Origin of the sequence: Chryseobacterium indologenes (genome assembly GCF_018362995.1) — a bacterium.
GTDB classification, from domain to species: domain Bacteria; phylum Bacteroidota; class Bacteroidia; order Flavobacteriales; family Weeksellaceae; genus Chryseobacterium; species Chryseobacterium indologenes_G.
Genome location: NZ_CP074372.1, coordinates 3,804,131 through 3,919,473 on the forward strand (window position 1 = coordinate 3,804,131; position 115,343 = coordinate 3,919,473).

113 protein-coding genes, 4 tRNA genes and 2 riboswitches (2 of these 119 running past the window's edge) are annotated in these 115,343 nt (G+C 36.4%); of the genes, 83 read left to right on the top strand and 34 right to left on the bottom strand.

Annotated features, from left to right (window positions below):
- Positions 1 to 362 carry the final stretch of a GYDIA family GHMP kinase gene (locus DYR29_RS17170; protein ID WP_213277830.1) on the top strand. It extends 544 nt beyond the left edge of the window, so 362 of the gene's 906 nt are visible here — the last part of the coding sequence; the start codon falls outside the window, past its left edge; it ends in the stop codon at positions 360 to 362.
- 127 nt (positions 363 to 489) lie between these two features.
- A complete protein-coding gene (gene pckA, locus DYR29_RS17175) occupies positions 490 to 2,106 on the top strand; it encodes a phosphoenolpyruvate carboxykinase (ATP) (RefSeq protein ID WP_213277831.1) in 1,617 nt (538 codons plus the stop codon).
- Between the two features lie 98 nt (positions 2,107 to 2,204).
- Here pckA and DYR29_RS17180 read toward each other — a convergent pair whose 3' ends face one another.
- Complete coding sequence (locus DYR29_RS17180; RefSeq protein ID WP_213277832.1) at positions 2,205 to 2,612, bottom strand: type II 3-dehydroquinate dehydratase; 408 nt, start codon at positions 2,610 to 2,612, stop codon at positions 2,205 to 2,207.
- Positions 2,613 to 2,856: 244 nt separating this feature from the next.
- Positions 2,857 to 2,955: riboswitch (SAM riboswitch) on the top strand.
- 83 nt (positions 2,956 to 3,038) lie between these two features.
- Between DYR29_RS17180 and DYR29_RS17185 the strand changes: the two genes are divergently transcribed.
- Both DYR29_RS17185 and DYR29_RS17190 read left to right on the top strand, forming a co-directional pair.
- Entirely contained in the window at positions 3,039 to 5,972 is a 2,934-nt protein-coding gene (locus DYR29_RS17185; RefSeq protein WP_213277833.1) for a SusC/RagA family TonB-linked outer membrane protein, read from the top strand.
- 17 nt (positions 5,973 to 5,989) lie between these two features.
- On the top strand, positions 5,990 to 7,483 hold the full coding sequence (locus tag DYR29_RS17190) for a RagB/SusD family nutrient uptake outer membrane protein (RefSeq protein ID WP_213277834.1): 1,494 nt from the start codon (positions 5,990 to 5,992) through the stop codon (positions 7,481 to 7,483).
- A 118-nt stretch (positions 7,484 to 7,601) separates the two neighbouring features.
- On the opposite strand, the gene DYR29_RS17195 is transcribed toward DYR29_RS17190, so the two are convergent.
- From DYR29_RS17195 to DYR29_RS22860, 4 genes are read right to left on the bottom strand one after another with little or no spacing between them, the layout of a single operon-like run.
- Positions 7,602 to 7,934, bottom strand: a complete 333-nt coding sequence (locus tag DYR29_RS17195) for a hypothetical protein (protein ID WP_213277835.1) — start codon at positions 7,932 to 7,934, stop codon at positions 7,602 to 7,604.
- Positions 7,924 to 14,625 carry an RHS repeat-associated core domain-containing protein gene (locus DYR29_RS17200; RefSeq protein ID WP_249413528.1) on the bottom strand — a complete coding sequence of 2,234 codons (6,702 nt, stop codon included), beginning with the start codon at positions 14,623 to 14,625 and terminating at the stop codon, positions 7,924 to 7,926. Before DYR29_RS17200 ends, DYR29_RS17195 begins: the two co-directional genes overlap by 11 nt.
- A 5-nt stretch (positions 14,626 to 14,630) precedes the next feature.
- Positions 14,631 to 15,098: a hypothetical protein gene (locus tag DYR29_RS17210; protein WP_213277836.1), complete on the bottom strand. Its 468-nt coding sequence runs from the start codon at positions 15,096 to 15,098 to the stop codon at positions 14,631 to 14,633.
- Between the two features lie 6 nt (positions 15,099 to 15,104).
- A complete protein-coding gene (locus tag DYR29_RS22860; protein WP_249413529.1) occupies positions 15,105 to 15,953 on the bottom strand; it encodes a cell wall anchor protein in 849 nt (282 codons plus the stop codon).
- Positions 15,954 to 16,319: 366 nt separating this feature from the next.
- Here DYR29_RS22860 and DYR29_RS17220 point away from each other — a divergent pair, with 366 nt between their 5' ends.
- From DYR29_RS17220 to DYR29_RS17310, 19 genes are all read left to right on the top strand, one after another.
- Positions 16,320 to 16,643 carry a DUF6660 family protein gene (locus tag DYR29_RS17220; RefSeq protein WP_213277837.1) on the top strand — a complete coding sequence of 108 codons (324 nt, stop codon included), beginning with the start codon at positions 16,320 to 16,322 and terminating at the stop codon, positions 16,641 to 16,643.
- 148 nt (positions 16,644 to 16,791) lie between these two features.
- Positions 16,792 to 21,153 carry a CusA/CzcA family heavy metal efflux RND transporter gene (locus DYR29_RS17225; protein WP_213277838.1) on the top strand — a complete coding sequence of 1,454 codons (4,362 nt, stop codon included), beginning with the start codon at positions 16,792 to 16,794 and terminating at the stop codon, positions 21,151 to 21,153.
- A 46-nt stretch (positions 21,154 to 21,199) separates the two neighbouring features.
- The gene (locus tag DYR29_RS17230; protein WP_213280651.1) at positions 21,200 to 22,429 is read left to right on the top strand and encodes an efflux RND transporter periplasmic adaptor subunit; all 1,230 of its coding nucleotides are present in this window, start codon (positions 21,200 to 21,202) and stop codon (positions 22,427 to 22,429) included.
- Positions 22,430 to 22,560: 131 nt separating this feature from the next.
- Positions 22,561 to 23,442, top strand: coding sequence for a bestrophin family protein (locus tag DYR29_RS17235; RefSeq protein WP_213277839.1), 882 nt, complete (start codon positions 22,561 to 22,563; stop codon positions 23,440 to 23,442).
- 18 nt (positions 23,443 to 23,460) lie between these two features.
- Complete coding sequence (locus DYR29_RS17240; RefSeq protein ID WP_213277840.1) at positions 23,461 to 24,357, top strand: cation diffusion facilitator family transporter; 897 nt, start codon at positions 23,461 to 23,463, stop codon at positions 24,355 to 24,357.
- Between the two features lie 17 nt (positions 24,358 to 24,374).
- Positions 24,375 to 24,794 (top strand): Fur family transcriptional regulator, encoded by a 420-nt coding sequence (locus DYR29_RS17245; RefSeq protein ID WP_002983024.1) that lies wholly within the window; start codon positions 24,375 to 24,377, stop codon positions 24,792 to 24,794.
- A gap of 378 nt (positions 24,795 to 25,172) precedes the next feature.
- On the top strand, positions 25,173 to 26,822 hold the full coding sequence (locus DYR29_RS17250; RefSeq protein WP_425394639.1) for a heavy metal translocating P-type ATPase: 1,650 nt from the start codon (positions 25,173 to 25,175) through the stop codon (positions 26,820 to 26,822).
- Positions 26,823 to 27,413: 591 nt separating this feature from the next.
- On the top strand, positions 27,414 to 27,776 hold the full coding sequence (locus DYR29_RS17255) for a hypothetical protein (protein WP_213277842.1): 363 nt from the start codon (positions 27,414 to 27,416) through the stop codon (positions 27,774 to 27,776).
- Between the two features lie 211 nt (positions 27,777 to 27,987).
- Complete coding sequence (locus DYR29_RS17260) at positions 27,988 to 28,263, top strand: YHS domain-containing protein (RefSeq protein WP_213277843.1); 276 nt, start codon at positions 27,988 to 27,990, stop codon at positions 28,261 to 28,263.
- Entirely contained in the window at positions 28,250 to 28,927 is a 678-nt protein-coding gene (locus DYR29_RS17265) for an SCO family protein (RefSeq protein ID WP_213277844.1), read from the top strand. The genes DYR29_RS17260 and DYR29_RS17265 overlap by 14 nt, the downstream gene beginning before the upstream one ends.
- Before the next feature lie 180 nt (positions 28,928 to 29,107).
- Complete coding sequence (locus tag DYR29_RS17270) at positions 29,108 to 29,782, top strand: superoxide dismutase (RefSeq protein WP_213277845.1); 675 nt, start codon at positions 29,108 to 29,110, stop codon at positions 29,780 to 29,782.
- Positions 29,783 to 29,786: 4 nt separating this feature from the next.
- Positions 29,787 to 30,155: a hypothetical protein gene (locus tag DYR29_RS17275; protein WP_047427470.1), complete on the top strand. Its 369-nt coding sequence runs from the start codon at positions 29,787 to 29,789 to the stop codon at positions 30,153 to 30,155.
- Between the two features lie 217 nt (positions 30,156 to 30,372).
- Entirely contained in the window at positions 30,373 to 31,200 is an 828-nt protein-coding gene (locus DYR29_RS17280) for an MbnP family protein (RefSeq protein ID WP_213277846.1), read from the top strand.
- Positions 31,193 to 32,242, top strand: a complete 1,050-nt coding sequence (locus DYR29_RS17285; RefSeq protein WP_213277847.1) for a cytochrome-c peroxidase — start codon at positions 31,193 to 31,195, stop codon at positions 32,240 to 32,242. Before DYR29_RS17280 ends, DYR29_RS17285 begins: the two co-directional genes overlap by 8 nt.
- A 12-nt stretch (positions 32,243 to 32,254) precedes the next feature.
- Positions 32,255 to 33,202 carry a transporter gene (locus DYR29_RS17290; RefSeq protein WP_213277848.1) on the top strand — a complete coding sequence of 316 codons (948 nt, stop codon included), beginning with the start codon at positions 32,255 to 32,257 and terminating at the stop codon, positions 33,200 to 33,202.
- A gap of 92 nt (positions 33,203 to 33,294) precedes the next feature.
- A riboswitch (cobalamin riboswitch) is annotated at positions 33,295 to 33,481 on the top strand.
- A 109-nt stretch (positions 33,482 to 33,590) separates the two neighbouring features.
- Positions 33,591 to 35,624 carry a TonB-dependent receptor plug domain-containing protein gene (locus DYR29_RS17295; RefSeq protein WP_213277849.1) on the top strand — a complete coding sequence of 678 codons (2,034 nt, stop codon included), beginning with the start codon at positions 33,591 to 33,593 and terminating at the stop codon, positions 35,622 to 35,624.
- Positions 35,621 to 36,754, top strand: a complete 1,134-nt coding sequence (locus DYR29_RS17300) for a YncE family protein (RefSeq protein ID WP_213277850.1) — start codon at positions 35,621 to 35,623, stop codon at positions 36,752 to 36,754. Before DYR29_RS17295 ends, DYR29_RS17300 begins: the two co-directional genes overlap by 4 nt.
- Before the next feature lie 14 nt (positions 36,755 to 36,768).
- Positions 36,769 to 37,962, top strand: coding sequence for a cell surface protein (locus DYR29_RS17305; protein ID WP_213277851.1), 1,194 nt, complete (start codon positions 36,769 to 36,771; stop codon positions 37,960 to 37,962).
- A 28-nt stretch (positions 37,963 to 37,990) separates the two neighbouring features.
- Entirely contained in the window at positions 37,991 to 40,249 is a 2,259-nt protein-coding gene (locus tag DYR29_RS17310) for a DUF5074 domain-containing protein (protein ID WP_213277852.1), read from the top strand.
- A 152-nt stretch (positions 40,250 to 40,401) separates the two neighbouring features.
- Here DYR29_RS17310 and DYR29_RS17315 read toward each other — a convergent pair whose 3' ends face one another.
- The 9 genes from DYR29_RS17315 to DYR29_RS17355 all read right to left on the bottom strand — a co-directional run bounded on the left by DYR29_RS17315 (position 40,402) and on the right by DYR29_RS17355 (position 45,323).
- Complete coding sequence (locus tag DYR29_RS17315) at positions 40,402 to 41,190, bottom strand: T9SS type A sorting domain-containing protein (RefSeq protein WP_213277853.1); 789 nt, start codon at positions 41,188 to 41,190, stop codon at positions 40,402 to 40,404.
- A gap of 219 nt (positions 41,191 to 41,409) precedes the next feature.
- Positions 41,410 to 42,174 carry a T9SS type A sorting domain-containing protein gene (locus DYR29_RS17320; protein WP_213277854.1) on the bottom strand — a complete coding sequence of 255 codons (765 nt, stop codon included), beginning with the start codon at positions 42,172 to 42,174 and terminating at the stop codon, positions 41,410 to 41,412.
- Between the two features lie 345 nt (positions 42,175 to 42,519).
- Positions 42,520 to 42,591, bottom strand: a tRNA-Glu gene (locus tag DYR29_RS17325).
- 63 nt (positions 42,592 to 42,654) lie between these two features.
- Positions 42,655 to 42,726: transfer RNA gene (locus tag DYR29_RS17330), tRNA-Glu, on the bottom strand.
- A gap of 82 nt (positions 42,727 to 42,808) precedes the next feature.
- Positions 42,809 to 42,880, bottom strand: a tRNA-Glu gene (locus DYR29_RS17335).
- A 10-nt stretch (positions 42,881 to 42,890) separates the two neighbouring features.
- A complete protein-coding gene (gene rpsT, locus DYR29_RS17340; protein WP_002983073.1) occupies positions 42,891 to 43,145 on the bottom strand; it encodes a 30S ribosomal protein S20 in 255 nt (84 codons plus the stop codon).
- 66 nt (positions 43,146 to 43,211) lie between these two features.
- On the bottom strand, positions 43,212 to 43,532 hold the full coding sequence (locus DYR29_RS17345) for a hypothetical protein (RefSeq protein ID WP_047380487.1): 321 nt from the start codon (positions 43,530 to 43,532) through the stop codon (positions 43,212 to 43,214).
- A gap of 373 nt (positions 43,533 to 43,905) precedes the next feature.
- A tRNA-Glu gene (locus tag DYR29_RS17350) sits at positions 43,906 to 43,977 on the bottom strand.
- A 59-nt stretch (positions 43,978 to 44,036) separates the two neighbouring features.
- A complete protein-coding gene (locus tag DYR29_RS17355; protein WP_213277855.1) occupies positions 44,037 to 45,323 on the bottom strand; it encodes an N-acetylmuramoyl-L-alanine amidase family protein in 1,287 nt (428 codons plus the stop codon).
- A gap of 53 nt (positions 45,324 to 45,376) precedes the next feature.
- Here DYR29_RS17355 and DYR29_RS17360 point away from each other — a divergent pair, with 53 nt between their 5' ends.
- The 3 genes from DYR29_RS17360 to DYR29_RS17370 all read left to right on the top strand — a co-directional run bounded on the left by DYR29_RS17360 (position 45,377) and on the right by DYR29_RS17370 (position 48,932).
- The gene (locus DYR29_RS17360; RefSeq protein WP_213277856.1) at positions 45,377 to 47,962 is read left to right on the top strand and encodes a putative LPS assembly protein LptD; all 2,586 of its coding nucleotides are present in this window, start codon (positions 45,377 to 45,379) and stop codon (positions 47,960 to 47,962) included.
- A 134-nt stretch (positions 47,963 to 48,096) separates the two neighbouring features.
- A complete protein-coding gene (locus DYR29_RS17365; RefSeq protein ID WP_034694591.1) occupies positions 48,097 to 48,477 on the top strand; it encodes a RidA family protein in 381 nt (126 codons plus the stop codon).
- The gene (locus tag DYR29_RS17370) at positions 48,477 to 48,932 is read left to right on the top strand and encodes a hypothetical protein (RefSeq protein ID WP_047422376.1); all 456 of its coding nucleotides are present in this window, start codon (positions 48,477 to 48,479) and stop codon (positions 48,930 to 48,932) included. The genes DYR29_RS17365 and DYR29_RS17370 overlap by 1 nt, the downstream gene beginning before the upstream one ends.
- Positions 48,933 to 49,002: 70 nt before the next feature.
- On the opposite strand, the gene DYR29_RS17375 is transcribed toward DYR29_RS17370, so the two are convergent.
- Complete coding sequence (locus DYR29_RS17375; RefSeq protein WP_213277857.1) at positions 49,003 to 50,538, bottom strand: trypsin-like peptidase domain-containing protein; 1,536 nt, start codon at positions 50,536 to 50,538, stop codon at positions 49,003 to 49,005.
- Positions 50,539 to 50,898: 360 nt separating this feature from the next.
- Between DYR29_RS17375 and DYR29_RS17380 the strand changes: the two genes are divergently transcribed.
- Together DYR29_RS17380 and DYR29_RS17385 are read left to right on the top strand one after the other, a co-directional pair.
- Positions 50,899 to 52,260: a rhodanese-related sulfurtransferase gene (locus tag DYR29_RS17380; RefSeq protein ID WP_213277858.1), complete on the top strand. Its 1,362-nt coding sequence runs from the start codon at positions 50,899 to 50,901 to the stop codon at positions 52,258 to 52,260.
- Positions 52,261 to 52,323: 63 nt separating this feature from the next.
- The gene (locus tag DYR29_RS17385) at positions 52,324 to 52,899 is read left to right on the top strand and encodes a 5-formyltetrahydrofolate cyclo-ligase (RefSeq protein ID WP_213277859.1); all 576 of its coding nucleotides are present in this window, start codon (positions 52,324 to 52,326) and stop codon (positions 52,897 to 52,899) included.
- Here the strand turns inward: DYR29_RS17385 and DYR29_RS17390 are convergent.
- Together DYR29_RS17390 and DYR29_RS17395 are read right to left on the bottom strand one after the other, a co-directional pair.
- Positions 52,848 to 53,429: a hypothetical protein gene (locus DYR29_RS17390; RefSeq protein ID WP_213277860.1), complete on the bottom strand. Its 582-nt coding sequence runs from the start codon at positions 53,427 to 53,429 to the stop codon at positions 52,848 to 52,850. The genes DYR29_RS17385 and DYR29_RS17390 overlap by 52 nt on opposite strands.
- Positions 53,413 to 54,594 (bottom strand): hypothetical protein, encoded by a 1,182-nt coding sequence (locus DYR29_RS17395; protein ID WP_213277861.1) that lies wholly within the window; start codon positions 54,592 to 54,594, stop codon positions 53,413 to 53,415. The genes DYR29_RS17390 and DYR29_RS17395 overlap by 17 nt, the downstream gene beginning before the upstream one ends.
- Before the next feature lie 183 nt (positions 54,595 to 54,777).
- Here DYR29_RS17395 and DYR29_RS17400 point away from each other — a divergent pair, with 183 nt between their 5' ends.
- Positions 54,778 to 55,119, top strand: coding sequence for a hypothetical protein (locus DYR29_RS17400; RefSeq protein ID WP_047376546.1), 342 nt, complete (start codon positions 54,778 to 54,780; stop codon positions 55,117 to 55,119).
- Positions 55,120 to 55,248: 129 nt separating this feature from the next.
- Here DYR29_RS17400 and DYR29_RS17405 read toward each other — a convergent pair whose 3' ends face one another.
- Entirely contained in the window at positions 55,249 to 56,016 is a 768-nt protein-coding gene (locus DYR29_RS17405; protein ID WP_213277862.1) for a TrmH family RNA methyltransferase, read from the bottom strand.
- A gap of 122 nt (positions 56,017 to 56,138) precedes the next feature.
- On the bottom strand, positions 56,139 to 57,644 hold the full coding sequence (gene rmuC / locus DYR29_RS17410; protein WP_213277863.1) for a DNA recombination protein RmuC: 1,506 nt from the start codon (positions 57,642 to 57,644) through the stop codon (positions 56,139 to 56,141).
- A gap of 172 nt (positions 57,645 to 57,816) precedes the next feature.
- Here rmuC and DYR29_RS17415 point away from each other — a divergent pair, with 172 nt between their 5' ends.
- The 5 genes from DYR29_RS17415 to DYR29_RS17435 all read left to right on the top strand — a co-directional run bounded on the left by DYR29_RS17415 (position 57,817) and on the right by DYR29_RS17435 (position 65,492).
- Positions 57,817 to 58,491: a response regulator transcription factor gene (locus DYR29_RS17415; protein ID WP_213277864.1), complete on the top strand. Its 675-nt coding sequence runs from the start codon at positions 57,817 to 57,819 to the stop codon at positions 58,489 to 58,491.
- 2 nt (positions 58,492 to 58,493) lie between these two features.
- Positions 58,494 to 59,855, top strand: coding sequence for a sensor histidine kinase (locus DYR29_RS17420; RefSeq protein WP_213277865.1), 1,362 nt, complete (start codon positions 58,494 to 58,496; stop codon positions 59,853 to 59,855).
- Positions 59,856 to 60,000: 145 nt separating this feature from the next.
- Positions 60,001 to 61,275, top strand: a complete 1,275-nt coding sequence (locus DYR29_RS17425; protein ID WP_213277866.1) for a TolC family protein — start codon at positions 60,001 to 60,003, stop codon at positions 61,273 to 61,275.
- Positions 61,276 to 61,287: 12 nt separating this feature from the next.
- Positions 61,288 to 62,394: an efflux RND transporter periplasmic adaptor subunit gene (locus tag DYR29_RS17430; RefSeq protein ID WP_249413530.1), complete on the top strand. Its 1,107-nt coding sequence runs from the start codon at positions 61,288 to 61,290 to the stop codon at positions 62,392 to 62,394.
- Positions 62,394 to 65,492, top strand: coding sequence for an efflux RND transporter permease subunit (locus tag DYR29_RS17435; protein WP_213277868.1), 3,099 nt, complete (start codon positions 62,394 to 62,396; stop codon positions 65,490 to 65,492). Before DYR29_RS17430 ends, DYR29_RS17435 begins: the two co-directional genes overlap by 1 nt.
- 59 nt (positions 65,493 to 65,551) lie before the next feature.
- Here the strand turns inward: DYR29_RS17435 and DYR29_RS17440 are convergent, their stop codons facing one another.
- From DYR29_RS17440 to DYR29_RS17450, 3 genes are all read right to left on the bottom strand, one after another.
- Positions 65,552 to 66,307, bottom strand: coding sequence for a DUF5995 family protein (locus DYR29_RS17440; protein WP_213277869.1), 756 nt, complete (start codon positions 66,305 to 66,307; stop codon positions 65,552 to 65,554).
- Positions 66,308 to 66,379: 72 nt separating this feature from the next.
- A complete protein-coding gene (locus DYR29_RS17445) occupies positions 66,380 to 66,613 on the bottom strand; it encodes a hypothetical protein (protein ID WP_213277870.1) in 234 nt (77 codons plus the stop codon).
- A 143-nt stretch (positions 66,614 to 66,756) separates the two neighbouring features.
- Positions 66,757 to 67,731: a DUF6624 domain-containing protein gene (locus DYR29_RS17450; RefSeq protein WP_213277871.1), complete on the bottom strand. Its 975-nt coding sequence runs from the start codon at positions 67,729 to 67,731 to the stop codon at positions 66,757 to 66,759.
- Between the two features lie 428 nt (positions 67,732 to 68,159).
- On the opposite strand from DYR29_RS17450, the gene DYR29_RS17455 reads away from it, so the two are divergent.
- Positions 68,160 to 68,327 (top strand): bacteriocin-like protein, encoded by a 168-nt coding sequence (locus DYR29_RS17455; RefSeq protein WP_213277872.1) that lies wholly within the window; start codon positions 68,160 to 68,162, stop codon positions 68,325 to 68,327.
- A gap of 35 nt (positions 68,328 to 68,362) precedes the next feature.
- Here DYR29_RS17455 and DYR29_RS17460 read toward each other — a convergent pair whose 3' ends face one another.
- The 3 genes from DYR29_RS17460 to DYR29_RS17470 all read right to left on the bottom strand — a co-directional run bounded on the left by DYR29_RS17460 (position 68,363) and on the right by DYR29_RS17470 (position 70,710).
- Positions 68,363 to 68,833 (bottom strand): YciI family protein, encoded by a 471-nt coding sequence (locus DYR29_RS17460; RefSeq protein WP_213277873.1) that lies wholly within the window; start codon positions 68,831 to 68,833, stop codon positions 68,363 to 68,365.
- A gap of 126 nt (positions 68,834 to 68,959) precedes the next feature.
- Positions 68,960 to 70,138 (bottom strand): nicotinate phosphoribosyltransferase, encoded by a 1,179-nt coding sequence (gene pncB, locus DYR29_RS17465; protein WP_213277874.1) that lies wholly within the window; start codon positions 70,136 to 70,138, stop codon positions 68,960 to 68,962.
- A 95-nt stretch (positions 70,139 to 70,233) separates the two neighbouring features.
- Entirely contained in the window at positions 70,234 to 70,710 is a 477-nt protein-coding gene (locus tag DYR29_RS17470) for a Dps family protein (RefSeq protein ID WP_079240229.1), read from the bottom strand.
- A gap of 230 nt (positions 70,711 to 70,940) precedes the next feature.
- Here DYR29_RS17470 and DYR29_RS17475 point away from each other — a divergent pair, with 230 nt between their 5' ends.
- From DYR29_RS17475 to DYR29_RS17510, 8 genes are all read left to right on the top strand, one after another.
- Complete coding sequence (locus DYR29_RS17475) at positions 70,941 to 72,071, top strand: hypothetical protein (RefSeq protein WP_213277875.1); 1,131 nt, start codon at positions 70,941 to 70,943, stop codon at positions 72,069 to 72,071.
- Between the two features lie 229 nt (positions 72,072 to 72,300).
- Entirely contained in the window at positions 72,301 to 72,714 is a 414-nt protein-coding gene (rpsL, locus tag DYR29_RS17480) for a 30S ribosomal protein S12 (RefSeq protein ID WP_002983146.1), read from the top strand.
- A 23-nt stretch (positions 72,715 to 72,737) separates the two neighbouring features.
- Positions 72,738 to 73,214 (top strand): 30S ribosomal protein S7, encoded by a 477-nt coding sequence (gene rpsG / locus DYR29_RS17485; RefSeq protein WP_034694654.1) that lies wholly within the window; start codon positions 72,738 to 72,740, stop codon positions 73,212 to 73,214.
- A 6-nt stretch (positions 73,215 to 73,220) separates the two neighbouring features.
- A complete protein-coding gene (gene fusA, locus DYR29_RS17490) occupies positions 73,221 to 75,338 on the top strand; it encodes an elongation factor G (protein WP_213277876.1) in 2,118 nt (705 codons plus the stop codon).
- Between the two features lie 16 nt (positions 75,339 to 75,354).
- A complete protein-coding gene (rpsJ, locus tag DYR29_RS17495; protein ID WP_002661363.1) occupies positions 75,355 to 75,660 on the top strand; it encodes a 30S ribosomal protein S10 in 306 nt (101 codons plus the stop codon).
- Between the two features lie 303 nt (positions 75,661 to 75,963).
- A complete protein-coding gene (locus tag DYR29_RS17500) occupies positions 75,964 to 78,219 on the top strand; it encodes a TonB-dependent siderophore receptor (protein ID WP_213277877.1) in 2,256 nt (751 codons plus the stop codon).
- A gap of 16 nt (positions 78,220 to 78,235) precedes the next feature.
- Entirely contained in the window at positions 78,236 to 78,523 is a 288-nt protein-coding gene (locus tag DYR29_RS17505; RefSeq protein ID WP_213277878.1) for a hypothetical protein, read from the top strand.
- A 134-nt stretch (positions 78,524 to 78,657) separates the two neighbouring features.
- Positions 78,658 to 79,152, top strand: a complete 495-nt coding sequence (locus DYR29_RS17510; protein WP_213277879.1) for a low affinity iron permease family protein — start codon at positions 78,658 to 78,660, stop codon at positions 79,150 to 79,152.
- 118 nt (positions 79,153 to 79,270) lie between these two features.
- Here DYR29_RS17510 and DYR29_RS17515 read toward each other — a convergent pair whose 3' ends face one another.
- The 7 genes from DYR29_RS17515 to DYR29_RS17545 all read right to left on the bottom strand — a co-directional run bounded on the left by DYR29_RS17515 (position 79,271) and on the right by DYR29_RS17545 (position 88,504).
- Positions 79,271 to 81,997: a hypothetical protein gene (locus DYR29_RS17515; protein ID WP_213277880.1), complete on the bottom strand. Its 2,727-nt coding sequence runs from the start codon at positions 81,995 to 81,997 to the stop codon at positions 79,271 to 79,273.
- Between the two features lie 78 nt (positions 81,998 to 82,075).
- The gene (locus DYR29_RS17520) at positions 82,076 to 83,053 is read right to left on the bottom strand and encodes a hypothetical protein (protein WP_213277881.1); all 978 of its coding nucleotides are present in this window, start codon (positions 83,051 to 83,053) and stop codon (positions 82,076 to 82,078) included.
- A gap of 172 nt (positions 83,054 to 83,225) precedes the next feature.
- Positions 83,226 to 83,648, bottom strand: coding sequence for a hypothetical protein (locus DYR29_RS17525; RefSeq protein ID WP_213277882.1), 423 nt, complete (start codon positions 83,646 to 83,648; stop codon positions 83,226 to 83,228).
- A 177-nt stretch (positions 83,649 to 83,825) separates the two neighbouring features.
- Entirely contained in the window at positions 83,826 to 84,638 is an 813-nt protein-coding gene (locus DYR29_RS17530; RefSeq protein WP_374200530.1) for a hypothetical protein, read from the bottom strand.
- A gap of 4 nt (positions 84,639 to 84,642) precedes the next feature.
- Positions 84,643 to 85,374, bottom strand: coding sequence for an MIP/aquaporin family protein (locus tag DYR29_RS17535; RefSeq protein WP_213277884.1), 732 nt, complete (start codon positions 85,372 to 85,374; stop codon positions 84,643 to 84,645).
- A 24-nt stretch (positions 85,375 to 85,398) separates the two neighbouring features.
- Positions 85,399 to 86,895: a glycerol kinase GlpK gene (gene glpK / locus DYR29_RS17540; RefSeq protein WP_213277885.1), complete on the bottom strand. Its 1,497-nt coding sequence runs from the start codon at positions 86,893 to 86,895 to the stop codon at positions 85,399 to 85,401.
- 10 nt (positions 86,896 to 86,905) lie between these two features.
- Entirely contained in the window at positions 86,906 to 88,504 is a 1,599-nt protein-coding gene (locus tag DYR29_RS17545; protein ID WP_213277886.1) for a glycerol-3-phosphate dehydrogenase/oxidase, read from the bottom strand.
- 116 nt (positions 88,505 to 88,620) lie between these two features.
- On the opposite strand from DYR29_RS17545, the gene DYR29_RS17550 reads away from it, so the two are divergent.
- The 29 genes from DYR29_RS17550 (at position 88,621) to rplQ (ending at position 103,438) form a co-directional block, all read left to right on the top strand.
- A complete protein-coding gene (locus DYR29_RS17550; RefSeq protein WP_213277887.1) occupies positions 88,621 to 89,385 on the top strand; it encodes a DeoR/GlpR family DNA-binding transcription regulator in 765 nt (254 codons plus the stop codon).
- 250 nt (positions 89,386 to 89,635) lie between these two features.
- On the top strand, positions 89,636 to 90,259 hold the full coding sequence (gene rplC / locus DYR29_RS17555; RefSeq protein ID WP_047422405.1) for a 50S ribosomal protein L3: 624 nt from the start codon (positions 89,636 to 89,638) through the stop codon (positions 90,257 to 90,259).
- Positions 90,250 to 90,879: a 50S ribosomal protein L4 gene (rplD, locus tag DYR29_RS17560; protein ID WP_047422406.1), complete on the top strand. Its 630-nt coding sequence runs from the start codon at positions 90,250 to 90,252 to the stop codon at positions 90,877 to 90,879. Before rplC ends, rplD begins: the two co-directional genes overlap by 10 nt.
- Before the next feature lie 3 nt (positions 90,880 to 90,882).
- The gene (gene rplW / locus DYR29_RS17565; protein ID WP_047376571.1) at positions 90,883 to 91,173 is read left to right on the top strand and encodes a 50S ribosomal protein L23; all 291 of its coding nucleotides are present in this window, start codon (positions 90,883 to 90,885) and stop codon (positions 91,171 to 91,173) included.
- 22 nt (positions 91,174 to 91,195) lie between these two features.
- A complete protein-coding gene (rplB, locus tag DYR29_RS17570; RefSeq protein WP_047422407.1) occupies positions 91,196 to 92,017 on the top strand; it encodes a 50S ribosomal protein L2 in 822 nt (273 codons plus the stop codon).
- Between the two features lie 2 nt (positions 92,018 to 92,019).
- Complete coding sequence (gene rpsS / locus DYR29_RS17575; protein WP_034678015.1) at positions 92,020 to 92,298, top strand: 30S ribosomal protein S19; 279 nt, start codon at positions 92,020 to 92,022, stop codon at positions 92,296 to 92,298.
- A gap of 2 nt (positions 92,299 to 92,300) precedes the next feature.
- Complete coding sequence (rplV, locus tag DYR29_RS17580) at positions 92,301 to 92,699, top strand: 50S ribosomal protein L22 (RefSeq protein WP_034694674.1); 399 nt, start codon at positions 92,301 to 92,303, stop codon at positions 92,697 to 92,699.
- A gap of 7 nt (positions 92,700 to 92,706) precedes the next feature.
- Entirely contained in the window at positions 92,707 to 93,456 is a 750-nt protein-coding gene (gene rpsC / locus DYR29_RS17585) for a 30S ribosomal protein S3 (protein WP_034694675.1), read from the top strand.
- Positions 93,457 to 93,554: 98 nt separating this feature from the next.
- A complete protein-coding gene (gene rplP / locus DYR29_RS17590; protein WP_029297776.1) occupies positions 93,555 to 93,980 on the top strand; it encodes a 50S ribosomal protein L16 in 426 nt (141 codons plus the stop codon).
- A gap of 12 nt (positions 93,981 to 93,992) precedes the next feature.
- Complete coding sequence (gene rpmC / locus DYR29_RS17595; protein ID WP_034694678.1) at positions 93,993 to 94,178, top strand: 50S ribosomal protein L29; 186 nt, start codon at positions 93,993 to 93,995, stop codon at positions 94,176 to 94,178.
- 12 nt (positions 94,179 to 94,190) lie between these two features.
- Positions 94,191 to 94,445, top strand: coding sequence for a 30S ribosomal protein S17 (gene rpsQ, locus DYR29_RS17600; RefSeq protein ID WP_027371715.1), 255 nt, complete (start codon positions 94,191 to 94,193; stop codon positions 94,443 to 94,445).
- Between the two features lie 2 nt (positions 94,446 to 94,447).
- Positions 94,448 to 94,816, top strand: coding sequence for a 50S ribosomal protein L14 (gene rplN, locus DYR29_RS17605; RefSeq protein ID WP_002983226.1), 369 nt, complete (start codon positions 94,448 to 94,450; stop codon positions 94,814 to 94,816).
- Between the two features lie 21 nt (positions 94,817 to 94,837).
- Positions 94,838 to 95,164: a 50S ribosomal protein L24 gene (rplX, locus tag DYR29_RS17610; protein WP_047376572.1), complete on the top strand. Its 327-nt coding sequence runs from the start codon at positions 94,838 to 94,840 to the stop codon at positions 95,162 to 95,164.
- An 11-nt stretch (positions 95,165 to 95,175) separates the two neighbouring features.
- Positions 95,176 to 95,727: a 50S ribosomal protein L5 gene (gene rplE / locus DYR29_RS17615; protein ID WP_047422408.1), complete on the top strand. Its 552-nt coding sequence runs from the start codon at positions 95,176 to 95,178 to the stop codon at positions 95,725 to 95,727.
- A gap of 3 nt (positions 95,728 to 95,730) precedes the next feature.
- On the top strand, positions 95,731 to 96,000 hold the full coding sequence (gene rpsN / locus DYR29_RS17620) for a 30S ribosomal protein S14 (protein ID WP_002983233.1): 270 nt from the start codon (positions 95,731 to 95,733) through the stop codon (positions 95,998 to 96,000).
- A 146-nt stretch (positions 96,001 to 96,146) separates the two neighbouring features.
- Positions 96,147 to 96,545, top strand: coding sequence for a 30S ribosomal protein S8 (rpsH, locus tag DYR29_RS17625; protein WP_047376575.1), 399 nt, complete (start codon positions 96,147 to 96,149; stop codon positions 96,543 to 96,545).
- A 17-nt stretch (positions 96,546 to 96,562) separates the two neighbouring features.
- A complete protein-coding gene (gene rplF, locus DYR29_RS17630) occupies positions 96,563 to 97,108 on the top strand; it encodes a 50S ribosomal protein L6 (RefSeq protein WP_213277888.1) in 546 nt (181 codons plus the stop codon).
- Between the two features lie 15 nt (positions 97,109 to 97,123).
- Positions 97,124 to 97,477: a 50S ribosomal protein L18 gene (gene rplR / locus DYR29_RS17635; RefSeq protein ID WP_034694689.1), complete on the top strand. Its 354-nt coding sequence runs from the start codon at positions 97,124 to 97,126 to the stop codon at positions 97,475 to 97,477.
- A 19-nt stretch (positions 97,478 to 97,496) separates the two neighbouring features.
- Positions 97,497 to 98,018, top strand: coding sequence for a 30S ribosomal protein S5 (gene rpsE, locus DYR29_RS17640; RefSeq protein ID WP_045491132.1), 522 nt, complete (start codon positions 97,497 to 97,499; stop codon positions 98,016 to 98,018).
- 11 nt (positions 98,019 to 98,029) lie between these two features.
- Positions 98,030 to 98,206, top strand: coding sequence for a 50S ribosomal protein L30 (gene rpmD / locus DYR29_RS17645; RefSeq protein ID WP_027371710.1), 177 nt, complete (start codon positions 98,030 to 98,032; stop codon positions 98,204 to 98,206).
- A gap of 21 nt (positions 98,207 to 98,227) precedes the next feature.
- Positions 98,228 to 98,677 carry a 50S ribosomal protein L15 gene (gene rplO, locus DYR29_RS17650; RefSeq protein ID WP_047376579.1) on the top strand — a complete coding sequence of 150 codons (450 nt, stop codon included), beginning with the start codon at positions 98,228 to 98,230 and terminating at the stop codon, positions 98,675 to 98,677.
- A 9-nt stretch (positions 98,678 to 98,686) separates the two neighbouring features.
- Entirely contained in the window at positions 98,687 to 100,066 is a 1,380-nt protein-coding gene (secY, locus tag DYR29_RS17655) for a preprotein translocase subunit SecY (protein ID WP_047376580.1), read from the top strand.
- Between the two features lie 3 nt (positions 100,067 to 100,069).
- Positions 100,070 to 100,285 (top strand): translation initiation factor IF-1, encoded by a 216-nt coding sequence (gene infA / locus DYR29_RS17660; protein WP_034684855.1) that lies wholly within the window; start codon positions 100,070 to 100,072, stop codon positions 100,283 to 100,285.
- 62 nt (positions 100,286 to 100,347) lie between these two features.
- The gene (rpmJ, locus tag DYR29_RS17665) at positions 100,348 to 100,464 is read left to right on the top strand and encodes a 50S ribosomal protein L36 (RefSeq protein WP_007839480.1); all 117 of its coding nucleotides are present in this window, start codon (positions 100,348 to 100,350) and stop codon (positions 100,462 to 100,464) included.
- A 9-nt stretch (positions 100,465 to 100,473) separates the two neighbouring features.
- Positions 100,474 to 100,851, top strand: a complete 378-nt coding sequence (gene rpsM, locus DYR29_RS17670) for a 30S ribosomal protein S13 (RefSeq protein WP_002983260.1) — start codon at positions 100,474 to 100,476, stop codon at positions 100,849 to 100,851.
- 12 nt (positions 100,852 to 100,863) lie between these two features.
- The gene (gene rpsK / locus DYR29_RS17675; protein ID WP_047376581.1) at positions 100,864 to 101,253 is read left to right on the top strand and encodes a 30S ribosomal protein S11; all 390 of its coding nucleotides are present in this window, start codon (positions 100,864 to 100,866) and stop codon (positions 101,251 to 101,253) included.
- Between the two features lie 19 nt (positions 101,254 to 101,272).
- Positions 101,273 to 101,881, top strand: a complete 609-nt coding sequence (gene rpsD / locus DYR29_RS17680) for a 30S ribosomal protein S4 (RefSeq protein ID WP_047096812.1) — start codon at positions 101,273 to 101,275, stop codon at positions 101,879 to 101,881.
- Between the two features lie 33 nt (positions 101,882 to 101,914).
- A complete protein-coding gene (locus DYR29_RS17685; protein ID WP_047376582.1) occupies positions 101,915 to 102,910 on the top strand; it encodes a DNA-directed RNA polymerase subunit alpha in 996 nt (331 codons plus the stop codon).
- Between the two features lie 6 nt (positions 102,911 to 102,916).
- The gene (rplQ, locus tag DYR29_RS17690) at positions 102,917 to 103,438 is read left to right on the top strand and encodes a 50S ribosomal protein L17 (RefSeq protein WP_047422412.1); all 522 of its coding nucleotides are present in this window, start codon (positions 102,917 to 102,919) and stop codon (positions 103,436 to 103,438) included.
- 109 nt (positions 103,439 to 103,547) lie between these two features.
- On the opposite strand, the gene DYR29_RS17695 is transcribed toward rplQ, so the two are convergent.
- A complete protein-coding gene (locus DYR29_RS17695) occupies positions 103,548 to 103,982 on the bottom strand; it encodes a hypothetical protein (protein WP_213277889.1) in 435 nt (144 codons plus the stop codon).
- Between the two features lie 66 nt (positions 103,983 to 104,048).
- On the opposite strand from DYR29_RS17695, the gene DYR29_RS17700 reads away from it, so the two are divergent.
- The 9 genes from DYR29_RS17700 (at position 104,049) to DYR29_RS17740 (ending at position 113,848) form a co-directional block, all read left to right on the top strand.
- Positions 104,049 to 105,902 (top strand): glycoside hydrolase family 35 protein, encoded by a 1,854-nt coding sequence (locus tag DYR29_RS17700; RefSeq protein ID WP_249413531.1) that lies wholly within the window; start codon positions 104,049 to 104,051, stop codon positions 105,900 to 105,902.
- A gap of 215 nt (positions 105,903 to 106,117) precedes the next feature.
- Positions 106,118 to 106,750, top strand: a complete 633-nt coding sequence (locus DYR29_RS17705) for a response regulator (protein ID WP_213277891.1) — start codon at positions 106,118 to 106,120, stop codon at positions 106,748 to 106,750.
- 6 nt (positions 106,751 to 106,756) lie between these two features.
- Positions 106,757 to 107,545 carry a hypothetical protein gene (locus tag DYR29_RS17710; RefSeq protein WP_213277892.1) on the top strand — a complete coding sequence of 263 codons (789 nt, stop codon included), beginning with the start codon at positions 106,757 to 106,759 and terminating at the stop codon, positions 107,543 to 107,545.
- A gap of 633 nt (positions 107,546 to 108,178) precedes the next feature.
- On the top strand, positions 108,179 to 108,967 hold the full coding sequence (locus DYR29_RS17715) for a sensor histidine kinase (RefSeq protein ID WP_213277893.1): 789 nt from the start codon (positions 108,179 to 108,181) through the stop codon (positions 108,965 to 108,967).
- Positions 108,968 to 109,036: 69 nt separating this feature from the next.
- Positions 109,037 to 109,366 carry a hypothetical protein gene (locus DYR29_RS17720; protein ID WP_047422418.1) on the top strand — a complete coding sequence of 110 codons (330 nt, stop codon included), beginning with the start codon at positions 109,037 to 109,039 and terminating at the stop codon, positions 109,364 to 109,366.
- A 21-nt stretch (positions 109,367 to 109,387) separates the two neighbouring features.
- The gene (locus DYR29_RS17725; RefSeq protein ID WP_213277894.1) at positions 109,388 to 109,777 is read left to right on the top strand and encodes a hypothetical protein; all 390 of its coding nucleotides are present in this window, start codon (positions 109,388 to 109,390) and stop codon (positions 109,775 to 109,777) included.
- Complete coding sequence (locus DYR29_RS17730) at positions 109,774 to 110,997, top strand: hypothetical protein (protein ID WP_213277895.1); 1,224 nt, start codon at positions 109,774 to 109,776, stop codon at positions 110,995 to 110,997. The genes DYR29_RS17725 and DYR29_RS17730 overlap by 4 nt, the downstream gene beginning before the upstream one ends.
- Before the next feature lie 183 nt (positions 110,998 to 111,180).
- Complete coding sequence (gene eno / locus DYR29_RS17735) at positions 111,181 to 112,473, top strand: phosphopyruvate hydratase (protein WP_105702132.1); 1,293 nt, start codon at positions 111,181 to 111,183, stop codon at positions 112,471 to 112,473.
- Positions 112,474 to 112,561: 88 nt separating this feature from the next.
- On the top strand, positions 112,562 to 113,848 hold the full coding sequence (locus DYR29_RS17740; RefSeq protein WP_047422422.1) for a citrate synthase: 1,287 nt from the start codon (positions 112,562 to 112,564) through the stop codon (positions 113,846 to 113,848).
- Between the two features lie 49 nt (positions 113,849 to 113,897).
- Here DYR29_RS17740 and DYR29_RS17745 read toward each other — a convergent pair whose 3' ends face one another.
- Positions 113,898 to 114,716, bottom strand: coding sequence for an alpha/beta hydrolase (locus tag DYR29_RS17745; protein WP_213277896.1), 819 nt, complete (start codon positions 114,714 to 114,716; stop codon positions 113,898 to 113,900).
- A 76-nt stretch (positions 114,717 to 114,792) separates the two neighbouring features.
- On the opposite strand from DYR29_RS17745, the gene DYR29_RS17750 reads away from it, so the two are divergent.
- Together DYR29_RS17750 and DYR29_RS17755 are read left to right on the top strand one after the other, a co-directional pair.
- Entirely contained in the window at positions 114,793 to 115,170 is a 378-nt protein-coding gene (locus DYR29_RS17750) for a winged helix-turn-helix transcriptional regulator (protein ID WP_213277897.1), read from the top strand.
- A gap of 154 nt (positions 115,171 to 115,324) precedes the next feature.
- A protein-coding gene (locus tag DYR29_RS17755) for a helix-turn-helix domain-containing protein (RefSeq protein WP_213277898.1) crosses the window boundary here: on the top strand, positions 115,325 to 115,343 show its beginning. Its footprint extends 1,043 nt past the window's final position; the window shows 19 of its 1,062 coding nt (coding positions 1-19); its start codon is at positions 115,325 to 115,327; the stop codon falls past the right edge of the window.

Genomic DNA, 115,343 nt, shown 5'->3' on the forward strand with positions numbered 1-115,343 from the left:
TGATTTTTATTCATTTAAATCAGAAGCAGGATAGTAGAGAAGGAATCAACTTTTACAAATCAAAAAAGAAGTCTCCGGAATTGGTGAATGAATTTTCAGATATCACAAAAAAAATAATGTTATGCAGTGAATTGGAAATATTTTCTGAATTAATGATGATTCATGAGCGTAAAATTGCTGATTTTCTTGAAATATCCACAGTTAAAGAAAAATTCTTCTCAGATTGCCCTTCTTTTGTCAAAAGTTTAGGCGCATGGGGGGGAGATTTTGTAATGAGTGCCAAATTTGGGGGCTTTAAAGACTATTTTTGGGAGAAAGGTTTTTCAACTGTTTTTGAATGGGAAAATATAATTGATTTATAATCAAATAATTACGCTCCTGTTTTTTTATTTGTCATTCTGACTTATATCAGTATATTTAAACCACCTTTAACAAATAATTAATATTATTTTTGTTGAAGTCAATAAAGAAATAGAAAATATAAGTAAAATGAAAAACACTAAAATCATCCAGGATTTAGAGAAATTAGGGATTAAAGGAAACTATGAAGTAGTGTACAATCCTTCTTACGAAGAATTATACCAGGCTGAAGTTTCTCCTGAAAATCAGGGATTTGAGAAAGCTGAACTTACAGAATCTGGCGCAGTATCAGTAAAAACAGGAATTTTCACAGGTCGTTCACCTAAAGACAGATATATTGTTCAGGATGATGTTACAAGAGATACAATTTTCTGGGATGGTAAAGTAAATTTACCTACTACTGCAGAAATTTTCGGGTCTTGTAAAGAACTAGTGCTGAACCAGCTTGCTGAATCTAAAAAGATCTATGTAGTAGATACATTCTGCGGAACGAATGCGGATACGAGACTTAAAGTAAGGTTTATCGTTGAAGTAGCATGGCAGGCGCATTTTGTTACTAATATGTTTATTCGTCCTTCTCACTATGAGCTTGAAAACTTTGGAGAACCTGATTTCACAGTAATCAACGGTTCTAAAACAATCAACCCTAACTGGGAAGCTCAAGGATTGAATTCTGAAAACTTCATCATGTTCAACCTTACTGAAAAACTACAGATCATCGGAGGTACATGGTACGGAGGTGAGATGAAAAAAGGGATGTTCGCGATGATGAACTATTACCTTCCATTAAAAGGAATGGCTTCAATGCACTGCTCTGCTAACGTAGGAGAAAAAGGTGATGTAGCTTTATTCTTTGGTCTTTCAGGAACAGGAAAAACTACTTTGTCTGCAGATCCGAAAAGATACCTTATCGGTGATGACGAACATGGTTGGGATAACAACGGAGTATTCAACTATGAAGGTGGATGTTATGCTAAAGTTATCGACTTATCAGAAGAAAAAGAACCGGATATCTTCGCTGCCATCAAGAGAGATGCACTTCTTGAAAACGTTGTTGTGAACAATGGACTAGCAGATTATACAGACGGATCAATCACAGAAAATACAAGAGTTTCTTATCCAATTTATCATATCAACAAAATTGTATTGCCATCTAAGGCTGGTCATGCGAAGAAGATCGTTTATCTTTCTGCAGATGCATTTGGAGTACTTCCTCCGGTTTCAATCTTGAATGAAGATCAGGCTCAATACCACTTCCTTTGCGGTTATACATCAAAATTAGCAGGAACGGAAAGAGGAATTACTGAACCTCAGCCATCTTTCTCTCCGGCATTTGGTGAAGCATTCCTTACATTACACCCAACAATGTATTCTAAAACATTGATCGGTAAAATGCAGGAGCACGGAGCTAAAGCTTATTTAGTAAATACAGGCTGGAATGGTACTGGAAAGAGAATTTCTCTGAAAGATACAAGAGCAATTATTGATGCAATCATTGACGGTTCTATCGATAATGCTCCTAAAACTCAGGTTCCAATCATGAACCTTGAGATTCCAACTGAGTTACCAAACGTTTCTACAGGTATTTTAGATCCTAGAGATACCTATGAGAGTGCTTCAGAATGGGAAGAAAAAGCAAAAGATCTTGCATCAAGATATATCAAAAATTTTGAGCAGTACTGTGATACTGAAGAAGGTAAGAAATTAGTTGCTTCAGGACCTCAATTGCAGGAACAAACTATCTAATAGTTATTAATAGCATACAAAAAAGCCTCATCATTGATGAGGCTTTTTTATTTTTTATATCTGCTGTGCAATCTATAGGAAGAATATAAGCCGAAAAATTACTTCAAGCTTAATAAAGCCAACCTATACCCATCCATCCCAAAACCAGATAAAACTGCATCCGTATTTGCTGCCGTTACAGACTTCTGCCTGAATTCCTCTCTTTTGTAGATATTGCTGATGTGAACTTCAAGCTTTGGTTTTCTAATGTTTTTCAAGCAGTCAGCTATTGCATAAGAATAATGGGTAAAAGCTCCCGGATTAATTATTACAGCATCAAAATCGTCTTCCTGAAGTCTGTTAATAAGTTCCCCTTCAATATTTGACTGGTAATATTTTAATTCATGAGATTGAAACTCGGATTTTAAAATTTCCAAATAGCTTTCCATAGAAACATTTCCATAGATTTCAGGTTCTCTAGTGCCTAACAGGTTGAGATTAGGTCCGTTTATAATCAAAACTTTCATACTATAAATTTAGAAACTTTTTTTAATTAATGATCAGAAATTTCAGCATAGATTGACTTTTATTGAATTGAATTATTAATAATGATATTTGTCATGTTTGATAAAATGATAATAACTACAACTCCTTGCAGTAATGGGTTTTATTAAAATCTTATGTTAATTTTTGAAAAATTATCATGAAAAAATAATAAGTCTACTTGTTTTGTAGACTAAAAGTTTTTAGCTTTGCAACCATATTTCGATCGGCTTATAAAGAAAGATGGAGGGAACTGACCCTATGAAATCTTGACAACCTACCCATTGGGCAAGGTGTTACGTTCAGCCTTTTAAGGAAAAATAAGCAATTGGTTAATCGTATTTATCGATGCCCTTTGCTGACTTTTCTGCAAAGGGCAAAATTTTAATATATGATAAATAAAATTGATTATGATTAGCAAAAACCTATTCTCTGCTAAAGCCTGGATTCCTCCGGTTGCTGCATTTTTTCTTGGAGTTACCGGTGTACATGCACAGAATTCCAAGCCGAAAAAGGATAGCCTTCATGAAAAAGAAATTGATGAAGTTGTAGTCGTAGCCTATGGAAAAGCTAAAAGAAACAGCTATACCGGTTCCGTTGCTACAATTTCAAGTGATAAGATCAATAACAGACCTGTAACCAATATAACCAAGGCATTGGAAGGGCAGGTTGCCGGGATTCAGACAACGAGTGCATCGGGACAGCCTGGTGCGGTTTCTACCATCCGGATCAGGGGGATTGGTTCAATAAGTGCTTCCAGCGATCCGTTATATGTGGTAGACGGAATTCCTTTTGACGGAAATATTAACTCTATAAGCCCAAGTGATATTGAATCCATCAGTGTTTTGAAAGATGCTACAGCGAGTGCGTTGTATGGGTCAAGAGGAGCAAACGGGATTATCATCATTACCACAAAATCAGGTAAAAAAGGAGAAGCAAAAGTTAATTTTAATATCAGTCAGGGATTTTCCGGAAGAGCTGTAAAAGATTACGAACAGGTAAGTACAGACCAATACTTTCAATTATACTGGGAAGCCTTGAGAAACGGATACCAGTCTGGAAAAGTATCTTCTCAGCAGGCTGCGCAAATGGCAACAGACAACCTTGTCTCTACTCTTGGGATCAATCCATATGGAACAGCATATCCGAAACCTGTAGGAACAGATGGGAAATTATTACCCGGTGCATCACCACTTTGGAATGATGACTGGAGAGATATTCTGCAGAGAGTGGCTTCAAGAAATCAGGTAGATCTTGATATCAGCGGAGGAAGTGAAAAAAGTAATTATTTCTTTTCATTGGGATATCTGGATGATAAAGGGATGGCGATTGAATCAGGATTTAAAAGATACAATACCAGATTAAAGATCAATTCTGAAGTAAAAAAATGGCTGAATGTTGGGGTAAACTTAAGTTACACAAACAGCATTCAACAAGCGCCGACTTCTTCAGATTCTAAGGCCAGCAATATCATCAATGCTGCTAGATTTATTCCTTCATTTTATCCTTATTATGAAAGAAATGAAGACGGAAGCTATATTTTAGGGGCAGACGGTAACCCGATTTATGATTTTGGAAAGTACAGACCTACCAATGCACTTCAGAATCAGAATGCAGCTGCAACATTGCCATTAGATAAAAACGAAAATAAAGAAGATAACTTCTCAGGAAAAGGATTCATGGAATTCACTTTCTTACCGGAGTTGAAATTCAAAACGAGTTTTTCTGTTGATTTGGTGAATTATAACGGACATTATTATTCAAATCCGTTGCTGGGACAAGGCGCTGAGATTGGAGGTTCAGTAACGAAAACCAATACCAGAACACTTTCTTATACAACCAGCAATATTCTGACATACGATAAGAAATTTGGGAAGCACCACGTAAATGCTCTGGCAGGACATGAATTCTATAAATACGATTATCAAACTATTTCAGGAACAAGAAGTCAGTTCTCACTGCCTTATTACTATGAGCCGGATGCAGCTTCTCTACTGGGAAGTTTCAGTGGAAACAGTAATAAATTAAGCTTATTGAGTTTCCTTGGAAAGGTAGAGTATGATTATAACAATACTTACTTTTTATCAGCATCAGGAAGAGCAGACAGTTCTTCAAGATTTGCGAAGGATAACAGATGGGGGAGATTCTGGTCAGTGGGAGGTTCATGGAAAATATCCAATGAAGAATTTGTAAAAAGCCTGAATGTTTTTAATCAATTAACATTGCGTGCCAGCTACGGAGGTCAGGGGAATGATAAATTACTTAGACCCAACGGACAGCCGCTTTATTATGCATATCAGGAGTTATACAGGTTTATCAGCCTTGGTGGAGAACCGGGAACAACCCTTGAAAAAACGTCTACCAATAATGTAAAGTGGGAAACCAACCTTAATTTGAATGTAGGATTGGAATTCGCGATTCTGAATAACAGGGTTAAAGGAAATATCGAATACTTCAAAAGAAAAAGCCAGGATCTTCTGTTTAATATGCCGGTTGCGCCGTCGTTGGGAATCAGTGATTATCCGGCGAATATCGGAACGATTCAGAATACAGGATTTGAATTTTCATTATTTACAACACCTGTTAAAACTGAGGATTTCCAATGGAATGTAGATGTAAACCTGAGTACTTTAAACAACAAAGTAACCAAATTACCAGGAGGTTCTCTTGTGGTGGGTAGCAAGTTATTAACGGTAGGAGGTTCTGTATATGATTTCTTTATTCCGGAATGGGTGGGTGTAGATCCAAGCAATGGAAAGCCATTGTGGAAAACGGTCTCTACAGATGCCAGCGGAAATTCAGTTGAAGGAACTACTTCGGAATATTCAAAAGCTACAAAACTTTTACAAGGTTCCGCATTACCTAAACTGACCGGAGGTTTAAGTACAAGTATTACCTATAAGAATTTTGATTTTTCAGGATTACTGACATTCAAGATCGGAGGGAAGATTCTGGATACCGATTATACTTCCATTATGCACAACGGAAGTGCCGGCGGACGTGCATGGAGCGCAGAAATGTTGAATAGATGGACCCCAGAAAATCCTTATACGGATGTTCCGGGATTGAGTACAACAACGAATAACTGGACCTCAACATCTTCAAGATTCCTATACTCCGGAACGTATGCAAGACTTAAAAATGTAAGCTTAGGATATACCCTTCCGGAAGATTATTTTGAGAAAATAGGATTGAAAAAGTTTAGAATTTATATCCAGGCAGAAAACCTTCTGACCTTCTACAAACATAAGGGAATGGATCCTGAGCAGGCATTGGACGGAACAACGTATTACAGATATCCTGCAATGAGAACGATCACTTTTGGTCTTCAGGCAACACTTTAACCTTTAAAATTGAAACAATGAAAAAATTAAAATATCTATCGTTTGCTCTTATCGGATTTTTGTCGCTGGCAAGTTGTGAAAGTGAGCTGGATACTGCTCCGACTGATCAGGCCAGCAGCGTAGAAGTTTTCAAAACAGCCGAAAGTGCCGAAACTGTGGTGAATGGTACCTGGGCAAAATTTAATAATGATGGAACAACCTATGCCAATATCGGGTATTCCACTGTTTTAAGAGCTAGTGATGCCATGGGAAGTGATTTAGCGGTACTGACCAATAAATATGGCTTTGCTTCTACCTATGCTTTTACAGAAATGGTGAACAGTACGGCAAGCAGACCTTTGTTCATCTGGACGATGTTGTATTCAACCATCAATAATATGAATAATGTGATTACAAGAATTGATGGAACAGAAGGAAGTCAGGAGAAAAAAGATCAGGTGAAAGGACAGGCAAAAGCATTGCGTGCTTTCTGTTATCTGAATCTGGCGAGCTTTTATCAGTTCAGTTATCTGAAAGATAAGTCAGCATTAACAGCTCCCATTTATACTGAACCTTCTACAACAAGTACTGTAGGGAAGAAAAGAGCAAGTCTTGAAGAAATTTATACTTTAATTAAAAGTGATCTTACTGATGCAGACAATCTGTTGAAAACTTATACAAGAAATAATAAAGATAAGATTAACCGAGCTGTTGTCAACGGACTTCTTGCCAGAACTTATCTGAATACAGGTGAATGGAGCAAAGCTTCAGCATCTGCAAAAATTGCAAGAGAAGGTTTCCCACTGATGGCACCAGAAAAATATAAAGACGGCTTCAATGATATCAACAATGCTGAATGGATCTGGGGACATGCACAGACCCAGGAACAGTCCGATGAAAGTTATGCCTTCCATTATCTGGATGTTTCTTCATCAGGAAGTTATTATTACAGTTTTATGGCGGATCCTTATTTTAAAGATCTTTTTGATACCAATGATATCAGGTCTCAGTTATTTTCATGGGATGGGCAGAAAGGTAGAGAAGGATTGCTGAGGTATGCTAAGTTTAAATTTAAGCCAACCCTTATTGCAGACATTGTTTACATGAGAGCGGCTGAAATGTATCTGATTGAAGCTGAAGCCGAAGCCAGAAACGGAAATGTATCTCAGGCAGTAACAGTCTTGAACCAGTTAAAATCAGCGAGAAATGCCAATATTTACAATGGTTCCTTATCACAAAATGACGTTGTAGCAGCAGTTTTGATTGAAAGAAGAAAAGAATTATTTGGAGAAGGGTTTTCCCTTTCAGATATTATCAGAACGCAGGGGACTGTGGTAAGAAAACCGTTTGTAGATGCTGATGGCAAACCTATAAAAGTTCAGATCACTACACCAGAAGGAACAGTGAAAACAGTAGACGGTAAAGGGCATTCTGTTCTTGATTTCCCGGATAAATCTGCTTTTACACCCAACAGTAACTATTATTTATTCAGTATTCCTCAGAGAGAGTTTGAGAATAACCCGAATTTATAAGATATAGTCCATAATTAGATTGATTTTTTTAAGCCATCGCGTTTTGCGATGGCTTTTTTATTAAAAAACCGTTGCTTTTTTAGCAACGGTTTTGTTTTTTTAAATTATTTTTTACTATTTAAGGATTACTTATATTTTGAGCTTTTGTAATAATCATACTTTTTCCTAGAAATCTTAGAAGAGATGCAATTTTATATAAATCATAATCTATTATCTCTCGTTTTCCATCTAAAACATTCTGCAAAAATTCCCAATCCTCAATTAAGCTTCCCATTGTTAATTCTTTGGGCTCCTTATATGGGTCATATAATTCTTCATCAGTAATATTCCAATACAAGTCATTATTAAAAGTAAAAAAAGTTGAATCATTTAATTTTTCTAACTCATTAATTAAAGCATCAATAAGTTTTTTAATGTCTGCTTTTTTTAATTCGGGTTTACTATTTTCCATTGAGTATATTATTTATATTTTTATGAAATGTCTTTATCTCATGTTGCAAGTGCTTAATTCGACTTTGGATAATTTTATTTCTAACAATTTCATTAGGCGCTTTTTTGAGAATGCCAACATTGTCATATTTGTCAGGATTCAGTATGTATTTTGTTAATTTTGATTGGTGCTCAATTATTAAGTTTTTAAAAGACTTTATTGATTTTATTGATTCTTTAGACAGTAATATTTTTAATCCTTTTCCTGCACCAGCTGGTCCAATAGGAACATCACCTGTTATATATTTAATTTCATGCCATTTGCCATATGAATAAAAATAAGTCTTGCTTCCATTAATAATAGGCGATTTCTCCCAAGTCCAGAATTCTTCATCAAATGCATTATAATTATTTGTTGTATGAGTTTGCCATTGTTTTGCATTTTTTGGACAGGTAGGGCAATCTCCATCATCACTATCTTCTACAACGGTAGTTTCTTTATGTGCTAAGAAATTAAAAGCAGTAACCATTAATCCCTGTCCTGCACCCATCCAGAAATTTCCACCTCCGAGTACGGAACCTACACCACCACTGACAGCTCCATTGAACAGAGCAAAACCATCACTTCTTAGTATATTATTTTCTCCTACATGTTTTACAGCCAGATCTAACAAATCATTAGACGCGCTTGCAAAGGTTCCGCTTAAAGCTCCGCTCCAGAAGTTTCCTCCCTGCATGTAAGATAATGTTCCTTGGGCAATTGCATGAGCTCCGGCCTTAGCAATAATAGTTCCAGCCTTTTCTAAGCTTTCTGCAACTTTAGTTCCTGCAAGGAAAACATCTCCAATGGCACTGCTGATACCTGCTGAGGTCAGTGACATCACTACAGATTGGAACATATTCCCTATGTTTATAGGCCTGTTCAGGTAATAATCTGTTGCAGTAGATGTAAATATAGCAATTCCAATCGCAATTAATGCGTCATCCCATCCCATGATCTCTCCTGTAGGGTCGTTAAACATCAGAGGGTTGTTCATTACATAGCTATACTTATTATAATTTTGAGTATTATAAGGATCCTGAATAAATTCATCGGCATTTAAGAATCTTCTTAATAATGGATCATATAATCTTCCATTCATATGGATGATACCTATTTCTGCAAAATGCTCATGGCTGGTATAGCCGCGATCTATAACGAGATCCTTCGACAAGTTCAGAATGATATTTTGGTCACTAATGATGGCTCCGTTTCCTATTTGAAGATGGGTGAAACTACCCCATGCATCAAAGTGTCTCTGTTCCAATTTGTTTCCGGTTTCATCACTGATCGCCAGAATACTTCCAATATAATCTTTATGCAGAAATTTATATGAACCGGTATTCTCTGTAAAGTTCTTTAAATATACAATATTAGATTCATACGGGTTCCCACCAATATAAACAAGATGTTTTTCCTTTCCGGTTGTATTGTCTTTTACCACCTCAAAGCTCCCATCCTCACTATAAAACTTAGTGAACTTACCATCTCCATCAATGCTGAAATTATCACCATAGGTTACTCTTTGTCTCATTGAAGTTAAGCCATACTGGAAGGCTGCGTCTCCCTTCATTCCATCAATAAATACAGGGTCATTGTTTTCATTATAAGTAATGGTTTGTATTAAATCATTATTATAATTTTGTTCTCCGGCTGCATTAAGGGTCATTCCGGTAGGCTGGTAGATCTTAGCAGGATTTTCAAACTTGATCGTTCCTACCTGATCGTTTTGGGTAATTCTTCCTTTGATGTCATAGACATTTCTGTTCGTCGTTGGCTTGATTCCTGTTACAGGATTTGTCCAGTTTACCAAACGGTTATTATTATCATAATCAAAAGATTCATTAATGTTAAAATCTCCTCCCGTTGTTCTGCTCTTCAATTCATTTTTGATCGCATCGAATGAGTAGGAGAGTTGCAGAATGCCTGGTTTTACCTGTGAGGAATGATTAACATTTGTTAGGAAACCATTGTCATCATAGATATTGTTAATATCTGCTGCTCCTAGTTTAGATTTCAGGACCTGTCCTTTGGCATTGGTTTCTTTAAGTTCCCACAATATCTTACCTGATAACTTATCTTTAACCTGATACAACTCACCGCTCCAAGCGCTGTAAACATTCTCAATCTGAACTTTAGTAAGGACGCCGGAAGAATAGAGTTGCTTTTCATATGAGGTTACTCTGGCTTTATCATCATAAATAATCCCTTTTTGGATAAAATATTTTCCATTACTGCTTTCGGATGAAGATAATAGTCTACCCTGAGGGTCATACGAAACCTTTGAGCTATAAGCTTTTCCCTTAGATGTTCCGAATTTTGAAATTATTCTTCCTTTGTCATCATAAGCAAAAGAAATTAGTTTATTAGTGGCTTGGCCTCCATCAGTTGCAGAGATTTCCTTTTGAGAAATCAACTGCCCTAAGTTATTATAAGTGTACTCCTTAGTCCCCTTTGGGCTTATGGTCTTTTTAAGTTGTCCAAAGCCATCGTACTCATACTGATAGGTTCCGTTGGATGGATCATTAAATTCTGATTTCCTTCCCCAAGAATCATATTTAGTAGTAACTGCATTTTCTGCATATTGAGCTTTAATCTGCTCTCCTGCAGCGTTATAAAAAAAGTTGATCGTTCCTCCCATATCAATGCTGGATATAATATTTCCTAAAGCATCTGTTGTTTTGGATGTGGTTCTTTCATAACCATTCAATTCTTTTTCTGTAATAGTGTTTCCCGAGATGAATGTTTCTGTTTGTTTTCCATTAAATGCCTTACTTGTCACTTTAGCAGGGAAGAATATATCATTATAATAAATCGTGTTCCACTGGGTTGGATTTTGCCCTTCGAAATAAGGCTCGGATTCATTAAGTTTTCTTCCAATACCGTCATATTGAGTCTGTTTGGAAATATATTTCCCCTGTCCAAAAGATTTTGTAGATGTTTTATAATCCTGTCCCCATTTGTTTGTATATTTTTTAGAAATATTGCCATCGGGATCATACTGAATCACTGTAGAATTATATTCTTTGTCTTTTATATATTCATAACTGGTAATTCCTGTAAGGTTAGTTTTGGATTTTACTAATTTCCCCCAACTGTCATACTCATTGTTAAGTACATTTCCAAGTGCATCAGTTTGCTTTTCAACCAATCCCCAGTCATTATAAATAATGTTGGTTTTTAGCCCCAGATTATCAGTTTTCTCAACCACAAATCTTCCCAGATTATCATATTTTGATTCAGTTTTTTGTTCCTGAGAGTCAGTACTGTTGCTTATCGTTTTCTTTGTGATGTTTCCAAACCCATCATGATTATAACTTTCTAATACATATTCTGTATTTTCTCTGTTCCATATTTTCAGAGATTTCAACAGATTACTATCATAAGTATATTCTTCCTTAGCAGATTTGATATCTCCATATGCTTGAATAATATCCGTTTTTACACTTGGTTTTCCAATACTATAATTATTTCCGGGTGTTGTATTAGGAGGGTAATATTCCAGTTTGGATGTTAAAATAGAAAACCCATCATTGATATTTGTTACAGATTTTTTAGGTAAATATAAGTTATCATATTCTTCTACACTATGTACTGTTTTTATGTTTTTTAGAAAGTCCTTTGAAATCGTAATGGTTGGGTTTATTGCTGTTACAACTTTATTCTTATCTACATTAGAAACGTTTGTGACGACTGTTCCGTTTAAAAGTTTATCAATTTTGTAGCTATATTGCTTGAAGGATAATAGCTGATTGTTGTTTAATGAAATATCTGAAGGAAAAGCCTCTGATTCATATGAAGTTCTTATACTCCATTCCTTGCTAGGTAAACCTTCGTTTATTGGATCTATCTCAGAGCCATTCCAGATTTTCTTATCATTCATAAGCCATTCTGTAAAAAATACAGATCTGGCAGTTTGTCTGAAACCGATCATTCCTTTTCCATGAAGATTTCCGATGAGATCTCTATAGCGGAATATTTGTTTCCTCCCAAGTTGTGTAAGTTTAGAAACGACATAATAATTGAGGTTTTCTATAATATTTACAAATGGATAAGTTACTGGATTTGTACTGTAAAGAGATTTATAAATAATTCCATCATTCACTAGTTTCGAATATTCTATATCAGTTTTTATTCCTGCCTGGGTTATGGATTTTATTCGGGAAACTACATTCAGTTTATTGCCCAAATCCCAAGTGATTAGTTTTGTCTTGTGAATAATTGCAAATTCAGTATTAATCTGTGATAGACGGAAAGAACCAAACAAAGGAATGTAATGCTCACCATAACCGGAAAAATTAAGATCTTCACATTCTTTACAGTCAATTTCTTTAGGTAAAATAGTGTAGGCTCTGGTAAAAATAGGTTTTCCATGATTGTCTATTGCGTCATTTTTGAAATATTCAAATCCATAACTTGAGCTCCAGTCATTCCAATTTGCCTCGCTACGGGCAAATACCTGTGATTCAAAAACAATAAAATCACTTTTCCCATCTTTATTCAAATCTGATGTAGAATAAGTTCTGGTAATATTTCTATTTTTTCTTGGAGCTCCCTGCCAGCTTGGTTCATATAAGTATAAATTAGAATAATAATGTTTTATAAATCCTTTACCTGTAGATATATATAGTCTCCACTCCCGGGAGCCTTTGGCAATAGGAGCAATAATATCTGTTTTTCCATCTCCATTAAAGTCACCAAAATACAACCTGTTTAGAGATTCCAAATTTGAATCAAAGAGCTTATTAAAAGCATTATTACTTAATGTATAAACAGAAATTTTATTTTCATCAGGTATATACAGATCAGATTTACCATCATTATCAACATCGGCAATAACTATTCTGTCATAAGAATTGACGATAATTAATTTGCCGTTATCATCATAGTCGGTGAACGTTGTAAATAAAGATGTTATATTCCTATTTAATCCTGTTTTCAGATCAATGTAAAAGTACTCATTTTTTGTTTTTGTATCAGTATTGCCACTACATTTAGAAGTTGTAGTTTGATTTAAAGAATATAATATTTCTGATATACCATCTCCATTAAAATCACCTTCTTTAACTTTTTGAAAGTATTCTAATTTATTGATGGAACAATTACTTGTACTATATTCATAAGGAGCTGAGGTAACAAGATTGGGGTAGCTAGACACATCTAATTCGTTCGTTGAAATAAGACTAAGTGTATTATTTTCTTCCAAAGCATATGTTCTGAATTGTACCTTTTTATTCTGATAATCTATTTCTGACGTTACTATAGCTTGTCTAGAGGTGATTTTATTTTCTTTGGGTATATTTACTGCTCCAACTATTTCTCCTGCAAAATTAATATTTACAAAATTTCCTGTCCCATCTAGCCTTCCAAGCATTATGGTATTTCCTCTTACGAAATCCACTTTTCCATCTCCATTAAAATCTCCCGAGATAATATTATCCCCAAAAATTTCATCATATCTGTCATTTTGTTGGAAAATATTGGTTACTTCAGGATCGACTTCATTTTTAAAAACGATAGGGTTAGCAGCTTCATCCTTAGAGTTATATTCTGTTATTTTATCAATAAACTGATAATTACTTGCATCTTTCGAATAATCAATACCATATCTTTTAAATTGATTTCCGTTTACATTGACATTAACTCCCGACAAAAGCTTATTTTGGACAAAATATTGACCTTGTAAGTATGATTGTTCTCTAAAAGCCCTGTCAATATGATTAAATTCTATGTTATTAAAATGAGGTTTGCCCAGTATTTCATTACCTCCCCAGGATATTTTTTTTAAAAGACTGGTATTGGCATCTGTTGCAATTGTACAGTCCAGTTGTCCAGTCATTATATCAATGGTGCATCCACCTCCGAAATATTGCTTATCATATTCATAAGTAAGATAGTTTCCTTGAGTATCTTTCCATTTGGTAATATTATATTCAGTGAGTGTTCTGCCGGTATCAATTCCATACCAAGCTTGGGAGCCATCTTCAAAAGTTACTTCAAAATAAAGCGGTCCATTTTGCTCCGGATTATTTCCTGCCGATTTAATTTTAATGTTAGAGTATTTCTCAGTGACATATTCTGCTCCATCTTTTCCATATTCACCAGATTTCAAAATTAATCTCTGACCATTGAAGCTGTAATAGTCGGAATAGTCTAATTGAACTCCCTTAACTTGTCCATCTTTCTCAATCGTTTTTCCTGTTCTGGAAATAGAAGTAATTCCGGTTAGGGTCCATCCGTATCCTGCAATTCCGTTTCCTGCCCCGCTGGTGTAGACAAGATTAATCTGAGGTGCTACACTTTTCACTCCCGGAGGTAAAGCAATCGGTAAAGTAAACTGTAGCTGACCGCTACCATTTACTTCGATATTTCCTTTTGTATCGTGAAATTTGATACTATCCTCTTTTGTTCCCGATGGATTAGTTGCGCCCGCATTTGAATCTGCAGGACCTCCTCCCGGATTCTCTGTCGCCGGACCTATCTTGGCTACAAAAGGATTAGAAATAGAGGCTTTAGCTTGAAATCCTGGTGCTAACACCACTGTTTGAGGATCCTGAACCGTTCTTGAGGTGTTTTCTGCCTGATATAGGATGGTCTGTGAAAAGCCCATTACTGACCATAATGACAGTATGAATGATGAAAATAATTGTATTTTCTTATCGTAAAGCTTCATTATTCTTATCGTTTGGTGATGTTTTTACTGAAAATTCTGCCGTCTTTTAGCGTGAAGCGCACAACATATACTCCCCAGTCATAACTTGTCATATTAATTTTAACCTGGCGGTTTAAGTCTGGGATATTCTGTTGCTGGAATTTCCAATGAACTGTACTGTGCTGATACAATGAAACGGATTCTATGAGTCCATCTATTTCCTCTGTCCAGTCTATCGTAAGATAGTCATTAACAGGAACAGGGTAGAGGCGTATTTGTTTCAGGAATGTTTTTTCATCAATAGTGGGAGCTTGTCTGGTAACGGCTGCTACTTTTGAATCTTTTGAAACGATTTCTTCAGCCTTTTTACCAGCTGCGTCGATTCCTCTATATCTCTGGTTTCCTGCTTCATCATATTTAAAGTAAACTTCGGTTTGGGAAAAGCCGAAGAATCCTATCATCAATGATGATAGTGAGAGTAATTTTCTTTTCATTTGTGGTTATTTTTGTGTTGATAATAATTTCTGAACCTGCTGCTCAAGCTTTTCAATTTTAGCAGATTGGGCTTTTAGAGCTTCATTTTCATTTTTGAGCTGTTTAATCTGGTTATTCTGCTCAATTGAATAAAGAGTAAGCTCTTCAATTTTCTGCAATAATTTTATTTGGAATTCACCCACATTTACACCTTCTTTTTCCATTACTTTAGCAGAAGCAATTTCAGGAAGGTGCTTTTTTTCTTTAATGTGTTTTTCAACTTCTTCTAATTTTGGAAGATCATATTTTTCATCAAATACAAAATCAGCAGTAGGAGTTAGGGTTACTTTTACTTCTTTGGCTTCAAGTTTACCTTGTAACGAAGCATTTCCATTGGGCTTAATGGCAAGTTGTACTTTCTTGTTTGTAATAAAATTAATCGCTCCAAAATCCGGGGTTGTAATCTCATTTTCAATATTAAAGTCACCATAAGTTCCATATCTGAAGTTACTGCCTGAATATGTAGAATTTACTTCCAGATTAGCGGTAGTACTATTATATGTTAAATTGACTATGGCACTACCTCCGGTTGGCCCGAAAGATGTAAACTTTCCTAAAACTAAATTTTGGTTATTAGTATTATCCTGAGCTACATGCAATTTAGCATCGGGACTTGTAGTACCTATTCCAATATTCCCATTAGGCTTAATTCGAAGACTCTCAATATTATTAGACTTCAGAACCAAAGGTTGATTATCTGTAGTTCCAATAAAATTATTGGATGAGTTTGTCCCTGAATTTCCTGTGATATTCCAACTTTGAGCAAATGTAAATGATGACACTAGCAGTGCAATCGAAAATAATTGTGTTTTCATAATTGTTAATTAATTTTTTTTGTAAAACTATAATCAGAAGACGACAAATAATGTCGTGTATAATAAAAATTCTATTAATGAGAAATTATTTATTTTTTTTCACTTGCGAATTTAAGAAAAAATATAGCTTCGTGTTGGTAATATTGTGTTGTTTTAGTTGTTTTTAATAAAAATCATTTAGATTTATGATTTGTTTAATGATTATTTGGTTTTTCTATTCTTTTTGTTGGAATAATTGTCTATATGATGAATTTTTTTAGTTGAATACTTTCCGTTAAAATAAATTGGAGCAAAAAACTATGCTTTTATGAACTAGTCCCATGACAAGAGTTCTCAATTTTAGAAAAAATCTCTACCTTTGTAACAATGAACCTCTTAAGATGGATACTGGCAATTTACTTTATGGCGTTATCACTGATGCCATGTGAAGACACGTCTCATCCATTGAATACAGGTGATAATAAGGTTTCATTAAGTATTAATAGTGCTCATTCTACAGAAAAAGGAGATATATGTTCTCCATTGTGTGCTTGTAGCTGTTGCCAGATGACTGTCTCAGCATTTAAGATGGATCCACTATTGGAAATTCCAAATCAGATTCCTGCTTATTTTTCAAAGAAGATTCTATTCCACAAAAACGATTTTGCTTACCAGATTTACGATCCTATCTGGCAGCCTCCTAAAATTTAATTTTTATTGACTTTTAGAAAGCCTATGCTTTCTGATACTTAACTGTGCTTGAAACTTTGCAATACCATTGCAGAGGTTTTCAGGATATTTTTGCTGCAGTATTTTATACTGCGTGCATTCACTTTTCAATAAAAATTAAATACAAATCGTGTTAGATAAAATCATAAAATTCAGTATCAAAAATAAAGTGATCATTGGTTTAATGACGTTGGTGCTGATCATCTGGGGTACGTGGAGTGCTACCAGATTACCGATAGATGCTGTACCGGATATCACCAATAACCAGGTACAGATTATTACCGTATGTCCTACATTAGCAGGACAGGAAGTGGAACAGTTGGTAACCTTTCCCATTGAGCAGAGTATTGCCAATGTTCCCGATATTCAGGAAACAAGAAGTATTTCAAGATTCGGACTTTCTGTAATTACAGTAGTGTTCAAGGAAAATGTAGATGTGTATTTTGCCAGACAGCTCATTAATGAACAGCTGAAAAACGCAGTAGAAGAAATTCCAAAAGGAGTAGGAACTCCGGAGTTGGCTCCCGTAAGTACAGGTCTTGGAGAAGTGTATCAGTATATTCTTCACCCTAAAAAGGGAAGCGAAAAGAAATACAATGCCAAAGAACTCCGCACCATGCAGGACTGGATCGTTCGCAGACAGCTGAACGGAACTCCGGGAGTGGCAGAGATTAATAGTTTCGGTGGCGAATTAAAACAGTATGAAGTAGCTATCGATCCCAATCGGTTAAAAGCAATGGGAACAAGCATTACGGAAATATTTACAGCCCTTGAAAAAAATAACCAGAATACAGGAGGAGCTTATATTGATAAAAAGCCCAACGCCTATTTCATCCGTGGAATCGGATTGGTAACCTCTCTTGAAGACATTAAAAACATTGCGGTTAAAAACGAAACAGGAAGCGTTCCGATTTTTATAAAAGATGTAGCCGATGTCCGTTTAGGAAGTGCTGTTCGTTACGGAGCATTGACGTATGACGGGAAAGTAGATGCCGTGGGTGGAGTAGTGATGATGCTAAAAGGAGCCAACAGTAATGAAGTGGTCAGCAACATCAAAGCAAAAATTCCCACAATTCAGAAGTCTCTTCCGGATGATGTCATTATAGAGCCATTTCTAGATAGAACCGATCTTGTAGACAGAGCCATCAATACCGTACAGAAAAACCTCATCGAAGGAGCGCTAATTGTAATTTTCGTTCTTGTTGTTTTCCTTGGAAATCTGAGAGCCGGACTTATCGTAGCTTCAGCCATTCCGCTTTCATTACTGTTTGCTCTTGGAATGATGAATGTTTTCGGGGTAAGTGCCAACCTGATGAGCCTTGGTGCTATAGATTTCGGATTGATTGTCGATGGAGCCGTTATTATTGTAGAAGCTACTTTACATCATTTGGGAGTAAGGAAATCTGTCCGTGCATTAACGCAGTCTGAAATGGATGAAGAAGTATTCCTTTCTGCATCCAAAATAAGAAGCAGTGCAGCTTTCGGGGAAATCATCATCCTTATCGTATATATCCCGATTCTTACATTAGCTGGCGTAGAAGGAAAAATGTTTACCCCAATGGCGAAAACAGTAGGATTTGCTATTCTTGGAGCTTTAATTTTATCCCTGACCTACATTCCTATGATGAGCGCACTGTTTTTATCTAAGAAAATATCCCACAAAGAAACCTTCTCCGATAAAATGATGAATCGCTTGCAAAAGGTTTATCAGCCATTATTACAGAAAGCGATCAAAGTAAAATATATCATTGTTTCGGCAACCGCTGTAGTCTTCCTTATCTCTGCTTTTATCTTTAAAAATTTGGGAGGGGAATTTATCCCGCAGCTGCAGGAAGGAGATTTTGCTTTTCACTGTATTTTACCACAGGGGAGCTCATTGAGCCAGAGTATAGAAACTTCCATGCAGGCGTCAAGAATTATCAAACAGTTTGATGAGGTGAAAATGGTGGTCGGAAAAACGGGTTCCGCTGAGGTTCCTACAGATCCGATGCCACCTGAAGCAACCGATATGATTGTTGTATTAAAACCGCAAAGTGAATGGAAAACTAAGAAGTCCTATAATGAGCTTGCAGATGAGATCAGTGAGAAACTGGAAACGATTCCCGGGGTATTCTTTGAAAAAAACCAGCCTATTCAGATGCGTTTCAATGAACTGATGACCGGTATCAGACAGGATGTTGCTGTGAAAATTTTCGGAGAAAACCTTGATTCCTTAGCTGTGTATGCAGATAAAGTTGGGAAAATCATTCAGACAGTGGACGGAGCTACAGCCCCTCAGATTGAAAGAGTTAGTGGCCTTCCACAAATCAATGTTCAGTATGACAGAACAAGAATTGCCAATTACGGATTGAATATTGAGGATGTCAACAATGCAGTAAGTACAGCGTTTGCAGGAAAAGCTGCCGGACAGGTTTTTGAAAATGAAAGACGTTTTGATCTGGTAGTCCGTCTGGATAGTCTTCACAGAACGGATATCTCAGATGTGAACAACCTGATGATTACTTCCGGTACAGGAGCACAGATTCCATTATCGCAGGTCGCGAATATCAGTTATAAACTTGGACCTGCACAGATCAGCCGTGAACAGGGAAAACGTAGAATTGTCATCGGATTCAATGTAAAAGACCGTGATGTGGAAAGTGTGGTGAAAGATATTCAGGCAAAACTGAATAAAGTGAAACTTCCTTCCGGATATTACTTTACCTACGGAGGACAGTTTGAAAACCTTCAGGAAGCCAGCAAACGTCTGATGATCGCTGTTCCAGTATCATTGCTTCTTATTTTTATGCTGTTGTATTTTACTTTCCGTTCATTCAAACAGGCTGCATTGATCTTTACAGCCATTCCTATGAGTGCAATCGGTGGTGTATTTGCGCTTTTAGTGAGAGATATGCCGTTCAGTATCAGTGCCGGGATCGGATTTATTGCACTTTTTGGAGTTGCAGTACTGAACGGAATTGTTTTGATCGGAACATTCAACCAATTAGAAAAAGAAGGGGAAAGCGATATTCTGAAAAGAGTATTTGATGGAACAAAAACCAGATTGAGACCGGTATTAATGACTGCAACAGTAGCTTCTTTAGGATTTTTACCGATGGCTATTTCTACAGGTGCGGGTGCTGAAGTACAAAAACCATTGGCAACAGTGGTGATTGGTGGTCTGGTGACAGCTACTTTCCTTACGTTATTCGTTTTGCCGATGCTGTATATCATTTTTAACACAAAGATTTTGAAAAGAAGAAATAACAATACGGGAATGTTTACAGCAGTTCTTGTTGTAGGATTCATGATGCTGGGACAGACTTTTAAAGCACAGTCCAGACCTATCTCTGTGGAACAGGCGGTAGAGCAGGCGGTGAGCAATAACTTAACCCTGCAGTCAAAAGATCTGAGCATTAAATCTGCTGAAGCATTAAGACCCACAGCAAAAGAACTTCCCAAATTAAGCTTTGAAGCTCAGCTTGGACAATACAACAGTCCGAAGTTTGACCAATCGTTTGCTATTTCACAGAGTATTCCTTTTCCCACTTTGTTTAAAGCAAGAAAAGACTTAATCAATGAAAATATTAAAAGCAAACAGATTGATAAAGAAATCACAGCCAATGAGCTGATAAAGCAGGTACGAACCTATTATTATCAGATTGAATATCTCCAGTATAATAAAGCTCAGCTAACCAGTCTGGATAAATATTATGAGGAATTTATCAGAATCGCGACCGTAAGATTCAAAGCAGGTGATATCAAAAAGATTGAAATCAGTACCGCAGAAACCCAGAAAGGAGAAATTGATCTGCTACTCAGACAGAATGAAGTATATCTGAATAACGCTTATAAGAATTTAAAAACTCTGATGAACACTTCAGAAGATATTGAAGTTCCTTTTAATAAAGATTATGCCCCTTTAAAAGCAGAAAATGTACTCGACAGTGCTGTAGTTGTCAACAATCCTACAGTAAAAGCTTTTTATCAGGAAATGGAAATTGCAGAAAAAAATAAGAAAGTTGAAAAATCACTTGGGCTTCCTGATTTCAGCTTAGGATATACCAATCAGTCTTTGATAGGCTTCCATACTGTTAACGGACAGGAAAATTTTTATAATTCAGGAAAACGTTTTCAGTCGGCAACAGTAGGAGTAGCAATTCCTTTGACGTTTGGCGCAACCAAAGCAAGAATTCAGGCTCTGGAATATGACAGACAGGTTGCAGAAACCAATGCAAAAATGCAGCAGAAACAACTTTCAGCACAGTTGGACAATGCTTTTAGCCAGTACCAGCAGGATATTCAGCAGTATGATTATTATACAAGTCAGGCATTGCCTAATGCTGATAAAATTGTAAAAGCAGCCCAGTTGGGATATAAAACAGGAGAAATTTCCTATGTGGAATATCTTTTTGCCCTCCAGACTGCTACCAATATTCAGTTGAAATACCTTGAATCTATCCAGCAGGTAAACCAATCTGTAGTGACCATTAATTCAATCATTAATAAATAATATGAAAGCGCTGAAATACAATATCAGACAAAATACATTCTTAGATATGAAACTCAAATATAATATCATACCTCTTATCCTGATTTCACTATTACTGACAAGTTGTGGAAAAAAAGAAGCCGCAGAAGAAAAGGCTCCTGAAAAAACAGAGCAGAAAGAATCTGCCCACGAAGAAGGTCCACAAACTATAGCCTCGCTTACAGAAGATCAGATGAAGTCTGTAGGAGTTGCTTTGGGAACAGTAGAAATGAAAGAACTGACCTCTACCATAAAAGCGAATGGTCTTCTCAGTGTTCCGAATAGTAATAAAGCAACCATTACTTCCCTGTACGGAGGAATTATCAAAACCATCAATATTCAGGTTGGAAGTATCGTGAAGAAAGGACAAGTTATCGCAACCATTGCCAATCCGGAATACATCCAGCTTCAGGAAGATTATCTGACCACAAATAGCAGAATTACTTATGCGGAACAGGAATACAGAAGACAAAGAGAACTTTTTGATAATGATGCAGGAGCGAAGAAAAACCTTCAGAGTGCCGATGCTGAGCTGAAAACATTAAGAACAAAAAGAGCTTCCCTGCTGAAACAGCTTCAGATGATGGGAATAAGTCCCGGGAAGGTAAACAATGGAAATATGAAATCAGGTTTGGTGATCACTGCCCCTATCAGCGGAACGATCAGCAGTATTACAGCACAAATTGGAAGTTATGTAGATATTTCTTCTCCCGTTGCCACAGTGATTGATAACGGTTCTATCCATCTCGATCTTCAGGTGTTTGAAAAAGATCTTCCTAAAATGAGAGTAGGGCAGATTGTTCATTTTAAACTGACCAACAATCCGGAAATCGAATACGACGCGAGAATTTACAGCATAGGTTCCTCTTTTGAGAACGAAAGTAAAACTATTTCTATGCATTGCGAAGTGATCGGAAACAAATCCGGACTGATTGACGGGATGAATATCACCGGAATCGTAAGCCTTGATAAAAGTACAACCCCTGCAGTTCCTACAGAAGCAATTGTAGAAGCAGACGGAAAATACTACGTGTTTATTCAGACGGATAAAAAAGCGGAAGAAGAACACGAAGAAAAAGGAAAACCCCATTCGAAAACCTTAAACTTTGAAAAAATTGAAGTGGTAAAAGGAACTTCCGATATGGGATATACCGCGATAACTCCGGTAGGAAGTATTCCGGACAATGCAAAAATAGTAGTGAAAGGAGCATTCTTTGTCAATGCGAAACTGGTGAATTCAGGTGAGCACGAACATTAATGAAACCAGCCGGAACCAGTAAAATGTCGATTTTTATCCTTAAATTAGAGCTGTTTACAGAATTTTTTATTGAATAAAAACGGCAGGAAAAAGCAAAGATTATCTCACCGAATTTAATAAATGACCTGATTATGTTACTGAACAAAAAAATATCAGTCTGGTATTTCATCCGTGAAATAAAAACCCAAATTCTGTTCATCGGAATATTTGCCATTGCCATTGGCCTTCTGGACGAATTGCCGTGGTTTCGCAAAATATCACTGCCGTTGAATATTCCTGCATTGCTGGGAACAGCAGTATCATTGCTGCTGGCATTCCGAACCTCCCAATCTTACGAAAGATGGTGGGAAGCCAGAACAGTCTGGGGAGCCGTTGTCAACGATTCCAGAACTTTTGTGAGACTGGTTATTCAGTTTATGCCTGCCGGAGATGATAAAACCATAAAAGATTTTGCCGAAAGACAGATCATCTGGACCTATGCCCTTGGAGAATCGCTGAGAAAACTTCCATTTTCTGAAAAAGTTCAGCAATATCTGGATCAACATCAGATCAAAGGAACCAATATTCCCAATGCTATTCTGGATGAACATTCAAAACAGTTGAAAGAAATTACAGCTTCCAAAGGACTGACGGATTTCCAGCAGATGCAGCTGAACGATATTATCACAAGGCTCTGCGACAGTATGGGAAAATGTGAAAGACTGAAGAATACGGTTTTTCCACGCTCATACAGTGTTTTAGTTCATATTCTGATCTATGTTTTTGCCGCCATCCTTCCGTTTGGACTTGATGATTCACAGCTGTTGGTAGAAATTGCAATCACTTTCCTGGTTCCGGTGACATTCATTGCTATTGAAAAAACATCCATCATTATGCAGGATCCTTTTGAAAATGGCCCTGTAGATACTCCGATGACTTCTCTTGCGCAAACCATAGAGATCAATATCAGACAAATGATCGGTGAACAGAATGTTCCGCCTAAAAAAGAAAATACATCTTATTACGAAATGTAATTAAACCATACATACAATATGGAAAATACACCAAAACAAACCGTTTCTGCAGGAAGCAGACATAAAAAAAGCTTACTGATTGTTCTGTGTCTCAGTGGGACTTATCTTATTGCTGAGGTTATTGGCGGAATCATGACCAATAGTCTTGCATTATTAGCCGATGCCGCTCATATGCTCACCGATGTGGTAGGATTATTGTTGGCATTTATAGCCATTAAAATTGGAGAAAGAAAAGCTGATCCTTCCAGAACATACGGATACTACCGTACTGAAATATTGGCAGCAGTAGTGAATGCTGTTGTTTTACTTGGAATTTCAATCTATGTTTTGTTTGAAGCATACCAGAGATTTCAGAATCCGCCGGAAGTACAAAGCAAATCAATGCTGATTGTAGCCGGAATCGGGTTGATCGTTAATATTGTCGGAATGATGATTTTGAGAAAAGACTCAGAAGGCAGCCTGAATATGAAAGGCGCTTATTTTGAAGTACTTTCAGATATGCTTACTTCAGTAGGCGTAATGATTGCCGGGGTGATTATGCTGACAACCGGATGGTATTATGCCGACCCGTTGATTTCGGCAGCAATTGGACTGCTGATCTTTCCAAGAACATGGAGACTGTTGAAAGAAGCAATCAATGTTTTACTCGAAGGAACTCCAAAAGATGTTGATATCCATGAACTTCGTACATCTCTGGAAAAAACTCCCGGGGTAAAAAATGTTCATGATCTGCATGTATGGTCGCTGACATCCAGTGTCAATGCAATGAGTGCCCATGTTGTAAAGGAAACGGGATATTCTCAGAATCAATTATTAAAAACATTAACGGATATCACTGTTAATAACTTTAAGATCAGTCATACCACTTTTCAGATAGAGGAGGAAGGCTATGAAGAAAATGAAGTACATCTGTAAAAATTTAAAAGCGTACAATGAAAAAAGATATAGAACACAAGCTCATTGATAAAAATACCAAACCTACCAGTATGAGGATTCTGGTATATGATTTCTTAAGCTCTCAGGAAGCGGCTTTATCTCTTTCTGAAATAGAAAATCATTTTGACAATGCTGACAGAATTACCATCTACAGAACATTGAAAACCTTTGAAGAAAAAGGAATTGTTCACAGCATTCAGGAGAACACAACCACAAAATACAAACTTTGTGAAGATGATTGTGATGAAAAAACACATAAAGACTGGCATCTGCATTTCTACTGTAAAATATGCAAACAAACTACCTGTAAAGAAGATATTTCCTTCCCGGAAAATATACAGACCAATTTCAGGATTGATGAAATAAGATTGTTTGCTAAAGGAATCTGCGAAAATTGTCTCGAAAGTTTGCAATAGCATTGCATCAGTCTCATCATTACATTTGTATAAAAATATTCAGTTATGGAAAAATGCTGTAGTACAACCCCGGAAAAACCAGATACAAAAGGACACAAACATAATCACACGGAGGGAGACGGACATGACCACGATGGCCATGATCACTCTCACGACTCCGGAGATCAGACGGTCTTTCAGATGTTTCTTCCTGCCATTATATCTTTCGTCATTTTATTATTGGGAATTGCCTTTGATAACTATATAAAACCCGCATGGTTTACGGGCTGGGTTCGTCTGGTATGGTTCCTGGCAGCTTACATTCCTGTAGGATTTCCTGTATTAAAGGATGCTTATAAAAGTATCATCAAGGGAGATGTGTTCTCAGAATTCTTTTTGATGAGTATCGCCACTATCGGAGCTTTTGCTATCGGAGAATATCCGGAAGGCGTAGCAGTAATGCTTTTTTATGCCGTAGGAGAAGTGTTTCAGTCTATGGCGGTCACCAGAGCCAAAGGAAACATAAAAGCTTTATTGGATCAGCGTCCCGATGAGGTAACGGTGGTGGAAAATAATCAGCCTAAAACAATAAAAGCGAAAGAAGCTAAAATAGGAGATATTATTCAGTTGAAACCCGGTGAAAAACTGGCGCTGGATGGAGAATTGCTTTCAGATTCAGCATCATTCAACACGGCTGCTTTAACCGGGGAAAGTAAACCTGACACCAAAAATAAAGGCGAAGCCGTTCTTGCCGGAATGATCAATATGAACAGTATTGCTTTAGTTAAAGTAAATACAGCCTATGAAGACAGCAAACTAAGTAAAATATTAGAACTGGTGCAGAATGCCACGGCTCAGAAAGCGCCTACAGAATTGTTCATCAGAAAATTTGCGAAAGTATATACCCCTATCGTAGTATTTCTTGCCATTGGAATCTGTTTGCTGCCTTATTTCTTTGTGAGCGATTATCAGTTCAGAGACTGGCTGTACAGAGCATTGATATTCCTGGTAATTTCATGTCCTTGTGCCTTGGTAATCTCCATTCCGTTAGGATATTTCGGGGGAATTGGTGCCGCAAGCCGAAACGGGATCTTATTCAAAGGAAGTAATTTCCTGGACAGCATTGCAGAAATCCAGAATGTAGTGATGGATAAAACAGGAACAATGACTGAAGGTGTATTCAAAGTTCAGGAAGTAAGTATGAGCCCTGAATTTAATAAAGAGGAAATCCTGCAGATGGTGAATGTTCTCGAAAGTAAAAGTACCCATCCTGTCGCAACAGCTATTCACAATTATGTAGGAGATATTAATCACGCCATTCCTTTAGAAAATGTAGAAGAAATTGCCGGCCACGGATTGAAAGCAACAATTAATGGTAAAGAACTTCTGGTAGGAAACTTTAAGCTGATGGATAAATTCAACATCAGCTATGATATCAACCATGCCAACATTGTGTACACGGTGATCGCAGTAGCTTACGACAAAAAGTTCGCAGGATATATCACGATTGCAGACAGCATAAAAGAAGATGCCAAAGAAACCGTAGACAATTTGCACAAAATGAATGTAAAAGCCACCATGCTGAGCGGAGATAAAGGAACTGTAGTGAAATACGTAGCAGATCAGCTGGGAATTGACAATGCATTCGGAGACCTGCTGCCTGAAGATAAAGTAAACAAGGTTAAAGAAATCAAAGCTAAAAACCAAACTGTAGCTTTCGTAGGAGACGGAGTGAATGATGCGCCTGTAGTTGCTTTAAGTGACGTAGGAATTGCAATGGGAGGTTTAGGAAGTGATGCCACCATTGAAACAGCAGATGTAGTCATCCAGGATGATAAACCAAGCAAAATCCCAATGGCGATCAAGATCGGGAAACAAACGAAAAAGATAGTTTGGCAAAATATTATTCTTGCCTTTGCTGTAAAAGCTGTTGTTCTGGTCTTGGGAGCAGGAGGTTTGGCAACGATGTGGGAGGCCGTGTTTGCCGATGTAGGAGTGGCATTGCTGGCTATTTTAAATGCTGTAAGAATACAAAGGATGAAATTTTAAGAAGCAAATAATAAACACAACTCAATTATATTCAATAAAAGCTCTGCTGAATTTCAGTGGGGCTTTTGTTTTACATTATACATCATGCCACCATTCCATTGAAATCCATATTATGCTATTGAGACTCCTACTGAGTGATAAATAGACTGCCTTTACTTTTCGTATAACTATGATTTAGAATTATAATTAGTATAAAAATGATACACTCAGTTTGTCATTCCGCAGGAATCTAATGACCAGTCTCATTATTATTAGTTTTAAATTTTATCGCAGATAAAATCTTCGTACCTTAAAACAGGAAGCATTTAAAAAAAGCTTGCGTCTTTGCGGTTTCCAACAAAACAAAAAATATAAAAAAAGCTCTGCCAAAAACATCAGCAAAGCTTTTATCAACAAGATTAAATTGTATATAAAGAACTAAATTTTTATTTAGGTCTAAAGTCTTACTCAAAGTTCGGGATAAAATTATTCCGGTGACAGGCACAGTTTTGTGATTTTTATAGGTAACAGTAGATATGCATAATGACATTCATCATAAATCTGTTATAAAACAGTTTTGAAGTAGTATATTTGTAACAGAGAACAAAATCGTTGAGGTTATTCATTTCCATATTCATCATTTTTACCGTTGCAATACGTCCCGTTTTGCCATTGGTGAATTATGCTGTGAACTACGATTATATTGTGAAAAACCTTTGTGAGAACAGAAATGTACCACAATCAACCTGTAAAGGAAAATGCTATGTGGAAAAAGAACTGGCAAAAACAGAAAAACAGTCCAATAGCTCTCAAACGATAAAGATTGCAGGATTAGATGTTTTTATTTCTCATGATATTCTTTCCTTCTCTTCTCAACTGAACTCGGAGCTGCTTACTGAAGTTCCGGATTCAAGCTATTTCAATTCTCACTCTTCAGAATACTTTTCTAGGATATTTCATCCTCCTTTAGCTTAATTATTCCTTTAAACTATGTTTTTAGTTTATAGTAACGGAAGTTTTAAAACTATTACAATTAAGTTGTTATAGACATCCCAAACAATTAAATGAATAATAACATCTGAATTCTTATCAAAAATTCTGTATGTTAGAATGGTGGTTCATTAATTGGAACTCTGGGCTTGTTTCTAACTTTATTTAACATTATTAATTTCAATTTAACATCAAAATGAAACCTCCTATTATTTTGACTGCTTTGCTGTCAATCTCATTACTGTCGTGTGCCAAAGAAACCCCTCAGGTAAAGCATGCAAGCCATATGGACTCTTCCGGGAAAAACCTGGAAAACATACAGGTTGTGAATGAAGAAGATCCCATCTGCCATATGAAAACCGCCGGATCTATAAAAGATACTGCTGTATATAAAAATAAAACGTACGGTTTTTGCAGTGTCTCCTGCAAAGGTGAATTCCAAAAAAGTCCTGAAAGATATGCCCAAAAATAAGAAGACCACAAATAAAAGTAAAGTGATCATACCCATTGCGGTATTTGCATTGCTTTTCCTGGGAATCGGGGTAGGAATGGGATATTTTAAAAAGAACCTTTATACCGTGATGAAAGTTCCTGATTTTGAACTGACGGATCAGAACAGTAAAAAGATTACCAATAAAGACATGCTGGGAAAAGTATATCTCGTAGAATTTTTCTTCAGCAAATGTCCTACAATATGTCCTGTAATGAATACCAATATGAAGGCGATTCAGAATCAGATCAATGATCCCAATTTCGGTATTATCTCCATCAGTATTGATCCGGAAAATGATACCCCTGAAGCATTGAAAGAACATGCGAAAAGAATAGGGGCAAAATATCCCAATTGGCATTTCCTGACAGGAGACCGTACGTATATTGGTAATCTTGCTGATCAATTTAATATCTATGTAGGTGACAAGGAAGATGAAGGAGAAAGTCTGAACCATAGCGGTATGATTGCGCTGGTAGATCAGGACGGAAATATCCGATGCAGATACAACAAAGAAAATATGCCGATTCTGTATTATTCAGGATTGAATTATGATGATCCGGAAGGTAAAACACCAATGCTGACAGGGAAATATCACCCTGACAGAGAAATCCTGATTGAGGATATTAAAAAATTATTGAAATAGAGAAGATGGGAGAGTGAAGCAGGAAGATGGAAGTACTTCCTGCCAATGAAGCTATGATGATTTTTGATGTAAAAGTAAATAGAAGTTGAAGGGATTAAATTACCACATTCATTACTTCCAGCCTCCATCTCCCATCTTCCAGCTAATAGGAAACATTGTTCAACCATAAACAAAAAAGTTATGAAGATTATGAAAATAGCTGCCTTAAGCGCAGTTTTCGCAGCTCAGTTTGCACTGGCTCAGTTTAAGCAGACTCCTCTGCCGTATGCTTATAATGCTCTGGAAGGGAATATTGATGCCCAGACTATGGAAATTCACTATTCAAAGCATGGTGCAGCTTATGCAGCCAATTTGAATAAAGCAATTGCAGGAACTCCACAGGAAAAAGAGACGTTGTTTCAGATTCTTTCCAATGCTTCAAAACTGCCTGCTGCAGTAAGAAATAATGCAGGAGGGCATTATAACCACGAATTATTCTGGACGGTTCTTACCCCTCAGAAAAATACACAGCCTTCTGCAAAATTGGCAAAAGCCATCACTGAAACTTTCGGAAGTATGGATGCTTTTAAAGAAAAAATGTCTAAAGCAGGAGCTGACCGTTTCGGTTCAGGATGGGCGTGGCTTGCTGTAGGAAAAGACGGGAAATTGTTTGTTTCTTCAACTCCCAACCAGGATAATCCTTTGATGGATGTTGTGGAAGAGAAAGGAACTCCTATTTTCGGAATTGATGTTTGGGAGCATGCTTATTATTTAAAATATCAGAACAAAAGAGCAGATTATCTTACCGCTATCTGGAACGTTACGAACTGGAAGGAGATCAGCAGAAGATATGACGAAGCGATAAGCAAGAAATAATCTGATGAAATTATTTTACAGCATACTTTTTACTTTTTATATGGTGCTAAGACCTTTGGTGCCATTGGTAGAGTATGCTGTAAATTATGATTATATCGTTAAAGTGCTCTGTATTAATAAATCCAGGCCGGAGATTCACTGTAACGGAAAATGTTATCTGAGTAAAGAATTGGCTAAAACCAATGATTCAGAATCTTCCCCTTTCCAGAAACTCAAAAACTCAGGACAGAAAATTCTTGATATCTATATCCTGCCTGAAACTACAAAGATCAATACCACTGAAAAACGACCGTTTTTCAATTTCAACTTCACTTACGAAACAGCCTATTCTTTTCTGTTTCTGACCCATATTTTCAAACCACCGGTTTTTTAAGGTATACCATCACTATTCAACCACAAAAGTCACAAAAAGCTTATATCAATTAAGAATCAAAGATTTTTAAAAAGCTTAAGTGTTCTTATTCTGCATAAAATTGATCACTTAATAAATTATTTAAGTGTAAAAACTTTTGTGCCTTTTGTGGTAAAAAAGAATGTTTTCACATTCAAAATAACACATTCAAAATTGTATTCAACTTAAAAAATCAACAATGAAAATTTCTCAATTTTTATCATTATTCTTTATTGCCTTTACTTTATTCTCTTTTGTATCCTGTGAAAGCAGCAGGGATGATGATCCGCAGGATACCACTCCCGGAAAACTTCAGATCAAATTTGAAAACGGATTTAATAATGTAGGAGATATTGTCTTAAATCAGACGGTTCAGACTTCTTCCCAAGGACAAAAGCATAATTTTTCTGCTTTAAAATATATCATCAGCAATATCACTTTGATTGATGAGAACGGAAATGAATTTAAATACAATGAAAACAATCCTGATAAAGGGGCTTTTATCGTAGATCAGGCCGATGCGGTAGCCGGAATCATCTACCTTAACCTTGATGGTGTTCCGAAAAACAATTATAAAAAAATAAAATTCGGATTGGGAATCAGCCAGAAAGCCTATTTATTAGGACAGGACGGGCAAGCTGAATTCTGGACAAAAGCCAAGCAGAAAGGATTGACATGGTCATGGGCTGCCGGTTATGTTTTTGTAAAACTGGAAGGGAAGTATGGAAATGATGCCCCTTCAAAAGAATTTATGAACCATACCGGAAATATGGGGGATGTTGTGGCTAATGAGCAGGCTGACCTATACCGTGAAATCACATTGAACCTTCCAACAACAGCAAGAGTGACAGGACAAATTCGTCCTTCTGTTCATATTCTGGCAGATCTGAACCAGTTTTTAAGCGGAGATAAGGCATTGACACTTACAACAGCCAATGATATGCTGATGGGTTCAAACCAGCATCTGGTAGACGTTACCAATAATCTTACAAAAATGTTTAAAGTAGACCACGTTCACAATGATTAATGTTTTTGTTAAGACGATATTGGTTCTGCTTGTATTGTTCCTTAGCTGTATATCCTGTTCCGATGAGGTGATACAGCCGTTGGAAAAAGATGAAGCCTATAATCTGCAGTTTCCTTCGTATTTCCCGGAAATGACTTTTGATCAATCCGTCAATCCGGTAACTAAAAATGGAGTAGAGCTGGGAAGAAAATTATTCTATGAAGGCAGGCTTTCCCGAAATAATACCATTTCATGCGGTTTCTGTCATATTCAGGAAAATGCATTCACCCATCACGGGCATACAGTAAGTCATGGGGTAGATGATAGAATAGGGATTCGCAATGCACCGCCCATTCAGAATATGGCTTTTCTGAAAAGATATATGTGGGACGGAGTTATTCATAACCTTAATGAGCAGCCGATCAGTCCTATTACGGATGTTAATGAAATGGACAGTTCCATACCGGAAGCAATTTCAAAGATTAAAGATGATCAGAAATACAAAAAGCTGTTCAGAGAAGCATATGGAGACGAAACCATTACCGGCGAAAGAATTTTAAAAGCATTATCACAGTTTATGGCTTCTTTAATTTCTGCAGATTCAAAATACGACAGATTCAGGCAGGGAAAGGAACAATTGACTTCAGCGGAATCTCAGGGAATGGCATTGTTTAATCAGAAATGTGCTTCTTGCCATAGTGGAGAATTATTTACCGATGAAAGCTTCAGAAATACAGGAATGTATTACAATACGGAATTCAAAGACGCCGGACGGTACAGAGTTTCTCTCAATCAGGTTGACTGGATGAAATTTCGTGTTCCAAGCTTGCGAAATGTAGAATATACAGCACCTTATATGCATGACGGAAGGTTTTACACCTTAGAGGCTGTGCTCAATTTCTATTCAGATCAGGTAGAAGATAATCCCAATCTCGATCCTCAGCTGAAACAGAATGGGCATACGGGAATTGCTATGAACAGCCAGGAAAAACAATCAATTATTGCCTTCCTGAAAACATTATCAGATAAAAGTTTTATCTCCAATCCAAAATTTGCAGAATAAATTATAGAAAACATGAAGAAGATTATAGCAGTACTAAGTTTTATGGTATTTAGCCTGAACCAGGCCAATGTGGTTAGAGACAGCATGTATATTACACCGGAAACCTTTAGCAGATTTGATTTTGATGATGATTGTGATGCGTGCGGCTGTGCAGCAGGAAACGGATCTTCCGGTTTTGAATCTTTACTGAATCCACAGTTTATCGGAATCAAATACTTTGCACAACATTACAAAGCAAAGGAAAACTTATTTGTAAAAGACCTTACCCAGGATCAGTATTTCAATACTTTGCAGCTTTGGGGGAAAATTCCATTGACTAAAAAACTGAGTGTTTATGCAAGTCTGCCCTTCCATTTCCATGAAAAGCAAACCATGCAGGGAGATATTAAAATCAATGGAATCGGAGATCTGAACCTGATGGGAATTTACCAGCTGATGAATTCTAAAGATAATTTCCATCACATAAGTGGAGGCTTGGGAGTGAAAATTCCTTTGGGGAAATTTGATGAGAAAGGTGCATCCGGAGTCAATCCAAGTTTTCAATTGGGAACCGGAAGCTGGGATTATCAGGCGGCTTTGAATTATAAGTTTCAGAAGAATAAAGTAGCAGTCTTGGTCAATACAGACTATACGATCAAAACGGAAAATAAGAAAAATTACCGTTTCGGAAACCAGTGGAACTACGCTGCGACGGGATTTTATCAGGTTGCCGGAAACGAAAAGTCGATCTTTTCGGTAAAAACGGGAGTGCAGGGAGAAGTGTATGCACAGAATAAACAGTTTGATGAAGCCCTGCCCAATACTGCAGGAAGTGCTTTGTACGGGAAACTGGGATTTGAAGCTTCTTATAAAAAACTGAGCCTGGGAAGTGAAGTAATGCTTCCGATGTATACTCAATTGGCGGGTGGAGATATTGAAGCAAAATCCAGATTCAGTATTTTTCTGAATATTGGAATTTAAAAATAAAACCCCTTTTTAATAATGTTAAAGCTCCTTCGGGAGCTTTAATTGTTTATGAATCATGAATTTAATTGGGGGTTAGGAATAATTTTTTATCTTTGCCGGAATTTGGTGAGCCATAAAAAGCTCTTAAAAGGGAATTCGGTGAAAATCCGGAACAGACCCGCTGCTGTAAGCTCCGCACCAAAGTTTTTGAAGAATATATCCACTGTTTTTAGGAATGGGAAGGATTTCAAAAATGGAGTAAGTCAGAAGACCTGCCAGAAAATAATCGTTTGACGCTTTCGTGGAATAAAGCTTAGGACATCAATGATTCTGTGCAGTGACAGCTGTGCTTTGTCGTTGTATTCTTATACCCATTAGCGTCATCATTATCCTAAATGAGCTAATGACGGCAAAACTAATTACTTCTACAATTTATAAAGCTGTTTTCACAATACTGGTGATCACATCTCAGCTTTTATATTCCCAAAAAAAGAAAAATGACACGCTGAAGGAAGAATCCATCAAGGCGATCAGTCTCTACAAAAAGAATTTTAAAGAGATCATTCCGGCACAAACCATCCAAGGGGAAGCACTTGAAAGACTGAACAGTCATTCTGTAGCAGATGCGCTGCGGTATTTCTCCGGAGTTCAGATTAAAGACTATGGAGGTATCGGCGGATTGAAAACCATTAATGTCCGAAGTCTAGGAAGCCAGCATGTAGGAGTTTTCTATGACGGAATTCAATTGGGAAATGCACAAAACGGCCTTGTTGACCTCGGAAGATATTCTTTGGATGATCTTGAAGAAATATCATTATACAACGGGCAGAAAAGTGAGATTTTCCAGCCGGCAAAAGATTTCGGTTCTTCCGGATCTATCTATTTACAGCCTAAAACTCCTGTGTTTAAAGGAACAAGAAAAACCAATCTTGTGATAAGAGCCAAAAGTGCTTCTATTGATCTCTTCAATCCTTCATTCCGATTGGAGCAGAAAATTTCAGACAGAGTTTCTGCCAGTTTCAGTGCAGAATTTATGCAAAGCGACGGAATTTACAGATTTCGATATGCCAAGAAATATCCTGATGGACAGCAGGCTTATGATACCATTGCAAAAAGACAGGATTCAGATATCAAAGCAAAACGTTTTGAAACTTCTTTAAATGGAACTTTGAATAACGGAAGCTGGAATGTTCGTGGCTATGGCTATATTTCAGACCGCGGAATGCCGGCACCTATTGTGAACGGTCGTTTTGAAGGAAGAGGAGCGAGACTTTCCGATGAAAATTATTTTGTACAAGCCAATCTGCGGAAAAAACTGTTCCCAAAATTTGAAACACAGCTGAAAGCAAAATTTGCCTACGATTATACTCATTTTATGGATACCGTTCGTTCGCAATCTATTATGTATACGGATAATGTCTATATTCAAAGAGAAGTTTATCTTTCTTCATCCAATATATATTCTATCACGCCCAATTGGGATGTGAGTCTGAGTGGAGATTTTCAGTACAATAATCTTGACGCCAATCTTGATAACTTTTCCTATCCTACACGTTATACAACATTAGTCGCTTTGGCAACAACCTACCAGTGGAACAGGTTTAAAATTCTGGGAAGCCTTTTGGGAACATTTACTTTCGAAGAAGTAAAAAAAAATAAAAGACCCGGAGACAGCAGAGAATGGACCCCCGCTGTATTTATGAGCTACCAGCCTGAAATAATTCCTGAGCTTACCCTCAGAGCTTTCTATAAAAGAATTTTCCGACTGCCTACTTTCAATGACCTTTATTATACCAATATCGGAAACACTTACCTGAAACCGGAATTTACCAATCAGTATGATGTAGGATTTACGTACCAGAAAAATTACAACAATCATTTCTTTAAATCTTTTTATGCTAAAGTAGATGGTTATTACAACAAAGTACAGGATAAAATTGTCGCAGCTCCTAACGGAAGTATGTTCCGCTGGTTGATGATGAACCTTGGTCTGGTTGAGATTATTGGTGCTGACGTGAATGTTCAGGCAGAAATGCAGTTGGGAAAAGTAAAACTTAGGCCATTACTTTCTTACACCTATCAAAGTGCAAGAGATATGACGGATCCTGAAGATACATTCTACAAAAATCAGATTCCATACACACCATGGCATAGCGGATCATTTGCACTGATGGCCGATTATAAAGACTGGAGCTTCAATTACAGTGCAATGTATGTAGGAAAGCGCTATGATGTGAACCAGGATAATATTCAATACAATTATGTACAGCCTTGGTATACTCATGATCTGTCTGTTCAGAAAAAATTCAACTGGGCGGATCATCAGTTTAAAGTAAGCCTTGAGATGAATAATATCTTCAATCAATATTATGATGTAGTGATCAACTATCCGATGCCGGGAAGAAATTTTAAACTTATTCTAAACTTCACCTTATGAGAAAACTAAACTTTTATTTTCTGTTTCTTGCTTTAGCTTTTCTTACTTCATGCCGTACAGATGATATCATCGTCCGTCAGGAAGTAGTGGAAGGACTTCCTTCAGAAAATACAGCAATAAAAGGATTCTATATGCTGAACGAAGGGAATATGGGAAGCAATAAATGTACACTGGACTTTTTTGATTATACCAAAGGAACCTATTACAGGAACATTTACGCAGAAATTAATCCCAATGTAGTAAAAGAACTTGGAGATGTAGGAAATGATATCAAAGTTTACGGAAGCAAACTGTATATCGTAGTCAATGTTTCCAATAAAATTGAAGTATTGGATGCCAAAACAGCTAAACGTATTACTTCTATTCCGTTACAGAACTGCCGTTATTTAACCTTCAAAGACGGGAAAGCATATGCCAGCAGCTATGCAGGTCCGGTAGCAATTAATCCAAAAGCACCCAAGGGAAAAGTGGTAGAAATTGACACTATTTCTCTTTCCATTCAACGGGAAGTGGTAGTGGGATATCAGCCGGAAGAAATGGAAATTGTAGGGAATAAACTGTTTGTTGCTAATTCCGGAGGATACAAGGCTCCAGATTATGATAATACTGTTTCAGTAATTGATCTGAACACTTTTACTGAAATCCAGAAGTTAAATGTTGCCATCAATCTTCATCACATCAAAAAAGACAATTACGGTGATCTGTATGTAAGCTCAAGAGGAGATTACTATAACATTCCTTCCAGCTTATACCTTATAGATGCTGCAACCGGGATTGTCAAGAAAGATTTCCATCTCGCTGTGAGCGAAATGACAATCGTTAATGATAAGCTTTATTTCTACGGAAACGAATTCAATTACAATACCCACAGCTATAAAAAGAGCTTTGGAATCATCGATGTAAAAACAGAACAGATCATTGCCAACAGAATTTTTGACAAAGAATATGAAACTGCCATTAAAACACCTTACGGAATTGCGGTAAATCCAATCACAGAAGATATCTACATCACAGATGCCAGGAATTATGTTTCTCTTGGATTTGTGTATTGCTTTGATAAAAACGGACATTTTAAATGGAAAACAGAGGGCGGAAATATTCCGGCTCACTTCGCCTTTTTATACAAATAACCAAACTTTAAGAAATGAACAGAAATACCTTTACTTATTTAAAAATTGGAGTTTTATCAGTCTTCCTTGTAGGAATGATCGCCTGTAAACATGATGATCAGGATGAATTTACCTTTAATGGTCTTGATGATTCCTATACCATTGAGCGTTTGAGAGTGTTGAGTATTCCTACCAATGCTTCAGGATCTGTGACATGGAGTATCAATGACTCCATTATCTCTCAGAATTCAGAACTTGAATTTATCAGTCCAACGGCAGATGCTTATCCTTTGACTTTAAAAATTAATAATAAAGGAAATGAACAGGTTTATCACTCCAAAATCATCGTTACCAAAGAAAAAACACCTTACAGTAAATATATCGCTAAAGTATTGGAGTTCCGTCCTGCTGTAGGACAGTTCATGAATGAAATCCCGGAATATTTACCTGGAAATACGGCTGCAAATATGCTTCAGAAAGCAAACGAATCATTGGTGGGAGGTAATTCTACCATGATCAGCCTTGGTGGATACGGCGGATATGTGGTTTTCGGTTTTGATCATACTATTCCGAACCTGAATGGGAGAGATTTTAAAGTGCTGGGAAATGCATTCTTTGGAAATGATGCCAGCGACCAGCGTTCCGGTTCATGTGAGCCGGGAATTATCATGGTAGCCTACGACAGAAACAAAAACGGAAAACCGGATAATGATGAATGGTACGAAATTGCAGGCAGCGAATATTTTAAAAATGCAACCGTAAGAGATTACAGTATCACATATCATAAGCCTGATGAAAATAAAACTCCCGTACCCGGAACCGAATTCTGGCAGACCGATGTAGAATATATAAAATGGAGTGACAATCTAGGGAATCAGGGTTTTAAAACAAAAAATACCTTCCATGCACAAAGCTATTATCCTTTATGGTTTACCGATAGTTCTTACGGATTTTCCGGAACAAGACTAGCGAATAACTTTTACGATCAGAACGGGGACGGATCCTATTGGGTAGGGAAGTCATATGATTTCGGATATGCTGATAATGCTCCGAATAATGATGAAGCTTCCAATATTGATATTTCCTGGGCCGTAGACAGAAGCGGGAAATATGTAAAACTTCCCGGCGTAGATTTTATGAAAATATATACAGGAGTCAATCAGGAAGCTGGCTGGCTGGGTGAAGTTTCCACAGAAGTGGCAGGAGCTTACGATTTACATTTCAAATAATAATTCAATCTATTTAAATTAATAAAAAATGAAAAAGTTTTATCTTTTTATGATGCTTTTTCTGTTTGCATGCCTATCAAATGCACAGATAAAAGTTCAGGGTGTTCCCAGAAATGATATTTCAGGGATCAGCAATCTTAATACCACTACAATCAGTTTTTCTGATATTCAGTATTGGGTAGGATCGGGAGCCAACCAGGCTGCTTTTGTAGTACAGTGGAACGACAGTAAAAATCCTGATGCGATGGTGTGGGGATTCAAATGGGATGGAAATGCTACAGGTGAAGATATGCTTAAAGCGATTGCTAAAGCAGACCACAGACTATACACATTGCTGTATCAGGGAACGCAATTTGGATCGGCTGTTGGAGGAATTGGTTTTGACCTGAACGGTCAAGGGACCAATGCTTTGATCAAAAGTGGAAATACCACTTATCCGTTATATCCGGTGAATGGTTTTGTCAACACTACAGCGTATGATTTCGACAGCTATACCATCGTAGATGCCGCTAACGATCATTGGCAGTCCGGATGGACGGTTAACGGATATTGGTCTTATTGGGTAAAGAATCCTGCTGATGCTGATTTCGGATATTCTAGCGTAGGTGCTTCTTCACGTGTATTGGAAAATGGTTCATGGGATGTCTGGAACTTTAATGTAGGCTTTAGTCAAACACCTGTATCCTCTACCATTACTCCCGTTTCTCCGTATGTAGCTTCCAATAACTTTACTAACGGATACTTCATGGTGAACGAAGAATGGTTTGGACATACTAACGGTTCTGTAAACTTCATTGAGAATAATGGTCAGATCAATTACCGTGTGTACAGTAACGCAAATAACAATCAGGCTTTTGGTGCAACTACACAATACGGAACAATCTATGGTGATAAATTCTATTTTGTATCAAAACAGGCTGCCGATGGAGGAGATACTCAATATACTCCAGGTGGAAGACTTGTGGTTGCCAATGCGCAGACTATGCAGAAAATTGCCGGCTTTAATACAATTGGTGGCGGAGACGGAAGATCATTTGTGGGAGTGAACGAACATAAAGGATATATTGGTACTTCTACCGGAATTGTTCTTTTCAATATTGACAATCTGCAGGTAGGTTCCCTGATTGCGGGAACAAGTGGTAACGGACAGATTGGAAATATGATCCGTACTTCGCAATATGTATTTGCGGTGAAACAAGGAGTTGGGATTTTAGTAATTAACCCTAATACAGATACCGTGATCAGTACAATTGCAGGAGGTTTCTACTCAGTGGTTCAGGCTAAAGACGGAAGTGTATGGGGAATTCAGGATCAGAAGCTGATCAGCATCAATCCTACTACTTTTGCAACGCAGGCTTATAATATTCCTACGACCAAATATATCGGAGACTGGGGAGCATGGCATGCAGGAAGATTTACAGCAAGTAATAAAGAAAATGCTTTATACTGGATTAATTCAATCAGCAGCTGGAGTTCAGGAACACAGATTGTAAGATTTGATGTTACAACGAAAACATTTAACGAAAACTTTGCTGCCATTCCTGGGCAGACAGGACAGTTTAAGCAGATTCCTTATGGTGCGGCACTTCGTGTAAACCCTGTTACCGGAGAACTTGTTCTGAATACAACAGAAAGCGGATACGGTGCGCACTATCAGAAAAACTGGATTCATACTTATAATATGAGCGGAACTCTTATCAATACAAAAACGTTGAATGATTACTACTGGTTCCCTTCACTGACAGTATTTACCAATAATTCAGTTCCTGTGGTAAGCAATACTTTGCCTTCACAGCTTACAGCAGCAAGTACTACTGCAATTGATCTGAAAACAATAATTTCCGATGCTGATAATATGGCGGTATCCGTAGTGAAATCTATCAAATCAAACAGTAATCCTACAGCAGTTTCCGCAGCGATTAATGAAAATGATGAATTGGTTTTGACACCTCTTGTTTCAGGAACTTCTGAGATTGTGATCAGCTTTAACTCAAACGGTAAGTTGGTTGAAAAAACGTTGAGTGTAAACAGTTTAGGAACTACTTTGGCAATTTCTGAAGTGAAAAAACTTGAATTCGGTATTTATCCGAATCCGGTTACCGATATCCTTACTCTTAAAACTCAGGAGAAAATCCAGAATGTTTCTATGTATGATGCTTCAGGAAGAATGATTAATGTACAGCTGAACAACGGACAAATCAATGTAAGTGCACTTCCAAAAGGTATTTATATTTTGAAAGCAGTTACAGATAAAGCAGTATATCAACAAAAAGTAATCAAAAACTAATACTATTTTAGATAAATCTTGTTAATATAACCCTGGCCAGTTTTGGTCAGGGTTTTTTAATGAAGTGAATATCATGCAGAATAATACATTACCCCTATAAAAAACCCGGCAAGCTTGAAAAGCTTGCCGGGTTGATCTGTTATGGATCTTCCTTATTTGATGATCACCTTTTTAGAGTATGTTTTTCCTTCTTTTGTAGTAAGGTTCATAATATATACTCCTTGTGGCTGCTTGGTTTCAAATGTATTGGATGTCAGCTTGGAACGGAATACCTCTTTTCCTGAAGTATTGGTCAGACTAACCTCCGAACCTTGTGCAGAAATATTTTTGTCAAGTGTAAACTGTCCATTCTGGCTGTGAGCCATGAAATTGATGAACGGATCTTTGTACTGATATCCGTAGTATACTCTAAGCTCACCACCAATATTCAGTAATCCTGAATTCACATTGATTTTGATACGGTCAAAAGGAATGTTCATTGTAAGCTCAATCTCACCTTTGCTTGGGTCTCCTGCTCCAAGGTTGATCAGATTGTTATTCAGGCTTTGGCGGTCGTTATTGGAAACCTCTCCATTGAATGTCTCAATTGACACACCTCCCAATACCTGAGCAGATAGTGGAGTACCATTTGAACCAATTCCAATAACAAGCTTATTGGTGTTGTTGGCGATATTGGTCGTTGGGAAGATCAATGTCTGTTCCGTTCTCGCCAGAAGACCTACTGAAACCTGGATCGTTGAGTAGTCATTTTCGTTACTTCCTACTGCATTTTGAGGATTCAATACTCCACAGCCTAAGCATACTCCCAATACCTGATTGGTTTGGCTGCTTGCATAGGTTTTCACAATCTGTGCAAAAGACATTGTGCTTGTTAAAAATAGGAATGATGCCAAAGCTGCAGCTTTCATAGTGCGTTGGCCAAGTAATAAATAAGTTTTCATATGTAGAAAAATTTTGGGTTTTAGCTTTATGTAAATTTATAAATAAAATGATTATGTTGCTTATTTTATTTCATATTTATGTGAAATGTTAATAATTTGTTGATATTTATAATTATGAATTTATTTTATTTAATGAAATTGTTTTTCGTATTTCTCTGAAAATGAATACAAAAAAGCGACAGCTCAAAAGTCTGCCGCATTGTTGTATCGTTTATTTAATTATTTAATTAAAATTTTTCTCGAATATGTTTTCCCTTCCTTAGTTTGCACATTGATAATATAAACACCTTCAGATTGTCTGGGTTCAAAAGTGTTTGATTTTAATGTAGAGCGGAATACTTCTTTTCCGGATGTATTGTATAATGTGACTTCTGAACCTTCTACCGGAACATTTCCTCCAAGAGTAATCTGACCGTTTTGGCTGTGAGCCATAATGCTGATCAATGGATCCTGATAAGCGTAATAAATTCTGAATCCTCCGCCCAGGCTTAGTACGCCTCCTGTCAGACCTATTCTGATCCCGTCATAAGGTTTTGACGGCTTGAATTCTACTGTTCCTCTGTTGGGTATTGCTCCCAGTTTAAGAAGACTTACATCTATTGTTCTGCGGTCGTCATTAGAAGTGCCTCCATTCATGGTTTCAAGAGTTACTCCGCTTAATAACTGTACAGATAACGGGATATTATCTGTTCCGATTCCTACAACCAGCCTTGTATCTGATCTCAGATCAGGGAAAATCAAGGTCTGTTGAATTCCCCCTAATAAAGCTGTTCCCAGCACCATTGTTGAATAGTCATCCTCGTTATATCCAACTGCTTTTAAAGGGTTATCTATACGGCATCCCAGGCATGCAACTCCAAATACACCTGAGCTCTGAGCGTGTGCGTAAATTCTGTTTTGTGCAAAAGATAATGTGCTGGCTGAAAATAAAAATAAAGCCATTAATCCAGCCTTAAAGTTCCCCGAATGTAAATTAATTTTCATGTTATTTATTTTATTGTGAATAGTTTTAGCCAAATTTAAGGATTAATAGACCAAGTAAAAAATAATATTTCCATTATTGGTGATATTTTAAATAAAATTTAATATAGCTCTGTTATAGGGGGGGACAGACTGTTGATTCAATTGAATTGTATAAGATGTAGATGTGAAATTGAAGAACAACTCTTGTTGACATTGTCAGGTGTAATTCAATGAAGAATTCCCAAAATGGAAGGGTAGCATAGTAATTCAGGTGATCCGGTGATCAAATGAATAAGATATTGCCGGATAAAGATTGTCTGAAATATGTATAAAAACGAAAAAAGGACTTTCGAAAAAGTCCTTTTGTAGCCCGTAGGGGAATCGAACCCCTCTTACCAGAATGAAAATCTGAGGTCCTAACCGATAGACGAACGGGCCCTCTATCTTCCACTACCGAAATAATGTGTTAGTTTTGTTTTTATAAGTATCAACTCTTACTTGTAGCCCGTAGGGGAATCGAACCCCTCTTACCAGAATGAAAATCTGAGGTCCTAACCGATAGACGAACGGGCCGGTTAGATTTATTTAATATAGCTTTTTTCTACCGTGATCTTTATAAAACCACCGTTGTTACAGTGGTCTTATAAGATGTAAGTAGCCCGTAGGGGAATCGAACCCCTCTTACCAGAATGAAAATCTGAGGTCCTAACCGATAGACGAACGGGCCAGCTATATTTTTACGCTAATTTATTAACGTGCTTTGTCAATTTGCTTTTCAAGTTAGCTGCTTTGTTCTTGTGGATAATATTTTTCTTAGCTAATTTATCCAATAAAGCGATAACTTTTGGCAGTTGTTCTGTAGCAGCAGCTTTGTTCTCTTCATTTCTTAAAGCTTTTAAAGCTGTTCTAGCAGTCTTGTGGTAATATCTGTTACGAAGTCTTCTAGTTTCGTTTTGTCTGATTCTTTTTAGTGCTGATTTATGATTTGCCATATCGTTTAAATGTGAGTGCAAAACTATAAACTTTTTTTAAAACTACCAAATTTATTTTCAAAAATTTTAATTTTCTTCTGAAAGGTACTTTCTTAGTTTATTTATTGCCTGTTCTATTTTTAAATTTTCTTGTTCTTTTTCTAATTTTTTGATCGTATTTCCCAGCATGATCAATGCATTGTTCCATTCTCCAGTCGTGTTGGTGAAAGTGAGTCCGTCAATTGTTACTTCAAAAGCAACCCTCTCTCCAGTCCTGTAAAGTCTGAAACTGATTTTATCATCTCTGCCTGTAATCCCGTCTTCATTGATTTGTAAATCATAACTTTTTGGGTTAGAGTGGATTTTCTTAAAAAGCAATTTCGCTTCTTGTATTTTTAAATCCGGCATGATATAAAATTTGGTAGCCTGTAGAAAACTACAAACAATGATTTATCAATATTATTTTTCATCAGTGCAGCCATATTTGGGTGACCAACCATGGCTAAAATTTTTGCAAATATAATGCTTTTGTGACATATAACATAAAGGGAATGAATTTTTACAATAAAAGTAAAGGCTCTATATTATAATGATAGTAATTTTCAGGTTGTTAGAATGTCACAATTTCTAATCATTTTGTCAGAACATGATAAAAAATCCTGAGAATATTAACCTTAATAGAGTTCTTAAAAAATATCCGGATTAATTTTGAAAGTAAAATACAACGAAAAATAAGCCATAAAAAAACCTTTAACGAGTCCGTTAAAGGTTTGTAAATTTGTAGCCTATAGGGGAATCGAACCCCTGTTGCAAGAATGAAAATCTTGAGTCCTGACCACTAGACGAATAGGCCAAATTTTGAGGTTGCAAAAGTAATCATTAACTTTTTAACTTCAAAATTATTTTTTTTAATTATTTATACACTTTTTGTATCACTGTGTTTTTGACACCTTTAGCTTCAAGTTCCTTTTGAAGTTTTACTGCATCTTCCAACGTGTATACTTTTCCATAGGTATAATAAAAAACGCCATTGTCTTTCTCTCTTTCTACATCTTTCAGGTTCTGAAGGATATAAGAATTGCCATTCAGCTTATCCCCGGTATATACTTCTATCGTATAATATCCCATGTTAATCCTTTGATTAGGCATAAATCCTACGGCAAAAGCATTTCTAAAGCCTGCATCCTTAGCTGTTTTAAGATTGATATCTTTTACGGAAGCCATATTGGTTACAGCATAGTAATACTTGTATTGCCCGTTCTCCTTAAGAGTAAGGATATAGTTCAGTCCTTTCAGGGCAGGATCATTTTCATTGTATTTCGTAGGCGAACTCATCAATAGAATTCTGAAATCATTTTTCAAAGGAACTTCTGCCGGTTTTTCAGGCTCTGGCTTTCTGACAGCAATAGAACCACCGGATTTTCTGTCAACAGCTTTTTTATAATCAATGATAGCATTGTAAATACTTTCTGCAATTTCAGTCTGTCCTTTGTCTGAAGCAATATAATGACTCTCTTCCGGATGGTTGATGAAACCTGTTTCTATTAATACAGACGGCATGGCATTCATACGGAGAACGTGAAGGTTTTTTTGGAAAACTCCTCTTGAAGAACGTTTATCTTTATTTACAAAGTTATCCTCTACCAATCCTCCCAAAAGAAGACTAGATTCGAGATATTTGTTCTGCTGAAGTTTTAAGGCAATCAATGACTCCGGAGAATCAGGGTTATAAGATCCGAAGGTCTGCTTATCTTTTTCATCCAGAAAGATCACATCATTTTCCCTTTTGGCTACTTCAAGATTCTCGTTATTCTGGTTAGGTCCCTGTACATACGTTTCTGTACCATAAGCTGTAGGTCTTTGGGAAGAATTACAGTGAATCGATATAAATAGATCTGCTTTGCTCCTGTTGGCCAGATTGGTCCTGTCAGATAGAGAAGGATACTCGTCGATCTTACGGGTATATATAACTTTGAAATCTCTGTTTTTCTCTAACATTGCGCCTACTTTTAACGTAATGGCAAGTGTAATGTCTTTTTCCGCGACTCTTCCGATATCAGAATAGGTCCTGTTGGCCCCATGATCACTTCCTCCGTGTCCCGCATCCAGAACGATAGTAAACTTCTTCTGAGAGAAAATAAAGTTGCTGGTAAGGATAAGGAGAAATGATAAAATTATTTTAAAATTTTGTTTGTGCATCTTACAGTTATAAAAATTATATTAATTTTGGGCCTTAATTATATATAATAAAATTGGCCAAAACCGTCCTCAAAAATATATTACAAATTTTAATTATCCTAATTTTTAACAATTTTTTAGCACAGAAAACTCCTGAAAAATTGCCTAAAAATGCGGTTAATGATACTATTTCCAAAAAGGATACCATAGTTGTAAAAAAAGAAACTTTGGAAGATGTTCTTCGCACAAAAGCTGATGATCAGAGAAGAGACATCCCCAAAAAGATGACTTTTCTGAACAAAAATGCACAGGTGAAGTATCAGGATATGCAGATTGATGCAGACTATATTTCGATAGATGATAATAAAAATCTGATCTACGCCAGAGGAAAGCAGGATTCTTTAGGGAAAATCATTGAGCCTGTAATCACTACACAGGCCGGGAAGAAATACGAAACCAACGAATTCAGCTATAACACAAAAACCAAACAGGCCATCGCCTTCAATGCAAGAACAGAAGAAAGCGAAGGAGTAATTATAGCTCAGAAGACAAAAAAATATAACGACTCCGTATTCGCGATGAGAAAAGCGGATTATACCACGGATGATTATTTCATTAAGAAAAAAGATACGGCTGCGGATTATTTTATGAGAGCTTATAATATCAAGCTGATTAAAACTAAAACAAAATCCCAAATTGTTACAGGGCCTATCCAGATGTTTATCGAGCAGGTTCCTACCCCTCTTTACCTTCCGTTTGCTATTTTACCGTTTTCAGATAAAAGAGCAGCGGGTATCCTGATTCCAAGTTTCGGGGAAAGGGAAGATGTAGGTTTTTTCCTTAACGGAATAGGGTATTACCAGCCGATTGGAGAGCACTTTGACCTGAAGGTTCTTGCTGATATCTACACAAAAGGAAGCTGGAACTTACGTCCTCAGGTAAATTATCAGAAGAAGTACCGTTACTCCGGAAACTTTACAGCGGATATTGGAACCATGGTAAGAGGTATTAAGGGACTGGACGATTATACCAAAAACAGTACATATAGAATCAACTGGACGCACTCTCAGGATTCTAAAGCCAATCCTTTCCTTACATTCAGTGCTTCTGTGGATATCGTAAGTACAAAGTTTTATAACAACCCGCTTAACAACAACTATATCTTTAACCAGAATGTATTGAATACCCAGCAGAACTCTACGGTAACCCTTACCAAAAGATTTCTGAAACTTCCGGCAACAATTACAGGAACGGCTTCTTATTCACAGAACTTTGCAACCGGATTGGCAGATCTTCGTCTTCCACAGATGAATGTAGCGATCAATCAGTTTTATCTGTTTAAATCAAGAACAGGAATAAGACAGGGACTTCTTGAAAATATTACGGTGAATACAGGTTTCAACCTTACCAATTTCGTTAATACTCAGGAGAACGAACTGTTTAAAAAAGAAATGTGGGACAAAATGCAGACGGGACTTAAAAACAATATCGCGTTGGCTACCAATACCACAGTGGCAAAATATTTCACGTTCAGTTTAAGTGCGAATATCGATAATGCATTGACTACAAAAACACTGAACAGATTCTATGATCCGGTAAAGAACGTAACAGTGGATGAGATCAATAAGAACTTCACAGGATATTCTACATTCTCTACTTCTGCCAGTCTTCAGACTACGCTTTTCGGAATGATGAAATTCAAAAAAGGGTCTGCAGTAGAAGCGGTAAGACATATGATGACACCAAGTGTAAGCTTTACATACTCTCCGGATTTTTCAAGTCCTAATTTCGGATATTATAAAAATTATTACAATGCAACCGGAGCGTTGACTCCTTATTCTATTTTCGAGAAAGGAATAATAGGAAGTCCGTCAAGTGGCATGCAGGGAGCTTTAGGTTTTAATATCGGTAACAATATCGAGATGAAAGTAAAATCGAAGAGTGATTCTACAGGAGTGAAAAAAATTAAGATATTTGAGTCTTTAAACCTTTCAGGAAGCTACAACTTTGCTGCGAATGATCACCCTTGGTCTGTGTTCTCAATCAACGGGCAGTCTTCATTCTTTAATAATAAGCTTACAGTAAATACCAGCCTTGCACTGGAACCTTATAAAATCGATTTCTCTTCCGGTCAGGATACTGGGGTAAGAACAGAACAGTTCGGGCACTTCAGTGTACAGGGATTCAATGTTCAGCTGTCTTATCCTTTAAGCAGCGAAATTTTTGGAGAGAAAACAGATTATGCTAAAAAATATTCTTCAAAAGGGGAGGTCCGAAATGAAAATTATTATTTTGATGATGATCATTATGCCCATTTTGATCAGGCATGGACTTTAAACATCAGTGCCAATTATGCCTATTCAAAAGGACTGAGCAGATTTGCCAATAAGATTGCTTCCATAGGATTAGACGGGAGTCTTAAGCTTACTCCTTTCTGGAATATCACAGGAAGTACGCATTATGATATGGTGACTAAAGAATTGGCGTATACAAGAATTGGTTTTTCAAGAGATCAGCGAAGCTTTACGATCAATTTCAACTGGGTTCCTTTTGGACAGTATAAAGTGTATGACTTCTTTATCGGTATCAAAGCCAATATCTTAAGTGACGCATTGAAGTACAAAGACAGAAGCTTTACTCAGCCTAATGCACCTTTCTAATATCAGATTGGGATTTGAGAATATAAATTTTATATTTGCAACCAAAATAGATTCTAATGAAATCACTGCTGGCAGAATTTTCTTACCGGCAAAAGTGATGACATATGACCTTAGAAAAAAAATAAATATCCGCTATGAAACAAATCATCAACACAGTTAATGCACCTGCAGCTATCGGGCCTTATTCACAAGCTAATATGGCAAACGGAGTTTTGTATATCTCCGGACAGATTCCTGTAGATCCTGCAACTGGTAAACTGGTAGAAGGAATTGAAAAAGAAACGCACCAGGTAATGAAAAACCTTGAGGCAATTCTTACTGAAGCCGGAATGACTTTCAAAAACGTTGTAAAAGCAACAATCTTCCTTAAGAGTATGGATGATTTTGCTGTAATGAATGATATCTATGCTTCTTACTTAGATTCAGAAAGCTATCCTGCCCGTGAAACTGTACAGGTTTCTTGCCTGCCTAAAAATGTGGATATCGAAATTTCTATGATCGCACATCAGGATTAATGAATTTTATAAGAAATACAATTGCGGTTCTGGTAGGTCTTGGTATTGCAGGGCTTATTATTACTCTTGGTATAAGGGCTTTTCCGCAATGGGTTACTTTTGATGCTTTTGCTCCGTTTGAGCACTGGCAGAGGTTTCTTTTCAGTATGAAAGATGATCAGGCCTTTTTCGGCTTCCTGTTGTTTATTTCCGGATTGGGAACTACCATTGGAGGAGTGGCAACAGCTATCATCGTTAAATATGCTAAAGTAGCTTATGCTATTCTGATCGGTTTTATTATGCTCTTTATTGCGATGCTGGATGTGATTATATTTCCTTACCATCCTACATTTTATAAGATCTCTATTTTCCTTACGTTCTTTCCGTTTTCCTGGATTGGAGGTAAAATTGTAGAAGTGATTTATGAGCGGAACAAGCAGAAAAGGATTGCTGAAAAAATGAATAAGCCTAAATAAATAATAAAAAAACGCTGCAGAGATCTGCAGCGTTTTTTTGTTGATATGAAAAACTAATTTAGTTTTCTTATTAAGGCATTTTGAATCCTCTCTGGTAATTTCTTCCGTAGTCGTCCATGTATTTTATCTGTGCGGTTCCGGAGAATTTATTCAGTAAACTTTCCACATCTTTCTGTGAATTTACTGGCTTACCATTGATTTCTGTGATGATATAACCGTCTACAATTCCTGCTTTAGCCATTTCACTTCCTTCTATAACATTTTTAGCAACAACTCCGCTATTTAAGCCATAATAAGCCTTCGTTCTGTCATCAATGCTTTGGAATTCTGATCCGATTTTTTCAGTTACACTAAGATCCGCTTTTGTTCTTGTAGAAGTACCTCCTTTCTGGTCTCTAAGCGTTACGTTAGTAGTGCCTTCTTTACCATTTCTTAAATAAGTTACCTGTACTTTATCACCCGGGCGTTTGCTTCCGATGGACATAGAAAGATCCGCAAAGTCTGTGATATCGTAGGTGTCTACTTTGGTGATAACATCTCCTTTTTTCAAGCCTGCATCTTCTGCACCGCTGTTCTCGCCAAATCCTGTGATATAGATTCCAGATCCTACTTTTAGATTCGTTTTATATTGCTGATTGTAAGAAGTTACCAACTGATCATTCGAAAGATCTAGAGACTGAACCCCTAAGAACCCTCTCTGTACAATTCCGAATTTCTTGATATCCTCAACAATTTTTCTGGCTAAGTTAGATGGAACTGCAAATCCGTATCCCTGATAATATCCTGTAGTAGACTGGATTGCAGAGTTGATTCCGATAAGTTCTCCATTGGTATTCACCAATGCTCCTCCTGAGTTACCCGGGTTGATCGCAGCATCCGTCTGGATAAAGCTTTCAATAGGATTAGCTGCTTTTCCCTGGCTGCTTAAAATTCCGATCCCTCTTCCTTTAGCAGAAACAATACCTGCAGTTACCGTTGAGTTTAATCCAAGTGGATTTCCTACCGCAAGTACCCATTGTCCTACGTCAATATTGTCAGAATTTGCGAAATTTAAGTAAGGAAGACCTTTTTCTTCAATCTTTAATAGAGAGATATCTGTATTTGGGTCAGTTCCTACTAAAGTAGCGATATATGATTTTTTGTTGCTTAATACGACTTCCAGTTTATTGGCACCTGCTACCACGTGGTTATTGGAAATAATGTAACCGTCCGGCGAGATAATAACACCTGAACCCATTCCCGATGGCATATTGTCAGGAGCTTGTTGCTGCTTTTGTCTCTGCTGGCCCTGGCCTCTTCCCCCGAAAGGATCCCCGAAGAAAAAGTCAAATAAATCCTGCTCAGAAGCTCTGCTTGCTGTTCTGCTTTGGTAATTTTTGATGGTAACTACAGCCGGAACAGTTGTTTTAGCTGCTTTCACAAAATCATCGCCTACTGCTCCTGTATTCATTCCTGCGAATGAGGTATTAGGTGCTGAAGTTGTGAAGTAAGATTGATCTCCATTGTTGGAGTTGTGTCCTAAATATTGTATGGCTCCAACGGTAGTAGCTCCGGAAATTACTCCTACTACTGCAAATGGTAATAGTTTTTTTAAAGTACTCTTCATTGTATATCTTTCTTGTTTATTAATTAATTTCTTTTTTATGTTTTTGAGTAAACAAATTTAATGTTAAATAAGTAAGCAATTAGTATGCTATGTTTCAATTTTAACTAAAATTTAACGGCTATTATGTCATTTTATACCTTATGTCGTAATTGTTAATGCCAAGATTAACAAAACTTAAAAAAAAATTAAAGAAAATATGTCAGTTATAGCATATAAAGTGGTTCTTTTTTTTATTATTTATTGCGAATTATTCAATGTTGACGGCTCATTATTAACTTCCTGTGATTTGTGTCATAAAGATACTTAATTCAAAATGATTATCTTTGCAAAAATTTTATTCTCACTTAAAACGTTTATAGCATGCAACTGTATAACACCTTAAGCGCAGAAGAAAGAGCTCAACTTATTGATGAAGCCGGTAAAGACCGTCTTACTTTGTCTTTCTATGCGTATGCCAAAATTGAAGATACCCAAAAATTTCGCGACGAATTATTTATAGCCTGGAATGCACTGGATGCACTTGGCCGTATTTATGTAGCAAAAGAAGGAATTAATGCTCAGATGAGTGTTCCTGCAGATCAGTTTGAGGCTTTCCGAAATACGCTGGAAGTTTATGATTTTATGAAAGGAATCCGTTTGAATGTCGCTGTGGACCAGGATAACTATTCTTTTTTAAAATTGACAATTAAGGTTAGAAATAAAATTGTTGCTGACGGTTTGAACGACGAAACTTTTGATGTTACCAATAAAGGAATTCACTTAAAAGCTCAGGAGTTCAATAATTTACTTGAAGATCCGAATACAATTGTTGTAGACTTCAGAAATCACTATGAAAGTGAAGTAGGTCACTTTGAAGGAGCAATTACTCCTGATGTGGAAAATTTCAGAGAAAGTTTACCGATTATCAATGAACAGTTACAAGACTTTAAAGAAGATAAAAACCTTTTGATGTACTGTACCGGAGGAATCCGTTGCGAAAAAGCCAGTGCTTACTTCAAACATCAGGGCTTTAAAAATGTTTACCAATTGGAAGGGGGAATCATTGAGTATACCCGCCAGATCAAAGAGGAAGGAATAGAAAGTAAGTTTATTGGTAAAAACTTCGTATTTGACCACCGTTTAGGGGAAAGAATTACAGACGATATTATTGCACAATGCCACCAGTGTGGAAAACCATGTGATAACCATACCAACTGTGCTAATGATGCATGTCACCTTTTATTTATCCAATGTGATGAATGTAAAGCTGCAATGGAAAACTGCTGTTCTACAGAATGCCTGGATACGATTCATCTGCCTTGGGATGAACAGGTGAAACTAAGAAAAGGACTGCAGGTTGGAAATAAAGTATTCAGAAAAGGAAAGTCTGATGCCTTGAAATTCAAAAATTCAGGAGATTTATCTGATAAACCTTTAGCAAAAGCCGAAACAAAGAATATCCGTCAGAAGATTGCTGTTAAAAAGGAATTGATTGGAAAAGCAGAGCATTATTTCTCAAAATCAAAAATTGCACAGTTCTTAATTGAACATAAAGACTTGTCAGTTGGAGATAAAGTATTAATTTCCGGTCCTACAACAGGAGAACAGGAAGTAACCATTACTGAAATCTATGCCAATGGTGGTCCTTGTGAAACTGCAAATATTGGTGATCAGGTTACTTTTGAGCTTCCATTCAGAGTTCGCTTATCTGATAAACTGTACAGAATTGTGCAAAACGCATAGTTAACAATAAAACTTCAAAGCCTGTCGGGTAACAATTATTTCAGTCAAAACAACTTAATAATTATGCTAAAAGCTGAGCTTAGAAAAAAATATACTCAAAAAAGAAAAGCCTTGTCTCCAGATGAGGTTTTCTTGTTATCTGAGAAAGTTTTTGAAAATTTCATTCATCATTTTAACCCTCAGGAAGGAGAGACGGTGCATATTTTCATCCCGATTCCGGCAAGAAAAGAAATTGATACCCAAATCTTCATTCAGTATTTTTTAGAGAGAAATATCCGTGTTTATGTTCCTAAAATTGTAGGTGATAAACTAATTAATATTGAAATCTTTGAAGATACTGTCTTTGAAACGAACAGTTGGGGGATTTCGGAACCTGTTTCCAATGAAGATTCGGGTGAAAATAACTTTCAATATGTGATTACGCCATTGCTGTACTGTGACAGAAAAGGAAACAGGGTAGGATATGGGAAAGGTTTTTATGATGGGTTATTCCAGAATATATCGGAAGAGGCCAAAAAAATCGGAGTCAATTACTTTGACCCCGAAGAATATGTGGATGATGTCTGGGAAAAAGATATTCCCGTCGATTATTTAGTTACTCCTACCGAAGTACTGTCTTTCTTAAGTGGTTGGGAATAGAAATCTAAAAAGTAGAATTTAAATTCCTTTTTGAGCTTGGAAGTAGAAAGCAGTATATATTGTGCGTTCTTTTCAAAGCTTCCCAAAGATTTATTTTTGTTATCAAAATATTCCACATTAAACTTGGCATAGTCCAGGGTGTCCTTTTTATAAAACTCTTTATAAACATTCAGGTTACTCACCTTTGCTGTTTTCACTTTCATGCTATCCAGTTCCTTCAGTAATCTTTTAAAGGTCAAAGAATCCGGTTTATGGAAATAGCTTTCCATTTGTGAATAAATGACAGTATCTATTTCTGTATTTCTGTTTCCTGAGAGGTAAAGGGTAGACAGGTCAAAAAGTTCCTGAACTTTCTGTTTGGTAATGGAATTAATTGCCTGCATGCTGTCCATCTGCACTGCAGGATAACTTTTTTCATTGTTGCTGTTTCGTAGCTTATCGAGGTCGCTTACCTCTGAGGTTTTATTATTACAGGCAATAAATAATGTCAGAAGTACGGTGAAAATTAAAAAATTACTTATTATTTTCATTTGTGGTAGCAATTTTAAATTTGATGGATACAATCTTACCTTTGATATCCTTTTTCATTTCTATTACATTCAGGTTTTTCAGTGAAGTTGTTGGAGTCGTTACCAGAGTAATGTATTTCTGTTTATCCAGTCTTTCTATTCCATAGGTATCATTGTCGTATACCTGATAGATCACGGCATTACTGCTGATAAGGTTTTCCAGCTGATTTCTTTTCTGCTTAATAAGGGCAACCTGTTCGTCCGGATTTCCTCCTTTGATGTCTTTTATGGAGAAATAGTACACAGCCATCTTATAATCATCCGGTTTTAGTTCTATTTTTTCCTCTTCAGGTGCATTCTCAAGGTTTCTGTTGACTTCCAAAGGTTCATAGAAAGGGGCACTGATGCGCATTTTCAAATTTTTATCCTTAGTAGAATAATAAAAACACTCACCAGGTTTTATTTTATACATCAATGGAGATTCATTTTCCTTCACCACCATTATTTCTAAAGTGTTGATTACAGAAACTCCTCTGTCTTTATCGATGAAACAATACTTATAAGTTTTAGAAAAAAGAACGTCTTTAAATCCCAAAAGACCAGTGATTGTAATTAAGACGGAAGTAACCAATGCCCAGGCGTTCTTTTTGAAGAAATTTTTCTTTGGCGGAGCAGGTGAAATTTCAATTTCCTGAGTAGTATTTTTGTTTTGATTAACTTGTTGATTTTCAGTATTTGATTTTTGTAAATCAATGTTTTCCGTAGTGGTGTTTTCGATTTTTTTAGGCTGAAATTCAGTTTTTGGAATTTCAGGGGCCGCAGAAACTGTTTTCTCAAGTTCATTGATTTCTTCCTCCTCCAGATTTTCATTTTCCTGCAGCAATTCACCCGCAAAAAGGTGTAGTTTTTTAAACTCATACCAAGACTCGTAACCTGCATAAATACTCAATAAATTGAGCATGTCTATCCTTGGTAATTTAGTAACTGGTGAACTTTTGAAATAGGTATAAAATGACTTTTCACTGATGTTACCTTTTGCTTTTTTGCGCAGGTCTTCCTGAAAATATATGATATCAATACCCTTCCACTTGGATATATCATCCTGCGAAGGGGTATGTTCTTTTAAGTATTGACCCTGAACATCCTTTTTTAGCTGCTCAAAGTGTAATAGATCTAAATCTGTCAATTTTTCAAAAAATAATTAAATTGTTGATTATCAGTTATGTTTTTTTGTAAAACTATTTTACAAAGGTATTACAATTATTTTTCATAAACAAATTTTCTAACTGCTATACCTTTGTCTTGTTCAAATAACAGAACAGAAGAAAATTTTATAAAACAATATTAACAAAATTAAATTTAATTTATTATGAAAAAGTCATTATTCGTAGCTGCTATCGCTGCAATCTCTCTAGTTGCTTGTAAAAAAACTGAAGCTACTTCTACTGAAGGAGCAACTGATTCTGCTGCTGCTACTGTAGCTGATTCTGCTGCTGTAGTTTCTGATTCAGCTGCTAAAGTTGTTGATTCTGCTGCAACTACTGCTGTAGAAGCTACTAAAGATGCTGCTGCTGCTACTACTGCTGCTGGAGCTGAAGTTGCTAAAGATGCTGCTAAAGGAGCTGGAGAAGCTGCTAAAGGAGCTGCTGATGCTGCTAAAGGTGCTGCTGACGCTGCTAAAGATGCTGCAAAAGACGCTGCTAAGAAATAATTCTAGCATACGCTTAACAATAAAAGAACCGTTTCACCCAGTGAGACGGTTTTTTTATGTTAGTCATTGCGAGCCGAAGGCGAAGTAATCTCATTAATAACAAAGTCACAAGGACTAATCAAATATTATTTATCCTTTCTTTTGCTTTAAAGATTCATAGCAGGTAATCGCTACGGCATTACTCAGATTTAAAGAATCAATACTTCCGGCCATCGGAATCAATGTATTTTTTCCTTTTCCAATCCAGAAATCACTCAATCCCGAATGTTCCGTACCGAATAATACTGCTGAACGCTGTGTTAAGTCTCTCTTATAAAGATCTTCTGCACTTTCATCCATCAGCGTAGTGTAGATATTGAAACTATTCTTTTGCAAAAATTCTAGCGTTTCTTCATTTTCAGCCTGATATACTTCCATTCCAAAAAGACATCCCACACTGGATCTGATTACATTAGGATTATAGAAATCTGTTTTTCCGTCAGCAACAATCAGAGCATCTACTCCAAATGCTTCACAGCTTCTCAGAATAGCTCCCAGGTTTCCCGGTTTTTCTACTCCTTCAACAATAATTACCGTAGAATTTTCTTTAGGAACAAATGAGGAAAGGGGTGTTTCTTTTGCCTGGTAGATCCCGATAATTCCCTCAGAACTTCCTCTGTAAGCTATTTTTTCATATACTTTTTCACTTACATAATGTATTCTTCCATCGGGAAGTGTTCCTTTAAAGATATTTTCACAGATAAAGAATTCCAGCGGTTCGAAATCGTACTGCATTGCCCTTTCATTTTCCTGCTGGCCTTCTACCACAAAAACTTTTGATTTTTTACGAAACCTGTTGTCAGTAAGGAGCTTAGTGACGTTTTTTATTTTTTCGTTTTGAAAACTTTCTATCAACATTCCGCAAAATTATGCAAAATTTATCATTGAACTTCTCTGGTTTTGATAAAAAGGTTTTTCCGGTTAATTTTAAACAGAACTTTATTGGGTAATATGATGTTGCTTAGCGGATTCTGAGAGTTTTAGCTTTCTGATGGATCAATGAGATTGCTGTTGTCAATAAGACTTTGCGGCAAATCTTTTTTATTTTTAATTCCCAAAGATTTCAACTTTTGAGTCTGGATCACAAGGTTGTCGTTTCCGGTATGAAGCTGTTTGTAAGCATCATTATAGACGTTTTTAGCCTGGTCAAGATTTCGTCCTACTTTTTCCAGGTTCTCTACAAAGCTTACAAATTTGTCATACAGTCGAGCACCGCGTTCCGCAATTTCTATGGAGTTTCGGTTTTGATACTCGCGTTTCCAAAGATCAGCAATCAGTTTAAGAGAAGTAATAAGATTGCTTGGATTCAGAAGTAAGATTCTTCTTTCGTAAGCATAGTTCCAGAGATTCTGATCTGCCTGCATTGCTGCAATATAAGCGGGTTCACTAGGAATAAACATCATCACAAAGTCTAATGATTTTCCATAATCATCATATGCTTTTTGACTTAGTTGATTAATGTGGTTTTTAATTGAACCAAGATGCTGGCTCACTTTTATAGCATAAATATCAGCATCAGTTTCGTCTACCAGTTCTGTGAAAGCGGTAAGTGAGACTTTAGAATCAATGATGACATTTCTTTCATCAGGATATTTTACAACAGCATCCGGACGCATTTTTTTTCCGGAAAATTCTGAGAATAAAGCCTTGTTATCTTCATCCCGCAATTCATGTTCCAGAAAATATTCTCTTCCTTTTACCAAACCTGATTTTTCCAGGATACTTTCCAGGATCATCTCGCCCCAGTTTCCCTGGGTTTTACTTTCTCCTTTAAGAGCGCGAGTTAGTTTTTTGGCGTCATCAGAAATCTGCTGGTTCAGTTCTGCCAGTTCTTTTACTTTTTCAGCAAGAGAGAAACGTTCTTTATTTTCCTTTTCGTAAGCTTCGTTGACCTTGTTTTTTAAATCAGCTATTTTTTCATGGAAAGGCTCAAGGATATTTTTTAAGTTATTTTGATTTAAAGCAGTAAACTTTTCTGTTTTTTCTTCTAAAATTTTATTGGCAAGATTTTCAAACTGAAGTTTAGAATCTTCCTGGATTTTAATAATTTCTTCTTTCTGGGTATCAAGAGATTTTTGTAGGCCTTCATTCTTAGCAGAAAGCTCAGAGTTTTTAGCAAAAAGAGTCTGCTTTTCAATAAGGTGAGTTTCTATTTGAGATACCTGTCGCTGATTGATTTGCTTCAATTCCTGAAACTGGATGTTTAAGGAAGAATATTCTGCTGAGATTTTAGAAAATTCATTTTTCAGATCATCCAGAAGATCGTGTTGCAGCATATTGGCTTCTTTCTCTTTATTGATATTTTGAGTAAGCTCCTGAATTTTCAGGTTGGAATTTTCAAGATCAGATTGATTTTTAATGGATAGGGTGTTCAACTCATCATAAGAACTTCTTGAAACCATTGATGATTTCAGTGCAAAATATAATATGACAGCACCCAGTAAGCCACCGGCAATAAACCCAATAATTAAATATATCATCTCCATCTTCCAAAATTATGAAAAAAGGCTGGAAACTTTATGAGCAATACCAGTTGTTTGTGTTACTATTTTAAAATATAGATGTACCATTTGATAGAGCTCTAATGCTTCTCTCTTCCAGTCTCCAGCTTCCTTTCTTAATTAGAATACTTATATTTATAGGAAATTTCAGAGACTTATGAATATTTTGTTGGTAGAAGATGATCAAAGAATCAGCAATTTTCTGATAAAAGGCCTTTCTGAGGCTGGATACAATCTAACCCTTGCCGATTCAGGAGAAAAGGCCAGAGAACTTCTTCATACCTATGATTTTGATATTATTTTAATGGATATCATGCTTCCCGGTTTGGATGGAATGCAGCTTACTCAGATTATCAGATTTAAAGGAAATTATACTCCGATTTTGGTTCTAAGTGCCTTGAACAGCCCGGATGATAAGATCAAAATGCTGGATATGGGTGCCGACGATTATTTATCAAAACCTTTCCATTTTGAAGAATTGATTTCAAGAATTAAAGCTTTAACCAGAAGAAATAAATTAAGCTATCAGAAAGAAGACCAATATCTGTCTTGCGGAAATATTATCATTGATACTGATCTTCATAAGGTAACACAGAATGATAAAGAAATTGAATTTTCCCCTACTGAATATAAACTTTTTACTTTCCTGATGGAGAATAAAAATAAGGTATTGAGCAGAACGCAGATTTTACATAAGGTATGGGGAATTGATTTTGATAATACAACGAATGTAGTGGATGTTTATATTTCCTATGTCCGAAATAAAATTGACGAAACAGAACAGAAAATTATTCATACCGTAAAAGGAACCGGATATTTAATCAAAGACTGAAAATGACGCTCAGAAATAGATTTACCCTTATTTCAAGCCTTTCATTCGGCATCGTTTCTATCATCACATCTGCGGTGATATTCTTTGCGTATTATGACAGTACTAAGATCTTTTATTTCGAAAAACTAAGGAATACGGCTCTTATTTCTGCCATTTACTATCTGGAAAAAGATGAGCTTCCAAAAGACAGACATGCTCAGATCAAGAAAGAGTACAACCATCTTATTCAGAATAACAGGGTAGCGGTCTATAATCAGAATAACGAAGTTACTTTTGGACATAACCTTAATGATAAGAATATAAAGCTTTCCCATTTGCAGTCAGTCCGGGCTAATAAAGGAATCCAGTTTATGTCTGATAACCAATTTTATTATGGGATTTTTTATCCGGACAATCAGGGGGATTTCGTGGTTTTTGTAAAATCTTCAAATGATTCTTTTCAGTCGCAGATATTGAGACTGGCCATTATTATGCTTTCGGTATTGGTAATTGGTTTGCTTGCTATTTATTTTTTGAGCCGCTATCTATCAAAGGTGGTTTATAAGCCTATTTCCAATGTTGTAGAGCTTATCAATAAAGTGGAGTACAACAATATCTCTACTGCAATTACTTCTACCAATACGAATGATGAGATTGAAGATCTTATTAAATCGTACAATAAACTGCTGGGAAGGATTTCTGAAAACGTCCTTTTGCAGCAGAATTTTATCAATTATGTTTCTCATGAATTTAAAACTCCTTTGGCTGCTATCTCCGGAAATCTGGAAGTTTTCGCCCAAAGAGACAGAACTCCGGAAGAGTATAGGGAAGTAGCGAAAGAATCATTAGAAAATGTATACGAGATTGAAAATATTCTAAACAATCTTTTGCTGATGTCAGGAATGACAAAACTTGAGTCTTCCCATAAACAAATGAGAGTGGATGAGCTGATCTGGAAAATTTATGAAAAATTGGAACCTAAGGCAAAAGAAAACAACTCATCCATTAAAATACAGCTTCAGGTAACAAAACCTGCCTTGCTGGAATTCCCAGGAAACGAAACATTACTTTACCTTGCTATATATAATATTGTTGAAAATGCGATTAAGTATTCTTACGATAAACCTGTAGTGCTTACTTTGTCTGAAAAAGAAAATCAACTGTATATTGAAGTTCGGGACGAAGGACGAGGAATTCCTAAAGAAGATCTTGCTAAAATATCCGAAACCTTCTACAGGGGAAAAAATGTAGATACGGTGAAAGGGAGCGGAATTGGTTTATCCCTTTCAAAAAGTATCTTCGATCATCATCATATTATAATGAAAATTGATTCCGTTGTCAATAAAGGGACATCGGTTACTCTCAAATTTCCGGCTCACTCATAATCGTGTTATTTGTGAAATTATTCGTGTTTTTTGTGTTTCAAAAAGTTCTAATCAAACTCTAATGTTGAACTAACCGAATTTTAATTTTCTTTAAAATTCCCTCTAATATTAGACGAATAGCTTTGTGGTCTTAAAATAAAAGATCTTGAAGAAGCTATTTTTAACCCTATTTTATATTCACTGTTTCAGTTTCTTTTCAGCGCAGATTTCAGATACTATGAAAATCAGCAGAAAGGAAGCTGAAACTATTTTTCTGGCTAAAAACCTTGACCTTATTGCGCAGAAGCTTGAAATTTCACAAGCAGAAGCAAGAACTGTTCAGGCTAAATACTGGCCCAATCCCAAATTAAGCATCAGTGAAGTGAATCTATGGAGAACTTACGATATAGAAGAACAGCCTGCACTCATTGGAAACTGGGGGAAAAATATACAGATCTCTGCTGAAATAGAGCAGGTGATTCAGACTGCCGGAAAGAGAAGAAAAAATATTGAGCTTCAGAAAATAGAAGTGGAAGGAGAGAAGTATGAACTGCAGGAAGTATTGCGTGAGCTTAAGAAAACACTGAGAAATACAATCACTGAAATTCTTTACAATCAGGAACAGCAGAAAATCTATCAGGGACAGATTGCTTCCATTGAGAAATTAACAAAATCCTATAATAATCAATTGACGCTGGGAAATATCAGCAAAGCTGAATATGTCAGGCTGAAAGCACAGGAAATTGAATTCAAGAAAAAACTGATTTCATTAAAACAGGAAATTGAAGATCAGCAGGTAGAACTGAAAGCCTTATTGATGGTGCCTTCTCAAACATATCTGGTGATTTCAGACTCATTTGTCATGCCTGAAAAACAACTTTCAGAACTGGAAGTGAACCAATGGATGGAAAAGGCAAAAGAAAACCGTCCCGACATCATGATCTCAAAAAATAAAGAAAAACACGCCGCCAAAAATCTGGAAATTCAAAATGCCATGAAAACACCGGACGTAGCTGTTTCTATTGGATACGACCGTGGGGGAAATATTATGAAAGACTTTATAGGGCTGGGAGTTTCTATGGATCTTCCCATTTTCGACCGAAACAAAGGGAATATCCAGGAAGCGAAACTTGAAATCGAGAAAAGTAAACTTGAGACCCGTAAAAATATGCTCAAGTCAGAAAACGAAATTGTCTCTGTTTTTAGAAACTATATCAGAACACAGCAGGTTTCAGAAGAAATCGATGATAGCTATGAATCTACATTGGATGGATTGCTGGTAAGCCACGAGAAAAACTTCAGACTAAGAAATATCAGCATGCTGGAATACATGGATTTTCTGGATACTTATATCGGAAACAAAATGATCATCCTGGATACAAAAAAAGAACTTAATCAATACTACGAAAACCTGCAGTATGTTGTAGGACAAGACTTATAAGATATGAACAAAATGATTACAAAATACATTGCTGCGGCTTACCTGTCTGCCCTCATTATTTTTACAGGCTGTGCCGGAAAAGAAGAAAATAAGGAAGCTGAAAAAAGCTATTGCATCAGTAAAGAGCTTAAAAAAGATATTAAGCTCGTAAAAGCAGAAATGCTTCCCATAGAAGAAAGTATCACGCTCACTGGAGAAGTGGAAAGCAATTCGGATAAAACAGTTCCTTTTGTAAGCCTTGTAGACGGAGTTGTGATTGATACTTATTTTTCCCTTGGAGATTATGTAAAAAAAGGACAGACGCTGGCCAGTGTAAAAAGTATGGCTGTGAACGAAATGCAGGATGATACCCAAACTTTGCAGGCTCAGCTGGCAGTAGCGAAGAGAAAGCTGTCTTCCGTAGAAGCGATGTATAAAGATGATATCGCCTCTCAGAAAGATTTGCAGGAAGCGCGTTCCGAAGTCGCCATTTTGCAGTCTAATATTTCCAAGACACAGAAAAATATGCAGCTGTATTCAGCAGGTGGGAATACCATTCAGATCAAAGCGCCTGCGGACGGATATGTTATCTCCAAAAATATTTCCAAAGGAATGCCGGTTACAGCAGGTGGAGACCAGCTTTTTACCATTTCCAATCTGGATAAAGTATGGGTAATGGCGAATGTGTACGCAACCAATATGAGACACGTTTATGTAGACCAACCTGTAGTAGTGAAGACTCTAGCTTATCCGGATGACAGTTTTTCCGGAAAGATTGATAATATTTCCCAGGTTTTCAATGAAAATGAAAGAGTACTCAAAGCGAAAATCATTATGGATAATAATGGAATGAAGCTAAGACCGGGAATGTCTGCAGATGTAGTATTACCGGTGAATTCACAAAATAAAAGTGCACTGGCTATTCCTGCGAAAGCTTTAATCTTTGATAATAACCAAAGCTATGTTGTAGTCTACAAAAAAGACTGCGAACTTGAGATAAGACCCGTGACAGAGATCGCTTCCAATAGCCAGTATATCTATGTAGAAGGTAATTTAAAACCAGGTGAAAATGTCATTGCTTCCAACGGGCTGCTGATCTATGAGAACCTGAAAAACCAATTAAATAATTCCACGAAGTAATGCGAAAATTTGTACAGAATATAGTTTCCTTCTCTTTAAAAAACTCATTGATTGTTCTTTTGGGAACTTTTCTATTGCTTGCCGGAGGAATCTATTCCTATATACATACTCCTATTGAAGCATTTCCGGATGTTACCAATACCAGAGTAAGAGTCATTACCCAATGGCCGGGAAGAAGTGCTGAAGAAATAGAAAAATTTGTCACCTTACCCATTTCAAAGGAAATGAATGCTATCCCGAATAAAACATCTGTGCGTTCTATTTCCCTTTTCGGATTATCTGTGGTTACTGTGATTTTTGATGATCATGTCAATGATTTTTATGCACAGCAATATGCATCTAATAAGCTGGGAAATGTAGATCTTCCCGCAGGAGCCGAATACAGTATTGAGCCTCCTTCCGGGGCAACCGGTGAAATTTACCGGTATATCATTAAAAGTAAACTTCCGATCAAAGAAGTTACCTCCATTCAGGATTGGGTAGTGGAAAGAGAATTGCTTGCCGTTCCCGGTGTGGCAGATGTAGTAAGCTTTGGTGGAGAAGAAAAAACATATGAAATAAAAATTAACCCTACGGAATTACACAATTACGACCTTTCCCCCCTGGATGTGTATGAAGCAGTTTCGAAGAGTAATATTAATGTAGGAGGAGATGTAGTAGCAAAAGGAGATCAGGCTTATGTAGTGAGGGGGATCGGTCTTTTAGAGAAAAAAGAAGATATTGAGAATATTCAGATCGAGGTAAAAGGTTCTACACCAATTTTGGTAAAGCACGTTGCTGAAGTAAAAGTTTCTGCAAAACCAAGATTGGGGCAGGTAGGGTATAACAAGGAAAATGATGTTGTAGAAGGAATTGTGATCATGCTTCGTGGTGAAAATCCAAGCGAAGTCATAGCAAGACTGAAAGACAGAATAGAACAGCTGAATGGAGGAGAACTGCCGGGAGATGTTCAGATTGTTCCGATTATTGACCGGACAGAACTGGTCAATACAACTGTTCATACCGTTTCCAAAAACCTTATTGAAGGAGTTATTCTAGTTTCCATCATTGTATTTATATTCCTTTACAACTGGAGAACAACCTTTATTGTAGCATCGGTAATTCCTTTGGCGTTCCTGTTTGCTATAATTATGCTCAAAATTCAGGGTTTGCCGGCCAACCTGATTTCAATGGGAGCACTGGATTTCGGACTGCTTCTGGAAGGAACCCTCGTCATTGTCGAACACGTCTTTGTCGCCCTCGAAGTTAAAGCCAAGAAAATAGGGCTGAAAAGATTCAACAAAATATCAAAACTGGGAATCATCAAGAAAAGCGCAGGAAGCGTAGCAAGTTATATTTTCTTTGCCTTGTTGATTCTTATCGTTGCCCTGATGCCGATTTTCTCTTTCCAGAAAGTAGAAGGTAAAATGTTCTCTCCTTTAGCATTTACACTGGGATATGCTTTATTAGGATCTTTGATCTTAAGTTTAACATATGTTCCGGCAATGTGTAAGCTTTTACTGACAAAAAATATTGAAGAGAAAGAAAATTTTATTTCAAGATTCTTCAGAGTCAATATCTATAGAATTTACGAATTCAGTGACCGTCACAAAAAAGGATTTATCATTGGTTTCGTTGCTTTGCTTGCAGTCTGTGGATGGAGATTCTCCAATTATGGATCTGAATTTTTACCCAAGCTGAATGAAGGCGCCATCTATGTAAGAGCAACCCTTCCAAACAGTGTCAATCTGGATGAATCGGTACGGTTAACCAAAGAAATGAAAGAAATTCTTATGAAATATGATGAAGTGAAATTTGTCATGACTCAGACAGGCCGTCCGAATGATGGTACCGATCCAACAGGTTTCTTTAATATCGAATTTAATATTCAACTCAAACCGGAGAATGAATGGAAGAAAAAAATATCCAAAGATGAACTTCTCGAAGAAATGAGAGTTTCTCTTGAAAAATATCCGGGAATCAACTTTGGATTCAGTCAGCCGATTCAGGATAATGTGGAAGAATATGTAGCAGGAGTAAAAGCTCCGTTGGTCATTAAAATTTTCGGGAATGATTTATTTGAGCTAGAAAATTATGCCAATAAAGTGGCCAATTCCATCAGAACGGTTCCGGGAATATCGGACGTGAATGTTTTCAAAAATATCGGACTTCCGGAATTGAGAATACAGCTTCATGATTCTAAAATGGCAAAATATGGTGTTTCCACAGCAGATGCACAGGCCGTGATTGAAATGACGATCGGAGGACAGGCAGCAACCAAATTTTATGAAGAAGAAAGAATGTTTGACGTCATGCTTAGGTTTGAGAAGCAATACCGTGATACACCGGAAAAAATGGGAAATATTCTCATCCCGACTCAGGATAATAAGAAAGTGCCGTTGAAAGAAATTGCCACCATAGATTATCACACCGGACCATCATTTATTTACCGTGAAGGAAACAGCAGATATATCGGAGTCGGATTTAATATTGAGGGACGTGACCTTGGAAGTACCATTAAAGAAGCCAAAGCCAAAGTAGATAAAGAAGTAAAGCTTCCAAAGAATCATAAAATGACATGGGCAGGGGAATTTGAGAGCAAAGAAAGAGCTGCAAAACAGCTGGCAATGGTAGTACCGATTTCTTTAGTTTTGATTCTGATGCTGTTGTATTTCAATTTCGGGAATGTAAAAGATACACTGATTTCTTCTATTACCTTGGCGTTTGCATTTATCGGAGGATTTTTATCCCTTTGGTTTACGGGAACCATTTTTGGAATTTCAGCAGGAATCGGGTTTATTATTCTTTTCGGAGTGGCCACCATAGATGGTATCGTTCTGATTGGAGTGATGAAAGAGAATCTGCAAAACAGAATGTCACTCAAAGAATCCATTGCTCTGGGAGTGAAAAGCAGAATCCGTCCGGTAGTAATGATTGCCCTGATGGGATCTATGGGACTTCTTCCGGCAGCAATGTCCAATGGAATGGGATCGGAAATTCAGAAACCTTTAGCCATTATGATTGTCGGAGGACTGATTATCTGTATGCTGTTGTCATTTACTGTGTTACCAATTATTTTCCATTATGCTTATCGCAAAAAGCAAAAGGACGCAATATAGTTTCTTTTATTTTGTTCATTATGAGCCGGGATCCGTGAGGAAGATCCCGGTTTTTTTTGTTATGAATTTTTTGTAGATTCTAAAATTTCAATATTTTTCACCACATCACTGCTTTCGCATTTTTTAAGTTCTTTTAAAAGGGAAGGAGTGAGGATTTTCGGATTCAGAATTTGGGTGGCAACTTTTGCTGCTGCATAATCTACAATGCCAATTACAGATTCTCTTAAGAAATTGGGAGTATTGGATGCAATGACTGCGGTTGCCCAGGAAGTGTCTCTTGCTTTGGAAATGGCAAAATCAAGTACGGCATTGTCTTTCCCATTGGATAGTTTATCAATAAGATCTACAGGATAGCAAATTTTGTTTAAAGAGGTTTGTACATCCTGATTAATGGAAGCAATGATAGTATTAATGTTTTCAAAATCTTTTTTCAAAGGATTTATTTTCCGGTAAGGCATGATTGAAGCTGCAGAAATACCAAGGTCGAGATTGATGTGTGCATTCATTCCCAAAAATATATGCTGTAGGATCAACAGGTTTTTATTTTTGCTGGCTTCAAAGGCAATATACCATGAATTTGTACATTTCTCTCCTTTACTGTAACTCTCCCATGCCTGAATGTATCTTTGTGCAAAAGCAAGATCCAGTAATGTCATTCTTAGGTTGTCTTCAAATTTTTTCTGCTGAATACCTTTCAGAACCTGCGCAGTCATGATCCTGTACGTACAGGCAAAATATCCTGCCGGACTTTGATTTTCTTTACACCAGATGATAATTTCATCTAGTTTTTTAAGAACTTCTTCAATGGTTTTCATGGTGGGTTTTGTTTATTTAAAGATACTAAAAAAGTGAGCCGGAAAGCTCACTTTATGTATTGTTCATTCAGATTATGGAGTGATTATAATCGGATCTGGAAAAGGTTCAATAACCAATGGCTTGCACATTGCTGCCGGTTGGCAGGTTCCTCCCATGCAAATAAAATTTGTCATTGTGGTGGTACCGTCAGGACATCTGATCATGCCTTCTCCGTGGCATCCTCCGGGACATTCTGCCGGATACAGTGTTCCTCCGAATACATCTTTCAAATCTGTTCTCAAAAGTTTTGTTAAGTTCTTTTTCATGGTTTAATTTTTTTGTTTAGTAAATTAATTTCTTAACACTCTTATAATTAAATAAGTAGGTTTAAAAATGTTGAACTAAAATAGTAAATTATTCTATGATGTTTGAATTAATTGATGATAAATGTAAAATGAAGATTATTTTTTTATTTCTGCTTTATTTTTGCCTCCAGTTTAGGCAAGTCTTTTTTATATTGTTCAGCATCCCATTTCATTTGCCAATTCTTTACATATTCTGCCAATGGAGGAAGTCCAACCTCTGCGCGTCTTTTATCTACATTTTCAGGATCTTCCAGTGGGGATACATAATATGCTTGTGTTTCAGGATCACGTCCAATCTGACTGCCATAAATTTGTCTTTTACCTTGTCTCAGGGCGACTCTGTCTTCGAGAAGGGCCAGACTGCCGCTTTGTGCTTTACCATTTTTCACAGCATCTCTCATCATAGGTAAATATTTTTCCTGTGTTGCCTGATCTGCATGCTGGATAACAAGAAATAACGTAACGCTTCCCTGCCCGCCCACAACATCAGGACCCAGCCAGCCATATTTATCAAGAATGGCTTTTACCTCGATAAGATTTAGTGAATCTTTTTTATTGATAAGCCGCCAGTGCTTGTCCATCTCTTTTGAACTCCCGCCGTATTTTTTTTCAATGCTATCGATTTGTCGTCTGTACTTTTGGTCTTCATTATAAATATTACCAAGCTTTGCGACTAAGGGTTTATTCAAATTTGCTTCTGCTTTCACCTGATTCTGTTTGATTTTTTCGATGAGAGGCTTCCATCGTTTATCATTATATAAAGAGCTAAGGTCTGTATCCTTAGTTATATGGTTGTAATTATTGAATTTTGCTGCAATCCTGTCAAGTTGGGAAAATGCGCTGTCTGGCCCTGATGCCATTGCCCAGGAGCATGCTGCGTTATACCTGTCATTTAGAGATGCTTTCCAGCCGTTAGATTTAAATGCTTCTGAATAGTTGGTGGCAGAGTTTTTGAAATCCTTGGCTTGGTAAAATGATTCAGCCGCTTTTACTTTATCGGTATATTCTTTGGGAACAGCTTGTCCGAAGAACATTTTTGTTGATGCTAAAAACAGCAATACGAATAGTCTTATTTTCATAGTTAATTTTGTTTATTTAAAGATAATAAAAATGTGGGTCAGAAGCTCACTTTATTTATTTTTATCAGATTACGGGTGATTATAATCGAATCTTGAAAAGGTTCAAGAACCAATGGTTTGCGCATGACTGCTGTTTAATAGGTTCCTCACATGCATATAAAATTAGTCATAGTGGTAATGTCGTCAGGACATTTGATTATGTCTTCACTGTGGTGTTCAATCGGACATTCTACCAGATAATGAGTTCCTCCAAATATATCTTTCAGTTCTTTTCTCGAAAGTTTTATAAAATTATTTTTTATCAAGTAATTAATTGAAAAGTAGAATATTAAAAAATAAATTGTATATTTATTTCCAGACAAAGAGAAATAATAAAGAGGAATCCGAAAATCTTAAAGAGTAGGAAATCAAATTAAACTAAATTAATCATGAAAAATTTAAAAAGCTTAAACAGAAAAGAGTTAAAAACTGTTTTAGGTGGTGCGGCATTAGCCTGCGAAACACCTGTTGATGGAGGATGTCCTGCGGGATACATATTCTGCAGTAATCCTTATTGCTGTTACCCGCCAAGAAAACCATATATCTGTATTGATTAATAAAAAAATCCCTCAACTGAGGGATTTCTTATTTTCTATGGATTTTCTTTTGAGATTTCATCGTGATGTTTAAGATACAAAGGCAGAGCTGCTGAACCATACCAAGGGAAAATTTCATAACTAAAGATTCCGGCCTGTACAGCAGGATCTGTTTTTACCCATTGCTCGGCTTCTTCTTTAGATTTTGTATTAAAAATAAACATTCCGCGGTAGTTTTCTTTATTTTTTTCAAGGAAAGGACCGGCTACTACGATTTTGCTTTCATCTGCCAGTTTACCGATATTGGCCATATGGCCTTTCATGAGTTCGCCCATTTTGGTTTTGTCTTCAATCTTAACGGAACCTGTTGTCAGCATGACAATAGTATAAGGTTTCATACCGTATTTGTCAGCTCCTAATGAAGTTGCCAGTTCCTGATTGTATTTAGGTTTTTCTGCTTTCTTTTCCTGTGCAAAGAACAGTGCTGATATGAGCAGGCATGCGGTTAATAATAGTTTTGATTTCATCTTGTTTTATTTTGATAAATATAATAAAACCTTAAAGATTTATGATTAATGAATTTTTTTAAATGATATGATACAAAAAAAACCTCGATGGTTTCGAGGTTATATTTAATTATTCTGATGAGATTATTAGTCTTTAATTCTTAAAAATTCTTTCGCTAATTCAATCATCTTCGGATCTCCGGTATATTTACCATGCTCATCCGAAAGTTTTACCGTAGGAATCCACTCTTTATTTGGAGCCTGTACACCAATCAGTTTCATTACAATGTTCATTGGTTTCAAGCCTACATCATTGGTAAGATTGGTGCCTATTCCGAATGATATACCGATTTTTCCTCTGCAGTAATTGGTGATTTCTTCTACCTTTTCAAGATTTAAGGCATCGGAAAAGATAATATATTTAAACATAGGATTGATACCGTTTCTTTGGTAGTGGGCAATTGTTTTATCCGCAAATTCTAAAGCATCACCACTGTCATGACGAACACCATCGAAAAGCTTCGCAAACTTTTTGTCGAACTGCTGGAAGAAAACATCTGTAGTATAAGTATCAGACAGAGCAACTCCCAGATCACCTCTATAAACATCTACCCAATGTTCCAGAGCCATTTCGTTGGCCATTTTGAATCCGTATTCAGCGGCATGAAACATAAACCATTCATGTGCGTGGGTTCCGATAGGTTTTACACCGTACTTCATTGCGAAATGAACATTAGAACTTCCGATAAACGTTGAGTCTCTTTTTTGAGTCAATGCTTCCATTACCAGATTCTGTACCTTATAAGAATGTCTTCTTCTGGTTCCAAACTCTGCAAAAGTTACTCCTAGTCTGCCTAATGAGTCTGCTTTTTCTATGGTTTTGCTCATTACTACTTCATTGGAATCTCTTTCCATATGGTTCATTTCATAATGAAGTTCACTGATCAGGGCCAGTAAAGGAACCTCCCATAAAATTGTTCTGTACCAAAGTCCTTCTACAACAACTGAAAGATCGCCTCCTTCCTGGTGTATTTTTACTTCAGAAGGGTCATAATGATATCCCTCCAGAAAATCAAGATAAGGAAGATCAATATAAGGACATGTTCTTGCCATGAACTTTTTCTCGTCTTTCGTAAGTTTAAGTTCAGCCATTTTATTAACAACTTCTCTTAAAGCAGTGTCAAATCCTTCCGGAAAGTGGTGCTTTCCCCTGTTGATAAATTCGTATTTTACAATAGAACTAGGGAATAGCTTTACCACTGCGTTCTGCATGGTTATTTTATAAAAATCATTATCTAGAATAGAGTTTAGTCTTACGTCGTTCATAATATGTGTAATTTTAACGCAAATATAAAAATAAAAAATAAAATCGCCTAAATGTAAGGCGATTTTTTTGAAATATTTCAATGCATTTTATGGAGTTATTTTCCAAGATAAGAATTGTACATCCAAACTTCCTTCTCCTGTTCGGTAATATAATCGCTCATTTGCGAATTGGTACCTTCATCTCCTGCTTCATCTGTAATATCTAAAAGTTCTCTCTGCAGATCAATAACTACTTTGAACGAACTTAGAATCTGTTCAACACTTTTGGTGCCATCAGTTACTTCTTTGCTTTCTTTAATAGTTGCTACCTTCAAATAGTCTGAGTAATTGTGTGCAGGGGTAGCTCCCAACGTAAGGATTCTTTCTGCAATTTCATCAATCTTTAAAACAAGGCTGTTGTACAACTCTTCAAATTTAGGATGAAGGGTGAAAAACTGTTCTCCTTTAATGTTCCAGTGAGAACCTCTTGTATTCTGGTAAAACACAGAATAGTTGGCTAACAGTACATTTAATTTTTCTGAAATCTTTTTACAATCGGCTTCTTTAAGGCCGATGATACTAGCATTTTTCATATGTATATATTTATTTTTTTAAGTAAGATATAATCACCGGCTACAGTTAAATATTCTGTGAAGCTTTGAGGGTGACAGATGTGTTTATCATTTTGATATCTCAAATTTACGAAATATCGTGCCGAACTCCCTGGATTATTAATAGATGATAACTATAAGAAAATTTTTTAAAATAGTTTGGAAGTATTAATATTGCGTTGACAGAATCGACAGCGGAAATTTTTATACATATGTTTTTTGACAACCTTATCAATATATCTGAAAATAAAAGAATATCACTGGTTAAATATTTCAGTATTGGAATTGTATTGATTTATATTGGTGTTTTTATAGCGTTATATCTTAAAGCAGAAGAGCCGTTTTCAGCCTGGACTATTTCTGACTGGCTGATAAATTACACGGATGGCGGTTTCAAAAGAAGAGGTCTTTTGGGGCATGTGTTTTTTTATATACAGGATATAACGGGATTGAAATTACAGTTTCAAATCCTGATTTTTCAGATCATTGGTCTTTCGGGGATTCTGTATGGGACGTTTCTATACATAAAGAAATATAAAGTTGATCTTTTTTATCTGTGCATAATGTCCTCTCCTTATATTCTGCTATTTCCTGCATTAACTGTCAGAAATGCCGGCAGAAGGGAAATAATACTGATTCTTATAATGCTTTGGTATTCTTTTTCAAAAAAATCAAAGCTTAATGATGCATTATTATGGCTTTTTTATATCATTTTTCTCTTCATCCATGAAGCGGGATTTTTTTTCTTACCCTTTTTAATATGGATTAATTATTCGAAGTGGCAGAAAATTAACCTTAAATATATGTTGTCTATAACAGTAGCTGCTTTTGTAGGTATTGGTATTATATATTTTTTTGGCGGAAATGTCAACGAAGGAGATAGTCTATCTATTTTGAAAAGCAGGGGAGTGGTTTTTCAAAAAGAGAATATTTTCGATCTGGAATATTATTTTGATTTTAATTATGTTCTTCAGTATAAATTATCTTTTCTCGTTCATGCTATAGAACTCATTATCATGATATTTCAAATGGGGTTTTATGTTTACCTGTTTAAAAGGAAATCATTCTATACTTATCTTTTCTGTAATATAATCTGCCTTCTTTGGGTTAGCCCTTTATACTATCTTGGTATTGATTGGATGAGATGGAATTATATTTACTGTACATTATTGTTTATAGTTTTTACATTCCAGTTAAATACGAATGAATCTGAAGCGATATCATTCAATAATAATCCAATACAATATTCATATATTCTCTTTTCTGGTATCTTTTATACATTGGTTCTTTTACATCTTCAGCATGACACCATGATTGAATGGATCCAAAACTATCTTATTTAAAATTGAAAATCGTAAGAAGTATAAATTTCATAATTATTTAATACTCATTTTTTCATGTGGAGAATTTCTGTTTTTCTGCTCCTTTTCCTCATGTTTATTGTGCTTCTCTGATTGTCATATAGAAATGTGTTCGATTTCGGATGTAAGTATTTGATTTTAATTTTTATATAAGTGTTTGCAGATTAAAAAAATATTACTATTTTTGCACCCTAAAATAAAAAGCAATTAAATGCCTACTATTCAACAATTAGTAAGAAAAGGAAGAGCCACGCTTGCCAAGAAGAGCAAATCGGCTGCCCTTGATTCTTGTCCACAAAGACGTGGTGTATGTACGAGAGTATATACAACTACACCTAAGAAACCTAACTCTGCACTTAGAAAAGTAGCAAGGGTAAGACTTTCAAACGGTAAAGAAGTGAATGCCTATATCCCGGGCGAAGGACATAATCTACAGGAGCACTCGATAGTATTGGTTAGAGGCGGAAGGGTGAAAGACCTACCGGGAGTACGTTACCACATCGTAAGAGGTGCATTAGACACCGCTGGTGTAAATGGAAGAACTCAGAGAAGATCTAAGTACGGAGCTAAGAGACCTAAACCAGGACAAGCAGCTGCTGCTCCTGCAAAAGGAAAGAAAAAATAATCATTAAATAAGGTACAAAAGCAATGAGAAAGACAAAAGCGAAAAAAAGACCGTTGTTACCAGATCCGAAATTTAATGATCAATTGGTAACGAGATTCGTAAACAACTTAATGCTTGACGGTAAGAAGTCAATCGCATTCAAAATTTTCTATGATGCATTAGAGATCGTAGAAACTAAAAAAGGAGATAACGAAAAAACTGCACTTGAAATCTGGAAAGATGCACTTACAAATGTAATGCCTCACGTAGAAGTACGTTCTAGAAGAGTAGGTGGAGCTAACTTCCAAATCCCTATGCCAATCAGAGCTGATAGAAAAATTTCTATGGCAATGAAATGGTTAATCAAATATTCTAAAGCTAGAAATGATAAGTCTATGGCTTTGAAATTAGCTAACGAAGTTGTAGCTGCTTCAAGAGAAGAAGGTGCTGCTTTCAAAAAGAAATCTGATACTCACAAAATGGCGGAAGCTAACAAGGCTTTCTCACACTTCAAATTCTAATCTGAAATGGGAAGAGATCTTAAATTTACAAGAAATATTGGTATCGCTGCTCACATTGATGCAGGTAAGACTACCACTACAGAAAGGATTCTATTCTATACAGGGGTAAACCACAAAATTGGAGAAGTTCACGATGGTGCTTCTACAATGGACTGGATGGAGCAGGAAGCAGAAAGAGGTATTACTATTACTTCTGCAGCTACCACTTGTTCTTGGAACTTTCCAACAGATCAAGGAAAAGCTTTACCTGAAACTAAGCCTTACCACTTCAACATCATTGATACACCGGGACACGTTGACTTCACAGTAGAAGTAAACAGATCTTTAAGAGTATTGGATGGATTGGTATTCTTATTCTCTGCAGTAGATGGAGTAGAGCCTCAGTCTGAAACAAACTGGAGACTTGCTGACAACTACAAAGTTGCAAGAATGGGATTCGTAAACAAAATGGACAGACAAGGTGCTGACTTCCTTAACGTGGTAAACCAGGTTAAAGAAATGTTAGGATCTAACGCAGTTCCAATCGTTTTACCAATCGGTGCTGAAGAAGATTTCAAAGGTGTTGTTGACTTAATTAAAAACAGAGCTATCATCTGGGATGAAGCAGGACAAGGAGCTACTTTCGAAGTAGTGCCAATTCCTGAAGATATGAAAGATGAAGTTCTTGAATATAGAGAGAAACTAGTAGAAGCTGTTTCTGAATATGACGAAACTTTGATGGAGAAATTCTTCGAAGATCCGGATTCAATTACAGAAGAAGAAATCAATGCTGCATTGAGAGCTGCTACTATAGATTTATCTATTATCCCAATGACTTGTGGTTCTTCATTCAAGAATAAAGGAGTACAGTTTATGTTGGATGCAGTATGTAAATACTTGCCTTCTCCATTGGATAAAGATGATATCAAAGGTACTGACCCAAGAACTGACGCTGAAATCACAAGAAAGCCATCTGTAGACGAGCCTTTCTCTGCATTAGCATTTAAGATTGCTACTGACCCGTTCGTGGGAAGACTAGCATTCTTCAGAGCATACTCTGGAAGACTAGATGCAGGTTCTTATATCTTGAACACTCGTTCAGGAGATAAAGAAAGAATCTCTAGAATCTATCAGATGCACGCTAACAAACAAAACCCGGTAGAATATATTGAAGCTGGTGATATTGGTGCAGCGGTAGGATTCAAGTCTATCAAAACTGGTGATACTATGTGTGACGAGAAAAACCCAATCGTTCTTGAATCGATGGTTTTCCCTGATCCGGTAATTGGTATCGCTGTTGAGCCTAAAACTAAAGCTGACCAGGATAAAATGGGTAACGCTCTAGCTAAATTGGCTGAAGAAGATCCTACGTTTACGGTTAGAACTGACGAAGCTTCTGGACAAACGATTATCTCTGGTATGGGTGAGCTTCACCTTGATATCATTGTAGACCGTATGAAGAGAGAATTCAAAGTTGAAGTTAACCAAGGACAACCTCAGGTAGAATACAAAGAAAACTTAACAAAAGTTGCTCAACACAGAGAAGTTTACAAAAAACAATCTGGTGGTAAAGGTAAATTTGCTGACATTGTATTTGAACTAGGACCTGCAGACGAAGGTAAAGTTGGTTTAGAATTCATCAATGAGATCAAAGGTGGTAACGTTCCTAGAGAATTTGTTCCTGCAATTGAAAAAGGATTTAAAGCTGCAATGAAGAACGGTCCATTGGCTGGTTTCGAAGTTGAAGGTATTAAAGTTACTCTTAAAGATGGATCTTTCCACGCGGTGGATTCTGATGCTCTTTCATTTGAAATGGCTGCTAAATTAGGATTTAAAGAAGCGGGACGTGCTGCTAAGCCAGTAATTATGGAGCCAATTATGAAACTGGAAGTTGTAACTCCGGAAGAATATATGGGTAACATCATTGGTGACCTTAACAAAAGAAGAGGTACTATCAGTGGTCAGGAAGAGAAAAACGGTGCTGTTGTAATCAAAGGTTCTGTTCCACTTTCTGAAATGTTTGGATATGTAACAACTCTAAGAACACTTTCATCAGGAAGAGCTACTTCTTCTATGGAATTAGAGAAATACCAAGCTACTCCACAAAACGTTGCTGAAGAAATCATAGCTAAAGCAAAAGGTTAATTTTTAAATTAAAGAAATGTCACAAAGAATCAGAATAAAACTAAAATCTTACGATTACAACTTGGTAGACAAGTCTGCTGAGAAAATCGTAAAAACGGTAAAGGCTACTGGTGCTGTTGTAAACGGTCCAATTCCATTGCCAACGAATAAGAGAATCTTCACAGTGTTGAGATCTCCGCACGTAAACAAAAAAGCAAGAGAGCAGTTTCAATTATCAGCTCACAAGAGACTAATGGATATCTACTCTTCTTCTTCTAAGACTGTTGATGCTCTAATGAAATTAGAACTTCCTTCAGGTGTAGACGTTGAAATTAAAGTGTGATAAATGCATACTTTGCAATGATTATACAAACCGTTCCTTTTTAGGGACGGTTTTTTTATATTATTTAAAAATCAGATTTGATGATATATCAAATCTGATTTTTTTTGAATTGAGCTTTTTACAACCATAAAAACCCTTCAGGGAATTACTCTTAATGATAGCGTACATCTGTTTAGGGATTGTAAAGAGTCCTTAGCAGAGATTAATGATCTGATATTAATAGTTCTTTTTCAGGTGACATATCTCACTCTTGTTTATTTATTTAGAATGAATAAAAATAATAATTTTGCTAAAAATTATCAGATGAATAAAGTAGTATCCTTTTCTCTGCTGTTGTTAGGTGGAGTTCTGGCCAATGCGCAGAAAGTAAATGATTCAGTTAAGCACAAGAAAATTGAAGAAGTAGAACTGTTTGGTGAAAAAAAGAAACAGCCGCAAGGCTTGGACGCAATTACCAGATTGCCATTGAAAACCAGAGATCAGATTCAGAGTATTTCTGTGATTTCCCATAAAGCAATTGAAGAATTAGGCGCACTTACAGTCACTGATGTTGCCAAAAATGTTCCGGGAGTTACTCTGTTTTCAAGCTATGGCGGAGGAAACGAAAGTATGTCTATCAGAGGATACCGTGGTGTTCCTGTACTGAAAAACGGAGTTCAGCTGGATTCAGATTTCCGTACTGCAGGGATGATCACTGATATGCAGGGAGTAGAAAGTATTCAGGTTATTAAAGGATCTGCTGCTATTGGTCAGGGAATAGGAAATGGTTTGGGATCTGCAGGAGGAGTGATCAATGTTGTAACAAAAAGACCTCAGTTTATTGATCAGACGAATGTAGGATTCCGTTACGGAAGCTGGGATTTTTACAGACCTACAGTAGACTTCCAGAGAGTATTAGATTCTCAGGGGAAAGTAGCTGTGAGATTCAATGGAGCATATCAGAATAATAATTCATTCAGAAGTCATGTACAGGGAGAAAGGATTTATGTAAACCCATCTATCGCTTTCCGTCCGGATGATAAAACATTAATCAATGTGGAAATGGATTACCTTCATGATAAGAGAACACCGGACAGAGGAACAATCAACCTTGCACCTGGAACTGTTGAAGCATTGTATCACATGCCAAAAGGTAAGTTTTTAGGATATACATCTGATAATTCAAAAACTGAAACATACAACTTTGCCACTACAATCGTACGTAACCTTACAGATAAATTAAAAGTGAGAGCAGCTTTCGTGAATTCCGTAAGTAATACAGATTCTGAAGCTTCATCTGTGTCATTGCCTGCTGGTGAAACCAACTACAATATCAGACAGCGTACTATAGGAAAATCACAGGGAGAAGATATCAACAAAGTATTACAGTTAGACTTCATTGGAGAGCAGATAATGACAGGATTTATTAAACACACATTCCAGGTTGGTTTTGACTGGAGAGAAACAGAAACCTCTTCTACAACCTTTGAAGCATACAAAAACTCAATTGCACCAGGAAATTTAATTACTGCACGTAATACAAAAATCGGAAATACTACCTATGCTGCTAATCCTCTTGATATTGTCGACGTAGTGAACGGAAATATTCCGAATCAACTTCCGGTAAATGTCATTTATAAAAATCTGGGAAGATCAAACGCAGTATTGACACCAAGTATCGGTGCAATGGCTCAGGATGTGATGACGATCGGAAAATATGTAAAAGCTCATTTGGGACTTCGTTACAGCAGGCTCAATGGTTCTGCCAATGAATCTGTAGATACATGGAATCCTAATTTCGGATTGATTGTGTCTCCACTTCCAAATGTTAATGTATTTGGATCATATACTACAACCACATCTTTAAGATCTTCTAATAATTTCCTTTTAGATGGTGGAAGAGTAGGCCCGTCAATGACTAAACAATGGGAAGCTGGTATTAAATCAGATTGGTTTAATGAGCGTTTAAGATTTAATGTAACGGTATTTGATATTAAAACAGATCACCTTTCCTTCACTATTCTTGACGAAAATTATAACCCTGTTGTAATTGACAAACAAACAATGTATGGCCTTGCAGGAAACCTTAGAAGAAAAGGAGTGGAAGTAGAGCTTATCGGAAGAATTTTACCCAATCTTCAGGTGATGTCAGGATGGGCTTATCTCGATGCCCAATATCAGGACAGTCCTGCTTACATGAACGGATCTGCACCCATGAACGCACCTAAACATACTGCAAACGGATGGCTGAATTATAAATTCAACAAAGGTACTTTATCAGGACTTGATGTAGGAGCAGGGATTTATTACGTAGGAAAAAGACCGGTTGACGAATGGACTCAGAAAACATTTACAGCAGGCCACCTGAACAGTGTGAAGCCTGGAGACAAGCCTTTCGATATGCCGGAATATACCACAGTAGATGCCCAGGCAGCATATACCTTGAAAAATGGAATGGGAATAAGAGTGTTCTTTAATAATATTTTTGATAGTGTAGGATACAGTTCTTATTTCAGAGGAGGATATATCGATCAGATTCAGCCGAGAAACTTTGCTGTACAGGTAAACTATAAATTCTAACGTAAAAAAAATTATAATGAAAATTACCAGAACAATATTCTTACTATTGATTGCCGCAACTGATTTAGCTTCATGTTCCGAAGAACATTTGTCCGAAGAAGAACTGAAAACTGCGAGAGAAAATGTTGAAAAACATTACAATAATCCCAGAAGCATATACTCGTGGGGTAACATTTCTCCCTGGAAAGATCATTGGAATAATTCATTTTATCCAAAACCTTTTTCATCTGCTCAAGTCGGAAAGAGTATGATAGCAGAAGAAAAACAAAACCTTGAAGACCGCTTTTCAGGGAAAATCAAATAACATACTTCAAACATTCATATCAATTTTAATTAGAAAACATTAAGACAGTAGTATTGTCTTAATGTTTTTGTTTGTATTCACTATTCATTATTCCTGTTAATTTTATACATTTAATCAATCTATAAAATAAGACCATGGGAAAAAAGAACCATAGCTTTTTTGAAAAATTTTCAAACGGGGCTGTAAAATTTACAGGAAGTCCATATGCTTTTATGGGAGCTTTTCTTATTGTGGTATTATGGGCGGTCTCCGGACCTTTTTTTGACTATTCCGAAACCTGGCAGCTGGTAATCAATACAGGAACTACAATCATTACTTTTCTGATGGTATTCCTCATTCAGAAAGCTCAGAACAAAGACTCCAAAGCCATACAGATTAAACTCAATGAGCTTATTGCAGCTCACGAAAAAGCAAGCAATCGTATTGTGGATATTGAAGAACTTACAGAAGCAGAACTGGATCAGCTTCACGTTTATTATGAAAAGCTGGGTGAGCTTGCCAAAAAAGATACAGATATCCATATGTCTCATTCCATTGACGTTGCACAGATAAATCATGATTATAAGTATGAGTTTTTTAAAAGAAGACATGAAGAATGGATGCAGAAGAAGGAACAAAAAAATAAATAGACTTTTGATTTAAAAAATTCTTTAAACTTTATAACTTGTTTTTTTGTTAAAAAATGGCTGATTAATAAATAAAAATAAAAGACCTCTGAGTGTCATCAGAGGTCTTTTATGGTTTGGATTACCTCATAAAATAGCTGAAATAACTACAGCTTCCCATCAGGTTTTTCGTTGTTTCAGTGTCAGAATACTGTGCTTTCAACTGAGCAAAATAGGTTCTGTATTTTTGATTTTTAAGATGGTCCATTTCCTTTTGGCGGGCATCTTCTTTCTCAGACCATTTAGGATCAGAGTAATCGAAATCTTTTGGAGCCTTCGCTTCGTACTGATAATATTTACCTTGTTCAGCACTTGCCATCTGGAATAAGATTCTTGCTTTTTCTTCCTTATTATTGGAAAGTTTAAGTGCCTTTTGATAATAATTGATTGAAAGATCAAAATTATCAGGTTCAATATAAGAAGTGTCCAGGAAGTTTTTATAATAATACTTATAAGGATTCTTTCTGTCCGTATTCCAGAAATCATACTTGCCTCCATTGCTGTTGTCAATATCCATCACAAACAATTGACGGTAATATCCTAAAATAGAGGTATTGTACAATAGGTTTCCAATAAGCTGATTGGCTTTTGCTGCTTTTTCACCCGTTCCGTTTCCGATTTTTTTAAGCTGAATCAATACATTTGCCAGCTCAAGCTTGTTCATGCTGGTTTTAATGAAAGGGAAATCAGCATAATTTTCAGCTTTCATACTTTCTGTATCCGCACTTCCGAAGCTTTCCCAAACATTATGTCCGAATATAAGGTTTGAAATATTTTTGAATCCATCGTATTCAGTAGGAGTGTATTGTTTGGTTGTAATGGTCTGGCCGTTCTTTTCGGTCCATTCGTAATTCTGTCTTGGGATACCGGCAAAGCTTTTTGCTTTTTCATAATAAGATTTCGCCTTTTCAAAATCAGCCAGTCTCATTGCTCTGTCCCCGTAAATGGTATTGAAGAAGGCATCAATATTACCAACACTATCCATATTTTTAGCAATGATTTGCTGTTCAAACTGGGTTTTATTAGGCTTTCTGTAAAACTCTTCCACACTCTTCACCAGGCCAGAATTCGGGTTGTACTGAAGATCCGAAAGCTTATTGTTCATCAGGAAGGATTTTCCGTCCTCACCCTGAAGGAAATAACGGTTTGCCATAACATCCTTAAGGAAATCGGCAGTAGACGGCACCTCACCATAATAATCAAAATTATCTGTAGTGGCTGTGTCTTTCTCTACCTTTTTCTCAACGAAATATTCAGCATAATCTTTCATCAGATGATCTTCATACTCGGCATCAATTCTCGGCTGAGAAACAATGTCATTCAGAACTTTCATTCTTTTGATTTCTTCCAGATATTCAGGATTCGTTGTTTTTATATCTTCCAGGATTTCTGTACTTCCTTTGTAATCTTTTTTCAGGAATTTCAGATAGGCATCTGCAATCTGCCAATATTCATCCTTAGACTTTTCTTTCGTTTTATCAGTGAACTTTTGAAGGTCATCAAGATAATCCTTCATTTTATCATCATACCCATAGCCGGAAGTAGTATAGAATGGAATTCTGTTTGGATTGTCCAGCAATTCATCGTCACTTTGATCCGTTTTCTTTCCATCGGCAGACTCTTTAGATTTTGACCCGCCGAACAGGTTTTTAAAGAACCTTACGATTTTTTGCCAGAAAGAAAGCTTTTCCTCCTTTACCTCAGTGGTGGTAGTGGCTTTAGTATCTTTTGCAGAAGTATTGTTATCAGCTTTTCCTCTTTGTATATACGGACTATTGGCAGCGTCTGAAGTGTAGTAATAAGTAGGCAGATAGCTTCTTTCCAGTTCATTAATACTTCTTGCAGCCATTACTTTCAGGATTTCAGAATCAGGATTGATTTCATACATCTTTTCCATAGTTGGAATCGGATTGTTGAAGTCTTCATATCCTAAAAGGAAATACGCCATATTCTTTTCTTCGTTCGTATTGGCTCTCTTCATGATATTGCTGAAAGATGCTGTATCAGAAAGCTTCATAGAAACAAATGTAGATTCCTTGCGGTCTTTGCTGTTCATGAATACCTGAAAGAAATTCCAGTTGGCATCACTGTTCATTTCCAATCCTCTCTGTGCTCCGGCTAATTGGTCCAGTGACATGAAATAAACAGTTCCTTTCAATTTGATCGGAGCAACATAAGTTTTAAATGCCTGCACTGCAGAATCATAGTTTCTGGTATAATGATTCAAACGTACAAGTTGATAACCGTAACGTTGCTTGATTTCAGGGTTTCTTGCTGCATTGTACAAAGATGTTAAAGCAGCAATGGTTTTGTTATAATCAAGTGCTGTAGCATTTTTCCTGTTGGCATCTCTGTCGTAATAAAATGAATTCTCATTTTCAACATAATTGATGCTCATATAAGGTTCCAGATACTTGGCTTCGATCAGATAATCAATACCTTCTTTATATTTTTGGTAGAATCCTGTCCCTAGTTTTTGTAGAATAGGATTTGTCGGACTTCCATTCTTTAAGGCATTCAGGTCGTTCATACTCATCTTATACACCAGATTCTGCGTCTCGGTATAGCTAAGCTGATTGTTGAAGAACTTTTTCCATGTTTCAATATTATCATCAGGAATCAATGCAGGATTGTATCCTCCATAAAATCTGCTTGAATAATTGTGCAGAAAAGGAAGATAAGCTTTGTCCTTGATGATGGTTTGTGTAAAAAGGTTGAAGTAATCATAATCAGGATCTGACCACGCACAGGCGTCAGATTTTGTATAGAAAAGTGATACAACCGCAAGTGAAAGAATATACTTTTTCATAGGGTTCGTAGTGTTTTTTTAATTTTGTGTAATAGTTTATGGTTTGGTATAGACAGGCACGTCTCTATCTCCGAGAGATTAAAATTTCCGATCTAACACAAATTTACTATCTAATTGATAATAAATAATATTAAAATGTGGGATTTTTTTCTCTAAAAATGAGATTACCTCCTTAAGCTGTTTTTCAGAGATTTCTTCTGCCTTTACTTTGAAGCCTTTGTTTAAGTAACTTCCAAAATAGAATCCATCTTTCAACACCTGAATTTCGTGTTCGGATATCTTTTTGAAATTTGGATTTTCAAGATATCTTTTGGATAAAGCATTGATCAGTTTATGTTTGCCCAAATGATTGGTGACAATTCCCCAGGAATAAATAGGAAGCGCTACTTCAATTTTTTTGATAGGGTAGTCTTCCATTTTTGAAAGATAGCTTTTTAGGATGTTGATATCCAGAATCGAGTTTTTGTCAGAATTTTCCAGTGGTGATGAAGTGGAGTAGCACATGAGGTATACTTTTTCAACAGGGGGAATTCCGGTCTGTTTTTTATCTTTTACCTGATGAAGACGAAGGGTACAGGTGACTTCCTTTCCGGAGATCTTTTTGAGCTCTTTTAGAAATTTAAAATAGTCATTTCGTGTTCCCGCTGTCCAGTCACAGTCGATCTGAATTTCATTATTGATTTTCAGATGATACTCTTCCGCCTTTTTCTGAATTAAAAGATGAACACTTTCCGCAAGAAATTTGATCTCTTCTGCAGAAATGCCAAGCAAAGTCTGATTGGTAATAAAAACCGTAGGAACAATCTGTTTATCCGTCTGAAAACTCTTGTCTTTTGTGATAACAGCTACCGGCTGAAATTTTCCGTTCACTTTGTCTACATCAAAAAACCTGGTATATAAATAAGGAATGGTTGCCTGGTCTAATGTTTTTTTTTCTTCGTGATCAAGTTTCAGATTGGTTTTCCAGTAATAAAAAGTATAAGGATGATTCTCTTTCTTATTGCATGATACTATAAGAAAGAGAAGAAATGCGAAGAAAATTTTAAAATGTCTCATTGATAAAAATCACTCTTGAAGCCACAATTCATTGTAGCCATATGTTTTTTCAAAAATAACGATATTAAAGCAAAATATAAACCGTAAAATCCCGGTGATTAATTTGACGGATCGCTTTTCACAACAAGAAAGCCGCTCCAATGGAGCGACTCTCTTTATATATACTGTTTTACTACTTGTAAAGTTCACTTTCGCACTTACAGGTTTCCTTATCAATGCTCTCTCTGGAAGAACAGCATCCATCAAGGTGTAGAATATTTCCCCTTTCATCGGTAAGGTAAATTTTGTCTTTGTCGAATTTCACCAAAAATGTCTCCTCATATTCTTTGAAATCTACTTTCATGACTTTATTAGGAGCATATTTTCCGGCATTGATTTCCTCTGTTGTTTCTTTTCCGTCTGCCTGATTCACCTGAACGTATCCAAAATGAACATCACCATTCGCTTTTATATCCAGATAATAGTGGGGAGTACCGGTGCCACTGTATCCTTTCATGATGTCAAAGCTTCTGTGTCCGGTAAAAGGAACCTTTACCTGCTGTGCCAATGTAAAAATACTGATGCACAGGATCATTAAACTGAAAATCTTTTTCATTACTCTTTTTTTCAAAATTAAAGATATTTAAACAAAATATTCTCCGTAAAAACCCGGTTATTGATGGGATTTTTACCATTTTTTAAATTCACATAATCCTTCTTCTTTTTGGGAAGAGCATGTAAGAAAAAACCACCCCAAAAGGAGTGGCTCTTCTATAATTTAGTTTCATTCAGATTAAAAAACGGTTGCAGCAAGCTGAATCCTTGCATACTTATTAGACGGATTCCACATCGCCATCATCGTTACAGGAAGGCTATAGTGATCTGTGATCTTAACTACTTTACCTGCTTTCACCCCTACATTTACAATGTCGAAGCTGTTTTTGCCATTACCATACAAAAAGGTTTTGTCGTTGAGAGCAAATCCGGCTCCTACAAAAGCATCCAGGTTTACTTTCTGTCCGCTGATGACAGGATAGCTTGCCTGAACGTAAGTGGAGTATCTGTTTTTCTTATAACTTCCGTCAGCTTCCAGAATGACTTCTCCCGCATTGGCTCCTCCATACAGCATAATGTCAGCTTCAATATTGATTGGGAATGAAGGCCCGAAAGTATAATTTGTTCTTAAATCAATAATATGAGCCGTTCTTCTCTGTGAATAGCTGAAGATATCATCAGCGGCTACTGCAGTATTGATATTTCTGGAGTTATAAAGATCCCATAATCCAATATAAAAACGACCGTCAGAATACTGAACATAATAATTGATCTCCTTATAATGTGTATTATCCTTATCATCTGCCAATGCAGAAGCTCCCCAAATTCCTACTTTCCATTTTTTCTCTGCATCCAAAGCGTAGGAAAGATTTCCCATTACAACAGGCTTGTCTGTAATAATAAGCCCTCTCCATAAGTGATTATTCTGAATGTTGGCCGTAAAATCAAGTCTGCCTTCTTTGGTTTCCTTTGTTTCACCAGTTTCCTGTGAAAATAACCTTCCTGTGCCTAAAGCAAGAAGAAAGATTCCCTTTAAGATTTTTTTCATCATGTGTTTATTTTAAAAATCCATATATAACTGCTGCGATTATAGCACCTGCGATTGGGCCTATAACAGGAATCCAGGCATATCCCCAATCACTGCTTCCTTTTACAGGTAAGATGGCGTGCATGATTCTTGGGGCAAGGTCTCTTGCGGGGTTAATGGCATATCCTGTTGTTCCTCCTAGTGATAAACCAATTGCCCACACTACAAACGTCACAGGAATAGCCCCGATAGAGCCTAATCCTACCTTAGCGGTTGGGTCTGCCTGTAAAGAAATGCTGGGGCCTGCAAAATAGAAAACACAGAATACCAGTACAAATGTTCCGATAATTTCACTAATGAGGTTAGAGGATGTCTTTCTGATAGCCGGACCAGTACTGAAGCAAGCCAGTTTAGCGCCTTCATCTTCCGTGATCGCAAAATGATCTTTATGGAAAAGCCACACCAGAAATGCTCCCAGCATTCCTCCGATCATTTGGGCTGCGATATAAGAAGGAACGAGATCCCAGGAAAATTTCCCTGCAATGGCCAGTCCAATGGTTACGGCCGGATTCAGATGGGCACCACTTATTGGCCCTGCAACGGTTACTCCCACAAAAACGGCCAATGCCCATGCGGTAGTAATAACGATCCACCCGGAATTATTTCCTTTCGTATCTTTTAAGACAACATTGGCTACAACACCGTTGCCTAACAATATTAGAAGCATCGTCCCGATAACTTCTGCGATAAATGGAGTCATATAAGTTTTTTTTTGATAAGTGAATTAATCTTCTATCCAGCTTTGAGAACGTGATACAGCTCTTCTCCATGAGTGTACCATTTTATCCACATGTTCTTTTTCCAACTGAGGGTGGAAATCTTTGTCAACAATCCATTGAGACTGAATTTCAGCCACATCTTTCCAGTATCCTACAGCAAGGCCGGCCAGGTAAGCTGCTCCTAGTGCTGTTGTTTCAAGTGTTTTAGGTCGTGTGATTTTGAAGCCGAAAAGGTCAGACTGTATCTGCATCAGAAGATCGCTTGCAGAGGCTCCTCCGTCTACTCTTAATTCAAGGCTTGCTCTTCCGGAATCTGCTTCCATTGCTTTTACAATATCATAAACCTGAAATGCAATTCCTTCCAGTGTAGCTCTTGCGATATGGGCATCGGTAGTACCACGGGTGATGCCTACAATAGTTCCGCGGGCATACTGATCCCAATAAGGAGCACCAAGACCCGTTAATGCAGGAACAAAATACACTCCGCCATTATCTTCTACAGAAGCAGCCAACTCATTTACCTGTTCAGATGAATGAATAAGCTTAAGCCCATCTCTTAACCACTGAATGGCTGCACCTCCTACAAATACACTTCCTTCAAGCGCATAATTCACTTCTCCATTGATTTTCCAGGCTACTGTTGTAAGAAGATTGTTTTTAGAAGTAACAGCCTCCGTTCCGGTATTCATTAACAGGAAGCATCCTGTTCCGTAAGTGTTTTTTACCATTCCGGGAGTAGTACACATCTGGCCAAATAAGGCAGCTTGCTGGTCTCCCGCGATTCCTGCAATCGGAATTTTGGTAGAGAACAGGGTAGTGGCAGTTTCACCATATACCTCACTGCTTTGTTTTACTGTAGGCAAAATAGCTTTTGGTATGTTGAATAGTTCTAATAAATCATTATCCCATTCTAAAGTATGGATATTCAGAAGCATTGTTCTGCTGGCATTGGACACGTCTGTGATAAACATTTTCCCACGGGTAAGTTTCCATACAAGCCAGGTATCAACAGTTCCGAAACATAACTTTCCTTCTTCTGCTTTTTGTCTTGCTCCTTCTACATTATCGAGAATCCATTTTAGCTTGGTTGCTGAGAAGTATGCGTCAAGAACAAGTCCTGTTTTTTCTTTGATTGTTTCCGCATGTCCTTGTTCTTTAAGTTCATCACAATACTTTGAAGTTCTGCGGTCCTGCCATACAATTGCGTTGTAGATAGGTTCACCGGTTTCCTTATCCCAAACGATGGTAGTTTCACGTTGATTCGTAATACCGATAGCGGCAACTTCCAGTCCGGAAATACCTGCTTTCGCAATAACTTCTGCAGCTACTGAGATCTGTGAAGACCAGATTTCATTCGGATCATGTTCTACCCAGCCTGGGGTAGGGAATATCTGACTGAAATCTTTCTGAGATACATATTTTATTTCTCCACTGTGATTGAAGAGAATCGCTCTGGAGGAAGTCGTCCCCTGGTCTAGAGCGAGGATAAGCTTTTCATTCATGTATATAGTGCTAATTTAGGTTGATAACTTTAGGTGAATAAGGAGTTAATAAATACCCTCTTGCTAATTCAATGAATTCATTTTCCTGCTGCTGAGCCCATTCTTCAGAATATCCTTTCTCCTCAGCAATGATTCTTGCTACGTTATGAGCGCTGTCTATAGCCGCTCTTGCATCAAGAAACAGTAAACGTACCCTTCTTGCCAGAATATCCTCAATAGTTTCTGCCATCTCTGTTCTTACAGCCCAAACTATTTCTGCTACAGTAAAGGGATGGTCCGGATGAATTTTTTGGGCATAACGAGGATTACTTTCCTGCAGTGCTTTTATAGAAGGGATATCTGATCCGTAAACATACAGGTGATTTGTTCTGTCTACCTGTTCTGGTTTTACATTTCCATGGATGGAAAGATGCTCAGTCTTAGATGGGCTATTTCCCAACCTGTGAACTTTCATAGCTTCGTCTACAGTATCTTCCGCCATTTTACGGTAGGTAGTCCATTTTCCTCCGATAATAGAAACCAGTCCTGTTTCTGAAGTAATCACCTTATGGCTTCGGGAAACTTCTTTTGTACTTTTACTTCCATCTTTAGGAGCGGCAAGAGGACGAAGCCCGGCGAAAACTGATTTTACATCTTCACGGGTTGGTTTTTTAGCTAAATATTGTCTGGCAGTATTTAAAACAAAGTTGATTTCTTCTTCCAGGGCACGAGGCTCAAAACTTTCATCCTTTAAAAGGGTATCTGTAGTTCCTACTAAAGCTCTGTCATGCCATGGAACAACAAATAAAACCCTGCCGTCTGAAGTTTTTGGAATCATGATCGCATCATCACTTTTAAGGAAAGATTTATCCAATACAAGGTGAATTCCCTGGCTTGGTACTACAAGCTTACCATGCTTAGGGTTGTTCATATTAAGGATGTCATTCGTAAAGACACCGGTTGCGTTGATGACCACTTTACCATGAATCTGATATTGCTGTTTAGAAAACTGATCTTCTGCAACAACCCCGATTACTTTATCGGAAGCATCTTTTAGAAGGTTGATGACTTTTACATAATTGACAGCGCTTCCCCCTTTTTCAATAATGGTCTGGGTAAGGTTAATCGCAAGTCTGGCATCGTCAAATTGTCCGTCTTGGTAAACAACACCACTCATCAGGTGATTTTGTTCAATAGTAGGCAGCTTTTCAACAGTTTTTGATTTGCTGATGTATTTTGTTTTTCCCAAACTTAATTTTCCGGCAAGGAAATCATAAACGGAGAGTCCTATTTTATAGTAGATTCCTCCCCACCATGTATAGTTCGGAATAATGAAAGACTGATTTTTTACGATATGTGCTGCATTTTTTGCCAGAAGTCCTCTTTCTTTCAATGCTTCTTTTACCAATCCGACATCTCCCTGGGCAAGATATCTAACTCCGCCGTGTACCAATTTGGTACTTCTGCTGGATGTTGCTTTTGCAAAATCATGAGATTCAATCAATAAAGTTTTGAATCCTCTGCTTACTGCGTCTAATGCTGAACCTAAACCACTGGCTCCTCCTCCTATGACAATAAAGTCCCATTCTTTTACATTGGTTAACTTACTGAGTTCTTCGTTTCGTTTCATAAATGTTTCGTTTATGTTTCGTTTTCAAATATATAAATTAAAAATGAAAGCAAAAAGAAAATAAATGAAATTTTAAGAAGTGAAAAAAAAACGGTATTTTTGATGAAACGAATAAAATGGAAAAGCTAATACCAAGACAGGATGAAATATTGAAAGAGCTTGATGAAAAAGGACACGTTCTCGTTCAGGATCTGTGTGAAAAACTCAATGTTTCCTCGGTTACGATCCGAAAGGATTTGAACTATCTTGAAAGTCTGGGGCTTCTTTTCAGAAATCATGGAGGGGCAAGTAAGCAGGTAAGGTATGCTTACGAAAAAAATGTTGTAGAAAAAGAAAACATCAATGTAGAGGCGAAGCAGTCTATTGCAAGGGCGGCTTTGTCATTGATTCAGGAAAATGACTGTATCATCTTAGCATCCGGAACTACTATGCATTATCTTGCCAGGATGCTGATGAATTTTGGTCCGCTTACAGTATTGACGTCTTCTTTGAGGGTAGCCATTGAGCTTTGCAATAATCCTAATATTAATATTATACAGTTGGGCGGTGAAGTGCGGAAAAGTTCTACATCTATAGTAGGTTCTATTTCTGAAGGTATCCTTAAGCAGTTTTCATGTAATAAACTCTTTCTGGGAGTGGATGGTATTGATCCGGAATTCGGAATCAGTACTTCCAATGCTGCAGAAGCTCATCTGAACCAGATTATGATGGAGTGTGCAGATCAAACAGTGATTCTTGCAGATTCTTCAAAACTGAATAAGAAAGGATTTGGGAAAATCGCAGCTTTGGATCAGGTGGATTATCTGATTACTGACAGCTGTATTTCTGCGGAAGACAGAGCTGGACTGGAAGAAGTTGGAGTAACTGTTATTGCTCAATAAGGTCTTCATTCTAATTTCTTTTCTAAAATCAAAATAAATCTTTGAGAAAGTTTGTTCTGACTTTTTTCAAAATCATCTAATTGATTAAAAATCAAAATATTTTACTCAAAATATTTGTCAGTTATAAAATAATTCATAAATTTGCACACTCATTTTAGGAGCGTAGTATGCCTATATCAAAAGTAGAAATTACTTCAGACTTCCGAAAAATGGTGATAAATAAAGGATAAATTTTATTATAATATAAACAATGTCAGGTATTATTGGTAAAAAAATCGGTATGACGTCTTTGTTTAACGAAGAAGGGAAAAACATTCCTTGTACAGTTATTCAAGCTGGTCCATGCTCGATTTTACAGGTCAGAACCTTAGAAAAAGACGGTTATACAGCTGTTCAGTTAGGTTTCGATGACAAGAGTGAGAAGAACGTTGGTAAAGCGTTAGCTGGTCATTTTAAAAAGGCTGGTTCTGCTCCTAAAGCTAAATTAGTAGAATTCCATGATGGATTTACTGAGGCAAAAGTAGGAGAGGTGGTAAGTGTTGATCTATTCATCGAAGGTGAATATGTAGATGTAACAGGAACTTCAAAAGGTAAAGGCTTCCAGGGTGTTGTTAAAAGACACGGATTTGGAGGTGTAATGCAGGCAACTCATGGTCAGCACAACAGACTTAGAGCTCCAGGTTCTATCGGTGCTGGTTCAGACCCTTCAAGAGTATTCAAAGGGATGAGAATGGCTGGAAGAATGGGAGGTGAGCAGGTAACTGTTCAAAACCTTCAAGTGTTAAAAGTTGATCAAGAACAAAATCTTTTAGTAGTAAAAGGTGCTGTTCCGGGAGCTAAAAATTCTTATGTAATTATCAGAAAATGGAACTAGTAGTATTAAATACATCAGGAAAAGAGACCGGAAGAAAAGTAACTCTAGACGAAACAGTATTCGGAATTGAGCCAAATCAGCACGCGGTTTACTTAGAAGTTAAACAGTACCTTGCAGCACAAAGACAAGGAACTCATAAAGCAAAAGAAAGAAGCGAAATTACTGCTTCTACTAAAAAGCTTAAGAAGCAAAAAGGATCTGGATCTGCTAGATACGGGGATATCAAATCTCCAACTTTCAGAGGTGGAGGTAGAGTATTCGGACCAAAACCAAGAGACTACAGATTCAAATTGAACAAAGCTCTTAAGAGATTAGCTAAAAAATCTGTTTTATCTCAGAAAATGAGAGACAACAGCATTAAAGTTTTAGAAGATGTGAGCTTTGCTGCTCCTAAGACTAAAGATTTCATCAATGTATTAAACGCATTGGAACTTAACGGTAAAAAATCTTTATTCGTTCTTCCTGAAGCTAACAAGAATGTGTATTTATCTTCAAGAAACTTACCTAAAACTAAAGTAATGAACTTCAACGAGATCAGTTCTTACGATTTAGTAAATGCAGGTGAGATTATTTTCTTCGAAGGTGCAGTTGAAAAATTCCAGGAAAATTTAAAGAAATAAGTCATGTCTATTATTATTAAACCAGTTATTTCAGAAAAGGCTAATTACCTTACAGATTTAAGAGGTTCTTATTCTTTCTTAGTTGATCCTAAGGCGAATAAAATCCAGATTAAAAAAGCTGTTGAAGCAGCTTACGGTGTAAAAGTAGCAGACGTTAACACAATGATTTATGCTCCGAAGGTTTCTTCAAAGTACACTAAAAAAGGTCTTCAAGTAGGAAAGACAAACAAATTGAAAAAAGCGGTAATCAAACTTGCTGAAGGTGAGGTTATCGATATTTTTGCTGTAAATTAATTATTAATTATAAATAATAGTAATGTCTGTTAGAAAATTAAAACCTATCACCCCGGGACAGAGATTCAGAATTGTAAACAATTTTGAGGAAATTACTACCAACAAACCAGAGAAGTCTCTAACAGTTGGTATTAAAAAGTCAGGTGGACGTAACCAAACAGGTAAAATGACCATGCGTTACACCGGAGGTGGACACAAAAAGAAATACAGAATTATTGACTTCAAAAGAAACAAAGCAAACGTTGAAGCAACTGTAAAATCTGTAGAATACGATCCAAACAGAACTGCATTTATCGCTTTATTAGAGTACGCAGACGGAGAGAAGAGATATATCATCGCTCCAAACGGTATCAAAGTTGATCAGAAAGTAATTTCTGGAGAAAGCGTAGAGCCAAATGTAGGAAACGCAATGAAGTTGAAAAACATTCCTTTAGGTACTGTTATTTCTTGTGTTGAAATGAAACCTGGTCAAGGTGCAATTTTAGCAAGAAGTGCTGGTTCTTCAGCTCAATTGACTTCAAGAGACGGAAAATATGCAATCATCAAATTGCCTTCAGGAGAATCAAGAATGATCCTTACTGAGTGTTATGCAATGATTGGATCTGTTTCTAACTCTGACCACCAATTAACTGTATCAGGTAAGGCTGGTAGAAGCAGATGGTTAGGTAGAAGACCAAGAACAAGAGCTGTTGTAATGAACCCGGTTGATCACCCAATGGGAGGTGGTGAAGGACGTTCTTCTGGAGGTCACCCAAGATCTAGAAACGGTAAACCAGCTAAAGGTTACAAAACTAGAAAGAAAAACAAAGTGTCTAACCGTTACATCGTATCTAAAAGAAAATAATTATGGCAAGATCACTTAAAAAAGGACCGTTCATTCATCATACTTTAGATAAGAAGGTTCAGGCAAATATAGAAGCTAACAAGAAAACTGTTATCAAAACTTGGTCTAGAGCATCAATGATCTCTCCAGACTTCGTAGGACAAACTATTGCAGTACACAACGGGAAATCTTTTATCCCAGTTTATGTTACAGAAAACATGGTTGGTCACAAGCTAGGCGAATTTTCTCCAACAAGATCTTTCAGAGGTCATGGTGGTAACAAAAACAAAGGAAGCAGATAATCATGGGATCAAGAAAAAGAGAAAGTGCATTAGCACGTAAATTGACAAACCAAGACGTAGTAAAAGCAATACACAATGATTGCCCATCTTCTCCAAGAAAAATGAGATTAGTAGCTGATATCATTAGAGGAGAGCAGGTAGACAAAGCTTTATACATTCTAAAATATTCTAAAAAAGACGCATCTAACAAGTTAGAAAAAGTATTGCTTTCAGCAATGGCTAACTGGCAGACTAAAAACGAAGGTGCTGATATTGAAGAAGCAAATCTTATCGTTAAAGAAATTTTTGTAGACAGTGCTAGACAATTGAAGAGACTAAGACCAGCTCCACAAGGTAGAGGGTACAGAATCAGAAAAAGATCAAACCACATTACATTAATCTTAGGTAAAAAAGAAAATTAATCAAGGTATGGGACAGAAGACAAATCCAATTGGTAATAGATTAGGTATCATCAGAGGATGGGATTCTAACTGGTTTGGTGGAAACGATTATGGAGACAGAATCGCTGAAGACTACAAAATCAGAAGATACCTTGAGGCTAGATTATCTAAAGGTGGTATTTCAAAAATTTATATCGAAAGAACACTTAAATTAGTAACAGTTACAATCACTACTGCTAGACCGGGACTTATCATCGGTAAAGGAGGTCAGGAAGTTGATAAATTGAAAGAAGAATTGAAGAAACTTACAGGTAAGGATATTCAAATCAACATCTTCGAAATCAAAAGACCTGAATTAGATGCTGTATTAGTTGCTGATAGTATTTCTAAGCAAATTGAAAACAGAATTTCTTACAGAAGAGCTGTTAAAATGGCAATGGCAAGTACTATGAGAATGGGTGCTGAAGGTATCAAAGTTCAAATCTCTGGTAGATTGAACGGAGCTGAAATGGCAAGATCAGAATCTTTCAAAGAAGGAAGAATTCCATTGTCAACTTTCAGAGCTGATATTGATTACCACTGGGCAGAAGCTCACACTACTTACGGTAGACTAGGAGTAAAAGTTTGGATCATGAAAGGTGAAGTTTACGGTAAAAGAGAACTTTCTCCACTAGTGGGACAACAGAAAAAAGGAGGTCAGTCAGACAGAGGAAACAGAGGAGGAGACAGAGACAACAGAAGACCTAGAAAAAACAACAACAATAACAATAATAATTAAAATTTTAGATTAGAAATTTTGAATTTTAAATTACCGTTACTTTTTTAAAATTAAAAAAAATCTAAAATCTAAAATCTAAAATCTAAAATTTAGAAATTATGTTACAACCAAAAAGAACCAAATTCCGTAGAGTTCACAAGATGAAGATGAAGGGGAATGCCCAAAGAGGTAGTCAACTTGCTTACGGAACTTTTGGGATCAAAGCAACGGAAGGAGCTTGGATCACTGCAAGACAGATTGAAGCAGCTCGTATCGCTGCGACAAGATATATGAAGAGAGAAGGTCAACTATGGATCAAAATCTTCCCAGACAAGCCAATTACTAAAAAACCAGCGGAAGTACGTATGGGTAAAGGTAAGGGTGCTGTTGAATATTGGGTAGCTGTAGTAAAACCAGGTAAAATTATGTTCGAAATCGGAGGTGTACCTTACGATATCGCTAAGGAAGCTTTAAGACTTGCTGCACAAAAATTACCAGTAGTTACTAAATTCATCGTTGCTAACGATTTTGTTAAACCTCTATAATCTTTGAATACAATGAAAAATGCTGATATTAAAAATTTAAGCGCGGGTGATATTCAAGCTCAATTAACTGAAGCAAAAGCTCAATATTCTAAATTGAAATTAGCTCATGCAATCAGCCCAATTGAAAACCCGATTCAAATCAGAGATTTGAGAAAAACAATCGCAAGACTAAACACTGAGTTAACTAACAAACAATAATTTCATTTTACAATGGATAGAAATTTAAGAAAAGAAAGAATCGGAGTGGTTTCCAGCAATAAAATGGAAAAAACTATTGTTGTTAGTGAAACTACAAGAGTAAAGCACCCGATGTACGGTAAATTCGTTTTGAAAACGAAAAAATATACTGCACACGACGAGAACAACGAATGCACAGAAGGTGATACAGTTTTGATCCAAGAAACTAGACCTTTGAGCAAGAGCAAGAGATGGAGATTAGTAAGAATCATTGAAAAAGCTAAGTAATAATGTTACAAACAGAATCAAGATTAAAAGTTGCTGATAACACAGGTGCTAAAGAAGTACTAGTTATTAGAGTTCTGGGAGGAACCAGAAGAAGATATGCTTCAGTTGGTGATAAAATCGTTGTTACTATCAAGGATTCTACACCATCAGGAAACGCTAAAAAAGGTCAGGTATCTAAAGCTGTAGTAGTAAGAACTAAAAAAGCAGTAAGAAGAAAAGATGGTTCATACATCAAATTCGACGACAATGCTTGTGTATTACTAAACGCAGCGGGAGAAATGAGAGGAACACGTGTTTTCGGACCTGTTGCTCGTGAGTTGAGAGACAAAGAATATATGAAAATCATTTCATTAGCTCCTGAAGTACTTTAATTTTTAAAATTTTTAAAAGAAATGTCAAAGTTAAAAATAAAAAGAGGAGATAACGTAATCATTACTACTGGTAAGAAAGATATCAAAGGTAAGACTGGTGAAGTTATTGAAGTGATCAAGAAAGAAGGAAAAGACCCTAGAGTAATTGTTGCAGGACTTAACATCGTTAAAAAACACGTTAAGCCTTCAGCTTCAAATCCACAAGGAGGAATTACTGAAAAGGAAGCTTCTATTCATATCTCAAACGTAGCTTTAGTTGGTAAAGACGGAAAAGCTATCAAAATCGGTTACAAAATCGAAGGAGATAAGAAAGTGAGAGTTAACAAAAAAACGGGTGAAACTTTATAATTTGAATTAACATGGAATTTATAGCAAGACCCAAAAAAATATACAAAGAGCAAATTGTTCCTGCAATGATGGAAGAATTTGGGTACAAGTCAATCATGCAAGTACCTAGATTAGAGAAAATTGTTGTATCACAAGGTTTAGGAGACGCTACTGCAGATAAGAAAATTATCGATTATGCTGTAGAAGAACTTACAAACATTACAGGTCAGAAAGCAGTAGGTACAATCTCTAAGAAAGATGAAGCTGCATTCAAACTAAGAAAAGGAATGCCTGTAGGAGCAAAAGTAACATTGAGAGCTCAGAGAATGTATGAGTTCTTAGACAGACTTACTTCTTCTGCTTTACCACGTATCAGAGATTTCTCTGGTATCAAGGCAGATGGTTTCGATGGTAGAGGTAACTACAACTTAGGTATTACTGAGCAAATTATCTTCCCTGAGATCGTAATTGACAAAGTGAAAAAAATCCAAGGGATGGACATCACTTTCGTAACTACTGCGAAAACAGATAAAGAAGCTAAAGCATTATTAACTCACTTCGGTTTACCATTTAAAAAGAACTAAGAAATGGCTAAAGAATCAATGAAAGCGCGTGAGCGCAAAAGAGAAGCACTAGTTGCTAAATACGCTGCTAAAAGACAAGCTCTTAAAGAAGCTGGTGATTACGAAGGACTTCAAAAATTGCCTAAAAATGCTTCTCCTGTAAGATTACACAACAGATGTAAACTAACAGGTAGACCAAGAGGATACATGAGAACGTTTGGTATTTCCAGAGTAACTTTCAGAGAAATGGCAAACAACGGTCTTATCCCAGGTGTAAGAAAAGCTAGTTGGTAATAATTACTAATTAAAAATCGGGACAATTAAGTTGTCAAGATACTAAAGAATAAAATATCAGACTGAAGTTTTCTGAAGTCTGATATTTTTCTCTTCAAGTCTTTTCAATACTGATTGTTCTTTAACCAATAATTTATAAAAGAAAAATGGTAACAGATCCAATTTCAGATTTCCTAACAAGAGTAAGGAACGCACAAAGCGCAGGCCACAAAGTGGTGGAAATTCCTGCATCGAAAATCAAAAAGGAGATTACTAAGATCCTATTTGATCAAGGGTATATCTTAAACTTCAAGTTTGAAGATAACGCTGTTCAAGGAGTGATCAAAATCGCTTTAAAGTACGATAAGCAAACTAACAAACCTGCTATTAAGTCTATTCAAAGAGCTTCTAGACCAGGTTTGAGACAGTACAAAGGTTCTACTGAACTTCCAAGAGTACTAAATGGTTTGGGTATTTCTATCATCTCTACTTCTAAAGGAGTAATGACTGACAAGAAAGCTAGAGAAGAGAAAGTAGGCGGTGAAGTAATCTGCTATGTTTATTAATTTTTAATCAGAGGAAAATGTCAAGAATTGGTAAAGCAATTATAACAATTCCAGCTGGAGTTACAATCACTGAAAACAACGGTGTAGTAACTGTAAAAGGAGCGAAAGGAGAACTTTCTCAGGAGCTTACAGCAGGAATTACTGTAGAACAAAAAGATGGTGAACTGAATGTAAACAGACCATCTGATTCTAAACAACACAAAGCGCTTCACGGTTTATACAGAGCGTTAATCAACAACATGATTGTTGGTGTAAGTGCAGGTTTCGAAAAGAAACTAGAACTAGTAGGGGTAGGATACAGAGCATCACACGCAGGTCAAAAACTTGAGTTAGCTCTAGGATTCTCTCACGGTATCGTATTAGAACTTCCAGGTGAAGTAAAAGTTGATACATTGACTGAAAAAGGTAAAAACCCAATTATTACTTTAACGTCTCACGACAACCAACTTCTAGGAATGGTAGCTGCAAAGATCCGTTCTTTCAGAAAGCCTGAGCCATACAAAGGAAAAGGTGTAAGATTCGTAGGAGAAATTGTTAGACGTAAAGCTGGTAAATCTGCTTAATAAATTATAAGTATTATGGCATTAAGTAAATTAGAAAAAAGAATAAGAATCAAAAGAAGAGTAAGAGGGAAAATCTCTGGATCTTCTGAATTGCCAAGATTATCTGTATACAAAAGTAATAAGGAAATTTACGCTCAGTTAATCGACGATAAAAATGGTAAAACTTTAGCATCAGCTTCTTCTAGAGAAAAAGGTGTAGACGCTAAAGGTACTAAGACTGAAGTTTCTGCTGCTGTTGGTAAAGCTATCGCTGCTAAAGCTATCGCTGCAGGAATCGAAAGTATTGTATTTGACAGAAACGGTTTCGTATATCACGGTAGAGTAAAAGCTCTAGCTGATGGTGCGAGAGAAGGTGGACTTAAATTCTAATCATTAAATTTCGGAAAATATGTTAGGACTAGATAATATAGAAAGAGTAAAACCGGGAGGATTAGAATTAAAAGATCGTCTCGTAGCTGTTAACAGAGTAACAAAAGTAACTAAAGGAGGTAGAGCTTTCGGATTTTCTGCTATTGTTGTAGTAGGTAATGAAGAAGGTATCATCGGTTTCGGTTTAGGAAAATCTAAAGAGGTTGCTTCTGCAATTGCTAAAGCAGTTGAAGACGCTAAGAAAAACCTTGTGAAAGTTCCTGTAATGAACCATACTATTCCTCACCAAACTACTGCTAGATACGGTGGTGCAGATATCTTCTTAAGACCTGCTTCTCACGGTACAGGACTTATCGCCGGTGGTGCGGTAAGAGCGGTATTGGAATCTGCTGGTATTCACGATATCCTTTCAAAATCTAAAGGATCTTCTAACCCTCACAACGTGGTGAAAGCTACTTTCAAAGCGTTATTGGATATCAGAAGACCTGAAGAGATCGCTAGAATGAGAGGAGTTTCTCTAAGTAAAGTGTTTAACGGTTAATAATTAAAACAATGGCAACAATTAAAGTAAAGCAAGTAAGAAGCGCTATTGGTAGAACAAAAACCCAAAAGAGAACGCTTGAAGCATTAGGATTAAAAAAACTTCACCAAGTGGTAGAACACGAAGCTACTCCTTCTATCTTAGGAATGATAGCTGCTGTAGGTCACTTACTAGAAGTTCAAAAATAATTTTATAAAAGAGAAATTAAAATGAATTTAAATAATATACAACCTGCTGCAGGATCTACTTTCAACTCAAAAAGAATTGGTAGAGGTCAAGGTAGTGGAAAAGGAGGTACTTCAACAAAAGGACACAAAGGTCAGAAAGCTAGAGCTGGTTATTCTCAGAAAATCGGTTTCGAAGGTGGACAGATGCCTTTACAAAGAAGATTACCTAAATTCGGTTTCAAAAACGTAAATAGAAAAGAGTTTAGAGGAATTAACCTTGATACTATTCAAACTTTAATCGAGAACAAATCCATCACTGGAGATATCACGAAAGAAGTTTTAGTAGCAAACGGGATAGTTTCTAAAAACGAATTAGTGAAAATTATGGGTAGAGGAGAATTGAAATCTGCGGTTTCAATCTCTGCTGACAAATTCACTAAATCTGCTGAAGAGCTTATTGCTAAGGCAGGTGGAAAAGCAATTACCTTATAATACTTACTAATGAAAGAATTTATACAAACACTTAAAAATATATGGAGCCTAAAGGAGTTAAGAGATAAAATTCTCTTTACGTTAGGTATTATCCTTGTGTATAGATTCGCATCTTATATCTCGCTTCCGGCAATTAACCTTGCAGAGGTGGGAGATCTCTTAGAGCATTATAAAAATCAAGGCGGTAACAAGCAAGGAGCAGGTCTCCTTGGCTTGCTTTCGTCGTTTACGGGGGGAGCTTTCAGCCATGCTTCCGTAATGGCGTTGGGTATCATGCCTTATATTTCTGCTTCTATTATTGTTCAGTTGATGGGAATGGCTATTCCTTATCTTCAGAAGCTTCAGAAAGATGGAGAGTCAGGTAGAAATACATTGAACCAAATTACAAGATGGTTAACAATTGGAGTTTGTCTGGTACAGGCACCTTCTTATTTAACTTCTATTACTCAATTATTCTTACCGTATGCTCAGTTCCAATCTGCATATTTTGTAGAGCCAAATTCTATCATGTTCTGGTTGCCAAGTATTGTAATCTTGGTTGCTGGTTCAGTATTCGCAATGTGGTTAGGTGAAAAGATTACTGACAAAGGAATCGGAAATGGTATTTCCATCCTTATTATGGTTGGGATCCTTTCAAGATTACCTGAAGCATTCGTACAGGAAATGGCCGTGCAGAACGGAAAAGGAGGAATGGGATCTATCATGATCCTTATTGAAGTATTATTCTGGATGGTAGTTGTTCTTCTGGCCGTGATTTTATCTGTGGCTGTTAGAAAAATTCCAATTCAGTATGTAAGCAGAGCTCAAGCAAGAGGAGGTGTAAACAAGAATCTTATGCAGGGCGCAAGACAATGGATTCCATTGAAAGTAAATGCTGCTGGTGTAATGCCGATTATCTTTGCTCAGGCATTGATGTTCGTACCAGGATTATTGACAAAATTCGATGAGTCTAACACTTTTCTTGCAGGTTTCAAGAATGTTTTTAGCTGGCAGTACAATGTATTGTTTGCGCTATTAATTATTATCTTCTCGTTTTTCTATACTGCAATTACAATTCCGGTAAACCAGATGGCTGATGATTTGAAGAGAAATGGAGGTTTAGTACCGAAAGTAAGACCAGGGAAAGAGACAGCAGATTACTTAGATGATATTTTATCAAAAATTACCTTGCCAGGTGCAATTTTTTTATCTATCTTTGCAGTCCTTCCGGCAATTGTGCATGGAAGCTTTGTTCAGACAGATGCGTTTGCCCTATTTTTCGGGGGAACGTCACTATTAATTATGGTGGGTGTAATTTTAGATACTGTTCAACAGATTAATACATATCTGCTGAATCATCATTATGATGGCTTAATGCAGTCTAAACTGTCTAGAACGACTGGATATTAATTTATGGCAAAACAAAAACATATTGAACAAGACGGCGTTATAACGGAAGCACTTTCGAACGCTCAGTTCCGTGTAGAACTTGAAAATGGGCATATCCTTATTGCTCATATTTCAGGTAAAATGCGAATGCACTATATTAAACTTTTACCTGGTGATAAGGTAAAACTAGAAATGTCTCCCTATGATTTAACAAAAGGGAGGATCACATTTAGATATTAAAACAATTAGCCAAATGGAATACACTTTCCATTTGGCATTTGTAAAAAATAAATACTATCAAAATGAAAGTAAGAGCATCAATTAAAAAAAGAAGCGCTGATTGCAAAATCGTACGCAGAAAAGGTGTACTGTTCGTAATCAACAAGAAGAACCCAAAATTTAAACAAAGACAAGGCTAACATTAAATTATGGCGAGAATTGCAGGTATTGATTTACCAAAAAACAAAAGAGGTGTTATCGGTTTAACTTACATCTATGGAGTAGGAAGAAGTACTTCTTCTGAAATCCTTAAAGCTGCCGGTATCAGCGAAGACAAGAAAGTCAACGAATGGAATGACGATGAATTGGCTGCAATCAGAACATATATCTCTGAAAACGTTAAAGTAGAAGGAGAATTAAGATCTGAAGTGCAATTGAACATCAAGAGATTGATGGACATAGGATGCCAACGAGGAATACGTCACAGACTAGGATTACCTTTAAGAGGCCAGAGAACGAAAAACAACTCTAGAACCCGTAAAGGAAAGAGAAAAACAGTTGCTAACAAGAAAAAGGCAAGTAAATAATCGTTAGGAATTATGGCAAAACAAAGTAAAGTAGTTAAAAAAAGAAAAGTAAAAGTTGAAGCTATTGGTGAAGCACATATTCAAGCTTCTTTCAATAACATCATCATTTCTTTAACAAATAAAAGTGGAGAGGTTATCTCTTGGGCATCTGCCGGTAAAATGGGATTCAGAGGTTCTAAAAAGAACACTCCTTTTGCTGCTCAAATGGCAGCTGAAAATTGCTCTGCTGTAGCTCATGAAGCTGGATTAAGAAGAGTAAAGGTGTTTGTGAAAGGTCCAGGTGCAGGTAGAGAATCTGCAATCAGATCTATTCACAATTCAGGAATTGAAGTTAGCGAAATCATTGATGTGACTCCAATGCCACACAATGGATGTAGACCACCAAAAAGAAGAAGAGTTTAATTTTTAGAATTTACCCATTATGGCAAGATATATTGGACCTAAAACTAAGATTGCTAGAAAGTTTGGTGCTGCAATCTACGGAGATGATAAAAACTTCGAAAAAAGAAAGAACCAACCGCCAGGACAACACGGTCCTAACAAAAGAAGAGGTGCTAAAAAATCAGAATATGCAGTTCAGTTAGCTGAAAAACAAAAAGCTAAATATACTTACGGTATTTTAGAAAGACAGTTTGCTAACTTATTTGAAAAAGCACACAGAAGCAAAGGTGTAACAGGTGAAGTTTTATTACAACTTTGTGAATCAAGATTGGATAACGTAGTGTACAGATTAGGTTTTGCTAAAACTAGATCTGGTGCAAGACAATTAGTTTCTCACAGACACATCACTGTGAACGGAGAAATTCTTAATATCCCTTCTTACTTGGTAAAAGCTGGTGATGTAATCACTGTAAGAGAAAAGTCTAAGTCTCTTGAAGTTGTTACCAATGCATTGGCTTCTAAGTCAAACTATGAGTGGTTACAATTCAACGATGAGAAGAAAGAAGGTACTTTCATTTCTGCTCCAGAAAGAATCCAGATTCCGGAGGACATCAAGGAGAACCTTATCGTGGAACTTTACTCTAAATAATTTTTTAATCAAATTTTTGCTCAACCCAATAATATGGCAATTTTACAATTCATAAAACCCGATAAAGTAATTTTACTTAACTCTGATGAATTTAAAGGTCAATTCGAATTCAGACCTTTAGAACCAGGTTTCGGGCTTACAATCGGTAATGCTTTGAGAAGAGTGTTGCTTTCTTCTCTGGAAGGATACGCTATTTCATCTATCAAAATAGAAGGTGTAGAGCACGAATTTTCAACTATTCCAGGAGTAATCGAAGATGTTACCGAAATTATTCTTAACCTTAAACAAGTAAGATTAAAAGCTGCAGCAGAAGGCCAGGCGAACGAGCAGGTTGTTGCTAAAGTTTCAGGTCAAACGGTTATTACTGCTGGTGATTTAGGTAAGTCTATCAACGGATTTGAGGTTTTAAACCCGGATCTAGTGATTTGCAACCTGAACAGTGATGTAACTTTCGAAATTACTTTCAATATTGAAAAAGGTAGAGGGTATGTGCCTTCTGAACAAAATAAGTCAAACAATGCTCCTGTAGGAACTATTGCTATCGACTCTATTTTTACGCCGATCAAGAAAGTACAATATAGCATTGAAAATTATCGTGTAGAGCAAAAAACAGACTACGAAAAACTTGTACTAGATATAGAAACTGACGGGTCTATCAGCCCTCAGAATGCTTTAACTGAAGCTTCTAAGATATTAATTTATCACTTCATGCTATTCTCTGATGAGAGAATCACGCTTGAAACTGAAGCTGTAAAAGCATCTATCCAGTACGATGAGGAAACTCTTCACACAAGACAACTTCTTAAGTCTAAATTAGCAGATATGGATCTTTCTGTAAGAGCCCTTAACTGTCTAAAAGCAGCTGAAGTAGAAACTCTTGGAGAATTGGTTTCTTACAGTAAGTCTGATTTGATGAAATTCAGAAATTTTGGTAAAAAATCTTTGACAGAACTAGAAGAATTAGTGCATTCAAAAGGTCTTAACTTCGGTTTCGACGTTGCAAAATATAAGTTAGACGCTGATAAATAATTAATAATGAGACACGGTAAAAAATTCAATCACTTAGGAAGAACAGCTTCTCACAGAAGTGCTTTACTTTCTAATATGGCTTGTTCTCTAATTGAGCATAAAAGAATCAACACTACTGTAGCTAAAGCTAAAGCTTTAAGAGTATATGTTGAGCCTCTATTAACAAAAGCAAAAGAAGATACTACACACAACAGAAGAGTAGTATTCTCTTACCTTCAAAATAAATTTGCGGTTGCTGAATTATTCAGAACTGTAGCTCCTAAAATCGCTGAAAGAAACGGTGGTTATACAAGAATCATTAAGACAGGTTTCAGACCAGGTGATGCTGCTGATATGGCTCTTATCGAATTAGTAGATTTCAACGAGCTTTACAACCCTAATGCTGAAGAGAAAAAAGCTACAAGAAGAAGCAGAAGATCAACTGCTGCACCTAAAAAAGCTGAGGCTGTAGTAGCTGAAGCACCTGCAGTAGAAGAGAAAGTAGAAGAAGCTAAAGCTGATACTACTGAAGAAAAAACTGAAGAATAATATTCATTCAGATATATAAAAAAACCATCCGGATTCCGGATGGTTTTTTTATTTTCTTCAATACAGTTGCAAAATAAAATGTCCCTCTATATTGAGGGACATTGCTATTTTAGATCTTTGTTCTTTTCAATTCAATAATATTATTGCCCTGCTCAAGGTGAAGGCTGTCTCCTTTTACCCTTGCGGTCATATCATCTTTCTTGTAAATCGTTTCATCACCTTTGGTTTCTGTTTTAGGTAATGTAAAAGTTTTCTTGTTGCTGGTAATGGCTACTGTACTTTCTTTCGGATCGTTTTTGAATACAACTTTCACTAAGGTTCCGTCTGTGGCTTTATAAACAAAATCTGTTTTTTCAATTTTCTTTCCGTTTATATCTACCGTTGATGAACTTTGTGTTACCGAATCTATTTTTCCGTTGTTGTCTGTAACTACAGTTTCTGAGCTATCTGTTTTGATAATGCTTTTGTTTCCACTCTCATTTTTTTTACAGCTGATAACTGTTAGTGCAAGTACAGCACCTAGTGCTAAAAGACTTTTTTTCATGATTATATTATTTGATATTCAATATGATTTTTATATTTTAATTTTACAAAAATCATGCCTTACAATATGAGAAATTTCAGTCATTATTTATACATAATTCTTTTCTTTTTCTCTTTTAATACGATATTTTCACAAAAAGGGAATTTTGAAATTAAGAATGGGAATTTTATCTTAAATGGAAAACCTTTCACAGTGTATTCCGGGGAGATGCACTATCCCAGAGTTCCTTCAGAATATTGGAAACACCGGCTGGAGATGATGAAAGCAATGGGTTTGAATACAGTTACCACTTATGTTTTTTGGAATTACCATGAAGAATCTCCCGGGAAATGGAATTTTTCAGGAGAAAAAGATTTGAAGAAGTTTATAAAAACAGCACAGGAAGTCGGTTTATATGTCATTATTCGGCCGGGACCTTACGTTTGTGCGGAATGGGAATTTGGTGGATATCCTTGGTGGCTACAAAAAAATAAAGACCTTGAAATAAGAAGAGACAATAAAGCTTTTCTCGAAGAATGCCGGAAATATATCAATCAGCTGGCAAAACAAATTGTACCGTTGCAGATCAATAATGGAGGCCCGGTAATTATGGTGCAGGCAGAAAATGAATTCGGATCTTATGTGGCTCAGAGAAAAGATATTCCTTTGGAAGAGCATAGAAAATACAGCCACAAGATAAAAGAGATGCTTTTGAACAGTGGAGTTTCAGTTCCGTTATTTACTTCAGATGGGAGCTCGCTTTTTAAAGGTGGCTCTATTGAAGGAGCGATACCAACAGCAAACGGAGAAGGTGATATTGATATTTTAAAGAAAAGTATCAATGAATATAATGGAGGGCAAGGTCCTTACATGGTTGCCGAATATTACCCCGGATGGCTTGATCATTGGGCAGAACCCTTTGTTAAGGTTACTACAGAAGAAGTGGTAAAGCAAACAGAGACGTATATAAAAAACGGAATTTCTTTTAATTATTATATGATTCATGGCGGAACCAACTTTGGATTTACCAGCGGTGCAAATTACGATAAGGATCATGATATACAGCCGGATATTACAAGCTATGATTATGATGCTCCTATCAGTGAAGCAGGGTGGGCCACTCCAAAGTATAATGCGTTGAGAGAAATTTTTCAAAAAATACATAAGAATCCGCTTCCGGATATTCCAAAGCCGATGAAGGTCATTACTATTCCCACCATTGAATTTTCAAAAATAAATTGCCTTTTTGACCTTACCAATCGTCAAAAACCTGTTGTGAGTGACAAACCACTCACCTTTGAAGATCTGAATATCGGAAGCGGGTATGTTCTCTACAGAAGAAAATTTGATAATGATACGAAAGGAAAATTAGAAATAAAAGGATTACGTGATTATGCCAATATATACATCAATGGCAGATGGAAAGGAGAATTGAACAGGATGAACAAAAAATATGATCTTGACATTGAAATAAAATCAGGGGACCGATTGGAAATTCTGGTTGAAAATATGGGCAGAATTAATTATGGAGCGGAGATTGTCCATAATTTAAAAGGCATTATCAGTCCTGTAAAAATCAACAGAACTGATGTCTCCGGAAACTGGGAAATGCTTCCAATGCTCTTTGATACTTTTCCCAAACATACTTTTAAGCAAAAAGACATTGCCGCTCACTCACCCGTAATTCAGGAAGCTGAATTTACACTGGATGAAACAGGAGATACTTTTCTTGATATGAGAAACTTTGGAAAAGGAATTGTTTTTATCAACGGAAAAAATGCAGGAAGATACTGGAGTACTGCCGGCCCTCAACAAACACTTTACATTCCCGGGGTATGGTTGAAAAAAGGTAGAAACCTGATTCAGATCTTTGAGCAAATTAAATCTCATAATACAGTAAGCGGTATTGAACATCCTATTCTTGATCAGCTTACGAAATAAGAGTTAATTTTTAAATATAAGTTTAAATTTATTTGCCTTTTCTTTAATTTGTTGTAAAATAATTAAATTATTATTGTTTTTAAAATGAAAAATTGATTAAATTTAATAGCAGCTAAAAACTAAACCATAACCGTAACTCAAATACTGATATTACCCGAAGGTGTAATTGTTTTCAATTTGTTTTCTGTTGAAATTTGCTACAAACAAAATAAGTCATGAGCATTTCCATCGCCATAGTAGAAGACGAAAAAAACTACAACAATGCGTTGAAGAAAGTAATCAATTACCAACAGGATATGAAGGTAACTGCTCAGTTCTTTGACGGAAATGATGCCATTCAAAATCTTCCTGCTATTTCACCCGATGTCGTGATGATGGATATTCAGTTGCAGGATATGCTCGGAATTGAAATCATAGAAAAACTGCGAAAAGAAATGCCTGATACACAATTTATCATGTGCACCAGTTTTGATGACGATGAAAAGATCTTTAATTCTTTAAAAGCCGGTGCGATGGGCTATCTTGTAAAAGGAGAAAGTATGGACAAAATCCTCTCTTCTATCCGGGATGTCTATCAGGGTGGAGCTCCGATGAGTTTTTCCATTGCCCGGAAAGTTCTCAAACATTTTGAAAGAAAGCTACCGGAAATTAAAGGTTTTGATGAACTTACAGAGCGTGAAAAGGAAATTCTTGAACTTCTTTCAGAAGGTCTTCTATACAAAGAAATTGCAGATAAAAAATGCATCAGCATTGATACAGTAAAAAAACACGTCGGAAATATCTACAGAAAACTTCACGTAAACAATAAAGTGGAGGCTATTAATAAATTTAACCAATCAAAAAACTAAGAAATTATGGAAAATTTAAATGCAACAAGTCAGGAAGTTCTTGATGATAATTTATCTTACAGAGAAGGTCCTATCGGTAATAAACTTGATCAGTTAGTGGATGGGGTGGAAATGCTGCCTATTAGCCGCATTCTGGCAGAAAGTTTTATTGATAGTGCTAAAAAGGGAGTTTTGCCATTTATGCAAAATCAAAATGTGAATTTTAATCTCGGAGGTATTTATGCTGTAAAACATTCACTCCTAAAAGATATTTGCGAGATTATGAATGAAATTAAGGCAACCTATTTAACATTTACTTTCGTACAGATAGATCCTCAGGATTCCAGGGTAAGACTCACACCATATTCTGAAAACAGAGCGATCTACATGGTTGCCTCTTTGCAAACACAAGATAAAAATACGATTGATGGAAATAATTATCTCATCATTAATGCCAGTCAGGATCTTACACTTAAAGATTTGAAAATTTCCAATGAGAGTTTAAAAGGGCTTAATGATTTTTATCTTGAGAATGGACACCGAGTACTCACTAATTATCTAGGGCGAAACAATACATTTTATATCAGTTATCATATCGTTGATCTGATAGATACCTTGTCAAAAGATGCCAGTGATACATTTATGATCAATCTTTGCGAGATCAGTGATGTTAAGAAAGTGATTTTCGAAAATAATCTTGGTGATAGATTTCGGGAAGATCAATATAAAAAACACTTTGAAACACACGAAAAACAAATGACACTTGTTTTTAGTACAGAAAAAGGATATTACGATATGGGTTCATTATATCCATAAAATGTTAATTCAAATATTATACATGGCAGTACTCTTGGCAGCTACTGTAAAGTCTATAGTTTTAGCTGGAAAGAAAGGTCTTTCCAGCCAAAACTATTTTGCTGTTTACTTATTCCTCTCACTTTGCCTGGAGCTCTATGGGCATTATAAAATATATAGTAAAGAATTTGACTTTGCTTATCTATTTAATTACTACAGTATTTTTCTGATCATTTTTTTTAATATCTATTACGCTAAAATCTTTTCTCAAAAAATCAGAATATTTTTTTTATCTGTACTCATTGCTATTCTAGTATATATCGTCCTGTTTGTGAAATTTTATAGTGAAAACTATGAAAATATACTGGGAATATTAGTTTGCTTTTATTTTATCATTAATGCGCTGCTTTGGTTTTATATCAGACTGAAAAACTTTGATGAAGTAAAAATTTTTAACGACCCGAACTTCTGGGTCTCCTGTGGATTACTTTTTTGGAGTATTTTTTTTATTTTCAGGTCAATCCCTATGTTTTTTCTTCAAGATAATGATCCTGAATTTTTACAAATTTTAAAATTAATACAGTATTGTGTTAATATCATTATGTACGGGATGTTCTATATTGCCTTAAAGAAATTTGAAAAAAACAATACAGTATGAAACAGCTGCCGGATACCATACGATTGGCTTACATTATTGCTGTTATTCTGTTAATAACTTTTGTCATTTTTATTGTCTTAATTGTTGTTTTGTATAATAAAAGACAGCTTTTTTTTATTCAGCAGCAACGGCTCAAAGAAGCAGAACATCAGAATCAGCTCCTGCAGAAAGAACTCGAAAAACAAAAAATTCTTGAGCAGGAACGCGAACGTATTTCCCATGATATGCATGATGATCTGGGAGCAGGAATTTCTGCATTAAAACTTCAGGCTGAATTCCTAAAGCAGAAAGCAGAAGATGATGATCTGCAGAGTGATATTGATGAACTACTGAAGACTTCAGAAGAAATGAATATTTCCATGCGGGAAATGCTCTGGAGCCTGAACTCAGGAAATGATACATTAGGTAGTTTTATCGATTATGCGATATTATATACCGGAAATTTTTTAAAGAAAACAAAAATAATACTGCTTTCAGAATGTGAAGATATCACTGCCGAAACTCCTGTTTCTACAGAAATGAGGCGTAATCTTTTTCTATGTTTAAAAGAAGCCGTAAATAATGTGTACAAACACAGTCATGCAGATACATTGAAACTTTCATTTTCACAGGAAGAAAATAACTTTTCTATGAAAATATCAGATAACGGAATTGGTATTCAGGACGATTTGCCAAAAGGAAACGGCCTCAGAAATATGAAAAGAAGGATGAATGAATTATCCGGTGAATGTCATATTTCATCCGAAAAACCTGGTACCTGCCTGGTTTTTAAAATAGTAATATAAAAATTACCCCTTTGTGTAATTGACTGGTGTGTTTTTTAGAGGGAAATTTGATCTATAAAACTAAAAGCCATGAAAACTCTTATTAATGACAGTATTGGAGATTTAGAAGCTGCTTTAAAAAACAACACAGATCTTCAGGAAAAATTTAAAACCAATCCTGTAGAGGCTATGAAAGAGGTGGAAATAAGAAACCCCAAAGACACCGATTACTGGATCTACAGAATTATAGTGCTTATGCTTGGGCTGGCAGTAATTACCATTATAGCAGGACTTATCCTTATTGCTTACTGGAATGACGGTGAAAGTAAGAATAATCAACTTGTAACAATCTTTGCAACCATTTCATCAGGAGCTATAGGAGCCTTAGCGGGTCTTTTATCTCCTACTCCGAGAAAATAAATAACTTAAAAACTAGATATCATGAAAACCATAAAATCATCCAAAACCTTAAAATTTGACCTCGCAGATAACCAAGACGTATTTTTAGAAATCACTGTATCATCTACCGGAACCTGTAGCACTCTTGTCACTATTCCCGAAGTTAAGGAATTTGATTACGAGAAAAGAGTGAGAATAGGTTCGTTTAGTGATCTTAAGGGAAGAACTGTTGAAATTAATCATGAGTTTTCTTTTGAAGGTATACCTAAGAAAAATTTAGATAATGCAATTCAGCAAACACAGATTACATACTCTCTTCTTAATGTAATTGGCCCTTTGCAGCCTTTTAAAAAGAAAACAAGCAAAGATTTGGACAGTGAAGATAGGATTAGTTCTGTAAAATTTATAACCATTCAACATATTACCTTATGAGAAATTTTATTCTGATAATCATTTTCTTTCCTTTAGTCTTTTATGCACAGCAGAAAAAAGATATTAATATTGAGTTGAAAGAATTAGAAATTACTACAGCACCTTCCGTTGTACTTTTAGGAGTTTCCCCATCAGAACTTGAAATTGTCAAATCAAAAAAAGCAATTGTTCTGAGTTTAGTAAATTCATTTAAAAAAAGTGAAGGTATTCCAGATAGTTATGCTTTTGAAGTTACTCCATTCTGGTTATTGCCATCAAGTAATATGAATTCCTCTAAATATGCCGGATATAGTACAGTGAAAGGAAGTGATAATGAAATGAAATATAAATGGAATGTTTTCAGTGAAGTTAAAAAAGCTTCATTTTCATTAGGATTTGTAAGAGATTTATCACTAGGTACTGGGGACGAAATGAAAAACCCTTCCTTTGCCTTCAGTGTTAGAAGTACCTTGATAAGAGTTCGGACAAGGAAGAATAAAGATTCAATAGTGGCTCATGATGCCTGGCTGAAAACCATTTTGGGTAATATCAACAAGGATTGGGTACATTCAAATGAACATAAATTATTAAGTGATTCATGTAATAGAGCTGGTGTTAAAGATGAAGCCAAAGCAGAAATTTTTGAAAAAGGCAAAGCACGTTTTAAGAAAAAATTTGCTGAAAAATATAAAAGCTCAAAAGAAGCTGATTATTACAGGAATCTGCTCGAAGCACCACCTCTCATTTCTGCAGATTTTGCGGGTGGTTACAGTACTTTTTTCTCAGATAATAAATTTTCAAACAATCATTTTGGGAAATTAGGATTTTGGCTAACCTTAAATACAGGTTTTGATTTTACAAAAAGTGATGAACCAAATGTAGAGAAAAGACTCAATTTCTATGGTATAGTTAGATATTTAGATGATGGAACAAATTTAGATGCTAATCAACAGTTCCTAAGAACAAAAAATTGTGATTTAGGTGGAAAAGCTGAATTTACCTATAAAAGATTCTCTATTTCTTACGAATATATTTATCGTATTAATGATATCGAAAATACCTTTCGCTCAAGTGGATTGATTGCTTATAAGGTTTCAGATAAAGTATACATCAATGCAGCCTTTGGGAAAAATTATGGAGAAAAAGATAATCTTATTTCATTTTTAGGCCTTAATTGGGGGTTGGATTCTGAAAAGAAGAGTGTTTTTGTAGATCCCCCAGATGAAAAAAAAATTCAATAATTACATTATAACTTAGAAAAACCTTTTTGAACGTTCAAGAAGGTTTTTTGTTTCTTTTAAAGTTGGAATTATCATAATATAAATTAACTAAAATTTAACTTGGATTTATTTCAAAAAAATCCCTCAAAATGGCCCTAAAAGTTAAATTTTGATTAAATTTGTCTAAACTAAAAAAAATAAAAAATGAGTGCAATTTCTTATATAGAAGCAAGACAGATTTTAGATTCCAGAGGTAATCCTACCATCGAAGTAGATGTATTTACAGAAAGCGGGGCAATGGGCCGTGCTGCTGTACCTTCAGGAGCATCTACAGGAGAACACGAAGCGGTAGAATTACGTGACGGTGGTTCAGAATATCAAGGAAAAGGAGTTCTGAAAGCTGTTGAAAATGTAAAAGAAGTAATTGCAGAGAATTTAGTTGGACAGCCGGTTTTCGAACAAAACTATATCGATCAGATTATGATTGATCTTGACGGAACGGCTAACAAAGGAAATCTTGGTGCTAATGCTATTCTTGGTGTTTCTTTGGCTGTGGCAAGAGCTGCGGCTGCAGAGTTGGGAATGCCACTTTATAAATATGTAGGAGGAGTAAACGCAAACACACTTCCTGTTCCAATGATGAATGTAATCAATGGTGGATCTCACTCAGATGCTCCTATCGCATTCCAGGAATTTATGGTTATGCCGGTAAAAGCAGATTCTTTCTCTCATGCATTGAGAAAAGGAACTGAGATTTTCCACAATCTTAAATCTATTCTTCATTCAAGAGGTTTATCTACTGCAGTAGGTGACGAAGGTGGTTTTGCTCCTACTTTCAAAGGAACTGAAGATGCTTTGGATACCTTACTTCAGGCAATTGAAAAAGCAGGTTATAAGCCTGGTGACGACATTATGTTGGCATTAGACTGTGCTGCTTCAGAATTCTACAAAGACGGAATTTATGACTACAGAAAATTCCAGACTCCGGATGCAGCTCAGTTTTCAAGCAGCGAGCAGGTTTCTTACCTTGCTGAGCTGGCAGCTAAATATCCAATCATATCTATCGAAGACGGTATGCAGGAAAATGACTGGGAAGGTTGGAAAATGTTAACTGATAAAATTGGTGACAGAGTACAGTTGGTAGGAGATGATTTATTTGTGACTAACGTAGAGAGATTATCAAGAGGAGTAAAAGAAAATATTGCGAACTCAATCCTTGTAAAAGTAAACCAGATCGGTTCTCTTTCTGAAACAATGGCAGCCGTACAAATGGCTCAGAACAACAAATTCACTTCAGTAATGTCTCACAGATCAGGAGAAACTGAAGATTCTACCATCGCTGATTTAGCAGTAGCAATGAACTGTGGACAGATCAAAACAGGTTCAGCTTCAAGATCAGATAGAATGGCAAAATACAACCAACTGTTGAGAATCGAAGAAGCTTTAGGTGAAACTGCAATTTTCCCAGGATTGGAAGCTTTTAAAATCAAAAGATAATTAATCGAATTTATAAATAACGGCAAGCGAAATTTTTAGTTTGCCGTATTTTATGGAAAGTGGTATATTTAAAAAAAATAAATAAATAATGTCAGACAACAAAGTAATATTGAATTACGACGGTAATTCATATGAATATCCAATTGTGGATAGTACTATCGGAGACAGAGGGATTGATATTTCAAAATTAAGAGACCAGACAGGTTTGATCACTCTGGATTTAGGTTATAAAAATACAGGAGCTACCATTAGCGACATCACTTACTTAGACGGAGATAAAGGAGAATTATTCTACAGAGGTTATCCAATTGAGCAGATTGCTGAAAAATCTAACTTCACAGAAGTAATGTATCTTTTATTACATGGAGAATTACCTACTCAGGATCAGTTTACTTCATTCGACAGCAATATTAAAAAATATAACTTCATCGCAGACGAAATGAAAAAAATCATTGATGTTTTTCCTCGTTCTGCTCACCCTATGGGAGTTTTATCTTCTTTAACTTCTGCTTTGACAGCTTTCAACCCGAAAGCAGTTAACGTAAACTCTAAAGAAGAAATGGATCACGCAGCTGAGTTGATGATCGCTAAGTTCTCTCACCTTTGTGCCTGGACTTACAGAAAAACTCAAGGTTTACCATTAAACCACGGAGATAACAACCTAAACTATGTAGAGAACTTCTACAAAATGGCATTCAGATTACCAAACGCTGATTTCGAAATCGATCCGGTAGTTGTAAATGCTTTAGATAAATTATTAATCCTTCACGCAGACCACGAACAAAACTGTTCTACTTCTACAGTAAGAATGGTAGGTTCTGCTCACACAGGTCTTTTCGCTTCTATCTCTGCTGGGGTATCTGCACTTTGGGGACCACTTCACGGTGGTGCTAACCAGGCGGTAATCGAAATGCTTGAATTGATCGAGAAAGATGGTGGTGATGTATCTAAATATGTTGCTAAAGCTAAAGATAAAGCTGATAATTTCCGTCTAATGGGATTCGGACACAGAGTTTACAAAAACTTCGACCCAAGAGCGAAAATTATCAAGAAAGCTGCTGATGATATCCTTACAGCATTAGGTATCCAGGATAAAGCTCTTGACATTGCAATGCAGTTAGAAAGAGTAGCTCTTGAAGACGAGTACTTCGTAGAAAGAAAACTATATCCAAACGTAGACTTCTATTCAGGAATCATCTACAGAGCGTTAGGAATCCCTACAGAAATGTTTACAGTAATGTTTGCATTGGGAAGACTTCCGGGATGGATCTCTCAGTGGAAAGAAATGAGACTGAAAGGAGACCCTATCGGAAGACCAAGACAGGTTTACCAAGGTGCTCAGGAAAGAAACTACATCGACATTGCAAGCAGATAATATTTGCTTATACCATAAAAAAAATCCCAAAGCTTGCTTTGGGATTTTTTTATTTTAAATGTTGCCTGAAAAAAATAAAATGATGCTCAATGGATTTTTTCCAATATTCTGTATTATGATTTCCCGGTTGAGAAATAAATGTAATGGGAATTTTCAGGCTTTCGGCAATATCTCTAATTTCAATCGTGGAAGGATAAAGTATATCTTCCGTGCCGCAATCTATTAGAAAAGGATTTCCTTTATTATAAGCTTTTAAAAGCGTTGAAATATTATATTGGCTCCATTCTTCCGGTGAACCTAATGTTTTGCCCAGATCATCAGTAATTCTTGTTGTATTAAAGAACTGTAAACTTGCATTTCGGATAATATTAGGATCTAACGAAAATGCACCACTCGTACTTCCGGCAGTATTGAAATAATCCCGATGAAGCAAAAAATATCGGATAGCACCATATCCTCCCATGCTCAATCCACTGATAAAAATATTTTTTTTGTCGATGCTGAAGTTTTTATGAACCTTGGGAATCAGCTCTTTAAAAAAGAAATCTTCAGCTCTTGACCCTTTATCGTAAGGGCTGTTTATATACCATGTTGTAAACCCATCCGGGCAGACAATAATCATTTTATATTGATCAGAAAATTTCTGAAGGTCTGTTGTTTGTGACCATTGACGATAATTTTCACTGTACCCATGCAGTAAATATACTAATGGATATTTCTCTTTCATATCATAAGTTTTAGGTTTGAAAATCAGTACCGTATCTGGTTTTGATATAAATCTGGATTTTAGAACCCATTTTTCCTGCGCTTTGAATAGTTGCAGGTTTATGAGAAGGCCAATAATCAACAGGATGTTTTTTGTATACATAATTTTGTAATTTTAAGGTAAATTTCTGCAAGATGTCTGTGGATTGCAATAACGAACAAAATTGTGAGTGATCATTATGAGAAAAGAAACTTCTACCAATGCGGCAAACGAACAGTTTTTGTTCGGTATCTGTGAACTGAATTCCGCAGTAAGCATTATCAGCGGGCGCTGGAAATCACAGATTATTTATTCAATTTCGGAAGGAAACAATAGGTTTCATCTTTTGAAGAAAGAATTGTCTAATATTTCTGAACAGGTTTTAGGGAGACAGCTAAAGGAATTGGAAACCCATAAGATTATCATTAAAAAAGACATTCCTGATACCATTCCTTCCGGAATTGAGTATATACTGACAAACAAAGGCGAAGACCTTGTCCCTATCCTGAAAAGCTTATGTGAATGGGGGAAAGAATATGAGAATGGAAAAGAAATAATGATCTGTAATATTTCTTAGAAAAACATATATGTTGCTGAAATTGAATCTAATAATTTGTTAATTTTGTTTTTATGAAATTATTGGTATGCTCAGAACTGAATGATTGAATAACCAGACTTTATAATAAACTGTGATATCAAATGTTTCATTATTTAAGAATAAATTAATTATCATGACTTTCGGACAACAGA

Bases quoted from the DNA above. Each gene is read 5' to 3' on its own strand.
- pckA (WP_213277831.1), top strand. From the start codon at position 490: ATGAAAAACACTAAAATCATCCAGGATTTAGAGAAATTAGGGATTAAA.
- DYR29_RS17180 (WP_213277832.1), bottom strand. From the start codon at position 2,612: ATGAAAGTTTTGATTATAAACGGACCTAATCTCAACCTGTTAGGCACT.
- DYR29_RS17185 (WP_213277833.1), top strand. From the start codon at position 3,039: ATGATTAGCAAAAACCTATTCTCTGCTAAAGCCTGGATTCCTCCGGTT.
- DYR29_RS17190 (WP_213277834.1), top strand. From the start codon at position 5,990: ATGAAAAAATTAAAATATCTATCGTTTGCTCTTATCGGATTTTTGTCG.
- DYR29_RS17195 (WP_213277835.1), bottom strand. From the start codon at position 7,934: ATGGAAAATAGTAAACCCGAATTAAAAAAAGCAGACATTAAAAAACTT.
- DYR29_RS17200 (WP_249413528.1), bottom strand. From the start codon at position 14,625: ATGAAGCTTTACGATAAGAAAATACAATTATTTTCATCATTCATACTG.
- DYR29_RS17210 (WP_213277836.1), bottom strand. From the start codon at position 15,098: ATGAAAAGAAAATTACTCTCACTATCATCATTGATGATAGGATTCTTC.
- DYR29_RS22860 (WP_249413529.1), bottom strand. From the start codon at position 15,953: ATGAAAACACAATTATTTTCGATTGCACTGCTAGTGTCATCATTTACA.
- DYR29_RS17220 (WP_213277837.1), top strand. From the start codon at position 16,320: ATGAACCTCTTAAGATGGATACTGGCAATTTACTTTATGGCGTTATCA.
- DYR29_RS17230 (WP_213280651.1), top strand. From the start codon at position 21,200: ATGAAACTCAAATATAATATCATACCTCTTATCCTGATTTCACTATTA.
- DYR29_RS17235 (WP_213277839.1), top strand. From the start codon at position 22,561: ATGTTACTGAACAAAAAAATATCAGTCTGGTATTTCATCCGTGAAATA.
- DYR29_RS17240 (WP_213277840.1), top strand. From the start codon at position 23,461: ATGGAAAATACACCAAAACAAACCGTTTCTGCAGGAAGCAGACATAAA.
- DYR29_RS17245 (WP_002983024.1), top strand. From the start codon at position 24,375: ATGAAAAAAGATATAGAACACAAGCTCATTGATAAAAATACCAAACCT.
- DYR29_RS17250 (WP_425394639.1), top strand. From the start codon at position 25,173: ATGAGTATCGCCACTATCGGAGCTTTTGCTATCGGAGAATATCCGGAA.
- DYR29_RS17260 (WP_213277843.1), top strand. From the start codon at position 27,988: ATGAAACCTCCTATTATTTTGACTGCTTTGCTGTCAATCTCATTACTG.
- DYR29_RS17265 (WP_213277844.1), top strand. From the start codon at position 28,250: ATGCCCAAAAATAAGAAGACCACAAATAAAAGTAAAGTGATCATACCC.
- DYR29_RS17270 (WP_213277845.1), top strand. From the start codon at position 29,108: ATGAAGATTATGAAAATAGCTGCCTTAAGCGCAGTTTTCGCAGCTCAG.
- DYR29_RS17275 (WP_047427470.1), top strand. From the start codon at position 29,787: ATGAAATTATTTTACAGCATACTTTTTACTTTTTATATGGTGCTAAGA.
- DYR29_RS17280 (WP_213277846.1), top strand. From the start codon at position 30,373: ATGAAAATTTCTCAATTTTTATCATTATTCTTTATTGCCTTTACTTTA.
- DYR29_RS17285 (WP_213277847.1), top strand. From the start codon at position 31,193: ATGATTAATGTTTTTGTTAAGACGATATTGGTTCTGCTTGTATTGTTC.
- DYR29_RS17290 (WP_213277848.1), top strand. From the start codon at position 32,255: ATGAAGAAGATTATAGCAGTACTAAGTTTTATGGTATTTAGCCTGAAC.
- DYR29_RS17295 (WP_213277849.1), top strand. From the start codon at position 33,591: ATGACGGCAAAACTAATTACTTCTACAATTTATAAAGCTGTTTTCACA.
- DYR29_RS17300 (WP_213277850.1), top strand. From the start codon at position 35,621: ATGAGAAAACTAAACTTTTATTTTCTGTTTCTTGCTTTAGCTTTTCTT.
- DYR29_RS17305 (WP_213277851.1), top strand. From the start codon at position 36,769: ATGAACAGAAATACCTTTACTTATTTAAAAATTGGAGTTTTATCAGTC.
- DYR29_RS17310 (WP_213277852.1), top strand. From the start codon at position 37,991: ATGAAAAAGTTTTATCTTTTTATGATGCTTTTTCTGTTTGCATGCCTA.
- DYR29_RS17315 (WP_213277853.1), bottom strand. From the start codon at position 41,190: ATGAAAACTTATTTATTACTTGGCCAACGCACTATGAAAGCTGCAGCT.
- DYR29_RS17320 (WP_213277854.1), bottom strand. From the start codon at position 42,174: ATGAAAATTAATTTACATTCGGGGAACTTTAAGGCTGGATTAATGGCT.
- rpsT (WP_002983073.1), bottom strand. From the start codon at position 43,145: ATGGCAAATCATAAATCAGCACTAAAAAGAATCAGACAAAACGAAACT.
- DYR29_RS17345 (WP_047380487.1), bottom strand. From the start codon at position 43,532: ATGCCGGATTTAAAAATACAAGAAGCGAAATTGCTTTTTAAGAAAATC.
- DYR29_RS17355 (WP_213277855.1), bottom strand. From the start codon at position 45,323: ATGCACAAACAAAATTTTAAAATAATTTTATCATTTCTCCTTATCCTT.
- DYR29_RS17365 (WP_034694591.1), top strand. From the start codon at position 48,097: ATGAAACAAATCATCAACACAGTTAATGCACCTGCAGCTATCGGGCCT.
- DYR29_RS17370 (WP_047422376.1), top strand. From the start codon at position 48,477: ATGAATTTTATAAGAAATACAATTGCGGTTCTGGTAGGTCTTGGTATT.
- DYR29_RS17375 (WP_213277857.1), bottom strand. From the start codon at position 50,538: ATGAAGAGTACTTTAAAAAAACTATTACCATTTGCAGTAGTAGGAGTA.
- DYR29_RS17380 (WP_213277858.1), top strand. From the start codon at position 50,899: ATGCAACTGTATAACACCTTAAGCGCAGAAGAAAGAGCTCAACTTATT.
- DYR29_RS17385 (WP_213277859.1), top strand. From the start codon at position 52,324: ATGCTAAAAGCTGAGCTTAGAAAAAAATATACTCAAAAAAGAAAAGCC.
- DYR29_RS17390 (WP_213277860.1), bottom strand. From the start codon at position 53,429: ATGAAAATAATAAGTAATTTTTTAATTTTCACCGTACTTCTGACATTA.
- DYR29_RS17400 (WP_047376546.1), top strand. From the start codon at position 54,778: ATGAAAAAGTCATTATTCGTAGCTGCTATCGCTGCAATCTCTCTAGTT.
- DYR29_RS17405 (WP_213277862.1), bottom strand. From the start codon at position 56,016: ATGTTGATAGAAAGTTTTCAAAACGAAAAAATAAAAAACGTCACTAAG.
- rmuC (WP_213277863.1), bottom strand. From the start codon at position 57,644: ATGGAGATGATATATTTAATTATTGGGTTTATTGCCGGTGGCTTACTG.
- DYR29_RS17415 (WP_213277864.1), top strand. From the start codon at position 57,817: ATGAATATTTTGTTGGTAGAAGATGATCAAAGAATCAGCAATTTTCTG.
- DYR29_RS17420 (WP_213277865.1), top strand. From the start codon at position 58,494: ATGACGCTCAGAAATAGATTTACCCTTATTTCAAGCCTTTCATTCGGC.
- DYR29_RS17430 (WP_249413530.1), top strand. From the start codon at position 61,288: ATGATTACAAAATACATTGCTGCGGCTTACCTGTCTGCCCTCATTATT.
- DYR29_RS17435 (WP_213277868.1), top strand. From the start codon at position 62,394: ATGCGAAAATTTGTACAGAATATAGTTTCCTTCTCTTTAAAAAACTCA.
- DYR29_RS17440 (WP_213277869.1), bottom strand. From the start codon at position 66,307: ATGAAAACCATTGAAGAAGTTCTTAAAAAACTAGATGAAATTATCATC.
- DYR29_RS17445 (WP_213277870.1), bottom strand. From the start codon at position 66,613: ATGAAAAAGAACTTAACAAAACTTTTGAGAACAGATTTGAAAGATGTA.
- DYR29_RS17450 (WP_213277871.1), bottom strand. From the start codon at position 67,731: ATGAAAATAAGACTATTCGTATTGCTGTTTTTAGCATCAACAAAAATG.
- DYR29_RS17455 (WP_213277872.1), top strand. From the start codon at position 68,160: ATGAAAAATTTAAAAAGCTTAAACAGAAAAGAGTTAAAAACTGTTTTA.
- DYR29_RS17460 (WP_213277873.1), bottom strand. From the start codon at position 68,833: ATGAAATCAAAACTATTATTAACCGCATGCCTGCTCATATCAGCACTG.
- pncB (WP_213277874.1), bottom strand. From the start codon at position 70,138: ATGAACGACGTAAGACTAAACTCTATTCTAGATAATGATTTTTATAAA.
- DYR29_RS17470 (WP_079240229.1), bottom strand. From the start codon at position 70,710: ATGAAAAATGCTAGTATCATCGGCCTTAAAGAAGCCGATTGTAAAAAG.
- DYR29_RS17475 (WP_213277875.1), top strand. From the start codon at position 70,941: ATGTTTTTTGACAACCTTATCAATATATCTGAAAATAAAAGAATATCA.
- rpsL (WP_002983146.1), top strand. From the start codon at position 72,301: ATGCCTACTATTCAACAATTAGTAAGAAAAGGAAGAGCCACGCTTGCC.
- rpsG (WP_034694654.1), top strand. From the start codon at position 72,738: ATGAGAAAGACAAAAGCGAAAAAAAGACCGTTGTTACCAGATCCGAAA.
- fusA (WP_213277876.1), top strand. From the start codon at position 73,221: ATGGGAAGAGATCTTAAATTTACAAGAAATATTGGTATCGCTGCTCAC.
- rpsJ (WP_002661363.1), top strand. From the start codon at position 75,355: ATGTCACAAAGAATCAGAATAAAACTAAAATCTTACGATTACAACTTG.
- DYR29_RS17500 (WP_213277877.1), top strand. From the start codon at position 75,964: ATGAATAAAGTAGTATCCTTTTCTCTGCTGTTGTTAGGTGGAGTTCTG.
- DYR29_RS17505 (WP_213277878.1), top strand. From the start codon at position 78,236: ATGAAAATTACCAGAACAATATTCTTACTATTGATTGCCGCAACTGAT.
- DYR29_RS17510 (WP_213277879.1), top strand. From the start codon at position 78,658: ATGGGAAAAAAGAACCATAGCTTTTTTGAAAAATTTTCAAACGGGGCT.
- DYR29_RS17515 (WP_213277880.1), bottom strand. From the start codon at position 81,997: ATGAAAAAGTATATTCTTTCACTTGCGGTTGTATCACTTTTCTATACA.
- DYR29_RS17520 (WP_213277881.1), bottom strand. From the start codon at position 83,053: ATGAGACATTTTAAAATTTTCTTCGCATTTCTTCTCTTTCTTATAGTA.
- DYR29_RS17525 (WP_213277882.1), bottom strand. From the start codon at position 83,648: ATGAAAAAGATTTTCAGTTTAATGATCCTGTGCATCAGTATTTTTACA.
- DYR29_RS17530 (WP_374200530.1), bottom strand. From the start codon at position 84,638: ATGATGAAAAAAATCTTAAAGGGAATCTTTCTTCTTGCTTTAGGCACA.
- DYR29_RS17535 (WP_213277884.1), bottom strand. From the start codon at position 85,374: ATGACTCCATTTATCGCAGAAGTTATCGGGACGATGCTTCTAATATTG.
- glpK (WP_213277885.1), bottom strand. From the start codon at position 86,895: ATGAATGAAAAGCTTATCCTCGCTCTAGACCAGGGGACGACTTCCTCC.
- DYR29_RS17545 (WP_213277886.1), bottom strand. From the start codon at position 88,504: ATGAAACGAAACGAAGAACTCAGTAAGTTAACCAATGTAAAAGAATGG.
- DYR29_RS17550 (WP_213277887.1), top strand. From the start codon at position 88,621: ATGGAAAAGCTAATACCAAGACAGGATGAAATATTGAAAGAGCTTGAT.
- rplC (WP_047422405.1), top strand. From the start codon at position 89,636: ATGTCAGGTATTATTGGTAAAAAAATCGGTATGACGTCTTTGTTTAAC.
- rplD (WP_047422406.1), top strand. From the start codon at position 90,250: ATGGAACTAGTAGTATTAAATACATCAGGAAAAGAGACCGGAAGAAAA.
- rplW (WP_047376571.1), top strand. From the start codon at position 90,883: ATGTCTATTATTATTAAACCAGTTATTTCAGAAAAGGCTAATTACCTT.
- rplB (WP_047422407.1), top strand. From the start codon at position 91,196: ATGTCTGTTAGAAAATTAAAACCTATCACCCCGGGACAGAGATTCAGA.
- rpsS (WP_034678015.1), top strand. From the start codon at position 92,020: ATGGCAAGATCACTTAAAAAAGGACCGTTCATTCATCATACTTTAGAT.
- rplV (WP_034694674.1), top strand. From the start codon at position 92,301: ATGGGATCAAGAAAAAGAGAAAGTGCATTAGCACGTAAATTGACAAAC.
- rpsC (WP_034694675.1), top strand. From the start codon at position 92,707: ATGGGACAGAAGACAAATCCAATTGGTAATAGATTAGGTATCATCAGA.
- rplP (WP_029297776.1), top strand. From the start codon at position 93,555: ATGTTACAACCAAAAAGAACCAAATTCCGTAGAGTTCACAAGATGAAG.
- rpmC (WP_034694678.1), top strand. From the start codon at position 93,993: ATGAAAAATGCTGATATTAAAAATTTAAGCGCGGGTGATATTCAAGCT.
- rpsQ (WP_027371715.1), top strand. From the start codon at position 94,191: ATGGATAGAAATTTAAGAAAAGAAAGAATCGGAGTGGTTTCCAGCAAT.
- rplN (WP_002983226.1), top strand. From the start codon at position 94,448: ATGTTACAAACAGAATCAAGATTAAAAGTTGCTGATAACACAGGTGCT.
- rplX (WP_047376572.1), top strand. From the start codon at position 94,838: ATGTCAAAGTTAAAAATAAAAAGAGGAGATAACGTAATCATTACTACT.
- rplE (WP_047422408.1), top strand. From the start codon at position 95,176: ATGGAATTTATAGCAAGACCCAAAAAAATATACAAAGAGCAAATTGTT.
- rpsN (WP_002983233.1), top strand. From the start codon at position 95,731: ATGGCTAAAGAATCAATGAAAGCGCGTGAGCGCAAAAGAGAAGCACTA.
- rpsH (WP_047376575.1), top strand. From the start codon at position 96,147: ATGGTAACAGATCCAATTTCAGATTTCCTAACAAGAGTAAGGAACGCA.
- rplF (WP_213277888.1), top strand. From the start codon at position 96,563: ATGTCAAGAATTGGTAAAGCAATTATAACAATTCCAGCTGGAGTTACA.
- rplR (WP_034694689.1), top strand. From the start codon at position 97,124: ATGGCATTAAGTAAATTAGAAAAAAGAATAAGAATCAAAAGAAGAGTA.
- rpsE (WP_045491132.1), top strand. From the start codon at position 97,497: ATGTTAGGACTAGATAATATAGAAAGAGTAAAACCGGGAGGATTAGAA.
- rpmD (WP_027371710.1), top strand. From the start codon at position 98,030: ATGGCAACAATTAAAGTAAAGCAAGTAAGAAGCGCTATTGGTAGAACA.
- rplO (WP_047376579.1), top strand. From the start codon at position 98,228: ATGAATTTAAATAATATACAACCTGCTGCAGGATCTACTTTCAACTCA.
- secY (WP_047376580.1), top strand. From the start codon at position 98,687: ATGAAAGAATTTATACAAACACTTAAAAATATATGGAGCCTAAAGGAG.
- infA (WP_034684855.1), top strand. From the start codon at position 100,070: ATGGCAAAACAAAAACATATTGAACAAGACGGCGTTATAACGGAAGCA.
- rpmJ (WP_007839480.1), top strand. From the start codon at position 100,348: ATGAAAGTAAGAGCATCAATTAAAAAAAGAAGCGCTGATTGCAAAATC.
- rpsM (WP_002983260.1), top strand. From the start codon at position 100,474: ATGGCGAGAATTGCAGGTATTGATTTACCAAAAAACAAAAGAGGTGTT.
- rpsK (WP_047376581.1), top strand. From the start codon at position 100,864: ATGGCAAAACAAAGTAAAGTAGTTAAAAAAAGAAAAGTAAAAGTTGAA.
- rpsD (WP_047096812.1), top strand. From the start codon at position 101,273: ATGGCAAGATATATTGGACCTAAAACTAAGATTGCTAGAAAGTTTGGT.
- DYR29_RS17685 (WP_047376582.1), top strand. From the start codon at position 101,915: ATGGCAATTTTACAATTCATAAAACCCGATAAAGTAATTTTACTTAAC.
- rplQ (WP_047422412.1), top strand. From the start codon at position 102,917: ATGAGACACGGTAAAAAATTCAATCACTTAGGAAGAACAGCTTCTCAC.
- DYR29_RS17695 (WP_213277889.1), bottom strand. From the start codon at position 103,982: ATGAAAAAAAGTCTTTTAGCACTAGGTGCTGTACTTGCACTAACAGTT.
- DYR29_RS17700 (WP_249413531.1), top strand. From the start codon at position 104,049: ATGAGAAATTTCAGTCATTATTTATACATAATTCTTTTCTTTTTCTCT.
- DYR29_RS17705 (WP_213277891.1), top strand. From the start codon at position 106,118: ATGAGCATTTCCATCGCCATAGTAGAAGACGAAAAAAACTACAACAAT.
- DYR29_RS17710 (WP_213277892.1), top strand. From the start codon at position 106,757: ATGGAAAATTTAAATGCAACAAGTCAGGAAGTTCTTGATGATAATTTA.
- DYR29_RS17715 (WP_213277893.1), top strand. From the start codon at position 108,179: ATGAAACAGCTGCCGGATACCATACGATTGGCTTACATTATTGCTGTT.
- DYR29_RS17720 (WP_047422418.1), top strand. From the start codon at position 109,037: ATGAAAACTCTTATTAATGACAGTATTGGAGATTTAGAAGCTGCTTTA.
- DYR29_RS17725 (WP_213277894.1), top strand. From the start codon at position 109,388: ATGAAAACCATAAAATCATCCAAAACCTTAAAATTTGACCTCGCAGAT.
- DYR29_RS17730 (WP_213277895.1), top strand. From the start codon at position 109,774: ATGAGAAATTTTATTCTGATAATCATTTTCTTTCCTTTAGTCTTTTAT.
- eno (WP_105702132.1), top strand. From the start codon at position 111,181: ATGAGTGCAATTTCTTATATAGAAGCAAGACAGATTTTAGATTCCAGA.
- DYR29_RS17740 (WP_047422422.1), top strand. From the start codon at position 112,562: ATGTCAGACAACAAAGTAATATTGAATTACGACGGTAATTCATATGAA.
- DYR29_RS17745 (WP_213277896.1), bottom strand. From the start codon at position 114,716: ATGTATACAAAAAACATCCTGTTGATTATTGGCCTTCTCATAAACCTG.
- DYR29_RS17750 (WP_213277897.1), top strand. From the start codon at position 114,793: ATGAGAAAAGAAACTTCTACCAATGCGGCAAACGAACAGTTTTTGTTC.